This is a genomic window from SAR324 cluster bacterium, assembly GCA_015232315.1.
Taxonomy (GTDB): domain Bacteria; phylum SAR324; class SAR324; order SAR324; family NAC60-12; genus JADFZZ01.
Window position 1 is genome coordinate 1 of the sequence record JADFZZ010000012.1, and the last position, 111,334, is coordinate 111,334.

The following is a 111,334-nucleotide window of genomic DNA, read 5'->3' on the forward strand; positions in this document are numbered from 1 at the left end:
ATTTCCTGATTTGTTTTCCTGGTTGGTGGATCAGATGGGGGATTTGCCTTTATCTCGAAATTCTCAAAAAAGAATTTTTTCTAATCCATTGAATTTATAAAGTGTATCGGCTTACGTTGATAGCCGTGCGTAATTAAAAAGATAATGAAATCAATTATATTACTTAAAGTTGGTGCCGAGAAAGGGAATCGTTGTTTCCGAGTAATTCTTACTGAAAATATTAACTAAATCCGAAAAGCAGAGTATGAAAATTGACTGAATTTTACTAAAAAATAGCATATATTCAAAGTTGAATTAACTTCAAATATATTACAAAAATCATTTGTCACTTTCAATTCAAATAAATTGTTTAGAAAATGAATGTAATGAAATAACAAATCATTACATTCGCTAAAATCTACTGTTAAACCAGTTACTTAAAAAAATATCCGGATTTATCTTGATGTTGAATGTAATATATTATATAGTTTTTTCATAAAACATTACATTGAAATTTAAATTTTGGGGGTCGTATGAAAAAACGGGGTTTAACTGAAAATGAAATAAAAAAATTGGAGATCTATATTAGGGGAACCGGATCTCTAAGAGATTTGGTAATTTTCCGATTATCATTAGATACGATGTTACGGGTCGGTGATGTTTTAACTTTAAAAGTTAAAGATGTGTTTTTTAGTGATGAAGTGAAAGAAACCTTTAAGGTGAAGATGATGAAAACGGAAAATTCCGTCACGTGTTCATTATCAGAAAAAACCCGTGAAATTCTGAAAAAACACATTCTGGAAAATCATTTATCAAATGATGATTTTTTATTTCAAGGACGAAAGAAAACCGGAAAATCTATATCAAAGGTTCAATGGCACAGAATCCTGAAAAGTTTTGTTGATGCGGTTGGAATTGACGAAAATGAAATTGCGACTCACTCTCTGAGAAAATCTCTACCGACAATAATATATAAAAAAACCGGAAATTTAAAAGTTTGTCAAAATCTACTCGGTCATAAGTCTATTTCAAACACGTCATTGTATATTGGAGTTGATGAAAAAGAGTCATTGGACATCAAAAAATCATTAAATATTATCTAAAGTGGTTATCGGCCCGACAAATGACAATAAATTGTCTGACAATTTATTTAAAATAATACATTGAAAAATATCATTATTCAACATTGATTTTTATCAAAATATTATTAATCAAATCAATGATTTGGTTAATAAAAACAATGACTTGATTATTTTTTCAATTTTTGTTATAATACATATAAAGTTAATGAATTTTTTATATGGTGACTATTATGACAAAAATAATCAGGGATAATTTTTTCAATATTACAGAATTGAAAGAAAAAGGTTTTACTGACACGTCAATTAAAAAATTTTTAGGAAGTTGTGACGTTGAAAAACATAACCCCTATAATGTAAAATATAAAATAAAACTTTACGGAAAAGAACGAGTTTTATTAGTCGAAAAAAGTGAAAATTATAAAATATGGAAGGAAGATGCTGAAAAAAGAAAAGAGAAATTAAAACAAACAAAAATCAAAAATTCGTCATTAATCGTTAATGATCAAATGAAAGAACTGAAAGAACTTTATGAGTCCATCAAGGATGAAATTAAATCGATGAATATCGATAAGAAAGAACTGGATGAATTAAAAGCGATCTCAATCAGTGCATATAATGATTATCAAAGTGATAAATTTTATCAAAGTGATAAATATGACCCTAACTTTTGTTCGGAATTTTCCGATGAATCTTTTTTAAAAAGGATAATGGTTAATTTTGTAAGACATCAACAAACTGATTATGACACTTTTATGAATGTAATTAACATTAACCGACGAAATCTGACGGAAAGTCACTCGTCTAAATTAGACGAGTGGAAAAGTGTTATATACAAAAAAATAAACGAAGGAGTTTATACAAAAATATCAGAAGTTTATCCGGAGTTAAATGATGAAATAGAAAATCAAATGACTCAAAAAGAAATAGATAAAAAAACCGAAAATTATTTTCCTGTTTTAATAGAATCTAAAACAAATTTAGAAAATTTTTTTTAGAAACGAAATCATCTCTATAAATAACCGTGTATTGATTTTCAATACACGGTTTCCGGGCCGATAACGGAAAATTAAGTTTAAAGGAGATGAATATGAAAACTTTTAAGGAAATTCTAAAAGAAGAACTGGATGACTACCAACCAATGGATTCTGAAGAAACAACTGATGATGATGAACCGGAAAATTCTGAGCTGGATGATTTCAGATTCCGTGAAATCGAATCGGATGAAGAAGATACGTCTATCTACCTGATCATTAAAACATCTACCAGAGAGTGTTTTATCTACTCACCTGAAAAAAATTTATTAACACCGACGGGAACAGAACTTTTTAAAGATGTTTTTTTGGTGGAAGAAAAAATGAACCTTTTTAAACCGGTATCAGAAAACGGTCTGATTCAGATTTTAATAGAAACTCAATTTTTATCAAAATCTCAAAAGAAAAGGATTTTACTGAACGAACCGAAAAAGGTTAAAAGGAGTTTATACCTGGATAAAATACTCTACGAAAAGTTAGATAAAGTCTCACGTAAAACCGGAAAAATGAAGTCAAGGATGATCCAGGAGTCACTAATAGATTATCTAAAGAAAATATCATAAAAAACACATCACCACGGGGTTTTTATTAACCCCCCCCATCCATCTACCCCCTACAATAAAAATTCATCATTTTCATCAATTTCATCATTTTTTATAATTTTTTATAAATAGTTATGAAACAAAAAATTTTATGAATATTTTAAATAAGGGAAAATATGATTTTAAAGAAAAAAATTCTGTATGAAAATTTGACGGATTCGATGAACGAAGGTGTTAAAAGTGTTTTAGATGAACTCAATGATATATTTTACAATCGACTGAATTTTCTAACCGGTTCATTTAAAGAAACCGACAAATATATTTTAGAATCGAGAAATTATTTGATGAAATCAATTAATTCTCTACAAGAAGAATATTCTGAAATAATTGATGAAAACAATGAATAATAAGGATAGTATGACAAGTTATAAAAGAAAAAAAGATGGTGAAGAAATTTCAAAAATTTCATTTACCGTTCATAAAGATGTTTTTATGAAGTTCAAGGAAGTCACAAATGAAAAAAATATTTCGATTCCGAGATTAATGGAAACGTTTATTTTAAACTACCTGGAAAGTGTTAACTAACAAAAAACAACCCCTTTTTTATTTTGTTTGGAGACAGAGAAAAAAGGGGGTTGAAAGGAAAACAAAATGGAAAAATATGAAATTAAAATTTATACATCACTATTTATATTGTTCATTTCTCAGAAAAAAAAAGAACCACCCCCGAACGTTGAGCCACCCCCAGAAGTCAAAGAGTTGAAATCATTTAAAAATTTTGATTTGATTCGTTCGATTTTCAGTGATTAGTCATACTCAAAAAACACTATCAAAAGTTTCATAATACACTATATTTCTTTTATTTTCTTCCTTGATTCTAATTAAATCAATAACTTATCCCTGTTTTCATCATACATTAAGGGGAAGGGAAGGGAAAGGAAGGGAAGGAAAGATAATGTAATATAAATAGATAATGAAGAAGTAATGAATGAAAAAATTAAATTCTAATCACTTCTATATTTATAATGTGAATGGTTCAACTTATAACATTCAATTTCATCTGGATACAGAACCTTTTGTTGAAAAATATATTGATGACATTCTTAAAAAAACAAAATTGAAAATACCACAACAATATCTGGTTAGAACCTTATTCATCCATATATTAAATTCCCAATTTAAAAACAGAAATATTGATGATTTTATTCCACTAAATTCAAATTTCTTAAATTCTTGGTTTGGTTCATCCAATAGAAAATTACACAGTGATTTTACAAAAAAGTTTTTAGAAAAAGATTCTTATTATCAAAAAGGAACTAAAGCATTTGGTTACAAAATCAAAAAAAGGATAATCCACATATTAAATGAATTAAGAAACAAGGAACCTAAACCCAAACCAACAAAAACCCCGATATTAAAATCGGAATTTGTTTATGGTGAAAGTGAAAATCAATTTAAAGTTCCAAAACTGATTCAAAACGTCATAAACAGTTTTTCCAAATGTTACATCAATTTGGAAAGATTGGAAGAATTTGAAACGAACTTGAATGATGATGTTAAGAACTTGGAATATCTCCAATATTCCATAGGGGAATTCAAACGGCATATTTACCGACAATCATTTAAAAAAGGGTATTACAAACCGGCGTATATTCTTGGTGGAACTGGTTTAAGCGGAAGAATTTTTGAAAAAGGAACGTTGCCAGCACAGCGGATAAAGAAAATTATAAAAAAAGAAATTTTTTATGGGGATGAATATATCAATATTGATATTGTCAGAAGTCAACCAACAATTCTGCTGTATTACTTCATTAAATATGAATTGAAGTCCGAATTCTTCAAACACTATGTAAATAATGATTCAATCATAAATTCTTGGGTTTCTGAAGGGATTCCAAAACAAATCATTAAGAGTTTGATTTTTTACAAGTTGTTTTCCCTATACACGGGAAAAATGACACTGAAGAATCCTGTTGTTACTAAGGCCATATATGATGAAACTCAAGAATTGGATGTTGACATAAATCCACAATCTATCCTGGATGTATTAAACAAAAAGTTTGAACCCCTAAATGAAGACATTAAAAGATGGAAATTTCATTTAAAACAGAATGTTACTTTTAACAACAATGTTTTTATCAATAGTTGTGGTTTTCCTGTAAATTTTGAAAATTATGAACAGAAGAAAAGAACATTGATTTATACAGCCTCATTATTACAGTCCAAAGAAGCAGAAATCATACATAAAATGATTATTGAATTCACGAAACAGGGCGTAAATGTTAACTCTCACGAGTTTGATGGTTGCGTCTTATATGTGCCTGAGGGGATGAATGATGAATCGCTGAAAAAACTAATCAATAAAACATTGGAAAATATTGATTTTGAAGATAAGGATATGTTACTTCCGATGCTAAGAATTGAAAGGAAACCCTTTGTGTGATTGTTTTTCAATTTCTTTCCACACTTCTTTTAACCCGTTCCAATCAATTGAAAACTTCAACTTTGGAATCACAACATCATTAATTTTTTTCACAGCAAATTCGGAGGTGTAAACCGTTCTTGAAATTTTCCCTGATGTCCAACCGCAGTATCTTTCAATAAAAATTTCTTCTACTTCATTTTCATAAAGTTTGGTTGCGACATTTTTTCTAAAGGTATGAAACACTTTTTTTCCATTTTCAGTATTTTTGGAATTTTTGACATCAACTTTTTTTAGGTAATCATTAAACCACTTGGATAATTGTTTTCCGTAGGATTCCGCAAAATAGTTCAATCCCGGAAACAATCTTTTTTCTCCGTTTCCGTTAGGTGAATATCCTAAAATGTCTAAATATTCTTGAAACCCAATTTCAAAAAGTTGTGGATGTATCGGAATATTCCTTTTTGACATTCTGTTTTTTAGTCTCTGTGTGAGTCGTTCATCTGATAGTTTAATATAAAAAATTCCATCTTCTGATTTATTGATGTCGTCAAGAAAGATTTGGCAAATTTCGTTTTGCCTTGCGCCACTAAACAACCCAAAAATTGGAATCCAAAATTTGGCACACCTAATTTCAAAACTTTGAGAATTATTGATTGAGTCCAGATAATTTTGTTTATCAAAAATTTTCTTTAAGTCATCGTTGCTGAAAACAACAGGTAGTGAGTCCTTTGTATTGGTTAACTTGCCAACAGTTACACTTACAACTGGAGATTTTTGGATATAATCATTTCGTTCTAACCAATTAAAAAATGTTTTGATATTTAATATCAAATTATTACAAGTTCTTAGGGTTCTTGGTTTTTCTCCCAATTCCAATATTTCTTGAATTGTTTTTTCTCTAAATTTGGGGTTTTTACTCAGGTTTGGTGGTAATCGTTTTAGAATATTTGTAAAATCGTTCAGTTTATCTTTGGAATACTCTGAAATGTCATTATCGCCAAGAACCCAGATAAAAAGTTTCAGAAGGGATTCATATTCATTGATTGTTTGTTGCTTTGTTCCTTTTTCTCTATGATAGTCCAAGTATTGAGGAATCATAGTTGAAAGTAACTTTGGATTTTGGATGGGATTTGTTGGACTGATTTCAGTTGTTTGAATGATTTTTGGTGAAGGTAATTCTTGAATTTTTTTAAATTGATGAACTACTTCTGACGTGGGAATAATAGAACTTATATTTGATGCTTCATATTCCTGTTTTGCTTGTGAAAAAATATCCCATTCTGACTGTTTTTCTCCACTAACTAAAGCAATTTTCAGGTTCAAGATTTCTTCTTTTATCTTAATCAACCCTTGAAATAAACTATTGTATTCAAAAGTGTTTTGCTTTGGAATTTCAAATGCGGTTAGATTTAGAGTTTCTCTTATCTCCATATCAACTTTTTTTTTTAATGAGGGGAAATCCTCCTTGTTTTTCAAATCACTAAGATGTTGATTTAGATTTGAAATTCTTTTTTCGTTGGCATTTTCTGTCCAATCAGTAATTCCCCAAAAGTAATGCTCGCTATGTCTTTTGCCAGAATGAAGTTTTGTTTTTAAAATCAATTTAATGTCTTCAATCGTTAATTCTTTTCCCATTTCCCCATTCCTAATCGCAAAATAAAGACTTTGCGATTCAATATATAAATATTTGGAAAGATGTTTTGCCTGGCGTTTATCAACTGTGTGAAGGGACAACAAAAATTGTCTCTTTTTCAGAGTTTCTATCAAATCCAAGGGGATTGTGGAAAGGAAAAAATAAGAATGGGAAGATTCTTTGTAGATATAGAAGTTACGCATTTCTTACCTGAAAAATTGACTACTAACATTGAGTAGATTTTGAAATAAATCAATTTTCAGTAAGAATTAAGTCGGTAACCTATTGAAATAAAATGAATTTTAATCAATGGGGAATGCCGAGAAAGGGACTCGAACCCTTACAGGCGTTGCCCACTACCCCCTCAAGATAGCGTGTCTACCAATTTCACCACCTCGGCATATAAAAAAGATCCGGCATGAATATGTAATTCTCCTCTGAGACGCAAGTCTTTTTTCTTCAGTTTTCTCGCTTGATGGTCAGGAACGATACCAACTCTTCCATCAAAGATCGTGCCGGCGTGGCAGGCAGATGTTTCAGGCAGTCATACGCCTGTTCCGCATGCGATTCACAATAGTTTCTGACAGCATCAATCGATCCGGTTTTTATGGCACGCTCAATGGCCCATTCAATTTCTTCAGGAGAATTTTTTTCTCTCGGTTTGAGTAGAATTTCATGCAGGGTCTCCGCTTCAGATGACGAAAGTCGTTCAAACATCTCAATGGTGATCAGGGTCCGTTTTCCTTCTTCAAAATCACCCCCCTGTTCTTTGCCATACCCTCCTGAATGAGCCGAAGGTGCCTGATGCTCACTGTCCGCGATCAGATTCAGGACATCATCCCGTGCCTGAAAACCAATGCCGATGCTTTCTCCGAAGCGGCCGATCCATGAAATGTCCTCGTCAGAGGCTCCGGCAAGAAGGGCGCCGCATTCACAGGGGCCACGTCCGGAATACCAGCCTGTTTTTCGGGTGATCATCTGCTGATATTCCTCCCGTGTCGGGAATTTATCATGACTGACCCAGCCAATATCCATGGCTTGACCTTCAAAAGTATAGCGGATCACCTGATTGAAATGCCGGATCAAATTCATGGTTGTGGCGGTTCCCAGTCGGGATTCATTGTCCATGAGGGTTTCAAACACCAGGCCCAACATGCAGTCTCCCGCATTGAGCGCCAGGGGGATTCCATGCAATCGATGCAGAGTGGGTTTTCCTCTGCGTGTCATGGAATCGTCTTCAATGTCATCATGGATCAGCGCAAAATTTTGAAACAACTCAAACGCGGTGGCCGTCAACAACGCATCTTGGGGTTTTCCTCCAAAAAGTTCACAGGAAAGCAACACCAGCGCTGAACGGAATTTTTTTCCACCCCGCGATGGGTAATCGTGCATCAGGTCATACAAATATTCACGGGGTTCCCGGAGTGGAATCCGGTTGCTGATTTCCTGCTGAATGAAAGATCCTGCCTGTTGCAGATAATCTTTTAAAAACCGGTATTGTGCGGCTGAAAACTGATCAAGGGACATGAAAACCTATGGTGTAGCATCGTTGGGAGGAATTTGTTGAGACTGTGGAATCTGGTATAATTGTAAAATTCTCTGGTCTGCCTGAGGCAAGTCGCTCACTGGTAACACAAGATTCATGCGCTCATCTCCGGGTAAAAACCGGATTTGATGAAATGCTCCTGAGGGCGAATCAAACGCGCTCACAACATCCTGTATGGTTTGAATCGATTTTCCGTTGATTTCAGTGACTACCATGTTGGACAGATCCTGATAGCCAATATTGATGGGGTCCGGCAGGACACGGGTGAGCAGGATGATGTGGCGATTTTTATTTTCTGATAGAAATTCATCCAGTTGAGCAAACAGCCTCAGGCGCAGGGGGGCTTTGGCATTCCAGTTATTTCCCCACAACGTGAGGTAATCCATGGTGAGCGGTTGGAACAGCAACCCGCCTCTCAACACATACGTTGGCGGTTGTTCCGCATTTTCCAGGGGAATGTAATAATCCGCTTCTGAAAGTCTGGTGACTTTTCCCTGGAGGGTCATCGGTTTTCCCTGCCGGATGACATGGAAGGTTGCCTGAGTCTGTTGCGCCAATGAATCTGTCAGCAGGTAATCAAACAACACATCGCCCCATTGAGGATGTGAGATATTGCCCTCATTGGAAATGTTCCATTCATTGATTCCTGTTAAAAAATCTTTAGGTTGAAGAACATCTGTTCCCACCCCTCCGTGCAGGACACGGTTGATCCACACCCCTTCCTGATCTTGCGGAATTTGATGATAGTCACGAATGCTGTCATCCGCGATTTTCTGCCAGGTGAAGCCCCGGTTGGGAAAACCGGAATAGGGATGCTGTTGCGCCTTTTGAAGGAAGGTTTGCAGATAAAACGAAGGCAGGGCTTCAAGGCCGTTATTGGCAGACTGAACAGCCATCCCTGTCAGTGTCTGTCCTTCAAAAACACCATGTCCATCCGCATGATGAAAATTGCTTCCCTCAATAAACATAATCGGCTGATGCAATCGGCTGTAAGGTCGGAAGCCCATGCTGAGCCTGGTGATAGTTCCCGGTATGGTCTTCAAATTTCTGACGGATTTGATTTGTGTCAGCATTACCGGGCCGGTATTGGCTTCCCCCCAGGAAACAGGTTCGAGGTTTTTCCAGAACTCTTCGTCCGCGACATCCAGCAATGCCAGATTGATCGAGGCGTCGATCCGGGTCAAGAGGCCTTCCCATGTTTTAGCTTTGTCAGGGTGTCGTACTTGAATCAAGGTTCGGCTGTTCACCATCTGAGCCGTTGTCAGCAATTGATGTGGCCCCACAACGATGGCGGCACCCTGTCGCGCGCCCACGGATTTTTTATTCCACGGTAACAACCAGTCATATTCCTGAAAATATACTTTGAGGACAACGATATGCTTGTCATAAGAATATACTTCCTGAGTTTCTTCGGCATGAATCGTGGTCTGTCCCAGGGTGATCCCAAGCCATAGCAGACACAGGAATTGAAATGGCTGGATGCCTTTGCGGGCAACGGAACGGGTTGAAAATTGGAATATTGGATACATGGAATTGTTTACTCCTGAATTCGTTCAGCCTGTGGGATGCCATATTGGCGCAGTATTTTTTCATTATTGTCATCTGCCAGTTTTCTGTTCATGATGATCGGCATCGATGTCCATTGGCTTTCAAAAACATAGTATTGCTCGTCTTTCTGGCTTCGTAGAACTTCCTTGAGATGCCGGATCGACTGAATAATCACGCCGTTGACTTTATTCAGAACAAAATGATTCATGGCGGTGTAACCCGAGTTGAAGGAAGCAGGAAGAATCTGCGCCAGCACAACGACTTGCTCACGTCTTGTTTCAGCTTGTTCTGTGCCTCTGAATAACAGTTCATAAACCAGTGTGGCGGAGGCACTGCCTACTGTTTGAAGATAATTGCGATTCAGCGGAGTGAAAACCAGTCCACCCACAATCAGATATTCAGGAAGAACATCGTAACTGTTGCGGATTTCCTGACTGTAGGGCGGGGGTTTTAATTGGAGGGTTATGGTCTGAACAGACTGGTTTCTGAGAACGGTCAGGTTCAGTGAATCACCAATCTGCCTGTTTTCTGCTTCAATAAAAAAAGAAATCCGGTGTCCTTCATAGTGGACCATGCCTGCCATATCAATCATGCTGGTTTCAATTTTCAGCAGGACATCCCCCGGGAAAATCAGATTTTCCGCTGACGACATTGGCAGAACACGTTCAACCAGAACTCCGCCCATTGCTTCATCCAGTCCCAGAAATTTCCGTTGGGATGGATTGAGCAGGTCGCTGGTGATCACTCCGATTTCGGGAACACCGTCATAGACACCATCCTCAATGTCCTTGAGGAATCTGAGAATCAATGGAACTGGAATGAAGTAGCCCACATCATTCAACCGGAGATTGGACTGAAACGCGACGCCCACCACCTGATCCTTCTGAATCACCGGTCCCCCGCTGTTTCCGGGATTGATGGCAGAATCTGTCTGAACCAGCAGATGCGAATCAATGCCCGGATGGACATAGGTCCCGAATTCAATACGTGAAATCACACCTTCAGTTCGTGAAATTTTCTGACCGCCCATGGGATAGCCATAGGTTCTGACATGGCTTTGTATTTCCGGCATTTCACCAAGGGGAATCGGAACAGTATCATTATAAAATCGGGGATCACGGACTTTCAGCAGTGCCAGATCGGAATCATGTGCCACCGCGATCACATCCGCGATGAAGGGTTTGGAGGTGCTTTGTTTGTTCACAATGAGCAACCGGGAATCGCTCACCACATGCGCGTTGGTGACAATCAGTTGTTTTCCGGTTAAAAAACCTGTTCCGCTGCTGGCTTCAGCCGGAGTTGTTTTCCAGGGCGATTGCCAATCCACACTTTGCTGGTAATTGGTGATTCGGAATACAGAATTTTCAATGTCATTGGCCCTGGATTGCGCTTGTACAAAAAATGGGGCCAGCAGGAAACAAACCATTGAAATAACTGTAGCCGGATGTTTGTGTTTCATGGTCAGGTCCAGAGTGCGAGAATCAAACTGCCAAGAATGATGCGGTAAATCACAAAGGTGAGGGTGCCATAACGTTTAAGGAAACGTAGCAGGAATTCTATGGAAAGATAACCCACAAGGAACGAGGTGCCAATGCCAATCAACAAGGAGATCACGCCGGTTTCGCCAAGACCGCTTTCCAGCAATTCTTTCAGTTCAAACAGACCGCTTCCCGCAATGGCTGGCAATCCCAGAAGAAACGAGAACCGTGCCGCGTCAGCTCGATTCAGTCCGGCAATGAGTCCACCCATAATGGTTGAGCCGGAACGAGAACAACCGGGAATCAATGCCAGTGCCTGAAACAGGCCGACCATCACCATTTGAGGGATGCTCAATTGATTCAGGGGAAGATTTTGTCTGGAAAAATGTTCTGAGGCATAAAGTCCAATGGCCAGCACGATCAGCGCACTGCCAATGATGGTCAGGCTCCGGGCGTCAGTTTCAATATAATGCTTGAACCCGAGTCCGAGAAAAACAATGGGGATACTGCCCACCGCAATGCCCCAGGCCATTCGTGATTCATCAGAATAGAGCAGATTTTTACGAACAATGCTTTGCAGAGTCGCTTGAAGCAGTTTCAGAATATCAGTGCGGAAATAGATCAGAACGGATAGCAGCGTCCCAAGCTGAATCACTGCTGAAAACGCGGCACCGGGATCATTCCAGCCAAGCAGATGAGGAACAATTCGCAAATGGGCGGTGCTGCTGATGGGGAGAAATTCGGTAAGCCCCTGGACGATACCCAGTACCAGTGCCTGAAACCATGTGGTCATAAACATCTCAATTTATATTGAACGCGGATCCAACGGTGACAAAATTCGGATGAATTAAAAAAAGTGAACGTTACTGATGAATTATACAAGGTTCAAGACGTTCAAGGTCTGCAAAAAATAAATAGATAATGCGAATTAGGAGTTGAAATAGATAATATGGCTCCATTTGCAGGAGGGATGAAATCCCACAAACTTTAAGGAACGGCAAAAAATAAGTTGTAAAAGTTGGCTCGTGCCCTACGTCCGTGGGGCACGTTATCCCTCAGACGAAGCTCTGCTTCATTATTTTTTTGAACGTTCCTAAACAGGCACAATCCCTGTTTTCAGAGGATATGGCACTCATTTTTCATGGTCGGCATCCAAGGGCGGAATTCCGGTGAAGATTGGGATGGTTCGAGCGTTCTGAACGAATAAATAACTTCCTCTAAAAATAACAGAATAGCTATTGTATCTTTCCACTGTTCATGAAATAGATGTTTATAAATTGATATGATTGACTTTGATAAGGCTTAGGAAATTTATGAAAAAAACGTTGTTGGTTCTTGGCGGATGGTTGTTCATCTCTGGATTCTGTTTCACTGCGTCAGCAAATGACGAACCACCGCTGAATGGCGCAATTGTTCGGCCAATCGCGCAAAGATTTGTGGAAATGCATTATTCGCAGCAACCGTTGGATGATGTGATTTCAGTCAGGATGTTTCAGATTTATATGAACTTGCTGGATCCGGGACATTATTACTTTATGGAAGCAGACATCAATGAATTCCGCCGATATGAAAAATCACTCGATGACCTGATCCAGCAAGGAAATATTGAAATTGCCCTCCAGATTTTTACCCGCTTTAAAACCCGGTTGAATGAACGTTTGCAAATGACCGAAACGTTCATCAAGGAAGATTTTGATTTTAAAAAAGATGCCACATGGGAACTGGATCGCAAGGATGTGCCTTATCCCAAAGACCAGAAAGATGCTCAGTCCATCTGGCGAACAAAGATGAAATTCGATTTGTTGCAACTCACCTTGGGTGGTAGCACCATGGAAGAAGCCAAAGAGCGTCTGCTCAAGAGAATTCGAAGTGCCTGGAAAGATTATTCACATTATAAAGATAATGATGTGGTGTCATTGTATATGAACGCCTTGACATCGGCTTATGATCCGCACTCTTCCTACCTGTCACCGCAAGAACTCAAAAATTTTGATATCACCATCAAATTGTCTTTGGAAGGCATCGGCGCGGTGTTGCGCTGGGAAGATGGCTACACGGTGGTCAATTCCATTGTGCCGGGCGGAGCCGCCTATCGGGATGGCCGACTCAAGGTCAATGACCGGATTATCGGGGTGGCCCAGGGGACAGAACCCTTTGAAAGCGTCATTGACATGCGGTTGAATGATGTGGTTCAGTTGATTCGGGGAGAGCGCGGAACGAAGGTCAGACTTCAAATCATACGAAAAAATGAAACCGGCAACAGCACCGTGCTGATTGAAATTCTTCGTGATCAGATTGTGCTGAAAGATGGTGAAGCACAGGCTGAAGTTTTTACCCCGACGCTGGTGACTGAAACAGGAAAACCCGAAGCAACCTCAGTTCCAAAAAAGATCAAGGTGGGAGTGATCAATCTGCCTTCCTTCTATATTGATTTCAATGGCCGCAGGGAAAATCCCGACAGTTACAAAAGTTCTTCACGAGATGTAGCAACGCATTTGGAAACCTTCAAAAAACAAAATGTCGATGGGGTGATTCTGGATCTCCGGAACAATGGTGGCGGTGGTTTGGATGAAGCCATTTCAATGGCAGGTCTGTTTGTCGGCGCGAATCCAGTGGTGATTGTCAATCAGTCCGGTGGCAGGCAATATATTCATCGGAGTCGTGAAAAAGCGGTTTATGAAGGCCCACTTCTGGTTTTGTTAAGTCGCTTCAGCGCCTCAGCATCCGAAATTCTGGCAGGAGCTCTACAGGACTATCATCGTGCGATTCTGGTTGGTGACAAAACCACCTTCGGAAAAGGAACCGTTCAAAACATCGCTCAGTTGCCTGAAGACTATGGCGCACTGAAAATCACGATTGCCCAGTTCTACCGGGTTTCAGGCTGGTCGACTCAAAACCGTGGCGTGGAGTCGGATATTGTGTTGCCGTCCATCACCAATGAACGGGAAATCGGAGAATCAACCTTGCCAAACGCATTGCCCTGGAAATCCATTGACGCGGTCAATTACGCACCTGTCAGCAAGGTGGATAAATATCTGCCACAACTGCGGAAACACTCGCAGGAACGTACAAAAAACAGCGAATTTTTTCAGAAAATTCAAAAAAATATCCAGGAATACGTCACCCAGATCAAACCAAGAAAATACACCTCCATTCTTGAAATTCAGAAAGATTATGAAAAGCGCGATGAGCCAAAACCGGAAACTGAGACGATAGAAGGCGAGATTCCTGAACACGCGGATTCACAAGAAACGAAATCAATCATTGTCAAAGATCAGTATCTGGAAGAATCCATCCAGATTCTGGAAGATTATATCCAGATGCTCCAGGTTGAGAGTTCCCGGAAAACACAAATTTTCGGTAAACGTTCCTGATGTCGCAAAAGTTGGAATCTCCGTCGCTGGATGTGCTGATCTCGGAATCAGCCATTCAACAGCGTGTTCGCGAATTAGGCCGTCAAGTTTCAGCAGATTACCACAACCGTGAGTTACATCTTGTCGGTGTGCTGACGGGTGCCTTTTTGTTCATGGCAGATCTGTCCCGTGCCCTTGAAATCTCTCCTGTTGTCCATTTTATCCAGGCCTCCAGTTATGGTGATTCGACCTCTTCTTCAGGGAATGTTCATTTGTCTCATGCTCTGAAACTGGCAGGCAAGCATGTGCTGGTTGTGGAAGATATCCTCGACACCGGACTCACGCTGGCAAAAATTCTTCAGGATTTTAGAAGTTACAACCCTGCCTCGCTCGAAATCTGCACGCTGTTGAACAAGAATCGTTCACGGACAGTTTCCATTATGCCCAAATACAATGGATTTATGATTGAAGATGAGTTTGTCGTAGGCTATGGACTGGATCTGGCCGGACGGTATCGGACATTGCCGCATATTGCTGTTATCCAACCCTGACGATTGAAACAGCTATGCCTCTCGTCAGTGTCATTCTGCCAACATGGAACCGTGCGTCATGGTTGTCTGCGTCCATTGATTCTGTGTTGACTCAGACTTTCAGGGATTTTGAACTCATAGTGGTGAACGACGGTTCCACCGATGACACCTCCCGATTGCTTGAACAATATGGTGCTGAAATCAAAGTGATTGATCTTCCTGAAAACAGGGGGGTGAGCTATGCCCGCAACCGGGGACTGGATCAGGCAACAGGCGAATGGCTGGCGTTTCTTGATTCTGATGACCAGTGGTTGCCTCAAAAACTGGAAAAACAACTCCGCAGATACCGGGAACAGCCACAGGTCAAAATTCATTTTACCGATGAAATCTGGATCAGGAACGGGATCAGAGTGAACCCCATGAAAAAACATCAAAAGCATGAAGGCTGGATATTTATTCCCGGTTTGTCGCTGTGCCTGATGGCACCTTCCGCAATTATGATCCATCGGGATATTTTTGAAGCCTGCGGTAATTTTGATGAACAACTCCCGGTTTGTGAGGATTATGATTTATGGTTGAGAATTACAGCCCGATATCCCGTGGCGTTGCTCAATGAAAAACTGATGATTCGTTATGGCGGACATGAAGATCAACTATCCTGTCGCAGTTGGGGCAATGACAGGTACCGTGTGCAATCTTTGAAAAAAATTCTGGAGACGGTGCCTTTAAGCGCTGAATATCGTCAGGCGGCCATTGAAAAACTGATTGAAAAATCCAGGATACTGGCACAAGGATTTGGTCGTCACGGAGACCCTGAATTGTCAAAATATTATGCGGAGCTTGCGACAACTTTCCAGAATTCCGGTTGGCGGTCAGATTCTTTTGAACAATGAGTCCCTGAGGATTCGCGAATTATCAGAATTGTGGTTGCGTGTATTGACCTGTTCCTGAATTTGTATCAGTATTAAATCAAGTTGTAACCTGACGTGTCATTTCGACAGAATCGCGAAATTTTGACGCAAAACGTGCTCAAGAGCCCACGCTTGAGATAGGTAAATGAATATTGAACAAAGTTGTTTTTTCCTTGCTGACACTGGAACCGTAAATCTTTCAAACAGGGGTTTGTGGCAATGTCCCTTTTTAAACTAGGATACCTCATCAAGGACGCGATTCACATTATCCGTCTGAAAAAAACAACGTATGATGATGTGGATTATTCGAATACTACAAGGTTGCAGGGGGTTCCTGTCGCGAGTCTCGGGTCTCTTGAGATGAGAGAGGCCATGATCCAGGGGGTGATACAGGAGCATGGCGATCTGGATTATCATTTTCATACGCTCATTGAAAATGTCGGGGAAATGCTGAAAGCAGTGGGGAAACATATTTCCACTGATATTTATCTGGAGCGAAGTATCCTTCAAGGGGCCAGGGAACGTGACGCTCATCGTTATTTTCTGGTTCAGCGCAGAGAAGTGGACACAACTTTGCTTTTGAGTATGCTGGATCGAGACAAAATTCAGAAATTACAGAAGGAGTGGTCAATGCCTGCGTTCGCGCATCCGTTGATTCGCTCAAAATGGAATGGAACCGGCAGTGTGTTTGACGAGTCCTACACCCCGAAAGTTGTGCGCCAGACAGAACATTATTTTAATTTGTTATTTGAAGAAAGTTCCATTATCCACATTTTGGATAGATTTCATCATATTATCCGTGTTTTATGTTTACCCTATGAACTGCCTGAAACAGTGTACCAACGAAAACCGTTTCCCTGTCAGAAAACATTCAGTCTGACAGAATGGCTACTCAGCTCAGCTCAGGAAAACGCTAAATTTCAGGAATAACTTTTTGCATCGTAAAGGAAAAATGTCGCCATTATCCCGTCTGCTTGTTCCTGTCATACCAATGAGGGAAGAAATTGTTTTTCCTCAAACCACCAAATCCTTTTTTGTCGGCCGGCCCGGGTCTATGGAAGCCCTGGACAAGGCCATTGCTTCTGATAAACTTATTTTTGTGGTCGCACAGAAAAATACAGGTATCGAAAATCCCGCTGCCAGTGATTTGTTTTCAGTAGGCGTTCTGGTCAAAGTGCTTCAAATCATGCGTCTGCCCAATGGGTCAGTAAAAGCTCTGTTTGAAGCAACCCGGCGTGCCAGGCTGATCAGCGCCGAAATGCGACAGGATTTGTTGATTGCGGAAATAGAACTCATCCAGGACTCTGATTTGGAAACCAGGGAGATATTTGAGTTGGCAGAAAAGGCAAAAGCCGCCTTTTATCAACACGCGCAACACAATGATCTCAAAATCAAGGATGATGTCTATAAACAGATCAAATTGGCATCTCCCTTGATTCTGCCGGATATCATTGCGCCTCACATGGCTGTCAGTCGAACACATAAACAAAGCATTCTGGAACCAACACTGCTTGAAGAGCGACTGGAATTGATCATTCAATTCATGAGTGAAGAACAGGAAATCAAAAAACTGGAAGAACAACTCCGCAAGAAAGTTCAGGAAAATATTCATTCAACCCATAAGGAAGGTTATCTTCAGGATCAGTTGCGGTCGATCCAGAAAGAACTGGGGCAGACAGAGGACAGCAGGTCTGATTCTGATGATTTCCTCAAAAAAATAAAAGAAGCGGGAATGCCGAAAGAGGTGGAAGACGTCGCCATCAAAGAGTTTAAGAAAATCAAAATGATGTCGCCAATGTCATCAGAATCCAATGTGGTACGAAATTATCTGGAGTGGCTGATTGCCATGCCCTGGAAAGCGGAAACGGAAGACAATTTTGATCTGGAAAAAGCGCAGACCATTCTGGATGAAGACCATTATGGTCTGGAAAAAGTCAAGGAACGGATTATTGAATATCTGGCGGTCGCCCAGTTGAAAGGAACCCTGAAAGGGCCGATCATCTGTCTGGTTGGACCTCCGGGAGTGGGGAAAACCTCACTTGCAAAATCTATCGCGCGATCCCTCAACCGTAACTTTGTGAGAATGAGCCTTGGTGGTGTGAGGGATGAAGCCGAGATCCGCGGTCATCGCCGCACGTATATTGGCGCAATGCCCGGAAAAATTATTCAATCCATCCGCAAGGCAAAAAGCCGCAATCCGGTGTTGCTGATGGATGAAGTGGATAAACTGTATCAAAGCGTGGTCACAGACCCTTCGGCCGCACTGCTGGAAGTGCTGGATCCGGAACAAAACAATACGTTCATGGATCATTATCTGGAAGTTGAATATGATTTATCGCATGTGCTGTTTCTCTGCACCGCAAATTCCATTCAAAATATCGCGGCACCGTTATTGGATCGGATGGAGGTGATTCATCTGTCAGGCTATACTGAACTTGAAAAATATCACATTGCCAAAAACTTTCTGGTTCAACGACAGTGTAAGGCTCATGGCATGGAGCCAGAGAAAATGGTGTTTCAGAAAGAAAGTCTGTTCAAAATTATCAGAGACTATACCCGGGAGGCCGGGGTTAGAAGTCTTGAGCGTGAAATTGGTAAAGTATGTCGTAAGACGGTCACACAGTTGGTCAGACAGAATGAAGATAAAAAAACCATAGTGACACCAAAACTGGTCGAAAAACTTTTGGGAACAGCGCATTTCAATCGGGATAAAAAAGGAGAAGCCAATGAAATCGGTGTGGCGATGGGCTTGGGGGTGACGACGCTCGGGGGGGAATTGATGATGGTTGAAGCCGGGTTGATGCCGGGTTCAGGTAAAGTGTCTTTGACGGGCAAATTGGGTGAAGTGATGCAGGAATCGGCTCAGGCGGCCTATTCCTATGTCAAGGCAAATGCGCTCTTTCTCGGGATTGATGCGGATATTTTTGAAAAACTGGATCTGCATATCCATTTGCCTGAAGGCGCAACTCCTAAAGATGGTCCTTCAGCCGGGTTGCCGCTCATGATGTCCATCATCAGTGTCTGTACTAAAATTCCCATTCAGCATGATGTTGCGATGACCGGAGAAATTACACTTCGAGGCCATGTGACAGAGATTGGCGGTTTGAAAGAAAAATTACTGGCAGCCAAACGCGGCGGTTTGAGAATGGTGCTGATTCCCAAGGACAATGCCAAAGATCTGGAAGATGTGCCGCATGAAGTTCTGGAGGGCTTAACAATTCAGCAGGTTGACCGAGTGGATCAGGCAGTTCCATATGTTCTGGAACATCTGCCACCAACATCATTTTCTGTTTCAGGATTGGAGCGTTCCCTGAACAGCGAGAGCCTTCAGGCTATTTCCCATAGCCCGATTCACTGTGGGTGAGAATTATAGGATCTGGTAGTTACCACTGACAATTCATACCAGTTGAAAAGCTGGTCCATGACACGGAGTTTTCATGAAAAAAATGGATACGGATTCACATCTTTATAAAATAAGACATTCGCTGGCTCATGTGTTGGCACAGGCCGTTCTCAGCATTCGTCCAACGGCCAAACTGGGTTTTGGTCCACCAACCAGCACGGGATTTTTTTATGATTTTGATCTCACGGAACCGCTGACGCCGGAGGATTTAAAATCTGTTGAAAAAAAAATGCGTCAGATTATCAAATCCCGTCAAACCTTTGTCAGGGAAGATCTTAACGATAAAGACATGATTCTGAAACTTCAGGAGGCTCAACAGGGTTACAAGATTGAGCATGTTCAGGATCTGGTCAGTAAAGGGGAACACGTTTTGAGTCTGTATCAGAATGGCCCGTTCTGGGATATGTGTGAAGGACCACACGTCGAGTCCACAGAGGAAATTCCGCTCAATTGTTTTCAGTTGGATTCTCTGGCTGGTGCGTATTGGAAAGGCTCAGAGCAGAATCCGATGATGCAGCGAGTTTATGGTCTGGCCTTTGAGAACGAAGAAACCCTCAAGGAATTTGTTGCTCTGCGTAAACTGGCGATGGAACGGGATCATCGAAAACTGAATATCCAGAATCACTACTTCCTGATCAGTGAAGAGGTTGGCAAAGGATTACCGTTATGGCTTCCAAATGGGACAATAATCCGGGATGAACTGGAAAAACTCGCCAAGGAAAAAGAATTCCTGGCTGGTTATCAGCGTGTTGCGACACCTCATATCACTCGTGAAAATCTGTATCACACTTCAGGGCATCTTCCTCATTATGCGGACAGTATGTTTCCGCCCATGGACGTGGATGGTGAAAAAATGTATCTGAAACCAATGAACTGCCCGCACCATCACATGATTTTCAAGGCAATTCCACGCAGTTATCGGGATCTCCCTTTGCGTCTGGCAGAATATGGAACATGCTATCGATATGAACAGTCAGGTGAACTCGCGGGCTTGTTGAGGGTTCGAGGCTTGACCATGAATGACGCTCATATCTATTGCCAGCCTGAAAAGACCAGGGAGGAGTTTATCAAGGTCATTCAGATGCATATCGATTATTATAAAATGTTTGATCTGAAAAATTTCTGGATGCGTCTGTCACTCCCTGAGCAGGGCAGTGATAAATATGTGGATAATCCTGAAAAATGGCAGACAGCCGAAGACCTGGTGGTGGAAGCCATGAAGGAAATTGGTATTCATTATGAAGCGGTTCGTGGTGAAGCCGCGTTTTATGGCCCAAAAATTGATTTTCAGGTCAGCAATGTCGTAGGGCGCGAAGAAACGGCCTCCACCAATCAGTTGGATCTGGTGATGGGCGACCGGTTTAATTTGACCTACAAGGGTGCGGACAATCAGGATCATGTCCCTTACATTATCCATCGCGCTCCGTTGGGAACGCATGAACGTTTTTGCGCGTTTCTGATTGAACACTATGGTGGCGCTTTTCCAACATGGTTGGCACCCGGTCAGGTGTTGATCATCCCGATTGCGGCTCCATTTTTTGACTATGCGCATCAGGTGGCACAAATGCTCAGAACCGCGTTTATCCGGGTTTCTGTGGATGACTCGTCAGATTCATTCAGTAAAAAAATCCGTAACGGCGCAACTTCAAAAACACCCAATGTGCTGATTATCGGTGATCAGGAAATGCAGGATGGAACTGTCAGTTGGCAACGTTATCAGAGCAAGGAAAAGCAAACGCTCCATCCCGATCAGTTTAAAACCCTGATTCTGGAAGAAATCCAGGCACGCAGGGACTGGCGAAGAACAGACAACTAACAAGGATTGGTCATGGCAGTGCAAGCCCAAAAGGTAGAATCTTCACAGGAAATTGATGACTCAGTTCCCGAGGGCTTTGCCAATCAGTTAGCCCGGCAACTGATTATTTTACATGAAAAGGATATGGATCCGGTGATCAGTAGCCGGAATGCCGCCACGTTTATTGTGGATCAGACAAACAAACCCGGGCGCTATAAATACTATCTGGATGCTTGTGAATTACTGCTGGAAGATGAACGTTCTGAAAAATTCGCGGCGTTGACCTGGGCCGCCTTGATCATTCACAGTGATGAAAATGAGGAATATAATCGTTTTGTGTCTGCGGTGGTACAGTTTGCGATTGAAGAATATTATGATTTGTCACGCCCCCAGGTTCAATTCAACAAAAAGAAATATTCAGGCCAGGGATTCATTTTCGGGGCCAGTTTTATCAAAATGCTGCACATCAACGGAACCCTGTTTGATGCCGCTCAGGAAATCTACACGGATATCATCCGTAAAGAAATGGCTCTGGAAGCCAAAGATGCTGAGAATAAAGAAGAAAAATCTTCGTTAGCCTTTAGAAAAACCAAGAAAAAACGGGATTTCGGTAAAAAATTATATGACGACATCATCGATTATATTTTTGCCAAGGGTTCCTTTAAATCCACCTCACTGAACCAGGAAAACCCAAACGAATTTATGCTGTTACTGGCTGATCGTCTGCGTGGAACGCGCCGCTATGTCATCCAGGACATCATGAACAAACGTGCCCTGGAACGTAAAAAACGCCTGGAAAAAGAACTCAGCGAACGCCTGGCTTCCGCTGAGGAAATGATCATGGCCAATGATCCGTTTTGCGATGGCTTGAACCTGTTCTGGAAAGAAAAACGTTATAACTACAAATTTCTTGCGGTTGAAAAAATACGCATGGCATTGCAGATTATTGGTGTGATCACCGGCGTTTTATATCTGATGGCCAGTTATCAGGGCATGTGGGGCCTGCACTGGATGGATGGAATTTTTGTCTGCTTCGGTATGTATGTTTTTTCGAAATTCGCGGCTTCCAGAAAACGGTTTAAATCGTTTTATCCGTATGATGTGAGTAAGGAACTGGAAAATTGTTCGACCAACTTTATTAACATCTTGCGGCGAATGTCCAAAGAACAACTGGATCATTTCCTGACGCGTCAGATTAAAAACAAGCGCAACGAAAAAGTGATTCAAATTATTCCCGAATTTGTGAAATATCTTTACGCCATTATGCCGGACCGGAAGAACATGATCCTGACTGTTGATGAATTGTCAGAAGTCATGGAAAACATTGAAATTGATATCGCCAAACAATTACGTGGACGTCTTTAACCTCTATTTTTCTTTCTATGGCAACAGCAATTGAAATTGGACAGTTGAATAAGTGGTATTATACCAACCGGTTACGCAGGGTTCCTATTGTGGAAAATCTTTCGCTGGAGGTGAACACCGGTGAAATTTTCGGTTTTCTCGGGGCAAACGGCGCTGGAAAGACTACCACGATCAAAATGATCATGGGGTTGAGTCGGCCCTCCAGTGGAACCATCACACTTCTGGGACTCCCGGCCCAGGAACCGTTGGCCAGAAAACAGGTTGGATTCCTGCCGGAACATCCGCAATTTCCCAGAAACCTGACGGCCTTTGAATTCATGAAACTGAGCGCATCGCTGTCAACAGGAACCTCAAGCGATCTGGATTCTCTCCTGGAAAAAGTTGGTTTGAAGGATGCCAGGCACAAGAAAATTGAAACTTTTTCCAAGGGAATGCAACAGCGGTTGGGAATTGCTCAGGCACTTATCGGAAACCCTCATCTGCTCATTTTTGATGAACCCATGTCCGGACTGGACCCCATCGGTCGGAATGATGTTTCCAATCTGATCATGGATCTGGCCCGTGAAGGACGCACAGTTTTCTTTTCCACACATATTCTCAGTGATGCGCAATTGCTCTGTGACAGAATCGCGTTTCTGAAAAAAGGAAAACTCCTCAAGGTTTATGGCAAGCATGGATTCGAGCAGGATGAACCCTCAAGAACGTTACATGTGACCGGAATTTCACAAGACTCCATTCAACGACTCAAAGAAAAATTTCCGATTGAATTTCAGCACAGTGCCGCAGACACATGGCGGATTGATGTGCCAAACAATCCGGTGTTTTGGGCCGTAATGGACATGGTCAGACAAGAGAATGGTTACCTTCTTTCAACTTCAATCAACGTCAAGGCTCTCCAGAAATACTGGGGACACTCCATGGAATAACAACTGATCGGCTGATGTCATAGGGGCGTTTCAATTATGATAAAATCAATGGTAGCTATTGCCTCCACCACCTTGCTTTCATGGATACGGGACAAAACTTTTTATGCGATTGTTCTGATCGGCGGGCTTGTTGTCTTGTGTTCGTTGTTTCTGAACGAAATGATTGTTGGTGAAAAAGTTAAAGTCATCAATGATCTGGGATTGTCGGTCACGTTGTTGTTTGGTGTGTTCATGACATTGTTCACGACCATTCCCGCAAATCAGGACAAAACGCTTTATATGGTGCTTTCCCGCCCGATTGCCCGGTATTACTGGATTTTGGGAAATTATCTGGGCAACAGCCTGATTCTGCTGATCAACACTCTCACACTGTCATTGTTGATGCTGACGCTGGTGAAAATCTCCGGATTTGACTGGAATCCTGACATGAATTGGGCACTGCTGTTGATTTATATGGAAACCCTCATCATTTTAGCGGTTTCAACCTGTTTTTCCACATTGATGACCTCTGTTACCCTGAGCCGGTTTTGTACGCTGAGTGTGTTTGTGGTGGGTCATCTGCTGGAGACAGTAAAAATTCTCATGGAAGCCAATAATAATGTTTTTCTGAAAAATCTGTTTCAGGGCATGTATTACCTCTTTCCCAATTTTGCGGCGTTTGATATTAAAACGGAAGCGGTCCATCACTTGCCGGTTGATTCCGGACACCTGTTTTATGCGGTAGCCTATGGTATCGCATATATTATTATTCTGCTGATTGTCAGTGCATGGCGCTTTTCCAGAACCGATGTATGAGTCCAGTTTTTTCCAGAACGATTTGTGTGGGTCTTGTTCTATTTTCTCTGGGAATTTTGAGGGTTAGTGTCCCTAAACTGGAAAATCGGTATTCGCTCCAGCATCGTTTTGAATCCTTTTTATATCTTCCGAAAAGCAATTTTTTCAAACCCATGACCTTGGGAAATGAAGAGCTTGCGGCGGATTTTATGTTCATTCAGGCGGCTGTCTATTTTGGTGAACATTATCGGGAATATGCCAGGGGGAATTATCAATATATCTGGTTGCGCCAGATGATGGATTTGGTGACGGATCTTGATCCTTATTATTATGATGCTTATGTTGCGGCGGGTAACCTGTTGGATGATCCAAAGGAAAGTATCGCCATGTATGAAAAAGGTATCAAATATTTCCCCAAAGACTGGAAACTGTATGAACTGGTAGGTTTCCAGTATTTTTATGAATTGAACGACAAGGAAAAAGCCGCGGAATATTATGAAAAAGCAGGACTGCTTGGGAGTCCGCCTTATGTACCAAGTCTGGCTGGGAAGTTTTATCAGGAAGCGGGGTATTATGATTCAGCGATCAGGATTCTGCTGGACGCGGCTGAAAAAACGGACCGGGATGCGGTGAAACATTCCTTTCTGGAACGGGCACACCTGCTGACTCGCATCCGTGATATTCAAGCGGTGGTGGAGATTTTCCGCAAGCGGCAGGGGCGTCTTCCCTCAAGTCTGTTCGAACTTGAATTACTTGAACCACAATTTATCCTTCCGGAGGTTCCTCGTCCCTGGAGTTTGATGCTTCACATGGACAATGGAAAAGTGATCTATTATGTCGATCAAGAAAAACTGGCACAACTTCAGCGAGAAGTTTATGAAGCTTCAGAGAAGGCACTGGAAGATCAAGAGTCATCATCAACCAAGGAATGAGTGATATGCGATATCGAATCATAGACCTGTTTTCAGAGGAATATCTCAATCAGAATGTGTGCATTCAGGGTTGGACCAGAACCCGGAGAGATTCAAAAGGATTTTCATTTTTCAATATCAATGACGGCAGTAACCAACAGGGAATTCAGGTGGTGGTTGATCATTCGCTGCCAAATTACGCCGATTTGCTGCATGCCACGACGGGGTCCTCGCTCGAAATTCGGGGCAAGCTGGTTCAGTCACAGGGCAAAGGCCAGAACCATGAAATCCAGGCCAGTCATGTGTTGATCGTGGGGCAGGCATCCGCAGAAGAGTATCCTTTGCAGAAAAAAGGACACACTCTTGAATTTTTAAGAGAAATTGCGCATTTGCGGCCAAGAACCAATACCTTCGGGTGTGTGTTCCGGATCAGGAATACCTTATCCTTTGCCATTCATCGTTTTTTTCAGGAACAGGGGTTTCTTCATGTTCATACCCCCATTGTCACAGGTTCCGATTGCGAAGGCGCCGGTGAAATGTTTCGGGTGACAACCTTGGATCTGGACCACCTGCCACGTACAGATCAAGGGGGGGTGGATTATTCCCGTGATTTTTTTGGGAAAGAAGTCAATCTGACGGTTTCTGGCCAGTTGGAAGGAGAAATTTTCGCGACGGCTTTCAGTAAAATCTACACATTTGGTCCAACGTTCCGGGCTGAAAATTCCAATACACCCAGGCATTTGGCGGAGTTCTGGATGGTGGAACCGGAAATGGCCTTTTATGATTTGCAGGACAATATAGGCCTGGCCTCAGAGTTTCTGAAATTTCTGGCAAAAACCTGTTTGGACAAGCACCAGGATGATCTGGCGTTTCTTCAGAAAATGTATGAACCCGACCTGATTTCAACACTGGAGCATGTCGCTAATTCAAAAGTGGAAAGCATTGAATACACCGAAGCGATCTCTATTCTGGAAAAATCAGGTAAAGCCTTCACTTATCCTGTGCAATGGGGTATAGATCTTCAAACAGAACATGAGCGTTATCTCAGCGAAGAACATTTCAAATCCCCGGTAGCCGTGTTCAATTACCCTAAAGCCATCAAAGCCTTTTATATGAGGCAGAATGAAGATGGCAAGACCGTCGGAGCGATGGATATCCTGTTTCCACGTATCGGAGAAATTATCGGAGGTTCCCAGCGTGAAGAACGACTGGACCTGATTCTGCAGAGAATGACGGATGCAGGATTGAAAGAACAGGATTACTGGTGGTATCTTGATCTGAGGAAATTTGGAACTGTGCCTCATTCTGGTTTTGGCCTTGGTTTTGAAAGATTTGTACAATTCGCGACGGGTATGAAAAATATTCGTGATGTGATTCCGTTTCCCAGAGTGCCTGGAAACGCATCGTTTTAATGTGGTTGATTTATCATCGATAAGGAGAATTCATGGGATCCCAACACACTGGTGTCATCCAAACCCTGTATGAATCCCGGGAGAAAAAGGGCATCAAACTTCAGTTTAATCCGGAAACAGCCGCTGAAATTGAAAGTTATATCACCGGCTTGAACGATATGGCTGAGGCTTATAAAAAAGTTCCTGAAATTGTTCAGGGGTTGAATGAACTCAAAAGTAAAGCAAATGCTTTGCTGATTTCCCATGCGTCAGAAGATGAAATCATCAGTGGCATCCGAAAGCTCACCACCGTCCAGGGACCAGACGGACAAAAAATCAATGTGTCCTCGTTTGGTAAGGGAAAAAGCCAGAAGGTGAAAGATGCCGATGAATTCAAGGAAAGAACCCTCAAACGTATTGATCAAACGATACAGAACACGGTGGCATTGATGCAGTGGAAAAGTGACCCGACACTGGGCGCGTTTCTCCAGCAGGCACGAGCCATTGATCGCGGATTATCAGGGCATGAAATGGATAAGCTGGTGAAAGAGTTGATTCGAAGTGATAGCTTTCAGGCCTATCAATCTTCCAAAGAAGCCTATATCAAGGAATGGCTCAAACCATTTCAGGCTGAACTGGGACGTCCTATTGAATCGCTCACGGAAGAAGAATTGCAAGAGGCTATGAAGAGGATGAAAGTCGTCATGAAACAACGCATGACTGAAGGCAATCTGATTGTTCATCCAAATCCTGATCAGTTCAAGGATTTCAACATGAAAAATCATGATATGATCAATGGCTACGACAAAACATTCTGGAATAACGATCTGTTGATTGATGAATTTATAGCGTTCACTCAAGGGGTGCTTTCACGGTTTACATTTTTGCTGGATAAACAATTTCTGGTGTTTCAGTTCAGACAGGAACCTTATCTGTATCTGATTGGTTTTTCTCATGAGGCTTTTGTTAATGCGGAACAACTTGAAGATGGAAATCTGCTTATTGCTCCACACATTAAAGCCATTATTCCCGGGAAGGAAAATACATACCGTGAATTGAATAAAACAGGATTCACTTCAGTTGGACTGTATATGGACATGCTTCGGGAAACGTTGAAACCATTTTTCAGCGCGTTGGCGGAAAAAATTAATTTTCCTCTGTCCAAAGAATTCAAGCAGCATTTCCGGATCTCCTAAAACTCACAAATCCGCTCAAAACGGCTTTCATGAACATCCTGATTGGCAGTAACGTCCATTGGTGGAACGCAGAAGCCGCTTATGCGGCTGTTACCGCAGAACTGCTTCAACAACATGGCCATCGTGTCTGGATTCTCACACGCCCCAATACGGCCAATGCCATTGAACTGAAAAAGAGAAATCTGTCAATTCTGACCCATATTGAATTGAACACCATTAACCCCTTCCGACTTATCCAAAGTTATTATCAGTTGAAATATTTTATTCAGGATCACGACATTGATGTGGTCAATCCCCATCGTTCAGAGGGCTTGTTTTTATATGTTCTACTGCTATGGAGGCTCAGATCATTCCGTCTGATCCGTACCAGAGGAACCACTCGACGCGTGCGTGCCAACTGGCTCAACAACAAGCTTCATCAGGAATGGATTCATGCTCATGTTGTGGCCGGACAGGTGATTGCACAAAGACTCCTGGACTCAGTGCCTGTTTCTCCTGAAAAAGTGCATGTCATTTATTATCCTTCCCGACAACCACGATTGCCTGTTTGTTCAACGCCATCCCAATATAATCATGAATTCGGGATTAGTTCTGAAGCGATTATCTTGGGAATTGTGGGGCGACTCAGTCCACTCAAGGGGCATAGCCTGCTATTTCAAGCTTTGAAATTTCTTCTAAGCCGCTATCCGAAATTGATTCTGGCAGTGATCTATAAGCACCCCGATAATCATCCACGTCTTGTTGCCTTGAAACTGGAAGCCAAAGCTTCCGGTGTCAGCGATGCGATTCGCTGGATAGGTCTCAGAGATGACATTCTTGCGCTTATGGAATGGGTCAATCTTGGTATTGTCAGTTCAATTGATTCGGAAGTCATTTGCCGGGTGGCAGTGGAATTTTTTTCGGTGGGAACTCCGGTGGTGGCATTTCCTACAGGCTGTCTGCCAGAATTGATCCAGCATGGAACAACAGGCTATCTTGCAAAAAATCATACCCCTGAAGCCTTGGCGGATGTGATTGAGGAAGCAATATCGGGTGCTGTCCCTCTGGCAACCCTGGGTCGCAATGCCAGAAATGTTGCAGAAACAAACTTGCATCCCAATATCTTTTTGAAAAAAACTCTGACTGTGTTTGAGTGAAATCAATCACACCCTCCGGGCGTAAAAAACTCCTGAAGAGGAACGCATACATTGCTATCTTTTTTCTGACTTTTGCATTCCCCAAGTTCAGTCCAGTCCAGTGCTTTCAATTCAATACCTTCTACGACTCCATATACTTTAATCGAAAAGGTTTTCTGAAGGGTCTCACCTCTCTTGATTTTACCGATTTCCTGAGTATCCACCTGATTGCATGACTCACTTTCCGTGCTCTCTGTCTGACGTGAATAAGTAATATCTTCAGTGATAAGTTCATCTGGTGCTTTATTAATACATGGTAAAATTTTAGTTTGAACTGTAACATCCAGGATATCGCATCTTTTAATCACTTCCTGTAGCTCAATAGTGTAGGTAAAAGTTTCATAAATTTCTCCCGTTCCTCCCGGATCACTTCCAATGATAGATCCCTGAATTTCAGCATCAGGGGCCACCTCGCTGTCTGAGCAGGATATCAATAGAGAAAGAAAGATAAGCCATACAATTTTTTTCAACATGAACTTCTCCAGTCATATACACTTTTTTAGTTCCAGGGAGATATGTCGATTTGAGGGACTCACCTAAAGGTGTGTTTAAAACTAGCAGACCATGTTCATTATTAAATTTCAATGCGAGACACCAGAAGAATTTAATATAGTCCTCCAGAAAAGTTTTTTCCGGTGGAATGATTCTTGCCGAAAGGAGCCATTTTGTTATAGGAATGATCTAAACCGGAATGATTTTTTTCAAATTCAAGGAGGCCCCCATGATAGACAAACAGAAGTTAGATCAACTCAGAAATCGTCGTCGACATTTAAAGAAACAGTTCAAGAAGTCTCATTCGACCCGTTTATCCCGTGAGATTCAGCGTTTGAACGCACTGATTGCTTATTATAAAGGACTGCCCTCGGAGATGGTGGCGGAATGCTATGACATCAGTGAAAGAAGCCTTCAGAATTGGATTCAAGCCTTTGAGCGCTATGGGCTTGAGGAATTGAAGGATGAGGAACGTTCGGGTCGTCCACCCAAATTGTCTGAGAACCAGCAAGCTGAATTGAAAAAAATGATGGATAGCCAAAACCAACGGATCTGGGTCGCTCGTCATGTCTATGGAGCCATCAACACGATGTGCAGCGTGGTTTATTCAGTCAAGTATCTGCCTGAATTTCTCCGCAAACTGGGCCTGAGCTTTCATAAAGCGGTTCTCAATCTGGTGAAAAAAGATTCGGAAAAAAGACGAGCCTGGATTCAGGAGAAACTGCCGGAGATTTACCAAAAAAAGATAGCGGAGGGCTGGCGCGTTTTTTATCAGGACGAAGTCGGTTTCGCGGCCGAAGGCACGCTGGGATATACGTGGGGGATCAAAGGGAAAAAGACAGAGCCACGCGCTTTCGACGTTTCCTCTGTCATCTGAAGAGAGAAATGCGGACTGACAAAATATTGCTCATTTGCGATAATGCCACCTTCCACAAGGCGCAATGGCTCACCGACTGGGTCAAACAACAACAATCCTGGCTCCAATTAGAGTTCTTGCCGCCCTATTCTCCGGACTTCAATCCGATCGAGCGTCTGTGGCGTTGGATGAAAACAGAGTTTATTCATAACCAATGCTGGAAAACCGCCAAGGATTTAAAACAATCCATGGAAAACCTCATCAGGGAAATGCAAACCGGACTCTGGAACCTCACTTCACTCATGAAGAAAGAAAACGAACGGTTCACGTCCATCGTGGAATACTACCAGGTCGCTGAATTCCAACTGTTTAACTGCGCCGATGACAGCCATTACACTCAAAAACAACTCGCTTGAGCCGCAACCTCAAGCCTTCAGAAATTGGCCGGTGAAATGAATCGCTCCTCGAATCCTTAAGCAACTCACAGGGGAGAATTGCGACTTCATTTCGGTCATAATTCAAAAATCAAAAACATCTTAAAGCATAAATTGTGCCTTTGGAACAAACTTTTCTGGGCAACTATACTAAAAGTAAAAATACGAGCATGTCGTCGAACGGATTTCTCAGAGTTCTGTTTTGTCACGTTGCCCAAAAAAACCGCCAAATTCATGAACAGCACTCATGTTTCTGAATCCTCCTGATTGATGAAATCACGGTTTTTTTTGCAGCGTTTCAGATAAACCTGAAACAATGGATCTTCAGGAAAATGTGCGGCACCCTGTTCAAAAAGTTTCGTCGCGTCCGGCATCTGCTGTTGATAGAAAAAGCTCAATCCCTGTTCGATGATGACAGCCGCCGCGATTTTTTGTTCAATCACCGTTTCAGGTTGTCCGGTCAGCACTTCATAAAGTTTGACAGGATTGTTTTTTCCCTTCACCCGTACTTCATCAATCCAGCGGAACTGGTATTTGTCTGCATGAACCATTGTGGCTAGAGTGTATTCGGAAATCAGGAATGGCGTTTTGTATAATTTGGTCAGACCTTCAACCCGTGAGGCCAGATTCACAGCGTCACTGATCACGGTTCCTTCCATGCGGGATTTTCCGCCGATCGTTCCGAGCATGGTGCGTCCTGTATTGACACCAATTCCAATCTGAATCGGGATATAGCCTGTTTTTTGTCGAAAGTGGTTGTACTCAGCCAATTGTGCCAGCATCTCAATTCCTGCCGCAACAGCGTCATCCGCCTGATGCGTGAATAACGCCATGATCGCGTCACCAATGTATTTGTCAATGAATCCCCGATTTTTTTCAATGACAGGTTCCATCTGAATCAGATACGAATTCAGAAAGCGGAAATTTTCTGACGGCGACATGGTTTCAGACATGCTGGTGAAAGAACGGATATCTGAGAAAAGAATGGAGGCGTTTTGTTCCACGCAATCCCCCAGATTCACATCAATGATGGTTTCACGGCCCAGAATATCCAGAAATTCCCGTGGAACAAACCGTTCATACGCACGATTGGTTTGGGAAAGATTCAGGTGCGCCTTGACCCGCACCATCAGTTCTTCTTTATTGAAGGGTTTAACCAGATAATCATTGGCACCGCTGTTGAGTCCCTGCACCAGATCATCTACCTGATTTTTGGCGGTCAACAAAATGATGGGCAAAATGGATGGAGCATAACGCTGACGGATTTTCTGGCAGACTTCATAGCCGCTCATGCGGGGCATCATCAGATCAAGGATGAGCAAATCCACGGGTTGAGTTTCAAGAATAGCCAGTCCCTGGATGCCATCCTGCGCTGTCAGAACTTCATAATTGTGCAGTCGGAGCTGGTTTTTCAACACCTGAATATTGACCGGCTCATCGTCAACCACCAGAACCACTTTGCCTTTCAGGTCGTTGAGCATGATTTTATGCGCACCCTCTGAAACGGGTGAGGATTCAGTTTTGCCTGTTTCAAGAAATGGCGCGCTCATTGTTGAAACAGTAGGGCTATTTTGTTGATAGCGATTGAATCCTGATTTTTCCTGATTATAGGCGGGATTCACTTCATCCGCAACACGCAGGGTGAACGAGAAAACAGATCCTTTTCCGGGGGTGCTTTGCATGCCAAGAACTCCATCATGGAGTTCGACAAGCTGTTTTGATATGGTGAGTCCGAGGCCTGTTCCTCCATAAAGTCTGGCAGTGGAACCATCGCCCTGTTCAAAAGCCTCAAAAATGGTTTGTTGCTTGTCTTCCGGAATCCCGATGCCGGTATCCGTGATTGAAATCCGGAGGAACTGCTCTTCACGGGCCGCACTGATCCTGACAGAACCTTTTTCGGTAAATTTGATAGCATTGCCCAGTAAATTATACATGATCTGCTGAAACCGGTTTTCATCGGCCAGAACCAGGGGCAATTGCGCTGGAATTTCATTGATCAGATCCAGATCTTTAGAACCGATCATGGGTTTGCAAAAGGCGAGGACCACCTCAGTGGTACTGTGGATGTCAAGAGGTCTGAGTTGCAGAATCAATTCATGATTTTTCAGACGAGAGAAATCCAGAATATCATTCACCAGATTGGATAAGCGCCTGCCGCTTTGCACAATCATGCCCAGATTTTCAGCCTGAGTGGAACTGACATCTCCCGCGGCGCCATCCAATAGCGAATCGGCAATACCAATGATTCCGTTGATCGGCGTTCTCAATTCATGGGAGGTGTTTGCCAGAAATTCATCTTTGAGACGATCAAGCTGGAGCTGTTTTTCATACAGGGCATTGAGGCGTTTCCGCTCTTTTTCACTGCGATACAAAAATATTTTTACAATAATAGTGACCAGCAATGCCGCACCGATGATTTCCAGCAGAATGAACCACCATGTCAGCCAGAAAGGCGGAAGGATCCTGAAAGTCCAGACAATCGGCTCACTGCTTTTACCATCTTCAGCCAGGGCCTGTAGATGAAAGGTCCAGTCTCCAGGCGGGATATTGGTATAAACCGCTTGATAGAGTTCAGAGGGTTCATGCCAGTCCTCATCCATACCTTCCAGGTAATAACGGAATTTCACCTGATTCGGCATATACATGTAGGGTGCGTTGAAATGAAATTCGAGATCATTGCTGGACCATGGAAGCGGTTCTTTCACCTGCTCGGGATGGACATTCCGGTTGCCGATGGTGATTTCATATAAATCGATTTTCGGAGTCACATTTTTGTCTTTGGTGATTCCTTGTTCTATCCGGCTGACCCCATCATAAGTCCCGAAAAATACATGCGGGGGATGAGTCATACGGCTGTGTCCCCACACGGAATTGCTGGCCAGCCCCCGTTCCTTATTCAGAAACAGATCTATTTTTTCCAGATTATTGACACGGAACACCCCTGTTGTGGTTCCAACCCACAGCGTATCGCCCTGTTCCACCAGGGAGTAAATGGTTTTATCCTTGAGGATGGGCAAGGTTTCCATTTTGGTGCCATCCCAGCGGGTGATGCCACGTTGGGTCGCGATGAGTATTCCACCATTTGCGGATTGAACCAGGTCCCAGATGCTGTTGTCTGAAAGCCCGTCTTTTGTGGAAAAATGAGTCCATGTTTCATGAAACAAGTGTGATAAACCGTTTTCTGTACCCACCCAGATTCCGCCCTTCTGATCTTCCAGCAAGGCCCAGATGGCGTTGCTGGCCAGTCCGTTTTTGGTGTTGAGAACATTATCCAACTGATCCCCATTCAGTCGGTAAACCCCTTTTTCAGTGGTTCCCAGCCAGTATTGCTGTTGCCTGTCCCTGATAATGGATACAAACCGTTGGTCCTCTTCCCACAACCCCAGAGATTCTCCCTGGAGTGAAAAGGATTTAAATCCGCTGTAGGTGGAGGCGGAGAGTTTATCTGATTCCAAAATAAAGCCTTCTGTGGTGTCTGAAGGGATACTGAGTCTGGTATGATAATCCCCTGAAATGTGATGCACTCCATCACAGCTCATCCAGAATCCATCCTTGTCCAGCGCTTGCTCAAGGCCATAGACAATACCGGAACAGGGGCCATGAAAGTTGACAATCCGTTCATCCACCAGCATCGCTAACCGGCCTTCCAGCGTCAGCCAGACGTTTCCTTCACGGTCCTCAAAAACACGGTAGATGGGAAAACCACCAAACAGGGATTTGGGATACACCCGGTCTTCTACACCGGGCGCAATGGATTTCCGCCAGATAGAATCTTCGGTGTTGATCCACAGTACTCCGCGACTGCTGACAAACAAATTGGAGATTTCTTCGTCTACAGGAATGTCGGCAATTTTTGAGAATTGATCGTTAAGCTGGAAGACACTGTGTTTGTCGATGAGGAAAAAAGATTGATGGGCCGCATCATATTTGATGCCTTCCACATGAGTGGTTACCAGAGGCGATAGCTCAAATTTCCGGGTTTGCGGAGTCCATTCCTGAAGGCCATTTTCTGTTGCGACCACCACTTTTCCGGAATCATCCACAGCGATGGATTGTGAAAATGAGTTAACAATGCCCTCCATGGGGAATTCCTGGAACTGGTCATGTTGAAACCGTCCCACGGCCTGGTCTGTGACAACCCAGATGGCACCGGCGGCATCCGGTAAAATCTGCCAGATTTCGCCATGAAGTTTATCACTCAGCACATGATTTTCAAATTGGCCATCCTGCAGGCGGGCAATGCCGTCAGGGTAGGCAATCCAGATATCGCCGTGTGAATCCTGAACCACAGAATAAATGATATCTTTGAGGAGATTGGAGTTGTTGCGGGTAAAGTTATGAAAACGTTTGCCGTCAAATCGGCTCAAACCACCATAGGTTCCGATCCAGAGATAGCCTTTTTCATCCTGAAAAATGCCATTCACATCATTCTGTACCAGTCCTTCATCCGCAGTATAAACGCGAAGGGGAAACTGCTGTCCATAGGCCTGGAAGCCCAAGAGCAGAAACAACAGAACCCCGCAAAACAGTTTCGTCAGTCTTTTGAAAAGATACCCGGAATGGTACATGTTTGTATCTCAACGGGAAATCATGCGCACAGCGATATCACCGGCATCTTTTTCAAGAACGGTTGAAACAGGATTCATCCCTTCCTGCACATTCGTTTCAAAAGACTGATTTTTCCCAGCAGACAGAACCCATACAGAAATCTGGGGAGTCCAGCGCACAAAGCCCTGCACATAGGCCCGATATTTCCCACCCCATGGGTCTACAGGATCTCTCAATAGATAAGGGCCAGCCCAACCTTGTTCTCCGGTCATGGGTGGAACGGCATAAAGTGCGGCGCCCGCGTTATTTCGATTGAAGGTGAGGTGGCGGGTGAAATTTTCTATTTTGGCAGCGCCCACATTCCATGAGTTGGTGGAGTCTCCCGGTGCGATTCCACCCTCACTTTGCAAAACTTCAATACCGGTGTTTACGCCGGCATCCGTTCTGGTTGGAAATAGTGGCGAGTTGTCCTCATTAAAGTTACGGATAGCCTGAACAATGGCATTCACATCACTGCGTGCGGCCACAACCTTGGCTTTATCGAGTTGTTCCATAGCGACAGGCGCGAGTGTCGCGCCAATGATACTCATGATGCCAATACCAATGACCATTTCCATGAGGGTCACGCCTGCTGGTTTGCCTCTGCCTCTAAAAACGTTGCTGTATCTCATATTCCCCTTTTGATGTTTAATTTTGTTTGACGCGAATCACTGGGGCAATTCCCGAATTGCCCCTACCATTTTTTATGGTTGATTTTGATTGATGCGAATTCAGGGCAATTCCCGAATTGCCCCTACCATTTTTTATGGTTGATTTTGATTGATGCGAATTCAGGGCAATTCCCGAATTGCCCCTACCATTTTTTATGGTTGATTTTGATTGATGTGAATTCAGGGCAATTCCCGAATTGCTCCTACCATTTATCACTAATTTCAACGAGTTGAGCGTCAATCCAGATTTTCATGCCGCTAACACAGGATGGTTCAAACGCTGCGACGCAAAATAGAGACAAGCTTTCAAATCGTCAGCATCCAAATCAGGCATTTCCTGGAGAATTTGTTCAGTACTTAACCCCGCGGCAAAAAGATCAAGAATATCACTGACTCGAATCCTCATACCCCGAATGCAAGGACGTCCACCACACTGTTCAGAATTTGTAGTAATTCTTTGCATTAACTCCATTTTCTCTCTCTACAAATGAACTTTATGATAAATATCCGCAATCCGGCCAGTGAACTGGATTGCCGGAAGCTGAAATTCGTTGCTGTCCCAGGTCGTCAATAACCAGGAATTGAGTTGGTCCGGTACTTTCTGAAAAACTTCAAGCAACCGTTGGTATTGATCCACCAGAATATAATTTTCCAGCGAATGGACATGTTTATAAAACTGAAATTTATCAGTGCGATCATACAACGCGGTTGATTTTGAAAGAACTTCCACAATCACTTTGGGCTGTTCCATGAAAGTTCTGTTGTTCTGGTCATTGACATGACAGGTTACAGACACATCAGGATAAAGTATTTTTTCAAATGATCGGGTCTTGATGTGTAATTTCATATTGGAATCATGCACCAGACATGGACTCTCATGCAGAAAAACATTCAGCATGGTGCTGATATTCACACAAATTCGCGAATGATTGGCGGTTTCACCCGCCATGGCAAACAGTTCACCATCATGGTATTCGTGCCGAACTGCGGAGCGTTCCTCAAACTTTTGATATTCATCCAGCGTGTAGTGTTTTTTTAGAGGTCCGGCTCGCATGTTTCCGTTACTTGCATCCGCCATCAAGGTTACGATACACAATAACGCCGATGTCATCCGCCTGAACGGCCGTATGTGTGATGTCCGTCGCATAAGTGCCGTCACGACCTGCGGAAAACGCCCAGACAACACGGCTTACCGCCACATTCGGACAAAACGCTTTGGTCAGCACTTTGTAGGTATTGCCCCAGGGATCCACCATGGTGTTTGACATATATGGCCCTCTCCAGTTGCGATAACGGGTGCTTTCATTCTCAATGAGATGAAACTGGATGTTCTGAAAGGTGGTTCCAGTTTTCTGGGTACCGTCAATGGTTCTCAGTTCCATGATCACATTTCCGGTATTCTGATACGACACGGCTCCCGGAATATAGGGATACCAGCCAGTATCCTGATAAAAAGAGGTCAGGGAACTGTTGAGTCCCTGCAATTCACCCTGCGCCCGTGCATTCTGGGCTTCCTCAATATTTTTTCCGGCCAATGGAACCAGTGCCGCGGATAATAACCCCATGATTCCCAGAACAGTGAGTATTTCCACCATGGAAAACCCTGTTCGTTTGTGCTTTTTTTCAAAAATTGTCGGTTTCATAATCTTCCCCTTTTATGACATTTTTTGTATTTTCCAATGTGCCGGGCGACCAGCGGGTCGCCCCTACATCTTCCTTTTATGACATTTTTTGTATTTTCCAATGTGCCGGGCGACCAGCGGGTCGCCCCTACATCTTCCTTTTATGACATTTTTTGTATTTTCCAATGTGCCGGGCGACCAGCGGGTCGCCCCTACGGTTCCGTTGAATGATGGCGGGTTGAACCAACGCCTTAATCGCATTTGGTTCGAAAACTTATAACCCCGATGTCTTCATCACTTCCATCCACAAAATGGAGCGTACTATCCGCCGGAGAGGTATCAATATCCCCATCTTTACCGGCTGATAAAACCCAGGCATAAACAGGGGTTCCGGAGGCAATTGCAAAAGATGCGCATCCCGCGCCATGGATACCAGTCGTATAAATAATATAACTGTGTCCCCATGGATCGGTCCGGTCTTCACTCAGATAGGGGCCACGCCAGTTCTGATAACTGGCTCCCGGATCATTATACAGATAATTTGCCATTGAAACGCCAACAGCCGCTGATGCGGCGACGCCCTTGTATGTGGGACGTCTGTCGATTGTGGAGGAGTGCATATAATTTTTTGTGGTCTCTTTTTCACCGGGATAAAAGGTCACATTGGCATGGAATGATTCAATGGCACGAAATATCGCCCGTGTATCTTCCCTGGCAGTGGCAACCCTGCCTTTTTCAATGTTTTGAACAACCAGCCCCACACCTGTTGCGCTCATCACCCCGACAACGCCCAATGCGATCATGATTTCCACCATGGAAAAACCTTGATGCTCCCCTGTTCTGCGATGTGTCATAAAGACTCCTAAAAAATTCGGGACCCCTGCGTCGCATAAGGCGCATATTCCCCTAAACGCTGTTTAAGAATTTTGGTACTGTCATGCAATCCGCCTTCACGGTTTCTCCCCAGCCACACCTGATGAAACATCCCCAGAATTTCCCGCATATCCTGATAAAGAAAGTTTTTCTGCAGGCTGTCTGATTCGTTCTGTAGCACATACAAGGCCCTCTGGCAACCATGAAGTGCCATCCTCAACGCACAGGTCAATTCCTGCTGAATCAGTGTTTTGTCTTTCCGGTTCATGCGTGTCTGTGTGATTTGATGAAGATACGATTCCAGATACTGAATAGTGGACTGAATGTGTTCCCTGGTGGTTTTTTGAAACACACCATGCTTCGAATCACGGAACAACCACTGGAATATGGCACTGTTGTTGGCCAGAATATGCCCTGTGTGGAGATAGGCATTGCCGAGGTCATGGCAGATTTGTCCCATGCGGCCTTCTTTGTCATAAAAGGCATGCAGATCCAGCGCCTGGCAAATATCAACAGCTTCATTGGACTCGAAATGCCATGAAAGCGCGGCACCCATCAGGTATCCCGCATAACTGACAGGCAAGGGTTGCCAGTGCCCCCGATCGCCCCAGTCCGTGATCAGTACGCCGTTCGCTCCGTGCTTCAAGCCATTTCGCACCGCGTTTTTCAGGTTTTCCATGCAGTTTTGTGTTCTACCGAGAATACTGTTCCAACTGGAGGTTCCAGGGCAAACATAAAAGGGAATACCGCTTTCATTGAATTTCTGGCCATGTTCCGCAAAGGGATGATCGGCTTCATAGCCCCATTCCAGCACAATCACATCTTTGGGAAGTTCTGCGACCAGTTCCGGATACTCCAGAATGATATCGCCCCAAAACATCATGGTTCGCCCCATACTGGTGATTTTCTGATGAATCGCCTGCAGGAATTCCAGATAAACCCGTCCTTTTCCCCGTTGTTCGCAGGCGGTTTTGCTGCGTCCCTGACCGAGATCAAACGTTTCATCACAACCCACATTGAACAGGGAACTGGTAAAATGCGGAAGAAGTTCCCCATACAATTCCGCCAGAAAATCCATGCTGGCGGGATCTTCCGGACATAAACTGAAAGGTGCCGGATTGAATTCCCCCCAGGGCCATTGAAAGCCCTCAGGACATTCGGCAAGGTGTCTGTATTCGGGTAGTTCCAGCCAGCGATGCAAATGCCCGAAGGAATTCTGGCAGGGGACCAGTTCCACAAAATGCTCCCGGCAGAACTGATCCAGTTTCAGGATATCTTCCCCGGTGTATGGACTGGCCTGACACCAGACCCTGCGATGTCCGGAATAGGCAAAAACATGTTCAAAATAAAGTTGAAGCTGGTTGATTTTCCACTCAGCAAGTTGTTCCACCAGTTCAAAAAGTGTGGACAGCGAGGGAACTTTGTCCCGTGTCACATCGAGCATCACTCCACGAACAGGAAAATCTGGAAAATCCTCAATTTCAAGACAGGGAAGCTGATGTTCAAACTGACGAAGAAGTTGACGCAGAGTCATGATGCCATAAAAAATTCCCCGGGCGGTTGGTGCTTCAAGAAAGACTTCATGGCTCCGGATTCTTAAGTGATAAGATTCGGAGGGTCTGAAAATATTGGTCTTGCGAAGACGAAACAGGAACGGGGCATGGTGGGGAATGGCGGCGCATAAAGGCCAATACTGCCCCTGGAAATGTTCCAGATCCTTCTGGAGCAGTTGCGCGCTGTACAACATTTCCGGTGAAGCGTCATGAATCACAATCTGCCCTGAGGACAAACAGGCATGCCCCTCTCGCATCACGAGACGACGCGGATGTGGGGTCAGCAACATATCAACCAACCTCACGGGTCACCAGACCTCGCCTGGATTTTTCGATAAATTCCACAAACCGCCTCAGGACAGGGCCATCCGGGACTTTATTCTGGACTTCTCTCCTGGCAATAACGGGTGCCAGATTGGACTGGAAGAAGATGTTATAAATCTGCTGAGCCTGCTGGATCTCCTCGGAGGTAAAACCATTCCGTTGTAAGCCCACCAGGTTGATGCCATAGAGTGAAGCACGGTGTCCTGTCGCCAGCATATAAGGCGCAAGATCCTGATAGACACCGCTCATGCCTCCGGCCATGGCGTAATCGCCCACACGGGTGTATTGATGAAAACAGGCAAAACCACCTGTGACCACATAAGAGCCAAATTCGACGTGTCCGGCGAGGTTGGTAGAATTGGACAACGCGCAATAATCGCCAATTTTTGTATCGTGAGCCAGATGAGCATACACCATGATCAGATTGTAATTGCCAATGATCGTATGTCCTGAACCATCAACGGTCCCGCTTTGAATGGAGACGTATTCCCGAAGCTGGTTGTGATTTCCGATCTCCACGTAGGTTGGCTTAGTGCTGCCGCGTTTGGCTTGGGGTGGAAAACCGATCGTTGTGTAAGAACCGATCAGGTTGCCTTCACCCATAGTGGTGAAGCCTTTGATCATGACGTTGCTCTCAAGCACTGATCCGTTGCCGATACGGACCTGGCCCTCCATCAAATCAATTTTACCTTCCTGAAAATCAAGGATACGGCACGGATCACCAATCACACTGTAAGCGCCGATTTCCACCTTTTCACCAAGGGTTGTATTTCCATTCAGGGTCACATTGTGATGAATGAAACAACCATCACCAATCTGAACACGAGGTCCAATCATGGCATAGGGACCAATTTCAACATTTTTTCCGATAATCGCATCAGGACTGATCGTCGCTGTTGGATGAATCTGACTCATAGAAACTCCTTGAGGATGATAAAACAGTATCTTTGATAATTAACTCAGTTGATCACGAAGGAAATGACTCTTGCCGAAAAGATGAACTTTTATGGAACCTGGATGTCCTCCCATTCGAGGGGTTCCATCTGAAGTTCCGCAATCTGATGTTTCAGCGTCATACATCGGGAATGTTCCTGTCCAAGATTTTTTTCCAGAATCTGAACGACAATCGAATAATATTCAACAGCCTTTTCATGGGATCCATGCTGAACATGCCAGGCAGCAAGATTTTCAAGATGGGACGCATATTGAGGGTGATCGGGGCCAAGTCGTTTACGATCAATTTCCAACGCCTGCTGATACAACTCCAGCGATTTTCCTGAATTGTCCAGCACTTCATAGAGTGATGCCATATTGTTCAGATGAATGGCATAGTTGGGATGGTCTTCGCCCAAAGATTTTCGATCGAGAGACAAGGCCTGCTCAAACAGCGCCAGAGCCTCCTGAGGTTCGCCCATTGCCGTATGCAGCATGGCCAGATTGTTGAGATAACAGGCAATATCAGGATGTGTGGTTCCCAGAGCATTGCAGGCGATCACAAAGGCTTTCTGTGCCAGAGGCAGCGCTTCCTCGTAATTTTCCATGGATTCATACAGTGTTGCCATATTGCTCAGATGGACCGCGTAGGTTGGATGGGTATCCCCGATGGTCTGTTCATCAATAGCCAGCGTTTGTTCATACAAAACATGAGCTTCCTCATAACAACCAATGGATTCATACAGATTTCCCAGATTGTTCAGGCACACCGCGTAATTTGGATGCGTTTCTCCATATCTGGCCGCAATCTCCAGGGCATGCTCATACATGACCAGGGCTTCCTGATAATTTCCGGTTGCTTCATAGGCATTGGCCAGATTGTTCATATGCGCCGAGTAATGCGGATGATCCGGATCCAGAGTCCAGCGGTCAATTTCCAGAACGCGTTCATAGAGGACAATCGCCCGTTGAAGTTCGCCAAGCTCCCGAAATAAATTGGCCTTGTGCGTGAGTGCTTCCGCATAGGGCTGATTTTGCTGGCCTTCGGCGCTGTCGATTGTTTCAATGATTTTATTATAGAGATCCATGGCCTGATCATAATCTCCCAGAGACTCATGAACCTCCGCGAGGTTTTGCAGATGCATGATGAAATAGGGGCTGTCCGCCTCAAGTGTTTGGCCTTCTGCGGTTCGAATCTGCTGATACAGGGGTTCTGCCTGAGCATGATGGCCATGGCTGTCATGGAGAAATGCCAGATGCGCCAGATGCAGGGTGTATTGTGGATGCAGGTTTCCCAACGCCTGTTCATCAATCATCAAGGCTCGCTCAAAATAGTTTCGGGCTTCCGTATAGTCCCCCATTCCCTGATAGAGCAGTCCCAGTTTATCCAGAATGACCGAGACTTCAGGATGGTGATTGCCCATCTGATGGCTGATTTCCTCCAGAACCTGCTGATAAAGCTGAAGTGCGTCCTGATACAATCCACGAGTTTCGCAGGTTCGTGCCTGATCGAGTCGTTCCTGATTTTTAGGGGTCATGTTCCTCCTGTTATGAGACAATAATTTTAGATAATCTATGCCCAAATCATTCTGTTAACGCAAGAAAATACTGTTTGCGTGCGCCAACTTTCATTCCCGTGAATCCTCAGAAACTCCGTTCAGCAAGATATTGTTGATAAAGGCAACGTGCTGATTCAGGCACAGAATCTATCAGTGTCTGCTCACGGATATCGGTTGCGGAAATATCTGGAACCACCGTATCCAGGAACTGAACCAGACAATGTTGATTGGTCTTGAAGGTCTTGTCCTCTGGATTCCATTCACCCTCAGGCCAATGGCTTCTAAAATAATTCATGGTTTCTGTCTGTTCTATGTCCGTTGGCTTCAAAGCAAACCCGGTTCTGGGAAAAACCAGGAGGGATGCCATATCCATAATTTGTCGTGCCCGATACCATTTATAAAAAGAAAGGAATGCATCCATGCCCAGTATGAGGTACCATGAATCATTTGGTGTATGTTGGCATAATTCCTGAAGGGTATTCCAGGTATAACTGGCACCTGGTTGTTGGATTTCCAGACTGGAAACAGTCACCTGAGTCCACCCGTCAAAGGCCGCTTGAGTCATTTTCAGGCGGAGAGCATCTGGCAGAAGCAAGGATTTGTCTTTGAACGGAGAGCACCCTGCCGGCATCACATACACATACTCAACCCAATTTTCCAAAAGATACCGGACAATTTCCACATGTCCCTGATGGATCGGATTGAAACTTCCGCCAAACAAGGCATACCGGCGGGAGACACTAATTTTTTCAGATTTGACTGGCGGAAAAGTATGCGAAAACGAATTCATGCAAATTTAACACGAGTGAAAGTGATCCTGTCTGGCCTTATCTGGTTCTGCTGTACAGCACAGATTGGCTCCAAACGGGTGGAACCGGGCGTGACACTGGACGCGTTCAAGTTTGACAGTGGTGTACCCATTGCGATTCCTCCCAGTTTTTTTGTATTTCTGATTTTTGTGATCGCGGGAATCATTGCCTTGTTTGTGCTGGTGAATCGTCTGACCAAACAACGCTATGAACAGAAAATTGATAAAATCACTGATGACAAAGCCAACCTGAGACTTGAGGTCACACTCAATACCAGACGGATTGAAGAAAATGCCCAGTCATTTATCAATGAAATTGCCCAGAAGGTTCTTGGCGCAAGTGAATCCAAAGATATTTTGCCGCTGGTCGAGTCCAATGAATTCTTTGAAAAAACTGTGGCCGAATTCAAGGGGTTGGAACCGACTCCGGAGATTCTCAAAAAAATATTTTTATTGCGTCAGGAACTTGGTTTTGAATTTTCCAATAAAGCTGTACCGTTTATCTGCACTCAGATGCTTTCCACCGCGGCCAAACTGGAATGCCATCTTCCGCATCCCTCCAGACAGGTGATTTTCATGACACCAATCCTGGATATCAATGAATCCCGGTTTATGATCAAACCACCCACCGTCAAAGGACAGCCTGCCAATCTTAAAAAGTTCAAACAATTGCATTTCAGAATCCGGAGAGACGGGGATGCTGAATATGAATTAATCGCTCCGGTTATCAATCAGGTTGGCGGCAAGATCAATGCGGTTGTGATGGGGCACACCACCCGCATTAAAAAGATGTTTATCCGTGAATCAGAACGGATTCCTACGAATATTGCGGCGACTTTCTATCTTTTCACTGAAACCCCCGGAGAAACGCAGGATCTGGAACATTTCGAAAATCCGGAGGTGTCGTTTGAAGCGATGATCAGGGATATGAGTCTGGGAGGATTGAAACTGGATGCCAAGACCATTCCTGAAAGCCTGCGGAATGATGATTTGCTGGTGTTTCATTTAAAAGGGGCAAATCTGAGAGAAGGCATCATGGTTCGTGTGATCAGTGTGGGAACCAATGAGCAGGAAGGCTATACCCTGCATCTTCAGTACAATCAGATGCGTGATTTGACCCGGATGAAAGTCAACAAATTTTTATACCGCATGAAAAAACAGAACGCGCTCAGACAACAACGGCGCACTCAGCAGAAACAACCTGTTGCGCCATCCCCGTCACCAAACCTTTCCACACCACCATTGCCACCATCCTCATTTGATTCAATGATGCCTTCCGCGTTTGCTCAAACAAAACCGTCTGAGCAGGCAACAGCGACAGAAACAGCCTCCGACCGTTTTAAGCGTACACTCAAACTACAGACTGACGCTTCAAACAGCGCAAAGGCCTCCGCTCCCCGCAAGGAAGGGGGCCAGGTCCCTAAAAAAGACAAACCGGTCACTCGTGATGAACGAAACGCTCTCCTGGGACCTTGAGTTGAAGTCTGGTTCAGGCGTATTCAACGTTCTGAAATCGGGCACGCAACTGTAGTACCTGATCTTTAACCTGCTTGCCGGTCAACACACCCTTGATCAGTGTTGCCACTTCACCCATTTCATTTTCTTTCAGGCCGAAGCGTGTCAATTCCTGAACACCGATCCTCAGTCCGGATGGATTTCGGGGGTCCTGATCTCCGGGAAGCATGTTATAATTCACAATAATGTTATTGTCCGCCAGTTTTTGCGCAATCTCGATCGCCGCACCATATTTGGTCACATTGAGCGCGATCTGATGACTTTGTGTGAAGCCAAATTCTTTTGCTTCCACATGCACCCCTTCCAGATCCAGTGCCGCACCGAGAGCCTTTGCGTTTTTAACAATCTGTGAGGCATAGGCTTTTCCATGCTGTTTCATTTCACGGATCGTTACCAGCAGGCCCGGAAGCGTATGCAGATGGTGGTTACTGGAAGAACCGGGCATGATGCCTCGATCAATGTTTGTCCACCATTTGAGTTCCTGCTCGGTATACAAATTCCCCAGAATCACCCCACGCTGAGGCCCGGGGAAGGTTTTGTGGGTACTCGCTGTCACAAAATGAGCGCCTTCCTTGAAGGGATTCTGGAATTGTCCACCGATAATCAAACCCAGAACATGAGCCGCATCATAGAGAACAGGAATGTTTTTAGTCCTGCAAACTTCCGCAATCTGAGCCACAGGTTCAGGAAACAGAAACAGACTTTTGCCCAGAATGACCAGATCCGGAGAAGTCTTGTCAATCAACACCATGCTTTTTTCAGCGTCAATGTGATAGCCATCAGGCGTTGTTGGCCAGAAATGCAGATTGACTGAGTTTTCCTTGCCGGTTGCCAGCACCTGTCCACGAACCTGGATTCTGCGCCCGAACACACCGATGGGGTTGTGACTGATGTGCCCGCCGGCATCAATGGAATTGGCAATCACGGTATCACCTCCCCGCAACATGGCCAGTGCGACCGCGGTATTGGCCTGGTTGCCACTGATGGGGCGGACATCCGCCTGTTTGCAACCTGCCAGTTCAATAAATTCACGGGTAGCCATGCTTTCTACCTGATCAATATACAATGTCCCCTCATAATAACGATTTCTGGCATCAACTGTGTTCGGATGCCCTTCGGCATAGCGTCCCATGAAATCGTTGCATTCAATTTGACGGACTGCTGGAGACTGCATGTTTTCGCTTGCGATCATGTTCAGGGTTTCTTTTCCCCTCCATTGATTTTGTTTGTCGACAATCTCCAGAACATCATTAATATCCACAGGCATAGTGACTCCGTTTAAGGTATCAGAATTCAGCGGAGAAGGATCTCTCCGTTTTGAGAAAGTTCAGGTTTTACCCTCTTCAGGTATCACCAGAGAGGGGCAGTTTTTTCACAAGATGAAATAAAACACAAGTAACAGCACTGTTTAAAAATCAGCGACATTGAGGGGGGGATCCTGTTTTCGGCCACAAATTGTAGGGGCAAACCTGTGTGTTCGCTCTGGAAGGCAAAAAAAAATACACAAACGGGTGAGAATCTGTTAGAAAACCATGAATGTCATGGTGTGACAACTATGAACTTCTTATAGTCCGGGATTATCCGGTCTGTTATTTGCCAGAATCTTGTTTTCTTTCAAACGCAGGAGAAAATGATGAAACACTTTAATATGTTGCTGTCAGGTTTATTGCTATGGCTGTGTACCGGATTTACCGTTTTTGGAGCCTCGGCGCCCGGGTTTTTCATCAGTAATCTGGATGGAACCCAGTTTATTTCAAGAAAACAGACAGCGCCCTATGTGATCAGTTTTTTCTTTGTGGGATGTGTGCCCTGCATAAAAGAAATTCCTGTGCTTTATGCAAAACTGAGCCAGGATTTTCCTGATGTTCCGCTGTTATTCATTGATCCTATGAAAGATGATTCACCTGAAAGCATCAGGAGTTTTGCCGATAAACTCGGGGTGCCTCAGGAGTTGTTCTATCATGATTCACAGGGCAATCTGGCCCGCAAGTTTTTTACTGGAGAATTCAGGTTTCCCACGCTCTATGGCATCAAACAAAAACAAGTTTTATTTGAATATCCGGGCCTTGAGGAAAAAACCATGAAAGAAATTGAGGATGCTCTCACGCAGAATATGAAGTAAATGGGGACACTTCTTACAAAATTTGGGTTTAAATTTTTTGTTTACAAAAATGATCATGAACCCAAGCATGTCCATGTTATGATTGGCGATGATGAATTTGCTAAAATTGAGATTCGATCAATCAAAGTGATTTATTCTTACCTCAAAGCAAATGATTTGAAACGTGCTAAAAAAATTATCAAAGAGAACCAGAATTTACTTGAAAGGGCGTGGGATGCATTCTTTAGTCAAAGGGAAGACAGTAAAGATTAATGATGATTACCTTCATGTGGAACTGGAAGATGGGAGAATTATTTCTACTCCGATTGAATGGTACCCGGAATTAGTATCCGCAACGATTGCTCAGCGTCTCAATTATAAATTTATATGCAAACAATCAGGATTAGAGTGGCCTGATCTGGATTTTCATTTAAGTATTGGGCATATGTTGATTGAACACATAAATCAGGATGTTGCTTGATGATCAGTGCTAGATGTTCACTTGTACGAAAGTTGTCAAAACGGTTTTTTTCCTATGAACCGGAGATATCATGACACCAAAACGTCAAAAACTGGTGAGTGATTATTATTCCAACAAAATCCCGGGAGTGGAACTGCTGATGGATAACGTCTGGGATCCTCACAACATTGCGGCCGTCTTCCGAACCGCCGATGGTTTGGGAATCAAAACCGTCAACATGTATTACACTTACAATCGTCCCGGTGTTTCCAGATTTGAAGAATCAAAAAAGCTGGGACGTAAATCCAGCGCCAGTGCCCGCAAATGGATTCATTATCAGGATGTGCTGGATATCAAAGCTTTTGCTGACGAGAAAAAACGGGAAGGCTTTGTCCTGGTAGGCAGTCATTTGACACCGAATGCCACCAAGCTGACAGATTTCAAATTTCCTGAAAAATGTGTGATCGCGTTTGGCTCGGAAAGTCTGGGAATGTCTCCAGAAGTTCAGGCTGTTTGTGACCAGATGGTTTATATCCCCATGGTCGGAATGGTCGAAAGTTATAACATTTCAGTGGCGGCGGGAATCATGATGTATGAACTGTACCTTCAGCGAGGGCAACATCTCATGGATTCCAGCGCCTATACAGACCGGGAACCAAACCGGAATGCCGATCCAAAATTGCTCAATACTCCCCATGCTACCTGATTTTTCACGAAGTCTTTCGCGTATTCTACACGCCCCCTGGTGGATGCTGGCGATTGTTGCCGGAGTTCTGACAGGTCTTGCCGTTCCCGGGTATCATTTGCAGTTATTGGGACTCATTTCACTGCTTCCTCTGCTGGTGTTGCTGGATCAGGATCATGAACACTCCTGGAAAAAAAGGTGGCTTCGCTCAGTAATGGCATGCTGGATCGTGGGCACGCTGGTTTCCTTGGTCGGGTGTCCCTGGATCATTCACAGTTCCAGTGTATTCGGTCATCTCCCGATCCCTCTGGCCCTGCTGGTTGGTGCTGGTTATGGACTCGAAATCACCCTCATTCTCTGGCTGGAACTGGCGCTTCCCGTTCTGTTGATTCGCAAAAAAGGGACCTCAGAATTATTGCTTCGGCTGTTCTGGTTTTTGATGCTGGAACCCGCACACCCCGGCTTGTTCCACTGGAGTTATGGCGGCTTAACCTTTGACGGAATTCCATGGATCAGCCAACTTGCGGATTTGATCGGCGCGCCCGGGCTTGGTTTGTATGTCATGGGAGGGCATTTATGGTTGATCGGATGGTTTCGCCAAGCGCAGTCCCCCACAAAATTGTATCCGTTAAAGCAGGCCTTCGGAATTTTACTGGTGCTATGGTTTGGCGGATTGACCTATGGCGTCCTCAGGGAACAGCAACTTGCGTCGATTTTTCCTGAATCAGGAAAATCAGTGCGGATGATCTCCCTTCAGCCTAATTTCACACTTCAGCAATTGGCATCCAATCCGGCGCTGGCCTATTCAACGCGCAACAGGAATCTCAGTGATTTGTTCAGTGATTCCATCAGGGCCCTCGATTCTCTTGATGAACGGCGATCCGAGGTGCCGGTACTGCTGGTCTGGCCTGAATCGACATATCCGGCGGCGTTTCTTAAAAATGAATCCATGCGTGACAAGGTTGAGCAATTTGCGAGACTGCACCATGTATTCATTCTCTTGACGTCTGTGGATTGGGAACAGGATGAAACGGATCAACTGCGCTTCTGGGGTTCCGCGTTTCTGATCAATCCGGATGGAACATTGAACGGGCGGTACGATAAAATATTTCTGATCCCGTTCGGAGAGTATCTGCCCCTGGCGGACTGGTTTCCATTTTATGCCCGTTGGCTCAGGGAAAATGTGGAAAACATGTCTGAATTTGAGGCGGGGCATGAACCCAAAGTGTTTGAATTGTCAGAATCCATGCGAATTTCCGCACCGATCTGTTTTGATGTGTTTTTCCCCGAGATTCTGAGGGACATGGTACGCAACGGCGCTGACGGTGCCGTTGTTTTGAGCAATCTCGCCTGGTTTGGCAAAACCAACGCATCCCGGTTGATGGAAATGGCAGTCCGCTGGAATGCCATTGAAAACCGGGTTCCCCTGACACTTTCATCCAACAATGGACCAAGTTTTGTGATTGGCGCGGAGGGCAAGTTCCAGACTTCCCGCACAGAGTGGTTCACACAGGATTATCTCATCCATACACTGTCCCTCCAGCGACATGATTCATTTTACAGGGATCATGCTTTGCTGGTGCGAGGTCTGTGGGTGTGTCTGTGGATTGGTGTGTTGCTGTTCAGAAGGTTTGAACCGCACCCTTCGGAGGCCTCATCATTCTGACTTTGACCGGAACACATTCCATGCCTCGGCCACGTCCTGTTCTCCCTGCTGAATATCGCTATCAGTGAGTTGATACAAACTGATGAGATGCGGCGGATGTTTCTGAATAAAAATAAGGTGATAGGCAAAGACTTCTCCGGTCAGCGCCTTGATGCCTGAAAGATACCAGACGGCCTGTAGCAGACAGGACCTTGAGGTAACAGCTTTCCTCACACTTTCAGCGTCCACCCGTGAGGCCAGTTTGAGGTCAACCAGATATTTCTGCTGTGGGTTCATCCAGTCCGGTCGTCCTTTCAACATCAGTGATGTTTCGGGTAACTTCCAGAACAACGACACTTCGGGCATTCCTTCTGCCATGAATTGTCGCACACCGGGATGCACGGCATACGCTTTTTGCAACCGCATGAGGCCATCCCAGCGATTGGATTTGATTAATTGTTTTCCCTGTTCCTGTTCCAGCCTGTTCCAACGGTTTTTTGAGGCATCGCTCCTTCGGTTCAGGCCTTCCGGTGCCCGTTGAAAGGTTTGGTGGAAAACATCAGGTTCCAGCAGTAGCATGTGTGCTTCTATCCCGAAAACGAGCGGACTTTCCGGGCCTGAAGGAAAAAATTGCTGTGGGGATAATCCTTTTTTCAAGGTGGTTTGATTGAGGCCTTCTGATTGCTGATAGGTTTCAAAATCCATATCAGGATAGATTCCCGGTTGTTGGCGATGCATAGAAATAGCAGAAGCGATCAAATAAAAAGAAGAACAACGAAAACAAAAAGAACACATGCTTGAAGTGCCTAAAAAAGCTGGCATTGCTTCCACCAAGAAATGGCTGGTGGAGCCTTGGTGGTTAGGACGACCGGGTGCCTCTCAACCAGATAAAATCACGCCGGATTCGCTTTTGAGACGTTCAGCAATCCATATTTTAATAACATCTTGCCTGCTAACTCCCATTTGACTTGCCTGCAGATCGACCGAGTGAATCATCCATTCAGGAAAAGTAATTTTCACACTTCTCTGTTTATGCGAAGGTCGTTGTGCTGTTGATAGGTCTAAATAGGGAGTGATATCATCGCCCTTGTCAAACAGTTCATCCAATTCTTCAGCTTTCATAATACAGTCTCCTTTCTTCTTCACGTGATCTTCTGACAGAAATGATCCGAATCACATCCGTCCTGATAGTGTAAAATGCAGTCCAAAGTCTTTTCTTATATGAAGCAATCATTGCAACCCTTGGTTCCGTATCACTTCGGGCCTGAAAGAGAATCCTGTTGTTATCTTTCCATAGATTCTTGGCCGTTTCAAAATCAATTCCATGTTTTTCTTGATTCGCAAGGCTCTTTTGAGGATCGTACTCAAAGTTCATAGTATCCTGTTCGGGTATTATTAGATTAATGATTATACCTTACAGCGTATCATCACAAGAACGAAGTTTCATTCATATCTTAAAATTTATTGCGCGTTGTTACCCTGATGATCCCCGGTAGCGTCATATCTCAGTGGTGTTTTAAGGAAATACATTTTTAAGTGTGAATTAAGCTATAGGGACCAGTTACACCTTTCTTGCTGTAGAGTCTGTTAGTGTGTGTTTGCATCAGAGCCAAAATGCCTGAATACAGTTTCGAAAATCCCCTTTATAAAATGTGACCCATCGCATATTCCAAGCCGCATTTTTCAGTAGTTGAGATCAAACTTGCAAATTCAGTTTGATCAGGCACGATACCCCCCTTTCTTCCATAAACTCGTTCCTGAGACCATGATTATTCCGGCTCAAGAGCGTCTTCCCAACACCTCAAGAACAGGTTGCCATATGATATTTGAGGGTCAGGCCATTAAATGTAAGAAAATTGACGGCGATATCATTGAGCTGACTTTTGACTTAAAAGACGAGTCGGTGAACAAGTTCAATAAACTCACCCTTCAGGAATTGTCAGAAGCCGTTGATAAAATCAGCCAGGACAGTTCTGCCAAAGGATTGCTGGTTACCAGCGCAAAAAGTGTATTCATTGTCGGTGCGGATATTACAGAATTTATTGATTTCTTTAAAAAACCCGCCGCTGAGATCGCTGAAGGTATCAAAGCTGGAAGCCGGGTGTTTTCTAAGCTTGAAGATTTGAACATTCCAAGTGTTGTCGCCATCAATGGTTTTGCGCTTGGTGGGGGATTTGAATTCTGTTTGTCCTGCACCTATCGGGTCATGTCAACAGACGCAAAAGTCGGTCTGCCTGAAGTCAAACTGGGAATTCTTCCCGGATGGGGTGGAACCGTGAGACTGCCACGAGTGATTGGTGCAGACAATGCGATTGAATGGATCTGCATGGGGAAAGAAAACAAAGCGGAAGAGGCTTTAAAAACAGGTGCTGTGGACGCTGTGGTTGCTCCTGATAAAACCCGCGAATCGGCCCTGCAATTGCTCAATCATGCAATCAGTGGAAAACTGGACTGGAAAGCCAGGAGACAGGAAAAACTCGAGCCGCTCAAACTGGGCGAAATTGAAAGCACCATGGTGTTTGAAGGCACACGGGGATTTATCGCCGCTCAGGCCGGACCTCACTATCCATCACCACTGACCATTGTTGGTGTCATGCAGGCTGGTTCCAAGCTGGGACGAGATGACGCTCTGGAAATTGAAGCAGAAGGTTTCAGCGAAGTGGCAACCACCAGTGTGGCTCAATCCTTGATCTCCCTGTTCATGGGCGACCAACTACTGAAGAAAAAAGCAAAATCCGCTCAGAAAGCAGCCAATCCTGTTAAATCCGCCGCTGTGCTTGGTGCTGGAATCATGGGTGGCGGGATTGCGTATCAGTCCGCTTTCAAAGGCACACCGATCCATATGAAAGATATCAATGATGCGGCCATTCAACTGGGCTTGAACGAAGCCACCAAACTGCTTGATGGACAAGTCAGCAAAGGTCGTCTGACCACCAAAAAAATGGCCGATACGCTGAATTCGATTTATCCCACCCTGTCTTACGACGGTTTGAAAAACGTGGATATCGTGGTTGAAGCGGTTGTGGAAAATCCCAAAATCAAAAAAATGGTCTTGGCGGAAACAGAAGGTTATGTGAGAGCGGACACAGTTCTCTCATCCAACACTTCAACCATCTCCATTTCCTATCTGGCAGAAGGACTCAAGCGTCCTGAAATGTTCTGCGGAATGCACTTCTTCAATCCTGTACACAAAATGCCATTGGTTGAAGTGATTCGTGGTAAAAAATCCAGTGAGAAAGCCATCGCAACCACCGTTGCGTATGCCACTGCCATGGGCAAAACCGCAATTGTGGTGAATGACTGTCCCGGATTCCTGGTCAACCGGATCCTGTTCCCTTATTTTGCGGGATTTCAGAAACTGGTCAGTGATGGCGTCGATTTCAAACGAGTCGATAAAATCATGGAGAAAAAATTCGGATGGCCAATGGGACCGGCTTATCTGCTGGATGTGGTTGGAATTGATACCGCTCATCATGCTGGTGAAGTGATGGCAGAAGGTTTTCCCGACAGAATGAAACCTGAAGGCAGAAACGCCTTGGATGTGATGTATGAAAACAAGCGCTTCGGCCAGAAGAACAATCAGGGGTTTTATCTGTATTCCCTTGATAAAAAAGGAAAACCCAAAAAGAGTGATGCTCCGGAAGTGGCAGATCTCCTGAAGCCTGTGATCCATGGTGATCTCGCAGGTATTTCTGATGACGAAATCATTGACCGGATGATGATTCCCATGATCATTGAAAGTTCACGATGTCTGGAAGACAATATTGTCAGTTCAGCCGCGGAACTGGATATGGGACTCATTTTCGGAATTGGTTTTCCTCCCTTCAGAGGCGGTGCCCTGAATTACGCTGACACCGTGGGAATTGCCAAAATTTGTGAAAAAGCTGACAAATACGCATCTCTCGGCAAAGTCTATGAACCGACTGAGCAGATGCGGCAATTGGCAAAATCAGGAAAAACCTTCTATCAATCTTAATTTCTATTCTGGAGATCTCATATGAAAGAAGTTGTAATCGTTGATGCTGTTCGCTCGCCAATGGGACGTTCCAAGGGGGGAATGTTTCGCAATGTTCGTGCTGAAGATATGTCCGCCGCATTGGTTGAAGCGCTGTTTGACCGCAATCCCAACGTTGATCCCAAGGAAGTGGAAGATGTGATCTGGGGTTGTGTTCAGCAAACACTGGAGCAGGGATTCAACATTGCCCGAAACATGGCATTGCTGACCCGTCTGCCTAAAACTGCCGGAGCCCAGACTGTAAATCGCCTGTGCGGGTCTTCCATGTCCGCCATCCATATTGCGGCAACCTCCATCATGACCGATCAGGCCAATGTTTATGTTTGTGGTGGCGTGGAGCACATGGGACATGTTCCCATGACACATGGCGTGGATTTCAACCCGCGCATCAGTAAATTTGTGGCAAAAGCTGCTGGTAGCATGGGGCTTACTGCGGAAATGCTGGCCATCATGCATGGCGTCTCCCGTGAAGCTCAGGATAAATTCGCGTTGCGTTCTCACCAGCGAGCATGGGACGCAACCATCAATGGACGATTCAAAAATGAAATTGTTCCAATGAATGGACACGATGAAAATGGTAACCTGCAACTGTGTGAAAATGATGAAGTGATTCGTCAGGATGCCAGTTTTGAATCCATGAATCAGTTGAAACCTGTTTTCAGCGCACAGGGGACTGTCACTGCCGCTAATTCATCAGCGATTTCTGATGGCGCCTCCGCCTGTATCGTGATGTCTGCTGATCGTGCCAAAGAACTGGGACTGAAACCATTGGCAAAAATCCGCTCTATGGCAGTTGCCGGACTAGATCCTTCCATCATGGGATACGGACCTGTTCCAGCCGTGAAAAAAGCTTTGAAACGCGCAGGATTAACCATTGACGATATTGATCTGGTAGAATTGAATGAAGCGTTTGCCGCACAGTCCATTCCTGTTCTGAAAGATCTGAAATTGCTCGATAAGGTTGAGGAAAAAGTCAACCTGAATGGTGGTGCGATCGCACTGGGGCATCCGTTGGGATGTTCTGGAACCCGTATCGTAGGAACATTGCTGCATCTGATGAAAGCCAATGACAAAACACTTGGTGTTGCCACCATGTGTATTGGACTTGGCCAGGGAGTCGCGACCGTTTTTGAACGAGTCTAACTTCTAGCACAACAGGGCCGGATCACTGGTCCTGTTTCCCACCCCCTCTTTTCCTTCCCTGAACAAAACCAATGGCCATAGTCATCGTTTCATCGATTTTCAGGCGATAGTCTATAAATCAAGTATCGGAATCGTTTTTTCTTTAACGACACGGCACCTTAAACCAGTTTTTTCTGAGTTTATTGGTAGGATGCAGGATGCGAAACCGTTGGTTTGTGTCAATTTTTTGTGCGAATAAACCAAACACTTCATCCAGGGTGATCAGGGTGAGTCCCCAGATCCGGTAAGATTGAAAATCATAGCAGGGGAGCGTCCAGGTTTTTCCCATGAATTTCCAGGTCATTTGTTTCCGATTGTTCTGATCAAGAAAAAAAGACAATGGAATCCAGACAACCTGATCTACTTCATGATTGAGTTGCAGTTCAGGGGTGTTTGTAAGGCGGAATACAAACGGAGTGATGATCATGAGTCTGGAGCGTCGGTGAGCCAGGGTGAATACATCAGAAAGTCTTCCCAGCGGTTCAATACATTGTGCGTCCATTCCAATTTCTTCTTTCAGCTCCCGCAAGGCTCCTGAAAAAGAATCAGGATCATTCTCACTCAACCGCCCCCCCGGGAATGCCATGTGCCCTGACCAAGGATCACCTTTTTTCCGGGCACGTTGAATCAGCAATACTTTCCAGCCTTCATCCGGTGATTCATCCAGAATCACTGTTGTGCAGGAGCGTCGCAGTTGTTTTCTTCCGGGAATTTTGCGGGGGGTGTAGCGGAACAATGCTTTGATATCTGTCGCGGATGTCATAGGTTTGCCCCGTATCTGGAAAGTTAATCATTGTTTGTGTTCCATCTCTATAACAAACACAAACGACCATGTCAGTTAAATAATCAGACAATCTTTGTCCATTTATTTTGCATCAACGTATGAACATGGTCGTTTCTTTGATTGTGCGGGGTTTCCAGAAAATTATATCTTGCCATCTGTTTTTTTTGTGGCTATATACTCAGTTTTTCATTTCCCCATGGCCCCGCCGTGTCAAGCCCACTGATGAATTGCCAGAGTGAATCTCATTGAAACAATTCATGGTATCCGGGGAATAACTGCCGAGATGTGCATGACCGGAGTTACTGAAAAATCAGTAGTGTATGCCGGATCAATTTAAAAACAATTATTATTAAAGGTTGCCATGCTGGATGGAATGCTAGCACGAAAAGTCGGGATGACTCAGATTTTTGATGAAACCGGAAACGCAATTCCTGTTACTGTTCTGCGTGTTGGTCCGATCACTGTGATTCAGAAAAAAACTGAAGAAAAAGAAGGTTACAACAGCGTACAGGTTGGATTTGAGCCAATCTCTGAAAAAAAAGTGAATCGTCCTGAAAAAGGTCATTTCAAAGGAATAGCCCCCTTACGCTACCTGAAAGAATTCCGACCTGACAATATCAACGAGATTCAGATAGGTCAAACAATTGACATGAGTATCTTCAAAGAAGGTGAATCTGTCGCAATCACAGGAATTTCCAAAGGTAAAGGCTTCACGGGTGTTATGAAACGCTATAATTTTGGCGGATTTCCTGCTTCTCATGGACACCGTGGTCCTCGGGCCGGCGGTAGTCTCGGGCAGCGAACCACACCTGGAAAAGTGCAGAAAGGCAAGAAAATGAACGGTCGTCATGGAAATAAAACCGTGACCATCACTGGATTGAACATTGTCCGGATCATGCCTGAAGACCATCTGGTTCTGATCAATGGACCTATTCCAGGAAAAAATGGCGGTCTTGTAAGCCTCTACAAAAGCAATCGCTAAATCCTCAGTTTGTTCAATGCCGCTATTTTCTGGCGGCATTGTCTTTTCGATACCTTCCAATCAATTTCTTTTTTCAGTCAATTTGTAGCATTGATGTATTCTGGGCGTCCGGGCAAAATCCTGGGGAATGGTTTGCGCTGTCCAGTCTTCGATTTGGTAATCGGTCAGTCCTTCTCTATCCAGTTTGAAGTTATGCTTGTTGCAGCAGAAAATTAACAGGCCCTCTGGTGATAGCGATTTCATGGTTTGTTGAATCAGCAGGACATGATCACGTTGAATATCGAGGGAGGTTTTCATCCGCGCTGAGTTGGAAAAAGTCGGTGGATCGAGATAGATCAGACCATATTTCTGATGACAGGCTTCCAGCCATTGCAGGCAGTCTGCCTGAATAAACTGATGTTTTTTCCCCGTCTGACCATTGAGAAGCATGTTCTCTTTGGCCCAGTCCAGATAGGTTTGCGACATATCGACCGTTGTGGTTGACGCGGCTCCGCTTGCGGCCGCATATACCGTCGCGGTCCCGGTGTAGGCAAACAAATTCAAAAAATGTTTCCCTTTGGCCAATTCTCCCAGTTTTTGTCGGGTCAACCGTTGATCGAGAAAAAGTCCGGTATCGAGATAATCCACCAGATTGACTTGAAACCGGAAATTGTTTTCTCGCACTTTGAAGGAAGCTCCATGACTGGACATTTTCTGGTATTGTTGATTTCCCTTCTGCCGTTTCCTTTCTTTCAGGAACACATGGTCCGGCGGAACACCAAACAATTCAGGCAGAACTTCTACAATTCCCTGCAATCTCATGGAGGCCTTATGGGCATCCACGGTGAACGGTGGCGCATATTCCTGAACATGAATTTTATCTTCGTAGCAATCTATGCATACAGCATATTCAGGAAGATCGGCATCGTATGCCCTGAAACACTGAATCCCTGCCTGATCACGCCATTTTTTCAGTTTTTTAAGATTCTTTTTGACCCGGTTGGTGAACATATCCAGCCCTGAAGAAGAATATGATTCTTTGGCATCCATAGTCATCGGAATTGTGTATTGAAGCACTTCACAGGCAAGTGGACCATTCTGCACAGGAAGTAAATCGTCATGGCGCAATCCGATGGTTTCCCGGAGCAACGGGTTTCCACTCAAAATCACGCTTTTCCATCCGGGAAAACCGGTTTGCAACATATTGCCCAGGCGGGTATACAGAAAACGGAGTCCTTCTGCGGACTGGATCCGCTCGCCATAGGGGGGGTTGGTGACAATCAGGCCTGTGTTTTTTGTCAATGCCGGAGGAAGTGCTAATTGGGAAAGATCCTGTTTTTCTACGTGGATGTGTCGTTGCAGTTCCGCATTGTGGATGTTGCTCCAGCAGGCTTTGATGGCGTCAGACGAGGTATCATAGCCGATGATCGGCGGAATAAGTTTCAGTCCATCCCTGGCTCGTTGATGAGCTTCTTCCACTAATTTTTTCCAGATTTCAGGCTGATGGTGTTTCCAGTTCAGAAAGCCAAAATAGGGACGACGCAATCCGGGAGCGATGTCTCCGGCCATCATGGCACCTTCAATCAGGAACGTTCCCGATCCGCACATGGGGTCCAGCAATCCTCCCTGTCGTGCGATTGAAGGCCAGTTTGCATACCACAGAATAGCCGCGGCAAGGTGTTCTTTCAGTGGAGCTTCTGTGCCTTCCTTGCGGTAATGACGACGGTGCAGGCTTTCTCCGGAAAGATCCAGACTCACACGGGCCTGTTTTTTAAAAAGATAAAGATTGATCCTGAGATCCGGAGTTTGTGTATCGACACTGGGGCGTATTCCAAATTTATCCCTGAATTGGTCCACTATGGCGTCTTTGGCTTTTTGCGCGGCATACTGGGAATGGGTGATCGGCGATTCATAAATATTGACATTGATTGCCAGCGTTCCCTGTGGCTCCAGATGCTCACTCCAGTCCAACGTTTGAAATCCCGCATAGAGTTCTTCAGGGGTTCGAGCTGTGAACGATGTCAGGCTCAGCAACACCCGACCGGCAAGCCGGGACCATAGGCAGATGCGATACGCGTCTTCAAGGGTTCCTGAAAGTGAAACTCCGGCATTGGCTTGTTTGACGCCGGACAGTCCCATCGAAGTCAATTCTTCAGACAAAAGAGATTCCAGACCTTTGGCGATGGTCACAAACAGAGAATATTTCATGGGAAATGACCTGTAGAGAAAATAAGAAAATTCAGAGGGAGGCCTGATGTTGTTTCAGTTCCTTCAGCGTGAGCACAAAAGTATGCTCCATCTGGATCAGTAGGGGGAGAAATTCAGGAACAGATTCCATACATTGGTTTTGTGCCTGTTTGCAAAGGTCTGTCATTCTGGACGCTCCAATCGCCAGACAACTGCCTTTGAGATTATGCGTCAGTTTCCCGGCCAATTGAATCTGCCCTGATTCCCACGCATTCCGGATCTGTTGGACCATATCCGGGACACTTTCTTCAAACAGTATCAATAAACGGTTGAACAAAGAAGGTTTGATGTGCTGGAGTGTATTGAAGTCCAGTAGTGATTCAGTCAGAGATGATTCAGGGATTTTAGTCATGGAAAATAATTTTTTAACAGGCAAAGCGGATTCCTTTGCGTTTAGCCTGTGCGTTATTGTGGTACAGATTCTGAAATAATTGCTGGATTCCAATGAAAAATAACATTCCCTCATGGGTAAACTGGCTGACATAGACTACGATGGCATCAGCGGCAGTATGAGGAATAAAGGCAAGCAATTCTGTTGAAATATTCATAACCCGAGTTCTGCCAGCAAATCATCCACGGCATTTTGATTGGATTGCTGTTCCGGTCCCTGTATCAAGCTTGCAGAAACAACATTCTCACTCGAGTTTGCAATGTTGGTTGGTTGATACAGCGATTCCAGATATTTTCGGGAGGTGCTGTCAAGGCTGTCTTTGAGACGGATAAACAGGAGTTCCAGATTATGCAGGGACGCAAAAATTTTCTGATTGGTCAAATCACCAATCTGGGTTTCGTTCATTGCGGCATACGCGATATCCTGAATCTGTCCTGCCCGTTTCACATTGTTCCGGATGTCGCCACTGATATCAATGACTTCCTGAAGAAGGTCACTGATGACGACAATCGAATTGTTGGAATGATGCCGGATGTCATGCAGGCTGTTTTCGAGTTTGCCCTTCAAATCCATAATTTCACGGATTGCCTGGAATGTTTTCACAATCACCAGTCGATCCTTGAGATTGTTGAGTGCCCGAAGCATGTGCTTGAAATACAGGGACGCGATATACGCCGCGTCATATTTGGATGTGGGGACTGAAACCACTTCCATCACATGGTTTCCATCATGGAAAAAATCGTATTGATCAATGGTTTGACGGAATTTTTCGTTGTCCATCACCTGCATCACACGATCCATGATCAGATCCATGTCTTGTGGATTCTCAGGTTGAATAGCTTCCTGCCCCATCTGGACAGGCATCATGTCCTTGATCGTCCAGACCCTTAACTCGCCCTGACAGCTTTTCCGGAAGGAGATCACTACCAGATCCACAATTTCATCAGGATCAAACAGTTCCAGAAGCTGAAGGGAACAATGGAGTACATCCGCCAGCAAGGCGCTTTCATTGACCAGTGAAACCACCAGGTCGGACATATTCATACTGTTAGAATCCTTATCCGCGTCACGCGGAGTGTTATCAGCGGGGGTGTCTTGTGTCATAATAGAACCTGTTTGGTGTGAAATTGAAAACTGGTGTATGTTAAACAATTCCTTTCAATTCTGCCAGCGATTCTTCCAGAAACTGTCCGATTTTGTCCAGATCCCTGATGTGGGATCCATTGGCAATCAGTCCAAAATTGAGCGTATCCATATAGCTGGTCAAGGTAATATTGAGCGCGTGTCCGCCAAACAGAAATGAAATGGGATGTATTGTTTCCAGCAGGGCACCATTCAGATATAAAGCCTGTTTGGGACCTGGATAATTGGAAATCAGCAGATTGGCAGAGGGCTTGAATTTATCGGGTACATCCAGAACTTGCAAAATGATTGCCGGAGTTTGCGATAAAATGGTGTATGACTGTGCCGCATCCACCGAAAGTTGTTTCAGATGCGATTTACCCGCATTGGCTGAAGCCTGAATCAGTTTTAAGCGTTCCCTGGGATCAGAAAGGTTTGTGCCGAGATTACAGATCATATTTGATACGAAATTCCCCCCGTCTTTACCATCCTTAGGCCTTATTGACACAGGAATAAAGGCCGTAAGTGGTTTTTCAGGCAAGCACTGTTTGGACTCCAGATATTTTCGCAATGCGCCTGAACAGACACTCAGGACCACATCGTTGACGGTACCATTCAGGGAACGGCTCAGTTCCTTGAATTCCGGCAGGGAAAAAGTTTTGGCCACAAAGGCACGTTTACCATCAATGGCGACATTGAAGGGAGTTTGTGGTGACGTGAAGGGCAATGGCATCAGCGCCTGGGCCGGGTCAAGGGGTTGTTTCTTCAGATCCCAGACCGCTTTGAACGCTTGTTTCATGCTTTGAAAATAATCATCTTTTTTACGCAGAACCTCCACAATCTGTTCTTTAAGCGGCTCTGATTCCTTTTCTCTGGAGGCCTGACGTTTCTCCTGCCAGGGTGCTGTAATGGTACGATCTTCAGGCGTTTTATTCAGTGCGGCCTGCACCACCCGCATACGGCCCATGCCATCCATGCATGCATGATGCACCTTGAAATAGATCGCAAATCTGTTGTCTTCCAGTCCTTCAATCAAATAACATTCCCACAATGGTTTGGATCGTCCCAGCATGTTGCTGTGATATTTTGAAACCAGCTTTAACAATTCTTCATAAGTGCCTGGTTGTGGCAGTTTTATATGCTGAACATGATAATCCAGATTCACTTTTTCCGCTTTTTTCCAATAAGGTTGCCCCCATGAATTCATCACAGCGACCTCATTGAAGGGTTCAATGAATTGTGTTACCGTCCGGAATCCTTTGATCACATCGGCAAAATAATCTCCTTCATAATTTTCAGGCAGTTTGAAAACCAGCAAACTTGCCACATGCATCAACCGTTCAGGGGTTTCAAGTTTAATAAATAAGGAATCAATCAATGATAATTTTTTCATAAATATTGCCTCACGGACAAGGTTATTGAATCAAATGTGCTCCTGAAATGTTTAGTAACAAAAGAAAACCCTAATTTCCAATAAAAAACTTCGAACATTTATACTTCAGTTCCGGAATGATGATTTTGGCATTATTGTTAATCTACTGGCTGGGTGAGTTCAATGAGCTTGCCAGTCAAAGGTTATCTCTTCAGAGTTTGCTTGCCATTCGTCTGTCCTTTTGCCATAGGTCCATTCAGGGAGTGTTTTTTCCATTCATGGATTTCTGGATAGAATGAGCGCAACAACTCGATCTTTAAGCATTATTTAACTTCAGGGAGAACAATGAAATTACCAGGAAATTTTCAGTTGTCGGCCTTCCACGGGTTAGCGTTTATCGCTGTCAGTTTTGGATTACTGACACTCAAATCCGGCGGGAGTGTTCTTTTTATTGATGGTTCGGCACGGCAAGCCGCCGGGGCTTATGTGCCATGGATTGTCTGGTTTAATTTTTTGATGGGGTTTGTTTATATTGTAGCTGGCATTGGCTTCTGGATGCGTAAAACTTGGAGCCATCGGCTGGCTTTGATGATTTTTTTTGCAACTATTGTAGTCTTCGCAGGTCTGGAAATCCATGTTCTGCTGGGTGGCGCTTATGAACAACGCACGGTGGGTGCCATGATTTTCAGGGCGGCAGTGTGGTTTTTTCTGTTCTGGCGTTCAGGTTTGAAATTGCGGGATCAGCAGAATAACTCAACCGCATGAGCATGCATAGAACATCACAATTTACGTAAGCGTTCAGCTTTTAGTATTCAGCTTTCAGTGTTTATGCGCCTCAGAAGCATTATGACTCAATAGCAGAAAATATCGTTTGGCTTCCAGGCCTTGAGACTTTCTGAAAACTGATAGCTGACGGCTGAACGCTTACCAATTTACATGGTATTCAATCCAATCACAAAGAAACAATCATTGCTTGAGGAGGAGACAATTGTGGAACAGGTAACTCTTGGGGATGTGACCAATGTTTGCGAATTTATTCTCAATCATGGCCGACTTCAGCCTGAAAAAATCGCATTAGCGGTTCCAAAAGAATGGGACACAACCAAAGTGCATCGCTATGAAACCGTCACGTTTGGCGAAATGTACCGCAAGGTCGGAAATTACCAGGAAGGCTTCCGCAAATTGGGGCTGAAGGACAAGGATCGGGTCATCATTCTGTTTAGGCCCGGTGTGGATTTTTATGCCATTGTGCTGGCCTTGCTTTCTGGAGGTCAGGTTCCGTTGTTCATTGAAGCGGGAATGGGATTCAAACGGATTTATCAGGCGCTGGAAGATTCGAAAGCGGTGGCTGTGATCAGCATGGAAGAGATTCTTAAATACCGGTTTTTGTTGCCTGTTCTGCTCAAAATGAAATTGTTTTCAATCGACTCAACAGGGTTCCTGGTGCGTTCAGTGAACCATCTTTATGTGGAAAATGCTCCGCCGTTGACCATTGTTCCCAGAAAGCCGGCCGATTATGCCATCATCACTTTCACGTCAGGCAGTACTGGACGACCCAAGGCGGCTGACCGCAATCACGGAAGTCTGCTGGAACAGCACCATGCCATCAAGGCCAATTGGACCAGCGACGCGGATGATGTGGATATGACTTGTTTCCCAGTGTTTGTGTTGCATAACATGAGTTGTGGCATCACTTCGGTTCTGCCCGCGATTGATCTGACCAAACCCGCTGAAGTCTCTCCGCCAGTGGTGATTTCACAGACCCGGGAATGGGGCGTGACCCGTATGAGTGGCGCCCCGGCCTATGTCAGCAAAATCATCAACTATCTTCGGGAAGAGCATATCACCATTCCTTCTCTCAGAGGCATTGCCTGTGGCGGCGCTCCGGTTCCACGTGAACTGTGTAAAACGATTGTGGAAACCCTGCCGCACGCTGAATCAGCGGTCGTCTATGGCTCCACTGAAGCAGAACCGGTGGCGCATGTTCATATGTCTGAAATTGCGGAGTCGGAAGGCGAAGGCTTTCTGGTAGGAAAACCGGTGGCTCTGATTGAACTGGAAATTGTCACCATTCCGGATGAATTGCCCGGGGTCGATGAACGGGGATTGGTTCCTTATCGGGTGAAAACCGGTGAACCTGGAGAAATTGTGGTGAAAGGACGTCATGTTCTGCGGGAATATATTGATAACCCCCGGGCGAACCGGGAAAACAAGATTCAGACTCCAGACGGCAATATCTGGCACAGAACCGGAGATGTCGGATATCAGGATGCTCAGGGGCGAATCTGGTTGCTCGGACGTCGTTCTGATATGGTATTGCACCATGGCAAACAACTGTTCCCGTTCAAGATAGAAATTATGGTCAATGCACTGGAAGGAATCAGGCAATCTGCACTGGTCCAGCATCCTGACCGAAGCCGTGGCATTATGTTTGTGGAATTGAAACCGGGGGCCTCTTCAGTCAGCGTTCAAACAAAGTTGAATGAAAGAGTTCTGCGGGAAAAAATCATTGGGCTTGAAATCCGTGTACTGGATCAATTACCGATGGATGGCCGGCACAACAGCAAGGTAGACCGGCCCAAATTGAGAAAAATGCTGATGAAATAATCAGTAATATTAAACACATCTAACCAATATTATTGTTTGGTCAATGTGCGGGTTATCGTGTCCGCGGCACCACATCCCAACATTGTCAGATCCACCGGGCCATAGCTGAGGCTGGAAACACTGTTAGAAGTAGAAACTTCCCAGGGAATATCGCCTTCAGGATCTTCAGCCTCGTTTTCAAATACATCGTTAGCCAGCGTTGTACCATCCAGTTCCTGTGACGTGCCATTCACTGTGGCGGAAAAAGTACATCCCGTAGGTTCAAACGTATAGGTTTCTTCACCTGTTTCCTGAAAATAGGGTTCCTCGTTTTTCTTCACTTTTCCAGTTCGTGTCAATTTACAGTCAGCATCCTGAATCACTTCTGACACCGCACCATCCGCTAGAGTCAAGGTGTGTGTAACGCCGTCCAAATTACCCATGAATGCCATGTAATACGGCAGTTCATAGACCGATCCAGTCTGACCGCTGGAACAACTGATCGCTGAAGCCGTATAGGTTCCATCAGCCAAGGCCGCCGCTTTTGTTTCATCATCCTCATCTTCTTCTGTACTGCAAGCTGCAAATACCAGTGCTGGTACTGTCAGGCAGGCCAACCATTTAGTTAGTCTCATAGTCTCTCCTTATTTAGTTTATTAAGAAGCCTTTTGGTAAAAAATAGTATATTTACCTTATGGTGGTTTAAGATACTGATAATATTTTGATAATTTTTTAGTATTCTTATTTTGAATGAGAAAATGAAACATGTTGAGCATATTTTGAAAGTAGACTAAATAGGTCCATAATATATTCTTTTTGAAATCAATAGTTTGGCTATTTAATAAAAAGGTATTCTTTTTTACCAAAAGGCTTCTAAATAACCGAAGTCTTGTTTCTAACGAAAATCAGTGCCACATCCTCATTTTATGTACCACTCCTTGTTCCTCTACATAACTCAATCAACAAACGTCAAATATTTTTTTTATTTTTTTACTACAGCATGAAGCAAGCTTTTTCTTGACCCCAATAACGGAGCGTGCTTGAATGCGCCCAACATTTACATGGACTCTGTTTTTGTCACAATCATTTCCGGTATTCAGAGGAATTTATGACGATATGCGCTGTTATCAATCAAAAAGGGGGCGTGGGTAAAACCACTATGACTGTGAATCTGGCCGCGGCACTGGCTCAGAAAGGCTATTCCATTCTGGCGGTGGATCTTGATCCGCAGGGAAACCTCGGGGCTCATCTGGGGTTTTTGCCAGACGAACTGGAATGGACCCTGTACAACGCGTTGCTGAGACGCCCGGTCAGTCAGTTTGATTCCGAACGCCCCCTGGAGCAGGTGATTTATGAAACAGACATTCCCAATCTCCATGCGGTGCCCTCCAATCTGGAACTTTCATCCGCTGAAATTGAAATGGCTGGCATCATGGGGCGAGAAGCCTTGTTGCGTGAAATTCTGACACCGGTTTCCAGTCATTATGATTTTATTCTGATTGATTGTCCGCCCTCATTAGGCTTGTTGTCGACCAATGCGCTGGCGGCGGCGGATGAAGTTCTGATTCCGTTCCAGACTGAATTTTTCGCGCTCAAAGCCATCACTCAATTGCTGGATGTGATCAGTCTGATCAAGAAACGGGGGATCAATCCCAAACTGGAAATTGGTGGATTTGTCGGAACATTGGCTGATATGCGAAAAAACCTGCATCGTGAAGTGATCCATTCGGTGCAGGAACGTTTTGGTAAACAGGTGTTTGAAACCTTCATCCGGCACAATGTGGCACTGGCAGAAAGTCCAAGCCATGGAGAAACCATTTTTCAGCATTCTTCAAAAAGCAAGGGCGCGACCGATTATCAAAGTCTGGCCGATGAGTTTCTGATGCGGAAGGGCATGAAGGTTTGACGGGGTGGAGGAACCCGTTTCCGGGTTCCTGCTAAATCAGCGCAGATACTGAAAAAATTGTTTATCGGCGCTCATGATGAGGGTGGTGTCATTTTGCAGGGTTTCACGATACACATCATGGGATCGTTTGAAGGCGTAAAACTCAGGGTCTTTCTGAAAGGCCGCCGCATAAATCTCCAGGGCTTTCGCATCGGCCGCACCATGGAGTTCTTCAGAGGTTTTCTTGGCCGCCGCAAGAATGGTGATCCGGTCCCGATCAGCGGCAGACCTGATTTCCAATGCGCGTTCTTCGCCTTCGGAACGATAGGTTTTGGCAATCCTGCGTCGTTCTGCTTCCATCCGGCCAAACACAGCCCGACTGTTGGCCTCAGGCAAATCAGCGCGTTTGATGCGAACATCCGTGATTTCAATCCCGAACTTTTGTGCGGCTTCCTGTGACAGTTTGGTGATCTGTGTCATGATATCATTTCGGCTTCCTGACACAATTTCCACAATCGTGTGTCGCCCCAGAACTTCACGGGTCTGTGAATAAATAATGTCATCCAGACGCGCCTGAGCCCCTTCCACAGAGCGAACCGTTTCATAGAATTTCAGCGGGTCGGTCACACGCCACCTGGCGTAATTATCCACCAGCATTTCCTTTTTATCCTGAGTAAAAATACCTCCCGGATCAGCGTCATAGGTCAGCAAACGGTTGTCTACATAAAATATTTTCGTGATAAACGGAATCTTGAATTTAAGACCAGGTTCCAGGTGTACGGTCACGGGATCTCCCAGGCGGATCTCAATTGCATATTGAGTTTTATCCACAACATAGGTAGTCAAATAAAAAAGGGCCACCAATCCAATGATTCCAAAGGTGATTTGTTTGAGCATCATCTGAACTCCTGATTGATTAAGATACTGGGGAAAACAACAGGGATTGCCTCCCGGTTTTGAGATAAATTCGAGTTCAGCGTGTAACGTGTGGCCGATTAAAAAGCAAGTTCTTAAACCCGTTATTCTGAAACCCCTAACTGTCAGGTGTTGTTGATGTTTGGCTCTAAAAAATCGGTTCGTCATCAACAGGCTGTGATCGATCTGGCCCTGAAGCAAATCAGAAAAATGCTGGAGGAAATGCAGGGCGATGGAAAGGACCTGACTCGACTCAAATTGAAAAGATTTCAGAAAACCCACCATATCAGTTGTCGTTGTCCACAATGCCGGGAAGCAAAAAGTAAAGAGGATCCACGCTTACGCGGGATGCTGGAGGACGGGTTCAAAGTGTATATCGAAGGGGAATCCAAAGAGGAATAAACATTCAACAGGGGAGACTTTATGAAAATCATGGGAATCACAGGGTGTCTGGTTTTATCAATGTACTTATCCGCTGGAACCTCTGCCGCATGGGCCGGGCGGATTGACTCAGGCCTCTGGAAACAGACCTCTTCCACCGCCGGAGAATGTCTGGAATGCCAGCTCACTATCACTGAAGAAACACCGCACACTCTAAAGATGGTGGCCAACAATGGTTGGATCGGGTATGTGTATTATGTGCCTGTCAAAGATGAATACCACGGTTTTTTTGAATTGCAGAAAGGCGCCTCCCTACCGGGCGCCTCCAACTGGAAAAACAAGGTATTCACCCTCAAGGCCTACCATGATCTGGTCACTCTGACCATTGAGGCCCAGAGCGAAAAAATCAGGTTTAAGGCAACGTTTCGCAAGGTGCCCCAGGGCGTTTTGTGACAGTAAAATTTGATCAACAACCAAACTGGTCGCTGACAACCGAGAACTTACAACTGTCGAGTTAATCAACTTGTCTTTCATGGACATCCTGTCTATTTTTTTCGACCCTGATCAGCTTTTTATACTTGGAACGGGTGGAATTTGGATGTTTTTAGAAATGAATTTTCTCATAATTCCAGATCTAAACCGTTACGTGTATATCTCAGGAAGAATAAAAATCCTACATCACAGGCATAAGGAAACAGTATGAAGAATATGACGGTTCAAGAAGCGGAAAATATGTACAAAATCCGCAGTTGGGGAAATGATTTTTTCAAGATCAATGAAAAAGGGAATGTTGAAGTGTTGCCTAACTCTGATGGCGTTTGCATTGATATCAAGGAGCTGGTGGATGATATTCAGGAAAAAGGTATAGGATTGCCTGTCTTGATACGGTTTTCGGACATCCTCGAAAAAAGAATTCAAAAGCTTTATACCTGTTTTGACCGTGCTATTCAAAAATATAGTTACAAGGGAAATTACTTTGGTGTTTATCCCATTAAAGTGAATCAGCAACGTCAGGTTGTTGAGGAGTTTGTTAAATTTGGGCATCCTTATAATTTTGGACTTGAGGCAGGTTCCAAACCGGAACTGCATGCTGTTTTAGCCATGACTGACAATCCCAACGCGCTTATTATTTGTAATGGTTACAAGGATAAGGATTTTATTCAGATGGCGTTGATGGGGCAGAAACTGGACAGAAAAATTATTCTGGTTGTTGAAAAAGTTCCTGAACTGGAAAACATCATTAGAGTCTCAAAAAGCCTGGGGATTCGTCCCTGTATTGGCTTAAGAATCAAACTGATCAGTGAAGGCGCTGGTAAATGGGAATCTTCCGGCGGTGAATTTTCCAAATTTGGACTTTCCGCGGCAGAAACCATTTTCGCAATTGAAATGGCCTCAAGAGAAGGGATGTCAGACTGTGTCCAGTTGCTCCATTTCCATCTGGGAAGTCAGATTACGGATATTTTCCAGATCAAGGGTGCCTTGAAAGAAATTGGCCGATTTTACGCGGAACTCTATAAATCCGGTTGTTCAATCAATTACATTGATGTCGGGGGTGGCCTGGGCGTGGATTATGACGGTTCAAAATCCACCACGCAAGCCAGTATCAACTATAGTGTTCAGGAATATGCCAATGATATTGTTCAGCATCTGTTCAGAATCTGCGATGAAGGTGATTTGCCTCATCCCAATATCATTTCAGAATCAGGAAGAGCGTTGACTGCCTATCATTCAGTGATGGTGTTTGACGTGCTGGAGGCCACTTCTCTGCCTGTCTGGGATCCGAACCAGACAATTGATGAAAATGATGACGAGTCCATTTTGCAAATGTATGAAATTTTGCAAACACTGGATAATCAGGCGATGGATGGAGCCTGGCATAACGCACAGGAATTGAAAGTCCAGATTTTCCAGAAATTCAATCTGGGACTGCTTAGCCTGAAAGAACGTGCCAAGGCGGAAAGATTGTTCTGGACCATCGCACGGGGCGTGTACCGCTATTGTCAGGAACAGCAGATTTTTTCCACGGAAACCCTTTCTTTAAAAAAACATCTGGCCGATAAATATTTTTGTAACTTTTCAATTTTTCAATCCGTTCCAGATTCATGGGCGATTGACCAGTTGTTTCCCATCATGCCAATCCATCGCCTGAATGAATTTCCTACCAAGGAAGCAACACTTCAGGATATTACCTGTGATTCCGATGGGAAAATAGAACGCTTTATCGGCGATGGCTTACGTGGTCCCAATTCTGTGTTGCCTGTTCATGAATTCAGTTTGCAGGAACCCTATCTGCTGGGAATTTTTCTGGTAGGCGCCTATCAGGAAATTCTCGGGGATCTGCATAATCTGTTCGGTGATACCAACATGGTGCATGTGGCCTTGACCGAGGACGGGGCATGGCGTTATGAACAGATTATTGAGGGCGAAAACATTGCGGATGTGCTGGATTATGTGCAATTCAAAGCGGATGACCTGCTGCAACGCATGTCCCACCTGATCGGCATCAGTCTTGGTCAGGGAAAAATACTGCCGCATGAAGCTCGTGACCTGATGGATCTCTACAAACAGGGACTTCAGGGCTATACTTATTTAAGTCGGAATCGCTAAGGAACGCTCAAAAAATAACATGGCAGACTTTCTGGTTACGAACGTCCCGTTCGTAACCGTTCCATGACCACCTCCGGAGGGTCACGTCTGTTAAGTTAAGCCCTGTGAAGTCACTGGCACCAATTCCCCCTTGGTTTAAGGGGGGTAGGGGGATGTTATTCTGAGCGTTATATCCCCCGCCCCCTTTGAAAAGGGGGATTTTCTCGCAGGTAATTTCTTAACTTAACTTAACAGCCTTGCTCCGGTGGGTGCGAAGCTCTGCTTCGCCTGGTGGATAACGTGCCCCACGGGACGTAGGGGCACGAGCAAACTTGTACAACTTATTCTTTTGCCCTTCAGAAAGGAACCCTATGGAACCACAAAAAAAAATTAATTTTCTCTATCGGATTTTCATTTATTCTTTCATCTGTTTTTTCAGAATCATGTTCAGCGGAAAATTCGCCAGCATGGTATATGCTCAGGCCATGTTGCTGAAACAGGAAAAAAATACACTTTCTGAGGAAGAAGTTAACGCGGAAGAACCAACTCAGAAAATTGAATCTTCAGTGCCCACTCCACAAAAAGAGACTCTTGTGGACGGCATTCAGTTGTTGTCCCTGTTGCAAAAATCCGGACGGCTGGTTGATTTTTTAAATCAGGATATCACAGCGTTTCCTGATCAGGATGTCGCCGGTGCGGCCAGGGTTGTGCATCAGGGGTGTAAAGCTGTGATTGATGATTATTTTAAAATTGTTCCTCTTTTGAAGGAGACAGAAGGCTCTACCTTCAAGGTCAATGCTGGCTATAATCCGTTTGAAATTCAGATTTCAGGCAATACAGGCCGGACAGCGCCTTTTCAGGGAGAAGTTGTTCATCATGGCTGGAAAGTTGAAGCCTGCAATCTTCCCAAAATAACAGATGCAAGAGCACGAATGATTCTGGCACCTGCTGAAATCGAAATTTGATCAATTATTAGTTCTGGAGAAATTGTGAGTCTGCTGGATAGTTTGAATAAAAAACTGTTTGAAAAACTGGGGCTTTCCCTTGAAATTGAAGGATTCCTCTTTGGTTTGAAAAAGATGCGGTTCGGTATGCTCCGGATCTGCCGGAAGAATAAACTTCCCGTCGAAATTTCAGATGTTCTGTTTTTTCCAAAACTGGAATCGCTCGTTCGAATATCTGGTAAATTCCAATTCACCCGCCTGCAAATGGATCATTTTTTAATCACCAATGGCGAAGGCAGTTTTTATTTGCACAAGGATACCGCAACCGTCAATGTGGAAGGCTATTGGCAGAAACAGCCTGTAACAATGAATATTGCGCTGGACTGGGGGAAATCCGCTTCAAAGGAACAGGATCATGTAGAACTTCATTTCCTGTTTGAAAGTGCGTTGCTCTCACCCCGAAAAGTATTCAAATCAGGCTCTGTGCTTGAATTTGAAGCACCTTTTGCCCTGGATCTCAAATCACAGATTCCCAAAAACTATTTCCAAATTCCCAATTTTAACCAGCTTTCCTGGGAAGGATCCCTGGAAGCCAAATCCCTGGTGCTGGATGTTGTCAGGTTTCCCAGTTTCATTCTCAAAACAGCCAAAAAAGAAAATCACGCAGGGGTACTCAGAACAGAAAGCAATGACCCTCAAGGCCTTAAAACCACGCTGAAACTTGATTATCATTCCGGTTATTCCCTGGATGGTGTGCTCGAATTCAACCAACCGCTCCTGAGTTTGTTATTGAAAAAGACCGTAGAGTTTGAAGGCTTTGGCGAGGCGGTGCACATGAATCTGCAACTCAACGCGGAATCACCCTCCATGTCACAACTGTTCAAGATGATTCACATGGATGGGCATTTCAGAGTGACACCTGAAACGCCAAGATTGTTTGATTATCATATTTTTGATGGAACGTTCATTCTGGATGGTGAACAGCTCAATATCCAGATCCCGGAAATCCGTATGAAAGAAGGCAAACTGCGTTTGAGCTATGTGAACCTGTGGAATGGAGAGCTTAAGTACGGATTTTATCTGAACAAGGTGGAGGTGGCGCCTTTTTCAGAAATGTTTGATCAGTCACGGGAACGTAAAGTCACTGCTTCTGAAACTATGGGAATTATCCAAAATCCAGTGTCACAGATGTTTGAACGTTCACTGGGATTGAAAGGCCTTGCGACAGGAAAGGTTGAAAGTGTCCAGAATCCCGGAAAAAATATCGCGGATGCGGTGATTGATTTACGGATTGATGATGGCGAATTTTTCAAGGCTACAGAATGGTTTCAGCGGGTAGCCCCATGGAAAGAATTCAGGGAATTTCGCAAGCAATTTGTGAGTCTGGGAGGATTTCATCATCTGATTGTCCAAATTCAGAAATCCGGACATGAATACCATATTGGTCAGCTTAAACTGCTGGGACACCTGCAACAGAATCTGAGCTTATCCGGATCTATCAAGGAAGGCGGCAAACTGGACATGGTCTTTGACGCCTCATTTTTTCAGGACATGCCATCCTGGATTGTGACAATCAAAGGTCCGTTCAAAGCACCTTTGATCCTGCCGGCCCCAGGCAAAATGGCTGAAAAACTGTTTCGATCCTCACAAAAAGCATTTAAAGGCGTATTTGATACTTTGAAAGATCTGACCAAATCAGAAGATTGATTTAATCTCACTCACCATTGATTTCTGAACGCCACACTTTGGACGGATAAAACGTTACAACGCGGCGTTCATTAATTTCATAAGATTTTTTGGTTTTTGGATCGCGTCCCGGTCTGGGAGTTTTGTCACGCAATTCAAATTTCCCAAAACCACTGATCAGCACATTCTCCCCGGATTCCAGCGTTTCTTTAACCATTTCCAGAATATCATTGACGATTTTTTCCGCATCTCCAAATGAAATACCTTCCTGACGCTGAATTTCACGGATAATATCTACTTTAACCATACTTGCCTCTGTTTACATGGATCACAGTTGTTTTTTAATGGGGATGACTCATTGGTAACAACTTGAAGACCTTTAAATAATCACCCCGGAAAAACATGAACTTGCTTCCTCAAGTCCTCCAACATTCGAAAATCTTTGGTCTTTTATACTGAGTTGCCTTCGGCATAATCAAGAAGTTTTTCTTGATGCACTCAAAATTTTATGAAATTCCTCAAAAATTGGAGGAAAAGCTATATTTTTTGGCGTTTTCTCATACGTTTGATGAAAAATCCGATTCCAATTAAAGCTACCAAAGTAGGAATCGCCAGCATATTCAGGACCATCAACCAATTTCCAAGGCTTTCAATATCCTGTCTAAGAATCTTACGGACTTCCCGCAGTCGTTTTTTTGTTTTTAATTCTTCTTCCCTGAATTGCTCAATTTCTTTCTGGAGTTCAGGCGTCAGCAATAATTTTCGTTGCTTCCCTGCCTGGTCCTGCAGAGACTGAAGTTTTTGCCGAACCTCATCCAGTTTTTGCTGAAGCATGGCTTCTTCTTCCTGATAGCGGAACATGGCTTGTTGCTGTATTTCAATCAAAGTAGTGAACGGTCTGGTAAATCGTCCTCTGGATCTGATGCTCATCAGGGCTTCATTTCCTGACAGAAACTCCACCGCGTTCATGGCAAAGTTAAGATTGTCATTGGTGGGCTGAATGATGACTTGTCCGAGGAATCCCATTTTTTGAACAGAAAAGGCATCACTGATAAAATCCACATCACTCACGATCAGAATGGTATTGGCTTCTTTGGCTTTATTCAGGTGTGGATGTGTCAACGCTGGAGCCGGGGTTTCGGCATCGCCTTCCTGTGCTTCCCTAGCGGGTTGGCCTGCGGGAAACGCTGTTTCAAAGGTGCCTCGAATCAGACCTGCCACCGCTTTTTGTGTCTGGTCAGGTTTTAGGGTTTTAAGAATCTGTTCCGGTCCGGAGAAGCGCATCATGAAGGCATCGACCAGGCCACTGTCAGTTGTGGTTTGAATCAATGGCGTCCATTCGACATCGGCATCCTTGATTTTTTTGAGTGCGCCGCTTTCCACAAAAAACATATTTTCCAACTGGCTGGTGACAGGATGTGTGTTATCCAATGCTTCAGGATTCATGGTCATCCAGAGCGGAAAACGAATGACTGCGCCATTGCCGGAATTGACCGGGGTCGCGTATGTGAAATCCCCAATGAGTTTACCGGATTCCATTTCAATGCCCCAGGTTTGGAATAATTTGGGGAGTTCACTGTTGTTGGCCGGCATCTGCCCGAATTGTCCATTGGGTGGCGCGTTGCGGGCATCTTCTCGTGAAAAAGGATCAACCATGACAATCACTCGACCGCCTCTCAGCACATACTGGTCAATGGCATATTGCAGTCTTTCACTGAAGGATTTGGGATGAATCACGAGCAGAATTTTAATGTCATCCGCAATTTCTTCAGTGGTGACAGGAATATGTTTCACTTCAAAGTTTTTTTCAAGTTCACTGACAACGACCCACCGGGATGACTCCGACTGACCTCTCATGAATGCCGGGGTATTGCCCATCAGATCCATGGAGGACAGGATTCCGATTTTGGTTAAATGCGGGGTGCTGAGTTTATACAGGGCCTGCGAGATATCATATTCCAGAAATTCTTCACGACGCGGATCAAAGAAGGGGATGTTGACTTCCCTGTCTACCGAAAGGCCAACCATTCCGAAATAAACCGGACTGCCGCTGGGAAGATTGACAGGATTGACGCCATATTTCTGTGCCCATTCCTCTTCTTCACTGTCTGGTTTGGGATCATAGGATTCAATTTCCAGCATGTTTCCGGAAATGTTTTTGTATTCGCCCAAAAGTTCTTCCACCCGTTGTGCATAGGTTTTGAACTGAGGCGGGATTTCCTCATTGCTTTTTGAAAAATAAAATTTGATGGTCACTTTATCTTCCAGCCCTTCAACAATTTTCCGGGTTCCGGGAGCGATCGTAAAAACTTTTTCTTCGGTGACATCCCAACGGAGGGGAATGAAATAAAAAATAACATTGATTGCAATCAGGCTGATCAGTAACAACAGAATCATGACTCCTGAATAGGATAATTGATGCCGATTCATAAAGCTTTTCTCCTAAAGTGATTTATATGAGTCCAGAATCACGACATTCATCATCAGCATGAAACCGATGATGCTTCCAAAATAAACAATATCTCTCAAATCAACCACACCTCTGCGAATCGCGTTGAAATGGGTGGTAAAACTGAACTGGCTGATCAAATCAGAAATCCATACCGGAAAAACCGCATTCAGAACATCCGCCATAACTCCCCAGCCTAACAGAACCAGAACCAGGCAGATGATGACACTGAGGATAAAACTGATGACCTGATTTTTGGTCAGTGCGGAGGTGCAGCTTGAGATGGCGAGATAGGCACCGGCCATCAAGGCACTGCCTAAATACCCCGCAATGATCGGACCATTGTCAGGTTCTCCCAGAAATTGTACGGTCAGAATCATGGGGAACGTCAGAACCAGTGCGATTGTGATGAAAGCCCATGCTGCCAGAAATTTTGAGAACACAACGGTAAACAGATTTACAGGCATGGTTAACAGTAATTCAACCGTACCGGTTCGGCGTTCTTCCGCCCAGAGTCGCATGCCCACAGCAGGAATCAGGAACAGATACAGCCAGGGATGAAACAGGAAAAAGATTTCCAGTGTCGCCTGGTTCATTTTATAGAAATTCCCCAGCAGAAAGGTGCATCCAGCACTGGCCATCAGAAAAATAACAATAAAAACATAGGCCACGGGAGATCGAAAATAGCTGAACAATTCCCGTTTGAAGATAGGTAACCAACCATTCATAATACCTCTTTGAGTCAGACTGTTGTTACTTGACGGAACACTTCATCCAGATGGCCTTTTTCCACAAAAAGTTCCAGGACGTTCATGTTTTTTTCACGGAGAAATTCATCCACCTGTTGATGCAGGGTCTGCCCAGCTTTGGGAAACAGTTGAACAGAAAGATGATTGTTTTCTACCCGGGTGATTTGAACCGAGTCAACCTGGGCTAATTGCTTCAAGGCACCTGAGACCTGATCAGGTGCGGAGGTTTCTATGGTCAGACTGACAGCATTATGAAACCTGGATCTGGCCATCAATTGTTCGGGTGTTCCATCCGCCACAAGCTTGCCTTTGGCAATGATCAACGCTCTGGTACAGATGGTTTCCACTTCTTCGAGAATATGGGTCGATACCAGAACAGCCCGTTGTTCACTCAAATGTTTGATGAGTGTTCTTACTTCGTGTTTCTGATTGGGGTCTAGTCCGTCTGTGGGCTCATCCAGAATCAGGACGGGTGGTTCATGGATCAGGGATTGAGCCAGACAGGTGCGTTGACGATAACCCTTGGAAAGCGTTTCAATCATTTGATACCGAACATCTTTGAGGGCTGCCAATTCAAGAACTTTTTCAACACTGTTCTTGAGCATTTTTCCTGTCAGTCCACGGATTTCTCCCGCAAACAGCAGAAATTCCTCCACCAGCATTTCCTGATAGGACGGAGCGCTTTCAGGCAAATATCCAATATTTTTTCTTACCTCAATGGGATGTTTCTGGATGTTGAAGCCACAGACATCCGCGGTTCCACTGGTTGGCGGCAGAAAACAAGTCAGCATTTTCATAGTGGTAGATTTGCCTGCGCCATTGGGGCCCAGAAAACCAAGCACTTCACCTTTTTTAACTTCAAAGCTGATTTGATCTACCACCCGGGCAGTTCCAAAATCCTTGGTGAGTTTATCGACTCGAATCATAACAATCCCCTCAGAGAAGACAGAGTGTTGTCTGCCCATAGTTTTTGGCATAAAAAACTGTGAAGCATGAGAATGAAAGGGTTTTTATACACGGATCTTTGCTATATGAGTTTCAGAATGAATTTCTACAATCATAGAAAAACATTGATGTGGATGGGTTGAGCAAGTGACTGTTTATATTGGGGAAGCTGATACAATATAAAAAATTGGAATACAAGTTTTTTTATTCATAATCTATAGTGTTCCAGATAATTATTTCCTGGGAGCGTAGGCGTCCCGCCCGCATTTGGAGGGCAGATGCCCTCCCTCCGACCAAATTATTTTTCTGGAATACTATATATTTTGTCTAAAGTGGCCGAAAATATGACCAACCCCAAAATCAGGAATGATGAAGATCCATGTGATAAATGTCTTCAATCTGGTGTTTGCCTGAAATGCAGAGTTCCATATCTTGTAAAATTCCGTCTTCCATTCGATAAATCCAGCCATGCACAGAAAGCGGTTGTTCTCGTTGCCAGGCCTGTTGGACAAAATTGGTATGGCATAAATTGAACACCTGATAGTGAACATTCATTTCACACATAAGGTCGATCCGTTTGTCTTCTTCAGGAATGGAATCAATCTGTTCTCGATTGAGATAATAAATATCTTTAATATTCCGCAACCAGTTGTCCAGAAGACCCATTGATTTTTTTTCCATTGCAGACCGGATCCCGCCACAACCATAATGTCCGCAAATGATGATGTGTGGAATTTTCAGAACTTCCACAGCGTATTGAATCACGCACAAACAATTCATATCCGTATGCACCACCATATTGGCAATATTCCGATGCACAAACATTTCACCGGCGTCAACTCCTGTGATTTCGTTAGCCGGCACACGACTGTCTGAACAACCGATCCACAAATAGGAAGGTCGTTGTTCTTTTGCCAGCCGGACAAAATAATCAGGATCTTCCTTTGATTTATCGGCAGCCCATTGACGATTTAATTTAAATAATGAGGCAAGTTGCTTCACAGGGATCTCCAGTTACAAAATGGCCAATCGGACATCTTCGTGATCCTTGAAAGTTTCCAGAATTTCTTTCCAGATTCTGGATTCAGTATCACGACGAGTTCGGGGGTTACAAAGATATCTCAAAGTCAAAACCAAACCCTTGGGTGGAATGAAACTCACATGAGTGTACACGGTTGGTGTCAAGTGTCGAAATATAATAAAGTAATTTTCATCAGGTCTGGCAGGTGTGGCTGGCTCGCAACATTTATCAAGAATGCCTCTGAGCAGAATTTCTGCTTTCTGCCAGTTGCATGAAAAATCCAGGTAAACAGGAATCTCATGCCAGATATAGGGAAATCCCATCATATAATTGGCAATGGGCTGATTCAGAACCGTGCTATTTGGGATTTTGATCAGTCTGCCGGAACTTTGCTCAGCCTGTATCCAGCCACCAACTTCCATGAGGGTGAAATAAAAAATCCCGATATCCACCACATCGCCTTTGTTGTTGACGATTTCAATTCTGTCACCGATTGAAAACAGATGCCGCCACTGTATAAAAATCCAGCCCATAAAATTGGTCAGTGTTTCTTTCTGAGAAATAACCAATGCGGCCGCGGTGATTCCCAAAAAGGTTGAAATGGGCTGTAATCCTCCCAGCCAAAGCTTTCCCAGCAAAATGATCAGGAAAAAAGTAATCAGATAGAAAAATAATTTCTTCCGGATAAATGCGCCTTTGGAATCCTTGATTGCCAGGGAAAGGATTTTTTCAGCAATTTTATCCACCGACCAGAAGAGAAAAAACAAAACGATCGTGCCAACGATCTTTTCCGGAAGATTTTGTTCGCCAATTTTTGCAAACAGATTCAATTCATTCCAATAATTTTCGAACCACATACTACCGTTAAGGAATGAATAATGTTCTATGAATTAATGAAGAACGGGGAAGGAAAATAGGAGGAACACCGGGAATTTTCAAATTAAAACTTCGGGCAGAGCGCCCGAAGTCAGATGTTGTGTCAAAATACAATGACAGGATGCTTATTTTGATACTTTTTTCAGAAGATCCGCAGCCAATTCTCCAGCTTTTTCATTGATTTGGCGGATGGTGTCATAAACACTGCCAATGGTTTGATCGTGCTTTTCCTTGGCACCTTTGACCTGAGCGGCAATTGGTCCGATTTTTTCCAGCATTTCAAACGGAAGACTGGAAATCTTTTTATGAACTTCTTCTACGGTGGTGGCGCCTTTATTGATTGCATCCTGAACAACTTTCTGTAACTCTTCAACTTTAATCATACTCTTCTCCTCTGTGAATAATTATTAATGAAACATGAACCACAATGGCTTAATTCAGTCAATTTACACAATTTCCTGAGGCTGAACATGTGGTGCTAATTTCTCTCTAGCAACTTTAATAAGATTTCGCCAAGGGTTTTTTTATTTTTTTTTAATATCTCAGAAAATCGTGGGTTAAGGACGAGTGGAATATTCTTCATGAACAGGAATTGTCAGAATGAAAGTAGAGCCTTTCCCTTGAGCAGATTTAATACTTATCGTGCCGCCAACCTCGTCCACCATCGTCTTGACCGCATCCATGCCAACGCCGCGTCCTGAGACCTCCGTGACTTGTTCAGCAGTGCTGAAGCCTGGAATGAACAAGAGTTTCCAGACCGCGTTTTCTTCAATGTATTGATGGACCAGTTGCTGATCCAGTTGCGGATGTTTTTTTGCTTTTTCGATCACTTTTTTCTCAGGAATCCCTCGGCCATCATCCTGAATTTCCAGAACGATATTCTGTTCTTTCTGCCAGGCGCGGAAGGTGATGATGCCCCATTCTTCCTTGCCCAGACTCAGACGTTCTTCCGGCAATTCGATTCCATGGTCCGCACAGTTCCTGAGCAAATGTCCCAACGGGCCTTCGAGTGCCAGCGCCAGTTGCTGGCTGATGGGAAATTGATCTCCTTCGATCCTCAGCCTGATCATTTTATCCAGTTTTTCATTGAGCTTGCCGAGTTCCTGATCCCAATGCTGAACAAGTTTTCTGACAGGAACCTGATCCATCTGACGAAAATAGCGGGTCACTTCAGGCCAGCGCTCATGAAAAACATTGTCTTTCAAATTTTCAAATACATCCCGGTCAATGACGATTCCCAGCAGACGACGACGGACTTCGGATTCCATATTTTCCAGGATGGCCTGGGCATACTGAACCTGTTGATTCAATTCAGCAATACCCTGCTTAATTTTGGTTCTCAGGTAAACCGGGATGGTTTGTTGTGTTTTATCAATCTTCAAATGATCTTCCAGCGTGTGAACCACTGATTTCATGGTATTGAGCAGAAAGATCCCACTTATGCCCTTGAGGGTGTGCAGATGGCGGGTCATTTCTACAAGGTTGAACTGTTGCGGATGATCCATGTGTTGTTCAAACTCATCCAACTCGTTCAAGGTTTCCTCAGCCAGTTGAATCAGATTCAGATAGGAATCCGGATCATCATAAATTTTCTGGATAATATTTTTCTCAAGTTTCAACGCTTCCTGCTCCCTTGCAAGACGCCGTTCTTCCGTGATGTCTTCAAGGCCAATATCGACCGCGACCAGTTTTTTCATGGAACTCCAGCAAGGGTAGTAGCTCAGGCGACACTCCCTGCTTGCGCCATTGTCCAGCACAAAGCGGGTCTCTGTTGGAAGAAGCTGGATCAGCATGTCGAAGTCCATCATTGAATCTTCAAACAGAATGGGAAAGGCCTGGCGCCATCCTTCCTGCTGGACTTCATCCTTTGGGAAAATAAGGGTTTCAACGGGTTTTCCTGTCAATTGACGCACCCCCAGAAGTTCGGTGCACTGGGTTGAATATTCATTGCTCACATTCCCTTGAGGATCCACTTTCATTAATCCCTGTGGTGTATGCTGGAACAGTTCACTGATTCGTTGACTGAGTTGGCTGAAACGGGTGGTGGTGTCGCGGAACACGTTCTGCCAGAGTTTGGGCAGACTGTTCACAATTTCCATGAAGGCATCCCGTTCAATCCGTAGAATTTTACTGGGAAGCAATGTTTTAACAGTGGCCGAGGCATTCATTTCCCCACGTAAACAGGACATCTCGCCAACTGATTCACCAATATTCCGCTGTGCGACGCGCTCATCATTCACCAGAATTTCCAGACAGCCTTCCTCAACAAAATACACACTGTCCGCCGGTTGTCCCTGTGTCAACAGAACCCGGTCCGCTTCGGCCTCGATTTCTTCCAGACAATATACCAGCGACATTAATTCTGAAGATTTGATGCCCTGAAACAAGGAAATCTTTTCCAAAAGAGCTAATCTGGAACGATGTTTGAAAATCAGCACCGCGTCTTCCAGGGTGTTTACATTTAAAAGTGTTGACAGATTGTCAGCATATTGACTGCTCAACTGTGTCAGAAGCTCTGTCTGATGTTTGTCAAGAGAGACCTTGTCATCACCCAGAATATCCAGAATTTTGGAAAAAGTCTGTTGCAGGGGGTCAGGAAGAATCGTCCACAGGTTCGAAAATTTCCGGTATTGCCCCAAGGCCTCTGTGACCCTGAAACGTTTTTGACGTTCCTGGGTCAGCAATTGGTCACGATGTTGAACCTGCTGAAGAAGTTTGTGGGTTTGACTGGAATGTTTCAGAACCATTCTGATTCTGGAGAGTAGCACTTTAGTATGGAACGGCTTGATCAGATAATCATTGGCACCATATTCCAGGCAATCATGCAGCATGGAATAATTTGCGGCGGTTGCGACCATGATAATGGGAAGCTCCTGAAATCTCTCTGTCTGACGGAGTTGACGCAGCAACCGCAGACCACTGATCACAGGCATGTCGGCCTCCAGCAGAACAAGCTCAATTGATTCCTGCTCCAGAACAGAAAAGACCGCATGCGATTGTGTCACGGAAATTGACTCAAAACCAAACTCGGCAAGCAATGTCATCAATGACTTTACGACCGGGACGGTGTGATCAACAATCAGAAATTTACCCATAAATTTTCCGGAATACAATGACTTGAAAATTAAAGACTGAACAACAATGGGCTGTTTTTATACTTTGATTTCGGCACCTTTGATTTTTATGTTGACAAACTGTCAACCAGGATTTGAAAGGTGCCTAAATTTCATAGAAAAATTGTTTCAGTTGACATGCATTTCATAGCATTCAAACAACCGATTTGCCAAGGTTTTTTCAATTCCTGATATATTGGCAGTTTTCAAAAGAGTTGGTAGATCCTGTGAATATTTCATGAAAAGGATATCGACAGTGGTAAGTTCTCAGCTTTCAGTTCTCAGTTTTTTTGAACCGATTGAAATTATTATTATTTTTATATAAGCATAAAATTTTCTTTGAAAGTTTTATATTAATAAAACTTTCAATTTCAATGACTTACTAAAAGCTGAAGGCTGATTACTGAAAACTTACAACTCTTGAGAAAAGAAAAAACAAGCCTTGATTCTATTTGACAGGAATGTAAGGAAACCTAAATAGTTTGTCACAACGTTCACCTCATTCATGAAATGGATACTCCTATGCGACGATTGTTTTTTATCGGGTTGGCTTTTTTACTGTCTTTCCTGACCAGTGTTCAGGCACAGGATGGGGCACTCAAAACCAGCACATCACCCACCAGTCAGGCTGATTATCGCTATGGTGGAAGCCTTATTTTCCGAACTCTCGATGAAGTGGAGAACATGGATCCGCCACGTATTGAATCGGATACCACCTACAAATTGGCGAGCAATGTGTTTGAAGGCCTGGTGCGTTATCAGGGCGAAACCAATTTTATTGAACCAGCACTGGCCCAAACATGGGAAGTGTCCAAGGATCAGTTACGCTGGACCTTCTTTCTGCGGAAAGATGTTGTATTCCATGATGGTTCACCCGTTGATGGTGAGGCTGTACTGTTCAGTTTCCAGCGTCAGCGAGATTCGAAGCATCCTTATTTCAGCAAGGATTTTATTTACGACTACCTCTATGAAGAAGTGGAGTCGATTCAGCAGACAGGCAAGTATTCCATTGAATTCAAGCTCAAACGTCCCTACAGCCCGTTTCTTCACATCCTGACCATGCCCCCGGCCGCGATTGTTTCACCTAAAGCGGTCAAGCTGGATCCTGAGAATTTTGGAAAACATCCGGTTGGCGCAGGCCCCTTCAAAGTGGGGGAATGGTCTGAAAAAGCCTTTGTGCTGGAAGCCTTTGACAAATATTGGGAGGGTCGTCCGTTTGTAGACAGGGTGGTGGTTCAACCCGCAAACTACCTCAAAGCGATGTTGCTCAATTTCCGTCAGGGCAATCTGCATCTGGCACGAGGCGTGACTGTCAATGAGTTGCTGTGGGTCAAGGGGGATTCTGACATTTTGACCAAACAGGTGCCTGCGAATCAGGTCAATTTTTTCATGTTCAATACCAAAAAAGAAATTCTGAAAAACAAACAGGTTCGCCGGGCCTTGCAATATGTCGTCAGGAAAGACGCCATGATCCGCTGGTTGTGGCAGGACAGCGCTTTGCCTTCAGATACCATTGTGCCACCCAACAGTTGGAGTTTCAGAGAACCCAAACATTATCAACAGGATCTGGACAAGGTTAAAACCATGCTGTCACAGGCCGGATATTCCGAGAGAATTGAACTGACCCTGCTGGCGCCTGTTCTGAGGGAAGAAGCATGGACCTTTTTGCAGGAATACTTTATTGCAGCCTGCGAAAAAGCTGGAATTCACATCAAACTCCAGAGGATTCCCTTCAAGGAATATGTTCAGGAACTCAAAAAAGCGGAATATGACATTGTCTGGGTGGGATGGTCTGTGGATCATGGCGATCCTGACAGTTATTTCACTCCGCTCCTGCATTCCAAAAACGCCTATGACGGCAATCTGTCCAACCTGGCCTATTACAACAATGAGGAAGTTGACAAATTGATGGACAAGGCACTGGTATTGACCGAACCGGAACAGCGGAAAAAACTTTATTTCCGCATTCAGGAGATCCTGGAGGATGATCCTCCCTGGATTCCGCTGATGGTTCCCAAACACTCATTTTTATACCATCGAAGTGTCGAAAACGTCATGGTGTCTGTGACAGGAAGACTGATTTTAGAAAAAATGTGGCTGGTCAAATAGTCGCGACAAGCGAATGTTCTCGGCCCGAGACCTTTTCAATATCCGAATTTTTTCAGGAGTTCCCTGTATGAAACTTAGTATTCGTTTTCAGATCATCACCCTGTGTATTGTCCTTGTATTGCTGGCAGTGGTCACTGTGACCTGGGTCAGTATCGCCCGTATGACAGCTCAGGTTGATGACAGCCTGTATCAAACCGGACAGCGAGTCCTGGAAAATATCACCCAGACCCGCATCAAGGAGTTTCTGGAAAAAGCGGAACGCATGTCAGTCCTTCTGTCACGCAACAATGACATGATGGAGATGCTCCGTGAAAACAACGCGACAGGCCTGGAACAATGGCTGGAGATGCAATCCAAAACAGAAATTTACGCCTTGATGGAAATTTTTAACAAAGACCGCGAACGTTTGGCAAAAAACCGTTGGCTCAATAAGAAAGATCAGGATGTGGAGCCTTTCCTCACAGCATCCGATGACACAACGCTCGAAAAAGCCAAAGATTATCAGATCAGTGCCGAACTCAGAGCGGTTGTCGGTGGACTGCTCATGAAAGTCTACATGCCGGTTGTGGACCCGGTGAATATGAATGTTCTGGGGGTTTTGATCATCAGTTTTCCCATGGTGAATGACTGGCTGGATTTCATCCGGGGAGAATCTGAATATCAGTTGACCATCACCAACACCAAAAGTCCTGAAATTGTTACCACCTTTGTCACACCAGAGGGCTTGAGAATGGAATCCTTGCCTGAAGAAGTCACTCAGGCGATTGATCTGCAAAACAATGGTTATCTGGAAAAAGTCTCCCAGTTTGATCAATCCTACATGGTATTTTTCACTCCGATCAATGACCTGCGGTTTGTACCACGCGGACATCTGGTAGTCTGGATGTCTCGAGAACTGATTGAAAAAACAACCCGTGAAATTTTGACCGTTCTGCTGTTTGTGGCCATTGCCGCGATTGTGATTTGTATCATTCTCGGACTTGTAGTGGCCTTGGGCATGACCCGTCCGCTGATGAATCTCACCAATTCAGTGTCAGATATTAATTTTGAAAATCTGCACATGGAAGAAATCGACATCAAATCTCCTGTTAAAAACGAACTCACGATTCTTCAGGATTCGTTCAACATGATGCGGGCCAATCTGTTGCGTGAACGTGACAAAATGACAGTTGCGCTGAATGTGTTTGGAAAATTTGTTCCCCGTGAACTGCTTGATAAAATGACACGGGGAAGCATGGAGCAGGTGGAAGTCGGCAAAATGGAATTTGAAAATTTCACACTGCTGTCTTCTGAAATGTATGATTTTCCACGATTCCAGCGATTGTTGTCCGATAAGGATCTGTTTCAGTTCATGCAGAATTACACCCAGGAAATCGCGGCCTGTATTGAAAGTTACGAAGGTTTTGGCGACAAATTCAGCCAGGGACGGTTCAAGGCGATTTTCGCGCATCGCGACAAACAGCGTGAAGTGTTCCACGCACTGCACGCGGCTATCATGGCACAAACCACTTTCAAGGCGCTTTCAGACAAACTGGCCGAAAGATTTCCTGATCTCAATGATCCCAATTTTGTAGTCGGGATCGGAATTCACACGGGAACCGTTTATTTTGGAACACTGGGCAGTGAATTCCGGATGGACCTGGCTACGATGGGGAATTCAGTGCGCATTTCCGCAAGGTTGTGCCATATTGCCCGCCAGTATCAATGCCGGATTGTCGCCTCGTTTGAAACCATTCAACACCTTGGTGAAAACAGTCCGTTCAAATATCGGGAACTGGATAAAATCTGGATTGAGGAAATGGGTGTTCCCATTCAGATTTATGAAATTTTTGACGGTGATCCGTTAGAGATCAGGGAGTTGAAAGAACAGATGGTCGATATTTTCACCGATGGCATCCGGCATTTCCGCGATCAGGACTGGGAAGCCGCCTTTACCTGTTTTCAGAAATGCGCGGAAATTTACCCGCAGGATCATCCAACCAAGCTTTATCTTGAGCGCCTGGAGCGATTCCAGTCCATGGAACTGCCTACAGATTGGGATGGAACTGTGCAAGGGCGGGTATTCCGGCATTGAGAGCGTTTTTACCAGAAAACCAGTTTTACGGAAACTCACCATGCAATCGGTTTTTTATCTCTGAAAAACCCACCTGAGGGCCCAGACTCAGGAAGTGTTGCAAGCCATACAATGGTTTCAGCGCCTTTGTCCACGGTTCGAGTCGCGTTGGAACCACCCATATCGGTTTTAACCCATCCCGGACAGACGGCGTTGACTTTGATGCCTTTTCCCTGAAGCTCATCATGCATGATCCGGGTCAAGGCATTGAGTGCTGTTTTTGACATCCGATAGCCATACCATCCACCATTCATATCTTCGAGAGAAGCCATTCCGGTAGACACATTCACAATTCGACCATAACCCTGTTCCAGCATCAATGGCACCAGCGCCTGAGACACATGAAACGCGCCCAGGGTGTTGTTTTCAAAACTTTGCCTGATCGTTTGGGGGTCAGCAGAAAGAAACGGAATGCCGGTTGATGAATCCTTTGAATGATCAAAAATCGCTCCGGCATTATTCACCAGAATATCCAGAGTTTTATATTTGTTCTGAATATAGTGCTTCAAGGCCTGTGCACTGGCTGGAATTGTGATATCCAGCGGATGATAATCCACGTTCAGTTTGTCCGCTTCTTTTTGGCCTTTTTGGGAATCCCGACTGGTCAAAATCACCTGAATTCCCTGAAGGGATAGTTGTCGGCATGTTTCCAGGCCGATCCCTCTATTACCACCTGTCACCACTGCCAGTTTTTGTTTCATGTTGTTTCCTGAATTGAAGGTTCATCTTAAAAAATTGAGAAAACCAGAATTAAAATAATTTGAAAAATATGGCAATCCTGAGATACAGATTTACAATTTTGAATAACCACTCGATGAAATCGAATAATGAAAGGAAAAAATATGGAGACTAAAACGGTTGTGATCACAGGCGCGAGTTCCGGAATCGGCAAAGCGTTGGCCTTTGAATATGCCAAACGCGGTTATCATCTGGGATTGACAGCCAGAAGATTGAACCTGCTGGAAGAAATCAAACAACAGGTGGAGCAGCAGTATTCCTCGGTCAAGGTGGAAATCCTGGAATTGGATGTAATGGATGAACGGGCTGTGTTTGCCGTGATGTCGCAATTTGCGGAACGATTCAGAACACTGGATGTCATCATCATCAATGCTGGAGTTTCTCTGCCTTGTAATCCGGGAACAGGCAAATATGAAAAAATTCAAAAAACATTTCAAACCAACCTGACTGGAGCCATTGCGACCATTGAAGCCTCTGTGGAAATTCTCAAACGTCAGAAATCCGGACAGATTGTTGGCATTTCATCTGTCGCCGCCTTCAGGGGATTGCCCGGTAACGCGGCATATTCAGCGTCAAAAGCAGCTTTATCCACCTACATGGAAGGCATCCGCAACCATCTGCGAAAACATCACATTGACGTGACCGTGCTCCATCCCGGATTCATCCACACTCCACTCGTAGAAAAACTGGATACGCCAGTGCCATTCATGATATCCGTTGAAAAAGGCGCCCGGCAGATAGCCGATCTGATCGAAAAACGGGTTTATAATTCGACAATTCCTGTCATGCCCTGGAGTGCGGTTTCAAAATTGATGCGTGCGATTCCAGATAAAGTATGGGCAAGATTTGGCCGATAACTGTACCTGGAATGGGTGAAATCCGGGATATCGAAAAGAATATACCAGAGGGATGAGTCTTGAATTATTGAACGATTTTAAATCTGAAAATCCTGATAATCCTGTTCCAGATCAAAGGGTGGAATTTTTTTCCAGAAGTCCTGTTGGAGATCCTGCTGACATTGTTCGCATCCGCATTTGAGTTTCCACATTTTGAAGAAACCCCAGCTCATGAAATACCCGCAATTTTCACAGGTATAACCTTCTTCTGTTGGAAACGCGGACATTTCCTCACAGTTGCGACATTGAACAGGTGCTGTATTTTCGTCGTTCATTCATCCCCCTTGATCTCGAAAACAATGATTTTTTGCATATTCATTTGAGGAATGTGGGTCAGCGTTTGGAAAATCCATAGGCTTTAAGCATAGTTTGAATCAGTGTTTTTACATCACTGTGCACAGGACTCCAGCCTAACACCTCAAGGGCTTTCTGACTGGTGGCCAAAACAACCGGAGGGTCACCGGGACGTCGGGGTGCCTGCTCTACCGTGAAATCAATGCCGGACATTTCCCTGGCCGCCTTCAGCATTTCAAAAACGGTCAATCCCTGAGACGTTCCCAGATTGACAATCAGACTCGGTTGCCCTTTCAGCAAATATTCCAGAGCGCGAACATGGCCACTGGCAAGATCTGTCACATGGATATAATCCCTGATACAACTGCCGTCCCGTGTTTCATAATCATCCCCGAAGACCATCACTTTTTCACGTTTGCCCACGATGGCTTCCATCACAATCGGCAGCAAATTGGCGGGCGATTGTTCGAGTCCATTGATTTCACCCTCGACATCATAGCCTGCGGCGTTGAAATACCGTAAACAAACATGATTCAGATTTTTGAGGCGACCATACCAGTCAAGAATGCGTTCAATTTCAAGCTTGGTAAAACCATAAAAATTGGCAGGTTGAGTGGGATGTTTTTCATCAATCGGGACATATTGCGGATCGCCATAAACCGCGGCGGTGGATGAAAAAATAAATTTATTGATGCCCGCGGCCACCACTTCATTGAGCAGGTTGATGGTGCCTGAAATGTTATGCACCGCATATTTATCAGGAATGACCATGGACTCACCTGCCGCTTTCAAAGCCGCAAGATGAATGACTGCGTCAATGTTCCGGCAAGCTTCCCTGATTTGCGGCGGTATCAGCAGATCCCCATGAATGAAAGAGGCTCCAGGTTGTAAATTCTGTCGCAATCCGGAACTCAGATTGTCAAAAACTGTCACCTGAAAACCGGCACGCAGAAGAGCCTTGACCACATGACTCCCAATGTAACCTGCGCCACCGACCACCAAAACCCTGCACTGTGTAGCACTCATTGCCATTCCTCAAACTGGATTATTTATCCTGTGGGTCTTCAACGACCTCAAACAATACACCAAACGGATTTTGATCCCGTGATTTGGGATGAATAAAAAACACCGTGGTGCCTCTTGAACCCGGACGAGGTGCCGCATCAATGATGTTGAAACCTTCTTTTTTCAAATGATTGAATGCCGCATGGATATCTTTTACACGAAAGCCGACATGCGCCAGGCCACCTTTTCCGCCACCACGTTCAATCATTTTCTGAACGGGAGATTGATCACTCAGAGGTTCCAGTAATTGAATCAGATTAGGGCTGTTGCCAATGCGAAGCAACGATTCACGAACCTGATCTTTGCCGAGAATTTCTTCCCGATGCATTTCCTGGAATCCCATCAGTTGATATGCTTCAACCTGCGCGTCCAGTTCTCCCTTGAGAACAGCGATAGCGATATGATCCACAAACAAAAAGCCTGGAACACGTTCCATCTCATTGGTGTTAAAATTGGCTGTCATGTGTTTCTCCATGCGGATGAATGATTATTTTATTCTGGTTTTTGACTGGAAGGCGTCCAGCGCAAAACCGGTTTACGTGCGGCAAGACTTTCGTCCAGACGCCGTCTTGGTGTCAGATGCGGTGCTGTTTTCACGAGTTCCGGGTTTTCATCGGCTTCCTGCAGAATCTGTTTGATGGCATCCACGAACCGATCCAGTTCATCTTTGGGTTCCGATTCAGTGGGTTCAATCATCAGGGCACCTTTGACGATCAACGGGAAATATACGGTTGGCGGATGAAATCCATAGTCAATCAATCGTTTGGCCAGATCCAGCATGGCGATGCCGCCATGTTTATCGAGTCCCTTGTCACTGAACACGACTTCATGCAAGGAGGCTTCATGGGATGCGAGTGACAGGATGTCTTTCAACTGATGCTTGAGATAATTGGCATTCAGTACCGCTACTTCTGACATTTGTTTCAACCCATCGCTACCAAGTGCCACTATATAGGTCAACGCTCGTAGAAGGATTCCGAAATTCCCATAAAATGTGGAAACTTTGCCAATGGATTGAGGACAATCCCAATCCAGAAAATAGCCACCATTGGCATGTAAACCAACACGGGGTACGGGCAAATAAGGTGCCAGTGTGCTGGTGCAGAAACAGGGACCTGCTCCGGGACCGCCCCCGCCATGAGGCGTGGCAAAAGTTTTATGCAGATTCAGATGCAGAACGTCCATGCCATAATCACCAGGGCGGGCAATCCCGACCTGAGCGTTCATATTGGCACCATCGCAATAAACAAAACCGCCTTTCTTATGAACAATTTCAGCGACTTTCAGGATGTCTCGTTCAAAAACCCCCAGCGTATTGGGGTTGGTAAGCATCAAACCGGCAACCTCTTCATCCATGGCTTGTTCAAGTGCTTCCAGATCGACCAGACCGTTGGGCAAACTTTTGATCTGTCGGGTTTCATAGCCTGCAAGAGCGGCACTGCTGGGGTTGGTTCCATGAGCGCTGTCAGGAATTAAAATATATTTCCGCGGGTTGCCCTGAGCTTCCAAATGAGCACGGATCAGCATGATACCGACCAGTTCGCCTTGAGCACCAGCCACCGATTGCAGGGTGACAGAGTGAAATCCCGTGATTTCCAGCAGATATTTTTCCAGCAGATACAACATCTCAAGATTGCCTTGCACCAGTTTGTCGGGCATCTCAGGATGAGTCCGGTTGAACCCGGGATAACGGGCAATCACTTCATTGATTCTGGGATTATATTTCATGGTGCATGATCCCAACGGATACATGGCGGCATCAATCGAGAGATTTTTTTTGGAAAGTCGTGTGAAATGCCGCACTGTCTCAAACTCGGACAATTGGGGAATGCCGTCAAGATTGTCTTGACGTAAGGCAACTCCGGGCATAATGGAAGCCAGATTCACATCCGGAACATCAAGTTCTCTCAATTTTACACCATCACCATCAGTCGCCTGATAATCAAAAGACAGCGGAGTTTCATGGAAATATCCAACGGGCGTTTTCATAATTATGAATCCTGAAAAGATTGTTAGGAAAAGTGCGTGCCAGTCTTGCCATAGGTATCTTAAGACGCAAGCCAATCTTTGCTTGTCGAAGGATGGTTCAAATTTTGCTTTTTAAGGCCAAACCAGCAATTTTTTCCACTTTTTTTATTGAAGACCGCCTATGTCCTTAGCCCCTATTCCATCCGGATATCTCAAAGCATTGATTTATGGATTATGTTGCCTGTTTCTGATGGGGTGTCAGGAAAAAGATGATGTGCAATTTGCGGAAACATCCCAGACCAATTATGCAAAAAATATCTCAACACGCGATTTCAAGGTCAGTACGACCCAGATCAAACCAGATGAAATCAAGGCCCGGATCAATCAAACCAAAGGGTTCTATAACAACCCGCCGACCACTACGGAATCCTGCACAGACAATCAGCTTTCCGGCGATGAAATCTTTAAAAAAAGCAATGATGGGTTTTATATTCTGGTGAGTCCCAATGTAGACGTCAGTGGATGCCTGCTTCTCGAAGATCAAGATTCCGCATTGGTTAGCGCGGAATCCAGTGTGTATTATTACTTACGCTACCGGGACAGTCAGGACAAAGCCATCCCGGATCTTGAAGGAAAAACACTGAGCGAACGTACCGGGATTTCAGGGGTGGTCAAAACCGATTTCATCATTAAAACGTTTCTGACCTATCAGACAACCCAGACTGTGCTTGGGAAAAGTGTGGATGTCACTCATCGCATTCTGACCATGGAATCTTCAACACTCGATGCTGACAGCCATTGCAGTCTGGGCAGTGATTTTATCATCACAGGATGTTCAACACGGGAAATGCATGAAATAGAATCCAGCAATCAGAAACTGGTGGAAAACAGTGTCGATGTGATCATTCTGGAAAAGAATAATTTGAAGACCTCCTCAGAAGGATTGTATTATACTCAGGGCACTATCAGTTTTACGATCAATAACTGGACGGGCAGGATGATCTATGCTGAAGAAGATTCAACGGACGCACCCAAATATTATGTGGAAAGCAGTGATGTGGAAAATGGATCCGGCACCTTTGGCGGTCGGATCATCACAGCGTTGGGCGAGACGTCAGAACCATTTTTTTTCATAAACGCAAGGGCCTCGGGTCTCTGAAAATATTCCTACGGAACGGCAAAAGAATAAGTTGTAAAAGTTTGCTCGTGCCCACGGGACGTAGGGCACGTTATCCCTCAGAAGCTCTGCTTCGAACACATCGGAGGTGTTCACGGAATGATACCGGACAACGATTTGAACCGGTTGCCGTCACCAGAAAATTTACCGCAGGAAAAATATTATTCCGAGGTCAGTGAGGCATCTTCGAGGATAACAGTGTAGACATATCCCTGCCCCAGGTCCTTATCCGCAGTCAGTTTTCCTTTACAAATAACAGTATCACCGACCTTGGCCTCTTCTTGTGTGGTGATCGTAAGATCGTTGGTTCCTGCGGATCCGGAACCATCCTGTAGATGTATCCAGTTTTTACCCATGATTCCTGAAAGAAATTTAACGACTGTTCCCCGAACCGCAACAGCTTGTCCATTCAACTCATTCCTTTTTGCATAAAGTTCTTCAACGCTATAGCCCCCCTCCATTTTCTGTACTGAAATTTCAGCGGTAACAGGTTGGGCTGTCATTGACATGGTTTTATCAGGCGTTGTCATGTGTGGGTTGGAGGCGGATTGAGAGGTATATAAATCCGCAATGGTTGAGTTTTGACCGTCTGAGAAGGCGGAGTTCACATTCCCTTTCTTGCCCAGGACTTGAACAGCATCGGTGAAAATGATTTGATCAAAGGTTTTGTCTAATGTTTTGCTGTGAAAATTGATCATGGCTTGTCCCGCACGATACTGGATAGTATCCCCGGGACTCACTTCCAGTTGATTGGATGCAAGCCAGATACTGACTCCATTTTCCTCACCTTCAATATAAGTGTACTGTCCAGCATTTTGGGTTGAAATAACAACCATTTGTTTATTCATGCCCGAAGAAACCTTTTGAGCCATAGTCTCATTGGTGCCAGCGTTTTTTGTCGTACTTTCTTGTTGTTCACACGCAACTGACAGGAATAACAGAACAGCCATTGAGACGAATGTGAATAATTTTATAAAGGGCAACTTTCCAGGGCCTGAAGAAGTAAGATGCATGGGATATCCTGTGGTTTATAGTTTTAAAAATGAATTGGTGGAGCACCCTATGTGCGACACACCACTTATATTTGAGAAACAACATTCCGGACAGCCGCCACTGTTTTTTCCAGATCCTCCGTCGTGTGAGCTGTTGAGACAAACATGGCTTCAAAGGCAGAGGGTGGCAGATAAATTCCTTGAGCCAGCATGAGTTTGAAAAACTTTTTGAAGCGTTCCACATTGCAGCCTAACGCATCCGTATAATTTCTCACAGGCGTTTCTGAAAAAAACAATCCCATCATTCCACCTGCGTTATGCGTCTGAACCGGAATACCGGCCTTGGTGAATACAGAAATAAGCGCCTGAACCAACCAGTTTGTGTTTTCACTCAAATCACGGAACGCGTCTGAGTTCCTGAGTTCTGTCAAGGTCGCAATTCCGGCGGCTACCGCCACGGGATTTCCTGAAAGAGTGCCCGCCTGATAAACGGGGCCTGCTGGTGCGACCTTGAGCATGATGTCCTGTCGTCCACCATAGGCACCGACGGGTAAACCACCACCAATCACCTTACCAAACATGGAAAGGTCAGGTTGAATTCCCAGCAGTGCCTGCGCTCCGCTGTAATCCACACGGAAGCCTGTCATGACTTCATCCGCAATCAGCAAAATACCTTCTCTGTCACAAATCTGTCTCAAGCCTGTCAAAAAATCATGTTCAGGTCGGATCATTCCCATATTTCCGGGAATCAATTCCAGAATCACCGCGGCGATCTCTCCGGCATGTTCATCGACCAACCTCGAAACTGATTCCAGATCATTGAATTCTGCCAGCAGGGTGTGTTCGGTGAACGATGCGGGGACTCCCGCGGAATTAGGGATCCCCAGAGTCGTTGCGCCGGATCCCGCCTTTACCAGCAGATAATCCACGCTTCCGTGAAAACAGCCTTCAAATTTGATCACCTTGTCCCGCCCTGTGTAACCTCGTGCGGCACGGATCGCGCCCAAGGCGGCTTCACTGCCGGAGTTCACCAGACGCAGCATTTCAACACTTGGCACCGCGTCATTCACCATCTCAGTCAGGATGCTCTCGGCTTCAGTCGGCGCGCCGAAAGAGGTCCCACGTTGAACCGCCGCGATAATGGCCTGCTGAACAATTTCATTGGCATGTCCAAGAATCAACGGTCCCCATGAACCCACGTAATCAATATATTCATTGCCATCCACATCATAAATTTTTGAACCCTTGCCATGACTGATAAACAGGGGGTTCATATCAACTGATTTAAAAGCGCGTACCGGACTGTTAACGCCGCCGGGAATACGAAGTTGGGCTCGTCGAAACATTTCAGAGGATCTTGTGTTTTGCATAGCTGTCTCATGAAAAAATCAGAAAAGAAGCCTGAACCTTAGCAGGCAAGGAATCAGGTACGTGAATCAGAATTTAACAGATGGGAATGGTTTGACACCCATGGAATGATCAGGGTTATCAGAAGTCCGGCCTTGACCAGATTTGTGCTTAAAACATGTTGCTCACGGAATAACACTCTGGTTGCAGGATTCTGCCAATCCTTGCCAAAGACCATTTCCGACATTTCAGGAACAACGACCAGTGCCAGCGCCCCCCAGATAATGAGTCCCGCAAGCAGAAGTGTTTCCCTGCATAATAATTTGACACGATGATCCCGGAAATCATTTCGAAAATTCGTTTGTTCAAGCATGGTGCTGATCAGAAAAGCGATCAAACAGGCAGGAACAAACGCACTGAACAGTGACGTCATCAGGATGGTGGAATAGTGATGAATCTGCGAAGAATCCGGAATCAGAAGGGGTAATTTGAAAAATGTGAGTGGGGCAAGAAAGGCGGCAATGAGGAAGCAACCACCAGTGATGATGCTCCAGCATGCCCATGAAATATAACTAAAAATGGAATTCAGATGATGTTTCAAGGGACCCTCGTGTGATACGTGTTGTGAGAGTCCGAAGTTTCATAATTGGAGGGTTATTTGTCAAGACAACTCAACAGTATTTTACTGCGAGAGGCATGACTGAGTTTACTCAGCGCTTTTGCTTCAATCTGCCGGATATGTTCCCGGGTAACATTAATCAATTTCATGTGATTTCTCACATTCCAAAAATTTCGGATTTATCTTGGCACAATCAGCGACTTGTTGGGGGTCTCTCCGTTGAGACTCCTATAATTGGGCAATACTAATTCATGTCACGTGAACAGTTCTTGCAATAGAAGGTATTCCATCCGGTTGCATCCGGTTTAATTCCAGGAATGCGGCTTTGATGGCATTGAGTAGACCTTAGCCGAAAAGTATTTTTCCATGCCGGAAATTTGTCCAAGAGATGTGGGAGGGAAAGCCCACAAGGGCCTCCCTATCCCGATTTCCGGCGATCGCCTTAACAGTCTTGCACCTGAGGTAGGGAACCCTGAAAAGGGTTAAAGATCGGATACTTAAAAAAGTTCGCAAACAGATAAGGTGATGTCGTCATTCAATGGCTGATTTCCAAGAAAATCCTGAAGTTTTTTAACGATTCCGTTTACAAGCCCATCGACTGTTAAAGCCGCCCCTTCACGCATGCAACGTTTGAGGTTTCGATTTCCCCATTCCTCACCTTGAGAATTCTGATTTTCAATGAGGCCATCGGTATAAAACAGAAGTTTATCTCCCCGTTGCAATTGAAAGGTCGTTTCAGAAAATTGGTATAAAACCTGATATCCCAACGGAGAATTGGTTCCGACCAAAGGTTTGATTTCGTTTGAAGAACGAATCAGGACAGGGAAATTGTGTCCAGCGTTGCTCACTGTCAGTAGCAGGTCATCCAGATGAATTCTGGCGGCCAGAAATGTCATGTGATAATCAGGCGAACCACTTTCAAAAACTGTTGAGTTGAGTTGCTCCAGCAAAGCTCCCGGTGTCGGGATAATATTTTGGGATGACCATATTTTTTCCAGGGTGCGGCAGGCGGAACAGACCGTTGCTGTCACCATGGCCGCAGGCGCACCATGCCCTGTGACATCGCCAATCAGGATAAACAGATAATTCTCAAAACTGGTCATGAAGCCATACCAGTCACCACCGGTTTCCGACGCGGACTGAAACCATGTCGCGACGCGTACCCGTGGAATTTCAGGATTACTTTTGGGAAACAATGCCATTTGCAGAGCCGCCGCCATTTTGAGTTCTGCTTCCTTTTCCTTGATCAGCAACAGATCTTTTTCATGCTGTTTTCTTTGGAGAGCACTTGCGAAGATAGATCCAATCACATGAAACTGCCGGATGTCCTCATCTTTCCATGTTGTGAATTTCTGAGGGTTCTCACAACCGAAAAAGCCAGTGACCTCACCTTCATAAATGATGGGGATGGTCAGAATATTACTCTGCGGTGGGATATGTTTTCCGGCAGAAGGCGGGACTTCAAAAAGAGGTTTTTCTGAGGATTCGCGTGACTCCGTTCTAATCAAAAATTCACGGACACCTAATTTTAAAGCACATTGGCAGAAGGGTTCAAAGGCAGTGTCATGCCATTCATAAAGCTGTGCGAGATCCCCATTGGGCAACAGGTTCAGAAAAAAACAACTGGATGCGCCAATATGCCGGGCCAGTGTTTCCAGAGAATGATTGATCGCCGCATCAATTTCCTGGGTTGAAATGGTGATGAACTGAGTTGAAATGGATGAGACGATACTTTCCAGTTGAATTCTGTATTGCAGATCTTCTGTTCGTTCGGCGACACGGCGTTCCAGTTCATTCAAGGTCAGTCTGGCGGCCAGCGCACTGTTCACCCTTGCTTTAAGCACCAGTTCCCGAACAGGTTTGTTCACATAATCCACAGCCCCCCACCGGAAACATTCCGCCAGCAGAAGATCACTGATTTCCGCGGTCAGCATGATGACCGGTATGCTGGAAAAATCAGGATTGCGCTGAAGTTCCCTGAGAAGGGTAATACCGTCCATTTCCGGCATGTTGATATCCATCAGAATCAAATCGAATGGATCTTTTTCCAGTCTGTTGAACACATGTTTAGCGACTGAAACAAAACTCAGTTGATGTCCGGCCTGACTCAAATGAAGCCTGACCTGCTGGAATATCTGAAAATCATCATCAACAACCAGGATTTGAGACATCGTTTCAACCAATCAGTTTTTTAACCACCGGCAGTATTTTTTCACCGATAAAGGGTTTGACCAACCACCCATTCACTTTTAAATCCTTCGCGCGTTTCTTCAGCGCCGGGTGATTTTCAGTCGTAAACATCAGAATCTGAATCTGTTGATTTTCCATCTCCAGACGAATTTTTTCGACCATGGAGATACCATCCAGTTCCGGCATATTAACATCACTGATGACCAGTTTGAGTTCCGGATGAGATTGAATTTTCTGAATCCCCTCATTGCCATCATTCGCGGTAATCACCTTGTAGCCCTGTTTTGACAGGAATCCCTGCACCTCGGTTCTTATACCACGGGAGTCATCAACTATCAGAATATCCGCCATATTCGCCCCCATTTCCCCTCATAAGCTGTTGTTTGATTTCATTCAATGCCTTTTCCAGCAAACTCTCATTAGCAACCAATGCCGCTTTCTCGAGCTTTTTCAGAAAAGGATTCAATTGTTGAATCACCGGCTCACAAAGTTCTGTGATCAGCAGAATCTGATCCATGAGCTTCTCCGTCTCAAAGATGGAAACCTGCGCCAGTTTCTCCATTTCTTTCAATATCCTTACGTTATCAGATTCAGATGCGCAAGGATGGTTTTTGGGGGGCGTATCTGTTTCGATTTTTAAATAATGACCTAACAACAAGCTCAATTGATGAGAATCAACAGGTTTAGTCAGATATTCGTTCATTCCGGCTCGCAGGGCATTCATCTTCTGACTTTTAAAGGCATTGGCCGAGATTCCGATAATTGGCAGATCCTGATATTTTTCCCTGATCTTCAGGGTTGCGGTAATTCCATCCATCACCGGCATATCAATATCCATCAGCACCAGATCCGGCATCAATTCATCTGTTTTCAGTATGCCTTCCTGTCCATTGCCGCAGACATGCAGATCCATGCCCATGTTTTTAAATAACGCCACCATCATTTCCTGATTCAACGGGTTGTCTTCAACCAGTAAAACCCGATTTTCTCCTGAGAATTTCACAAGGTTAGTCTCAAGTTCCATGGCTATAGCCGTACCTTCAGAATGTCGCAAAGGCAGTCTTACGGTAAATAGGGACCCCTGTCCCACAGTGCTCTGAATGGATATCTCTCCCTGCATGAGTTCCACCATTCTTTTGGTGATGGCCAACCCCAGTCCTGTTCCTCCATAATTTCGGGCCGTCGAGGTGTTTGCCTGTTCAAACTCGCCGAACACGGCATCCAGTCTATTTTCAGGAATCCCGATTCCTTCATCGGCAACCTGAATGAGCAGGTGAGAATCATCATCCGCAAGCACTTCAATTCTGACAGACTTCCCCTGTGGTGTAAATTTCAGGGCATTGCTGGTCAGATTCAGCAGAATCTGATTGATTTTGGTTCTGTCAGAATAAATCACTTCCGGCAAACTGGCGTTATAGCTGAAACTGAAGAGGATCTGCTTTTCAAGAGCCTTGAATTTATTGATATGGTAAATACCCTGGATCAGGGCTTTGAGATTAAGATTTTCTTCCGAAATGCTCATTTTTCCTGCTTCGATTTTTGCCAGATCCAGAATATTGTTGACCAGTTCCGCCAGAGTTCGGCTTGCTCCATGGATATTTCGAAGATACTGCTTCATCTCTGCCGGTATCTCAACTTCCTGCATCTGATCCAATATGATTCCGCAGAAACCTGAGATCGCGTTCAGGGGGGTTCTGATTTCGTGGCTCATACTGGAAAGAAAGGATGTTTTCGACGCGCTGATTTTTTCAGCGTTGATTCTTGCCTGTTTCAACTCATTCTCGGTTTTTTCCTGAAGAAGTTTGGCTTCGGTCACATTGGTCCGTATCAATCCCACCCCCAACGTTTCCCCTGAAGGACCAAACAACGGAAAGCGATGGTTCATATAAAACACACGGTTGTCTCCAAACAAATCCATGTCATCATCTTCATCCTGGATCATGGTTTCTGTGGTCAACGGCACATTTTTCTCCAGAACCCATTGATCGTCTTCCTCTGTTTCCAGCAGATGAGCGGCATTACCCTCTTCAATAATCTGTGACAGGGTTTTTCCCAGAATATTTTCATTGGGTTTGAACCCCATTTCGATCAGATACAACCGGTTTGCCAGAATAAATTTTCCTGTGTTGCTACGGGCGCAGATGGCCATCGGCGCGGTATTGATAAAATTTCTGAGAAACAGGTTATTCCCGGAGCTGACAAAGGGCGTCTTGTTCAACTTATCGACCTGATACATTTCCAGAACATGATTTTCTGTTCTGACAAACCTGACCTTCAACAGAACATGGCACTCCTCTTCAAAGGTAACTATTCTGAACTCACAACAGAACTCAGGAAATTTTCCTGAATCTCCGGTGATGGAAATTTCCTGACGAAACAGATTCCAGGCTTCAATAATACGGTCTCTGTCCTCTGGAACAATGTAATGTAGCCATTCTGATATATCATTTCCCTGAAACCAAAATAACTCCCGCCATTGACGATTGGTCTCAATCTGTTGTCCCGGATGATGAACCAGCATCAAACCGCCGCCAAAGAATGGTTCAAAAATTGGCAATATTTGATCGGATTCCATCAATTTCTCAAAACTGTTATGCATGGGAGTTCACTGGCAGAAGAATTTCAAAACTGGTTCCATGTGATTTTTTACTGATGACCTGTATGGTTCCTCCCGAAAATTGAACAGCCTCTTTAACAATCGACATTCCCAGGCCCAATGTCATCAACTTAAGGGGGTAGCGGGATGTTATTCTGAGTGTTAAATCCCCCCATGCCCCCTTTTGAAAAGTGGGATTTACTTGCAGGTAATTTCTTAACTTAACAGCCTTGCACCAGAGGTAGGGAACCAGAAAAAATGGTTAGTGATCACAAAAAAAATAAAATCCCAAAGGATCGTGAGGACCGTTGACGGTAGCCCGGGGTTACGTCCACGGGAATGAGTCGGGACGTAACCCGGCTCTACCAATCGTTCCGGGATGGTATCTTTGACGGGATACCTGAAAATTGGTATGGTATTTATTTTTCCGGACTTTGAACATTTTCTCATAAGCCACTGAGATTATTGATCTCACGGTGTGTCGTTTCGACCGAAGGGAGAAATCTTAACTCTTTGATATTACGAAAGATCTCTCACCTTCGTTCGAGATGACACCTCGAAATGTTCAAAGTCCAGTATTTTGATGTCCCTTAAAGATTTATGGTCGGGTACTTATGATGTTCACCCAACGGGGTTATCCTATCAGTTTCTTAACGATCGGCAGTGTTCCCGGGCCATTGAACGGCTTGACCAGCCAGCCCTTGACACCGGAACGTTTGGCACGTTCTTTCATGGCAGGTTGACTTTCAGTCGTGAGCATCAGGATATTGACCGTGTCGTTGTGCAGTTCACCGCGGATTTTTTCCACCATGGTCAAACCATCCATGTCAGGCATATTGACATCCACAATGAGCAACTTCAGCGAATGGTCGGCCTTGACTTTATTCAGACCATCGCTTCCGTCTTCCGCCGTGTTCACGGTGTAACCATTGTCTTTCAGAAAGGTACTGACCTGATTCCGGATGCCTGAAGAATCATCCACAACAAGTATTTGCGCCATAATTTACTCCTGTTTGAATTGATGAAAGGATGCTTTTAGAACAACTCAATGGCAGATTCACTCAGCAATTGATCCAGTTCTTCAGGCGGTTCTCTGAATTTTTCAGGTATCCAGCCCAGATTGAACACAAGTTTCTGATATAGAATGATTTCCGGAAGTTGACCTTCAGGATCTCTGATCGAATAGGGAAAACAGACCTGAGGTTTGATCGATCCGAAAGAAATGTATTTTCCGATGTGATTGATGACAATCGGAACTTCAGCCTGATGCGAATCCTGTGGCTTTTCTTCGGAAACCGCAAATTTGCTACGGAATCCTCCCCAGATCATATTAGTGACTTCACTGAGCAGACTATTGACATTATATTGGGTCAGATCGTCCGTAGGTTGAATGGTTTTTCCCGCTTCAATCAGATTGAGCAGCGGATGATAGTCTGTCTGCACCATGAGGTAGCCTCTGCACCAGGATGCTTCCAGGGAAATGATGCTGAAAATTTCTCCGTAAATGAGGCGGTCACGTACCAGATAAGCCGGTTTGACACAGGATACTTCCATTCCGGGAAAGCATGATTTCAGCGCATCATCAATCAGTTGCATGAAATGACGGATAAAACTTCCGGGATATTCCCTGTGGAAGATGTACATCTGTATCCATTCACCCAGTTGAGACAGGTTCTGTAGCTTATAAATTCCGGTACACATCTGCCTGATGACTTCGGGAAGCGCCTTCAGTTCCTCATCACTGCTGACTCTCAGAAAAATCGGCAATTCACGGCGAGTATTGAAAATTTCCAGTATCACCGTTTCTATGGGGGTGCCTGACTGGTCATTTTCCATGCACAAAAAAACCGCGCTCAAATCCAGATTAAGACGCAGACTTTGCAGAATGGATGAAGGTTTGAGACCAATCAACTGATGATCATCCAGAAAATTTTTCAGAGTATCATGGGCTTCAGGATCTGTTTCATGGATCAGAACCTTGCTGTGCAGGTTATTTTCATCTACAGCCATACTTGCTCTCCAGATAATGTGGTTTGTTCAGCGTAAAATTATTCCTGCGTCAGGCCAATGGAAGGCATCTCAATGGCAAATGATGAAGGCAGAGACATAACGATCTGGAACGGGTAAAATCCCTGACCATGCGCTGGCGTTGGCGGCAGTAGTTCCACCTCTACAGAACCTTTTTCCTTTTCAAAGAATTTCTTTACCGCATCCATCCCCACGCCTCGTCCGGAAATTTCGGTGACCTGTTCCGCTGTGCTCAAGCCTGAAGAAAAAATCAACTGGGCAATATCATAGTCCGACAGTTGATCGGTGTCATGGATCAACTGATTTTTCATGGCTTTTTTCCTGATTTTCCCCACATTCAGCCCACGTCCATCGTCCGTATAAACAATTCTGAGCTGCCGATTCTCAGTTGTGAGTTTTACCAGAATATTTCCTTGCGCCGGTTTCCCTTTATTCAAACGTTCTTCAGGAAGTTCCAGACCATGATCCAGAGAATTGCGGATAATATGTCCGAAGGCGTTGCGCATCAATCCATACACGGGGTTTTTGATATAGATATTCTGGTCTTCAATCGTGATGACTGGCTCGGGCTTACCCAGTTCAACGGCCATTTTATTGGCGGAATCAAGAACACCTGACAGAATTTCCCTGAGTGATTCTGACCCGATGGATTGCAGAAAACAGCGTGCGACCAGAATGTGATCCTTCAACTGCTGGACATTCAGATTTTCAATTTCGGACAGATAGTTCAATGCGGACCCGACACGACCTTTTTCAACCAGCAGAAATTTGTCATCCCCAATTCGGCCCGGGCCTTTGCGCCCCAGTTTTTTGGAATTGACCGTGTCATATTCCTCAATCAGTGTTCCGACCAGTTTCAAATCTGCCAGCAGAACGTCAGGTTGCCACTCCGCGTCAGGATTATTTCTCAGATGATTATACTTCTCTTCCGCTTCATGCACGGTATTGGTCAGATGCAGAAAACCATAAGTCCGGGCATTGCCCTTGATCGTGTGCATGTTGCGGAACAATTCACTGAGAACATCCACGTTTTTATCATGATAATTGGCTTGAATGATCTTTTCGTTGCCCTCCAGAAATTCATAGGCGGACTTGACGAATTCACTGAATTTTTCAGCGGAAACCGCAAGAATCTGCCCGATGATTTCCAATTCCCGCTTATGCTCCCGTGCGCTTTCCTGCAACTGCCTGAGTTCCGTCACATCACGAATGGAGATCAGCAGTTTTTCGACGGTTTCTTCTTCACTACAGATCGGCGCCCAGGAAAGCTCCAGTGTTTTATTCCGTCCATCAAACGCCTTGAATTCAATCTCATTGGCCAGATAATGATTGTTGGCCTCAAAAAAAATCACATCCTGCCCGAGGATCGACCCCAAGGAAGCGTCCAAACCACTGCGGGCATCCGATCCAATATCATGAAACACCAGATCAATGATGTTTTTACCGCTGATGTCGTTGGTTCCCAGTATATCCTCAAGGTGTTTGGAATATTCGGGGTGGATGGTAAAATCTTCCAGAACGGTGAGCACTCCTTCGGGAATATTTTCCAGAATGCTGAGAATATCGTTGGTTTTCGCGCGCAGTTGAGATGTGCGTTCCCAAACTTTCTGCTCCAGGTGCTCATTCTGCTCCTGGATGATTCTCATCATTTTGAGATTATTTTGAATGAAATAGGTGAGGATTCCGATGAACGCCAGATTGATGAGACCGACCACCATTCCGAAATAGGTCATCTGCTCGGCTGTATGATTGGCCCGGGCGACCGTGTCCGTAAAATGCAGATAACTGTCCTGTCGGAACCGCTTGAGCCGATTCTGAAATTGAAGAAGTTCAGCGGACATTTTTTCTACATTGGCGGCCATCTCGTCAGGTTCCGTTTCGCCACTCAAAATACCTCTGGAAATTTGACTTCCCTGATCAAAATATTGATTCATTCCATGGATAAGATCCGTGATTGTTTCTGTCAGTGACGGATCGATTCCGCTGATTTCGTCAAAGATCTCGATGCTTTTGTCATAAACGGCCTGTGCTTCACCCAGCAGATCTTCTTCTGCCGCTGAAACCGCCTGGATGAACAGTTCCTGAATTTTGTTGAGTCTCACCAGATTGGCATCCACCCGCTCAAGCACAGGAAAATAGGTGCTGACCACGCTTTCCATCCGGTTTCTGTTTTCCACAGCCGTCATGAAACTGTAAATGGTGAACCCCGTAAAACCGATAATGGCGGCGGACACCATGAGAATAATCCTGAGCTGTACAGGAATTTGGGAAAATGAACGCATTGGAACTCCCCTGAAAATGGAAGTCATTGGTCTTTGCGACAGACGGGAAGGGGGAATGTTCCGCACAAAAACCAATGAGCATCCAATGTTTAAATCAAATCATTGACTCCAGCCGGCTGAAAAGGAGGGGGAAGACCGACCGGAGCCAATGAATTTGTAACGCACTGTCATGTCTGTTATGGAATATTTGATTTATAACAAACAGGGATATTTTATTTTTTGTTCAATCAACTGATTGCTCAAAACACGACATCCACGCCCAGTCCATACATATTCACGGCGCCATCAACCGCACCAAGGAAATGACCTCTGTTCGCGAACCCGGTTGCCTCTGCTGTTTCATCCGGAACTTCGACAGATCGATATTCGAGTTTGAGGGAAACCCCCTGATCCAGTTCATGACGAACGCCAAGGATTTTGGTGTTCTGGTGTTTGATCAGGAACGTTTTGTTTTTATCCACAGCATTGATATAAATGTCATAATTCTGTTGGGTGGAATACGTGAGATGTGCCTGCCATTCAGGAGAGATGTAATATCCCGCGGTCGCGTAAACCCCAACCACATTCACATAATAATTTTGGAGGTTTGTTTCATCAACGGTGAACTGGGTGCGTTCCATAATAAACATAAAATTCTGATCATCATAACGTAACCCTTCACTGTTAAAATTTACCGCAGCGTCTTTGAGATAATGCAGATCAGATCCATCAGGGTTGGCATTCACATAGACCTCATCCCATAGAACATGTGATATTCCCAATCTGGCCGTCAGTGAGTCAGAACTCAATTGAAACTGAAAATACTCACTTTGCTTCATATTTCCCCAGTCAATAGAGGTACTTATTCCATTGGATGGATTTTGTTCATGCCAGGATTCGCCAGTGCCTACCCCTGCCTGTATTTGAAACGTATAATCTTTGATCTGCATGGTGTAGAGCAAGTCCAGGGCTTCAATACTGCTGATGGGAACTGTCATATATGCTTCGTCCGGTGGCATCAGCCATGGATAGGTATAACCAACCAGCATGGTATCGGAATACAGGAAGTTAGGCATACGCAATCTTCCCAGTTTGATCTGAAAATTATCTGTCACCTGCCGTCTGACATACAACCAGTCCACGTGAGGTTGATAGCGATCCTGATAATCATGTTCTCCCTGTCCCGTCACCTGAATGGTAAAATCAGTCTGTGGAGACATTTCTACATTCAATTGCAAACCGTATCTGGAATAGCGGTCCATATTTCCCTGATCATTGATTCCGGCATTCATGGGTTCCGCACGGTAATAATCCACCTCTGAATCACTACGCACATAAGCCAATGTGGCAAATCCATTAAAACGGATGTTAGGCGTTTGAGCCAGAACGGATAAACCGCTTAAACAAAATATAATTAGCATTAAAAATCTTTTTAGCATGGGTACTCCTTGAAATGAGAACGTTGGAGATTGAACAGAAAATTGGAAACTAATATTTTTGTGGTCAGATTTATTCATGGTTCCTCCCTATTCCGTAACAGTGAGTACAACCTTGACAGAATCATCGACCAGTTTGCTGTCGATGTAACCAAATCCATCCTTGTTGGATATAATCCACTTCTTGACTTCCTCATCAGATTCAACTTCCAGTGGGGGCTTGCCTTTGCCTGTAAAAATCAGTCTGGCCCAATAAGCTCGAACCTGCTTGAGATTTTTTTCAGTGACCTGCTTGTAAAACAGTTCTTTGAGTGACGCGTTGTCCAGTGCCTCAGCACTGTTGCCGTTGGCGTAGCGCTTCTGTTTTCCCAAAACAATATTTTTGACTTCATCCACAGTCAGACTGTTGACGGCATTTGCCGGATTGACGATCACCACAAAATCCGCATAGGCTATTGAAACCAGACCGACATACAGTAGCGTCATGAGTATTATCCTGATTTTTGTCTTCATGTTCTCCTCCTGATAAAAATTTATGAAATGTGAACAACACTGAACTTGTTTGGGATATGAAGAATCAAACTAAAAAAAGCAAAAACCTTTCTGGTCAAATTGGTTAATTTTTAAAAAAACATTGGTCAATTTGGGCGAAAACCGGAAAAGAATATACCGAGAACGGTAGCCACGGGTTACGTCCCGGGGAAGGCGACAAACCGTGGACTTGCATCGGGACGTAACCCGATGCTACCGTCTCGAAATAATATGTTACGGTAACAATTCTGGTATGTTTATTTTCGGAGATCGCCCTGGTTTTTTTTAGAGGGTTTCTGGAAGTGATCACGAGGAAATGAAGATTCTTTGTATACTCACAACGGTTGAAAGGTGGAACCAGACAGAATGTTATTCCGTGCTTGACACGGAATCCATGGGTACGCGACGCTCTGTGGACTCTGGATACAGGATCAAGTCCGGTATGACACAACTCTTTAAATTCCAGATTTCACACGTCCCAAGTATACAATCAGGAGGCGGATTCACACGGACCGGGTGTTCTGAAAGCCGAATCACGCCTTTAAAAACTGGTCATTGAATTGTTTGAGGATTTTGTCAAGATCGGCCATGTTCCCGTTTTTTGAGGAACAGTTTTCCATCACAAAATAGGCGGTCTGCATGACATCACGCCAGCGTGGATTTTGGGGCAGGGTTTGCGGACTCAGGTATTTATCAAAGGTTCTCACCCGGAAGGTCCCCTGTTTTTCAAGGTAAACTCGCCATATTCCCGATTGTTCTGCCAATTCGATTTTAGTTTTCCCCGTACATTCTTCCCAGAGTTTCAGTGATAAATTCATGATCTGAACTGTCAGTCCCCGTTTCAGTTTGTTTTCTGAATCCTCATCCTGAGTGGGAACACTATCCATGCTGGCGGGAACCAGGCGGGTTTCTCTCTGAAGGGATTCAGGATGATGCGTTAATACACCTTCCATCAAACTTTGCATTGCAGGAGATATTGCTGAAGATTCTTCAGAAAAATACCGGTGTGTGAATCCCAGAGGATCTGTCACCGCATGATCTCGCTCTGGAAAAACACTCACGCTCAAGACATACATAAAATCCGCTGATCCTTTCAGTTTCAGCAGAGTTCCATTCAGAGAAATGGCGATTCCGGTTTTGTGAAGTCCCTGGAGTTCCAACTGTTTGTGCAGCACCAGACTCCCCTGTGAAAAGGACACCGATGCGGTGTTCCACTGTTCCAGGGAATCCGTAGGCAATTCCGGAAACAGAACAAAGATGGATCGATCGAGTAATTTTTCCTGTAAGTATCCGAATAACCGTTCCGCCTGTTGGTTGGCAAAAAGAATCCGGGCGTTGGGATTGAAGGCCAGAATCGCTGATTCAGTGGCATCAAGGATACGCATCATTCTACGTTGGGAGGTTGATAAATATTCTTCCGCCATTTGTCTTTTGCGAATCTCCTGCTGAAGTTTCAGGTTTTCTTCTTTTCGCAATAACGACTGTCGGATATTCAATTGTGAAGCGATTCTTGCCAGCAGTTCATCTTTATACACAGGTTTGCTCAGGTAGTCATTGGCACCATTTCTGAATCCCCGCAGAATATCCTCCGGCTGACTTTTGGCAGTCAGCAAAAGAATCGGCAATTCAAACGCAGTCCAGTGTTCCCTGATTTTCAGGCATAGTTCAAAGCCGTTCATTTCAGGCATCATCACATCCAGCAGGATCATGTCAGGCAGTGGCTCTTTTTCCAGCAGATCCAGAACTTCATGGCCATGCATGGCTGTGGTGACCGAGAAAGATTGATTCGCCAGAAAACTGACCAGCACTTCAAGATTCACCGGATCATCATCAACGACCAGAAGATGCGGAGAACCAGCTTCCCAAAAATCATGAATATCCATCTCGATGGGTCTATCTTCCATCAACATCAAACTGGAATCGATCACTGCGGACCGCGGGGAGGTTTCTGACGAAACAGGCAATGTGAAGAAAAAACGACTGCCATGTCCCAATTGAGATTCAACTCTCATGCGGCCTTTGTGCATTTCCACCAGTTTTCTGGTAATGGACAAACCTAAGCCTGATCCTTCCATATTACTGGAACCCTGGGCAAATTCCTCAAAGATCAGGGGAATCTGGTTTTCCGGAATCCCCGGTCCGGTATCCTGAACACATACTTCCAGAAAATCGCCATGGTTTTCCGCGGTCAGCGTGATTGTGCCCTTGTGCGTATATTTAATCGCATTGCCCAGCAAATTACAAAAAATCTGGAATAACCGATCTTCATCCGCATCAACCAGCGGACAATTTTCAGGAATCCGATTAATCACGGTCAATGATTTTTTTGCTGCCAACGGTGAACATATTTCTATGGACAGACCACTGATCTTTAGAGGAGAAACGGGATGGATGTTCAGTTGGGCGCCGTGATGTCCGAGTTTGGAAAAATCAAGGATTTCATGGATCCAGCGAGACATTTTTCGACCACTCAGTATGATCATTTCGAGATGCTTCCGATTTTTTCCCGGAATTTCCGCGGGGAAGTCCGCAAGGATGGCTTCGGCCAGACCGATCATTCCATGGAGGGGCGTGCGAAGTTCATGGGAGGTTTTCGCAAGAAAGTCTTCTTTCATTTTTCCCATGCGCTGAAGTTCGAGATTCTGTTCACGGATCTGTCGGCCCATCCGTTGAATACCCCTGATGCCCAATACCAGGATCAGGATAAACCCCAGATTCACACTTCCCATGAGAATCCCCATATACACGATTCTTTCCGAGCTGCGTCTCGCTTCCTGAATGGTTTCTGAATAGCGTTGATAACTCCTTTCGTGCAATTGATCCATCATGGCCTGCAACGGTTTGAGATCCTGGGATAAGCTTTCAATCAATTGCAGTGTTTCATGCTCTCCTGTCTGTCCGTTGATAATCATTGTGGCAATTTTCAATCCATTTTGGAAATAGCTCTCCAGTCCGGCTTGAATCTGTCGCAGATCCTCTGTTTTGTCCGGGTCGATGATTTTGAGTTTTTCCAGATGTAGCAGTGCGTCTTCATAATACTTTCCGGCCTCACTCAGCAGCTCTTTTTCCGCGGAAGACGAGGCCTGAATAAACAGTTCACGAATCCGGTTAAATCCATTCAGACTGGCATCAAGTTTTTCCAGCACAGGAAAATGTCGAGTGGTCAGACTTTCCAGACGAACCCTGTTTTCAAGGGCGGTTTTCAGACTGAACGCGGAAAACACCAGCAAACCGATTCCCGCGGCAATAGTGATGGCTACGGTGATGGTTCGGATACGTTCTGCTATCAAGAAGCCTCCAATATTTTAGGAATTGCATTTTAAAGAAGGGGATTGGTCACATTTTCTGCCACTTTGTCGTCTCGAACGAATGTGAGAGATCTTTGAACCCTTGAAAATTCAAGGATTTCTCGTAGTTGATCCCATGGCCCAAGTTATGACCAAACCCCTAAAGAAGAATTAAGGAGATATGAGAAGGGTTGTAGCAAAACATGTTTCAGAATGCAATGGATGCAGGCGTTCTACCTGAAAATGAAGTGAAACAATCAGATCAGGAATTGTTTGATGATAGCGACCAATTCCCTGAAATTGACAGGTTTGTCCAGGCAATGATGAATTCCCCAATTTTCAAGATCTTGCGGAGTAAACACGTCTCCATGGCCTGTTGTCATAATTACAGGCAGTTCCGGCGCGGTTTCTCTCAGTTTTTTAACCAGATGTCTGCCATTCATGTTCGGCATGGAATAATCAGTTACAACAACCGCGTATTTCGCGGGATTTGTTTTCCACATCAGCAATGCCTGTTCACCGTCTTCCGCCAAATCTGAAGAAATGCCCTGTTTTTCAAGGATGGTCTGATACAGATTCCTGAGCATGGGTTCATCCTCAACAACAAGAATATGTTTTGCGTCTTCAGGTGCGGAAGGTTTTTCGCATGGCAGGATTTCAGCGGTTGGCTGAAGCACCGGGGTCGATGGGACGGAAAGCTCAATCGCGGACATCACCTGATTCCGGGAAGAGTCAATGTTTTCAGTGATTGCTTCCGCTCCGGGAAAAAACAGTTCAAAGGTTGTTCCTTTTCCAACTTCGCTCTGAACTCGCATCCGGCCGTGATGCTCCTCTACCTGGCTGTAAACCGTAGTCAGGCCTAATCCGCCGCCGACATCGCCTTTGGTGCTGAAGAACGGATCAAAAATATGGCTCAGGTGCTCCTGATGAATACCACGGCCTGTATCTGCGACACTCAGTTTCACTCAGTTTCTGCTGGCCTCCCGATACAACGGGCACGCTTCACAGGCGTGATCATCGCATTCAGTGACGTATCGCAGACTGATCGTGAGCAGACCGCCTCCGGGCAACATGGCATGAACCGAGTTCACGCACAGATTCAGCATGATTTCAGAGATAGTGCCCGGATCAGCCGTAATCAAAATATTTTCCCGTTGAATCTCCAAACCGTGAGCGACCTTTTGGGGAATGAGACTCTTGAGCAAGTCCAATTCATGAACCAGAAACTCAGAAAGATTCAGCCGTTGTTTCTTATTTGAATTCTTTTTACCGAATTCCATAATTTTTTTTGTCAAATGGCTTCCCCGATGAACTGAATTGTCAATCATATTGATCAGTTTCATCTGTTCTTCGGTAAAGGCAATG

Annotated in this window: 97 protein-coding genes, 1 tRNA gene and 1 pseudogene; 42 read left to right on the forward strand and 57 right to left on the reverse strand. The window is 44.6% G+C overall.

The window, feature by feature from the left end; all coding sequences use genetic code 11:
* Positions 1-512: 512 nt before the first annotated feature.
* The 6 genes from HQM11_10075 (at position 513) to HQM11_10100 (ending at position 5,077) form a co-directional block, all read left to right on the forward strand.
* Positions 513-1,082: a tyrosine-type recombinase/integrase gene (locus HQM11_10075; GenBank protein ID MBF0351368.1), complete on the forward strand. Its 570-nt coding sequence runs from the start codon at positions 513-515 to the stop codon at positions 1,080-1,082.
* A 209-nt stretch (positions 1,083-1,291) separates the two neighbouring features.
* Positions 1,292-2,056, forward strand: a complete 765-nt coding sequence (locus tag HQM11_10080; GenBank protein MBF0351369.1) for a hypothetical protein — start codon at positions 1,292-1,294, stop codon at positions 2,054-2,056.
* 92 nt (positions 2,057-2,148) lie between these two features.
* The gene (locus tag HQM11_10085; GenBank protein ID MBF0351370.1) at positions 2,149-2,655 is read left to right on the forward strand and encodes a ribbon-helix-helix domain-containing protein; all 507 of its coding nucleotides are present in this window, start codon (positions 2,149-2,151) and stop codon (positions 2,653-2,655) included.
* A 155-nt stretch (positions 2,656-2,810) separates the two neighbouring features.
* Positions 2,811-3,041 carry a hypothetical protein gene (locus HQM11_10090; GenBank protein ID MBF0351371.1) on the forward strand — a complete coding sequence of 77 codons (231 nt, stop codon included), beginning with the start codon at positions 2,811-2,813 and terminating at the stop codon, positions 3,039-3,041.
* 10 nt (positions 3,042-3,051) lie between these two features.
* Positions 3,052-3,219: a hypothetical protein gene (locus tag HQM11_10095; protein ID MBF0351372.1), complete on the forward strand. Its 168-nt coding sequence runs from the start codon at positions 3,052-3,054 to the stop codon at positions 3,217-3,219.
* 403 nt (positions 3,220-3,622) lie between these two features.
* Positions 3,623-5,077 (forward strand): hypothetical protein, encoded by a 1,455-nt coding sequence (locus tag HQM11_10100; GenBank protein MBF0351373.1) that lies wholly within the window; start codon positions 3,623-3,625, stop codon positions 5,075-5,077.
* Here the strand turns inward: HQM11_10100 and HQM11_10105 are convergent.
* From HQM11_10105 to uppP, 6 genes are all read right to left on the reverse strand, one after another.
* The gene (locus tag HQM11_10105) at positions 5,048-6,895 is read right to left on the reverse strand and encodes a tyrosine-type recombinase/integrase (GenBank protein MBF0351374.1); all 1,848 of its coding nucleotides are present in this window, start codon (positions 6,893-6,895) and stop codon (positions 5,048-5,050) included. The genes HQM11_10100 and HQM11_10105 overlap by 30 nt on opposite strands.
* A 114-nt stretch (positions 6,896-7,009) precedes the next feature.
* Positions 7,010-7,092, reverse strand: a tRNA-Leu gene (locus HQM11_10110).
* Positions 7,093-7,151: 59 nt separating this feature from the next.
* Complete coding sequence (locus tag HQM11_10115; GenBank protein ID MBF0351375.1) at positions 7,152-8,219, reverse strand: polyprenyl synthetase family protein; 1,068 nt, start codon at positions 8,217-8,219, stop codon at positions 7,152-7,154.
* 6 nt (positions 8,220-8,225) lie between these two features.
* Complete coding sequence (locus HQM11_10120) at positions 8,226-9,767, reverse strand: hypothetical protein (protein MBF0351376.1); 1,542 nt, start codon at positions 9,765-9,767, stop codon at positions 8,226-8,228.
* A gap of 8 nt (positions 9,768-9,775) precedes the next feature.
* Positions 9,776-11,245, reverse strand: a complete 1,470-nt coding sequence (locus tag HQM11_10125; protein ID MBF0351377.1) for a trypsin-like peptidase domain-containing protein — start codon at positions 11,243-11,245, stop codon at positions 9,776-9,778.
* 2 nt (positions 11,246-11,247) lie between these two features.
* Positions 11,248-12,057 carry an undecaprenyl-diphosphatase UppP gene (uppP, locus tag HQM11_10130; GenBank protein MBF0351378.1) on the reverse strand — a complete coding sequence of 270 codons (810 nt, stop codon included), beginning with the start codon at positions 12,055-12,057 and terminating at the stop codon, positions 11,248-11,250.
* A gap of 520 nt (positions 12,058-12,577) precedes the next feature.
* Here uppP and HQM11_10135 point away from each other — a divergent pair.
* From HQM11_10135 to HQM11_10195, 13 genes are all read left to right on the forward strand, one after another.
* A complete protein-coding gene (locus HQM11_10135) occupies positions 12,578-14,638 on the forward strand; it encodes a carboxy terminal-processing peptidase (protein MBF0351379.1) in 2,061 nt (686 codons plus the stop codon).
* Positions 14,638-15,168 (forward strand): hypoxanthine phosphoribosyltransferase, encoded by a 531-nt coding sequence (hpt, locus tag HQM11_10140; protein MBF0351380.1) that lies wholly within the window; start codon positions 14,638-14,640, stop codon positions 15,166-15,168. Before HQM11_10135 ends, hpt begins: the two co-directional genes overlap by 1 nt.
* A 14-nt stretch (positions 15,169-15,182) precedes the next feature.
* Positions 15,183-16,040 (forward strand): glycosyltransferase, encoded by an 858-nt coding sequence (locus HQM11_10145; GenBank protein MBF0351381.1) that lies wholly within the window; start codon positions 15,183-15,185, stop codon positions 16,038-16,040.
* A gap of 237 nt (positions 16,041-16,277) precedes the next feature.
* Positions 16,278-16,988 carry a hypothetical protein gene (locus HQM11_10150; protein MBF0351382.1) on the forward strand — a complete coding sequence of 237 codons (711 nt, stop codon included), beginning with the start codon at positions 16,278-16,280 and terminating at the stop codon, positions 16,986-16,988.
* 22 nt (positions 16,989-17,010) lie between these two features.
* Positions 17,011-19,422: an endopeptidase La gene (gene lon / locus HQM11_10155; protein MBF0351383.1), complete on the forward strand. Its 2,412-nt coding sequence runs from the start codon at positions 17,011-17,013 to the stop codon at positions 19,420-19,422.
* A gap of 73 nt (positions 19,423-19,495) precedes the next feature.
* A complete protein-coding gene (locus HQM11_10160; GenBank protein ID MBF0351384.1) occupies positions 19,496-21,277 on the forward strand; it encodes a threonine--tRNA ligase in 1,782 nt (593 codons plus the stop codon).
* Positions 21,278-21,289: 12 nt separating this feature from the next.
* On the forward strand, positions 21,290-22,621 hold the full coding sequence (locus tag HQM11_10165) for a hypothetical protein (protein ID MBF0351385.1): 1,332 nt from the start codon (positions 21,290-21,292) through the stop codon (positions 22,619-22,621).
* 17 nt (positions 22,622-22,638) lie between these two features.
* Positions 22,639-23,547, forward strand: a complete 909-nt coding sequence (locus tag HQM11_10170) for an ABC transporter ATP-binding protein (protein ID MBF0351386.1) — start codon at positions 22,639-22,641, stop codon at positions 23,545-23,547.
* Between the two features lie 36 nt (positions 23,548-23,583).
* Positions 23,584-24,342: an ABC transporter permease subunit gene (locus tag HQM11_10175; protein MBF0351387.1), complete on the forward strand. Its 759-nt coding sequence runs from the start codon at positions 23,584-23,586 to the stop codon at positions 24,340-24,342.
* Entirely contained in the window at positions 24,339-25,253 is a 915-nt protein-coding gene (locus HQM11_10180; GenBank protein ID MBF0351388.1) for a hypothetical protein, read from the forward strand. Before HQM11_10175 ends, HQM11_10180 begins: the two co-directional genes overlap by 4 nt.
* On the forward strand, positions 25,250-26,644 hold the full coding sequence (gene asnS / locus HQM11_10185) for an asparagine--tRNA ligase (GenBank protein ID MBF0351389.1): 1,395 nt from the start codon (positions 25,250-25,252) through the stop codon (positions 26,642-26,644). Before HQM11_10180 ends, asnS begins: the two co-directional genes overlap by 4 nt.
* Positions 26,645-26,676: 32 nt before the next feature.
* Positions 26,677-27,819 (forward strand): hypothetical protein, encoded by a 1,143-nt coding sequence (locus HQM11_10190; protein MBF0351390.1) that lies wholly within the window; start codon positions 26,677-26,679, stop codon positions 27,817-27,819.
* 29 nt (positions 27,820-27,848) lie between these two features.
* Complete coding sequence (locus tag HQM11_10195) at positions 27,849-28,955, forward strand: glycosyltransferase family 4 protein (protein ID MBF0351391.1); 1,107 nt, start codon at positions 27,849-27,851, stop codon at positions 28,953-28,955.
* 2 nt (positions 28,956-28,957) lie between these two features.
* Here the strand turns inward: HQM11_10195 and HQM11_10200 are convergent, their stop codons facing one another.
* Complete coding sequence (locus HQM11_10200; protein ID MBF0351392.1) at positions 28,958-29,467, reverse strand: hypothetical protein; 510 nt, start codon at positions 29,465-29,467, stop codon at positions 28,958-28,960.
* Positions 29,468-29,715: 248 nt separating this feature from the next.
* On the opposite strand from HQM11_10200, the gene HQM11_10205 reads away from it, so the two are divergent.
* Positions 29,716-30,363 carry an IS630 family transposase gene (locus tag HQM11_10205; GenBank protein ID MBF0351393.1) on the forward strand — a complete coding sequence of 216 codons (648 nt, stop codon included), beginning with the start codon at positions 29,716-29,718 and terminating at the stop codon, positions 30,361-30,363.
* A complete protein-coding gene (locus HQM11_10210; GenBank protein ID MBF0351394.1) occupies positions 30,303-30,758 on the forward strand; it encodes a transposase in 456 nt (151 codons plus the stop codon). The genes HQM11_10205 and HQM11_10210 overlap by 61 nt, the downstream gene beginning before the upstream one ends.
* Before the next feature lie 263 nt (positions 30,759-31,021).
* Here HQM11_10210 and HQM11_10215 read toward each other — a convergent pair whose 3' ends face one another.
* The 10 genes from HQM11_10215 to nadD all read right to left on the reverse strand — a co-directional run bounded on the left by HQM11_10215 (position 31,022) and on the right by nadD (position 43,688).
* Positions 31,022-35,344, reverse strand: coding sequence for a response regulator (locus HQM11_10215; protein ID MBF0351395.1), 4,323 nt, complete (start codon positions 35,342-35,344; stop codon positions 31,022-31,024).
* A gap of 9 nt (positions 35,345-35,353) precedes the next feature.
* Positions 35,354-35,995, reverse strand: a complete 642-nt coding sequence (locus tag HQM11_10220) for a hypothetical protein (GenBank protein MBF0351396.1) — start codon at positions 35,993-35,995, stop codon at positions 35,354-35,356.
* 289 nt (positions 35,996-36,284) lie between these two features.
* Complete coding sequence (locus HQM11_10225) at positions 36,285-36,506, reverse strand: DUF433 domain-containing protein (GenBank protein MBF0351397.1); 222 nt, start codon at positions 36,504-36,506, stop codon at positions 36,285-36,287.
* A gap of 9 nt (positions 36,507-36,515) precedes the next feature.
* Positions 36,516-37,088 (reverse strand): Uma2 family endonuclease, encoded by a 573-nt coding sequence (locus HQM11_10230; GenBank protein ID MBF0351398.1) that lies wholly within the window; start codon positions 37,086-37,088, stop codon positions 36,516-36,518.
* Positions 37,089-37,095: 7 nt separating this feature from the next.
* Positions 37,096-37,677 (reverse strand): type II secretion system protein GspG, encoded by a 582-nt coding sequence (locus HQM11_10235; GenBank protein MBF0351399.1) that lies wholly within the window; start codon positions 37,675-37,677, stop codon positions 37,096-37,098.
* Positions 37,678-37,907: 230 nt separating this feature from the next.
* Positions 37,908-38,510 (reverse strand): type II secretion system protein GspG, encoded by a 603-nt coding sequence (locus tag HQM11_10240; GenBank protein MBF0351400.1) that lies wholly within the window; start codon positions 38,508-38,510, stop codon positions 37,908-37,910.
* Positions 38,511-38,518: 8 nt separating this feature from the next.
* Positions 38,519-40,372, reverse strand: coding sequence for a family 20 glycosylhydrolase (locus HQM11_10245; protein MBF0351401.1), 1,854 nt, complete (start codon positions 40,370-40,372; stop codon positions 38,519-38,521).
* Position 40,373: 1 nt separating this feature from the next.
* Complete coding sequence (gene lpxA, locus HQM11_10250; GenBank protein MBF0351402.1) at positions 40,374-41,321, reverse strand: acyl-ACP--UDP-N-acetylglucosamine O-acyltransferase; 948 nt, start codon at positions 41,319-41,321, stop codon at positions 40,374-40,376.
* A gap of 89 nt (positions 41,322-41,410) precedes the next feature.
* On the reverse strand, positions 41,411-42,877 hold the full coding sequence (locus HQM11_10255) for a tetratricopeptide repeat protein (protein MBF0351403.1): 1,467 nt from the start codon (positions 42,875-42,877) through the stop codon (positions 41,411-41,413).
* A 106-nt stretch (positions 42,878-42,983) separates the two neighbouring features.
* Positions 42,984-43,688 carry a nicotinate (nicotinamide) nucleotide adenylyltransferase gene (nadD, locus tag HQM11_10260; GenBank protein MBF0351404.1) on the reverse strand — a complete coding sequence of 235 codons (705 nt, stop codon included), beginning with the start codon at positions 43,686-43,688 and terminating at the stop codon, positions 42,984-42,986.
* Here nadD and HQM11_10265 point away from each other — a divergent pair.
* Entirely contained in the window at positions 43,671-45,182 is a 1,512-nt protein-coding gene (locus tag HQM11_10265) for a PilZ domain-containing protein (GenBank protein ID MBF0351405.1), read from the forward strand. The genes nadD and HQM11_10265 overlap by 18 nt on opposite strands.
* Before the next feature lie 13 nt (positions 45,183-45,195).
* On the opposite strand, the gene HQM11_10270 is transcribed toward HQM11_10265, so the two are convergent.
* Positions 45,196-46,488, reverse strand: coding sequence for a serine hydroxymethyltransferase (locus HQM11_10270; GenBank protein ID MBF0351406.1), 1,293 nt, complete (start codon positions 46,486-46,488; stop codon positions 45,196-45,198).
* A gap of 366 nt (positions 46,489-46,854) precedes the next feature.
* Between HQM11_10270 and HQM11_10275 the strand changes: the two genes are divergently transcribed.
* The 5 genes from HQM11_10275 (at position 46,855) to lnt (ending at position 50,133) form a co-directional block, all read left to right on the forward strand.
* On the forward strand, positions 46,855-47,343 hold the full coding sequence (locus HQM11_10275; protein ID MBF0351407.1) for a TlpA family protein disulfide reductase: 489 nt from the start codon (positions 46,855-46,857) through the stop codon (positions 47,341-47,343).
* Complete coding sequence (locus tag HQM11_10280) at positions 47,344-47,595, forward strand: DUF4160 domain-containing protein (protein ID MBF0351408.1); 252 nt, start codon at positions 47,344-47,346, stop codon at positions 47,593-47,595. It begins immediately after the preceding gene.
* Positions 47,558-47,803 (forward strand): DUF2442 domain-containing protein, encoded by a 246-nt coding sequence (locus tag HQM11_10285; protein MBF0351409.1) that lies wholly within the window; start codon positions 47,558-47,560, stop codon positions 47,801-47,803. The genes HQM11_10280 and HQM11_10285 overlap by 38 nt, the downstream gene beginning before the upstream one ends.
* Positions 47,804-47,873: 70 nt before the next feature.
* Positions 47,874-48,488, forward strand: coding sequence for an RNA methyltransferase (locus tag HQM11_10290; protein ID MBF0351410.1), 615 nt, complete (start codon positions 47,874-47,876; stop codon positions 48,486-48,488).
* A complete protein-coding gene (lnt, locus tag HQM11_10295) occupies positions 48,448-50,133 on the forward strand; it encodes an apolipoprotein N-acyltransferase (protein ID MBF0351411.1) in 1,686 nt (561 codons plus the stop codon). Before HQM11_10290 ends, lnt begins: the two co-directional genes overlap by 41 nt.
* On the opposite strand, the gene HQM11_10300 is transcribed toward lnt, so the two are convergent.
* The 3 genes from HQM11_10300 to HQM11_10310 all read right to left on the reverse strand — a co-directional run bounded on the left by HQM11_10300 (position 50,125) and on the right by HQM11_10310 (position 51,487).
* The gene (locus HQM11_10300) at positions 50,125-50,850 is read right to left on the reverse strand and encodes a PD-(D/E)XK nuclease-like domain-containing protein (GenBank protein MBF0351412.1); all 726 of its coding nucleotides are present in this window, start codon (positions 50,848-50,850) and stop codon (positions 50,125-50,127) included. The genes lnt and HQM11_10300 overlap by 9 nt on opposite strands.
* A 141-nt stretch (positions 50,851-50,991) precedes the next feature.
* Positions 50,992-51,234, reverse strand: a complete 243-nt coding sequence (locus HQM11_10305) for a CopG family transcriptional regulator (GenBank protein MBF0351413.1) — start codon at positions 51,232-51,234, stop codon at positions 50,992-50,994.
* Complete coding sequence (locus tag HQM11_10310; protein ID MBF0351414.1) at positions 51,224-51,487, reverse strand: BrnT family toxin; 264 nt, start codon at positions 51,485-51,487, stop codon at positions 51,224-51,226. Before HQM11_10310 ends, HQM11_10305 begins: the two co-directional genes overlap by 11 nt.
* A 444-nt stretch (positions 51,488-51,931) precedes the next feature.
* Here HQM11_10310 and fadB point away from each other — a divergent pair, with 444 nt between their 5' ends.
* Together fadB and fadA are read left to right on the forward strand one after the other, a co-directional pair.
* Positions 51,932-54,088, forward strand: coding sequence for a fatty acid oxidation complex subunit alpha FadB (fadB, locus tag HQM11_10315; GenBank protein MBF0351415.1), 2,157 nt, complete (start codon positions 51,932-51,934; stop codon positions 54,086-54,088).
* Between the two features lie 21 nt (positions 54,089-54,109).
* Positions 54,110-55,270 carry an acetyl-CoA C-acyltransferase FadA gene (fadA, locus tag HQM11_10320; GenBank protein ID MBF0351416.1) on the forward strand — a complete coding sequence of 387 codons (1,161 nt, stop codon included), beginning with the start codon at positions 54,110-54,112 and terminating at the stop codon, positions 55,268-55,270.
* A 142-nt stretch (positions 55,271-55,412) separates the two neighbouring features.
* Here fadA and HQM11_10325 read toward each other — a convergent pair whose 3' ends face one another.
* Positions 55,413-56,072 carry a CoA pyrophosphatase gene (locus HQM11_10325; protein MBF0351417.1) on the reverse strand — a complete coding sequence of 220 codons (660 nt, stop codon included), beginning with the start codon at positions 56,070-56,072 and terminating at the stop codon, positions 55,413-55,415.
* A 382-nt stretch (positions 56,073-56,454) separates the two neighbouring features.
* On the opposite strand from HQM11_10325, the gene rplC reads away from it, so the two are divergent.
* A complete protein-coding gene (gene rplC / locus HQM11_10330) occupies positions 56,455-57,075 on the forward strand; it encodes a 50S ribosomal protein L3 (protein MBF0351418.1) in 621 nt (206 codons plus the stop codon).
* A gap of 60 nt (positions 57,076-57,135) precedes the next feature.
* On the opposite strand, the gene rlmKL is transcribed toward rplC, so the two are convergent.
* The 5 genes from rlmKL to HQM11_10355 are packed head-to-tail and all read right to left on the reverse strand — an operon-like array spanning position 57,136 to position 62,207.
* A complete protein-coding gene (rlmKL, locus tag HQM11_10335) occupies positions 57,136-59,262 on the reverse strand; it encodes a bifunctional 23S rRNA (guanine(2069)-N(7))-methyltransferase RlmK/23S rRNA (guanine(2445)-N(2))-methyltransferase RlmL (protein MBF0351419.1) in 2,127 nt (708 codons plus the stop codon).
* A gap of 31 nt (positions 59,263-59,293) precedes the next feature.
* On the reverse strand, positions 59,294-59,677 hold the full coding sequence (locus HQM11_10340) for an Hpt domain-containing protein (protein ID MBF0351420.1): 384 nt from the start codon (positions 59,675-59,677) through the stop codon (positions 59,294-59,296).
* Positions 59,667-59,849 carry a hypothetical protein gene (locus HQM11_10345; protein ID MBF0351421.1) on the reverse strand — a complete coding sequence of 61 codons (183 nt, stop codon included), beginning with the start codon at positions 59,847-59,849 and terminating at the stop codon, positions 59,667-59,669. The genes HQM11_10340 and HQM11_10345 overlap by 11 nt, the downstream gene beginning before the upstream one ends.
* Entirely contained in the window at positions 59,846-60,796 is a 951-nt protein-coding gene (locus HQM11_10350) for a hypothetical protein (protein ID MBF0351422.1), read from the reverse strand. The genes HQM11_10345 and HQM11_10350 overlap by 4 nt, the downstream gene beginning before the upstream one ends.
* Before the next feature lie 40 nt (positions 60,797-60,836).
* Positions 60,837-62,207, reverse strand: coding sequence for a wax ester/triacylglycerol synthase family O-acyltransferase (locus tag HQM11_10355; protein MBF0351423.1), 1,371 nt, complete (start codon positions 62,205-62,207; stop codon positions 60,837-60,839).
* 324 nt (positions 62,208-62,531) lie between these two features.
* Here HQM11_10355 and HQM11_10360 point away from each other — a divergent pair, with 324 nt between their 5' ends.
* The gene (locus tag HQM11_10360) at positions 62,532-62,951 is read left to right on the forward strand and encodes a hypothetical protein (protein ID MBF0351424.1); all 420 of its coding nucleotides are present in this window, start codon (positions 62,532-62,534) and stop codon (positions 62,949-62,951) included.
* A 225-nt stretch (positions 62,952-63,176) separates the two neighbouring features.
* Positions 63,177-64,793, forward strand: a complete 1,617-nt coding sequence (locus tag HQM11_10365; protein ID MBF0351425.1) for an AMP-binding protein — start codon at positions 63,177-63,179, stop codon at positions 64,791-64,793.
* 29 nt (positions 64,794-64,822) lie between these two features.
* On the opposite strand, the gene HQM11_10370 is transcribed toward HQM11_10365, so the two are convergent.
* Positions 64,823-65,407 (reverse strand): hypothetical protein, encoded by a 585-nt coding sequence (locus tag HQM11_10370; GenBank protein MBF0351426.1) that lies wholly within the window; start codon positions 65,405-65,407, stop codon positions 64,823-64,825.
* Between the two features lie 473 nt (positions 65,408-65,880).
* Between HQM11_10370 and HQM11_10375 the strand changes: the two genes are divergently transcribed.
* Complete coding sequence (locus HQM11_10375; protein ID MBF0351427.1) at positions 65,881-66,678, forward strand: ParA family protein; 798 nt, start codon at positions 65,881-65,883, stop codon at positions 66,676-66,678.
* Positions 66,679-66,714: 36 nt separating this feature from the next.
* On the opposite strand, the gene HQM11_10380 is transcribed toward HQM11_10375, so the two are convergent.
* Positions 66,715-67,554, reverse strand: a complete 840-nt coding sequence (locus HQM11_10380; protein ID MBF0351428.1) for a protease modulator HflC — start codon at positions 67,552-67,554, stop codon at positions 66,715-66,717.
* Between the two features lie 156 nt (positions 67,555-67,710).
* Here HQM11_10380 and HQM11_10385 point away from each other — a divergent pair, with 156 nt between their 5' ends.
* The 5 genes from HQM11_10385 to HQM11_10405 all read left to right on the forward strand — a co-directional run bounded on the left by HQM11_10385 (position 67,711) and on the right by HQM11_10405 (position 73,190).
* Positions 67,711-67,974 (forward strand): hypothetical protein, encoded by a 264-nt coding sequence (locus tag HQM11_10385; GenBank protein ID MBF0351429.1) that lies wholly within the window; start codon positions 67,711-67,713, stop codon positions 67,972-67,974.
* Positions 67,975-67,995: 21 nt separating this feature from the next.
* Positions 67,996-68,406: a hypothetical protein gene (locus tag HQM11_10390; protein MBF0351430.1), complete on the forward strand. Its 411-nt coding sequence runs from the start codon at positions 67,996-67,998 to the stop codon at positions 68,404-68,406.
* Positions 68,407-68,652: 246 nt separating this feature from the next.
* The gene (gene speA, locus HQM11_10395) at positions 68,653-70,560 is read left to right on the forward strand and encodes a biosynthetic arginine decarboxylase (protein ID MBF0351431.1); all 1,908 of its coding nucleotides are present in this window, start codon (positions 68,653-68,655) and stop codon (positions 70,558-70,560) included.
* Between the two features lie 350 nt (positions 70,561-70,910).
* A complete protein-coding gene (locus HQM11_10400; protein ID MBF0351432.1) occupies positions 70,911-71,504 on the forward strand; it encodes a DUF2760 domain-containing protein in 594 nt (197 codons plus the stop codon).
* Between the two features lie 24 nt (positions 71,505-71,528).
* On the forward strand, positions 71,529-73,190 hold the full coding sequence (locus HQM11_10405) for a hypothetical protein (GenBank protein ID MBF0351433.1): 1,662 nt from the start codon (positions 71,529-71,531) through the stop codon (positions 73,188-73,190).
* 7 nt (positions 73,191-73,197) lie between these two features.
* On the opposite strand, the gene HQM11_10410 is transcribed toward HQM11_10405, so the two are convergent.
* The 8 genes from HQM11_10410 to HQM11_10445 all read right to left on the reverse strand — a co-directional run bounded on the left by HQM11_10410 (position 73,198) and on the right by HQM11_10445 (position 82,304).
* Positions 73,198-73,476, reverse strand: coding sequence for an integration host factor subunit alpha (locus HQM11_10410; GenBank protein MBF0351434.1), 279 nt, complete (start codon positions 73,474-73,476; stop codon positions 73,198-73,200).
* 230 nt (positions 73,477-73,706) lie between these two features.
* Positions 73,707-75,599, reverse strand: a complete 1,893-nt coding sequence (locus tag HQM11_10415) for a Gldg family protein (GenBank protein MBF0351435.1) — start codon at positions 75,597-75,599, stop codon at positions 73,707-73,709.
* Between the two features lie 12 nt (positions 75,600-75,611).
* Entirely contained in the window at positions 75,612-76,346 is a 735-nt protein-coding gene (locus HQM11_10420) for an ABC transporter permease subunit (GenBank protein ID MBF0351436.1), read from the reverse strand.
* 14 nt (positions 76,347-76,360) lie between these two features.
* Positions 76,361-77,293 carry an ATP-binding cassette domain-containing protein gene (locus HQM11_10425; protein MBF0351437.1) on the reverse strand — a complete coding sequence of 311 codons (933 nt, stop codon included), beginning with the start codon at positions 77,291-77,293 and terminating at the stop codon, positions 76,361-76,363.
* A 379-nt stretch (positions 77,294-77,672) separates the two neighbouring features.
* On the reverse strand, positions 77,673-78,314 hold the full coding sequence (can, locus tag HQM11_10430) for a carbonate dehydratase (protein MBF0351438.1): 642 nt from the start codon (positions 78,312-78,314) through the stop codon (positions 77,673-77,675).
* A gap of 12 nt (positions 78,315-78,326) precedes the next feature.
* Complete coding sequence (locus HQM11_10435; protein MBF0351439.1) at positions 78,327-79,190, reverse strand: mechanosensitive ion channel family protein; 864 nt, start codon at positions 79,188-79,190, stop codon at positions 78,327-78,329.
* Positions 79,191-79,334: 144 nt separating this feature from the next.
* The gene (locus HQM11_10440; GenBank protein ID MBF0351440.1) at positions 79,335-79,592 is read right to left on the reverse strand and encodes a hypothetical protein; all 258 of its coding nucleotides are present in this window, start codon (positions 79,590-79,592) and stop codon (positions 79,335-79,337) included.
* A gap of 174 nt (positions 79,593-79,766) precedes the next feature.
* On the reverse strand, positions 79,767-82,304 hold the full coding sequence (locus HQM11_10445) for a response regulator (GenBank protein MBF0351441.1): 2,538 nt from the start codon (positions 82,302-82,304) through the stop codon (positions 79,767-79,769).
* A 540-nt stretch (positions 82,305-82,844) separates the two neighbouring features.
* Between HQM11_10445 and HQM11_10450 the strand changes: the two genes are divergently transcribed.
* Complete coding sequence (locus tag HQM11_10450; GenBank protein ID MBF0351442.1) at positions 82,845-84,431, forward strand: hypothetical protein; 1,587 nt, start codon at positions 82,845-82,847, stop codon at positions 84,429-84,431.
* A gap of 67 nt (positions 84,432-84,498) precedes the next feature.
* Positions 84,499-86,505 carry an adenylate/guanylate cyclase domain-containing protein gene (locus HQM11_10455; GenBank protein MBF0351443.1) on the forward strand — a complete coding sequence of 669 codons (2,007 nt, stop codon included), beginning with the start codon at positions 84,499-84,501 and terminating at the stop codon, positions 86,503-86,505.
* Positions 86,506-86,540: 35 nt separating this feature from the next.
* Here the strand turns inward: HQM11_10455 and HQM11_10460 are convergent, their stop codons facing one another.
* A complete protein-coding gene (locus HQM11_10460; protein MBF0351444.1) occupies positions 86,541-87,245 on the reverse strand; it encodes an SDR family oxidoreductase in 705 nt (234 codons plus the stop codon).
* Between the two features lie 141 nt (positions 87,246-87,386).
* Between HQM11_10460 and HQM11_10465 the strand changes: the two genes are divergently transcribed.
* Positions 87,387-88,139: an SDR family oxidoreductase gene (locus tag HQM11_10465; protein MBF0351445.1), complete on the forward strand. Its 753-nt coding sequence runs from the start codon at positions 87,387-87,389 to the stop codon at positions 88,137-88,139.
* Between the two features lie 77 nt (positions 88,140-88,216).
* On the opposite strand, the gene HQM11_10470 is transcribed toward HQM11_10465, so the two are convergent.
* From HQM11_10470 to gcvPB, 4 genes are read right to left on the reverse strand one after another with little or no spacing between them, the layout of a single operon-like run.
* Entirely contained in the window at positions 88,217-88,453 is a 237-nt protein-coding gene (locus HQM11_10470; protein MBF0351446.1) for a hypothetical protein, read from the reverse strand.
* Positions 88,454-88,511: 58 nt separating this feature from the next.
* Positions 88,512-89,498 (reverse strand): UDP-glucose 4-epimerase GalE, encoded by a 987-nt coding sequence (gene galE, locus HQM11_10475; GenBank protein ID MBF0351447.1) that lies wholly within the window; start codon positions 89,496-89,498, stop codon positions 88,512-88,514.
* A gap of 19 nt (positions 89,499-89,517) precedes the next feature.
* The gene (locus HQM11_10480) at positions 89,518-90,012 is read right to left on the reverse strand and encodes a VOC family protein (protein ID MBF0351448.1); all 495 of its coding nucleotides are present in this window, start codon (positions 90,010-90,012) and stop codon (positions 89,518-89,520) included.
* 17 nt (positions 90,013-90,029) lie between these two features.
* Positions 90,030-91,526 carry an aminomethyl-transferring glycine dehydrogenase subunit GcvPB gene (gcvPB, locus tag HQM11_10485; GenBank protein MBF0351449.1) on the reverse strand — a complete coding sequence of 499 codons (1,497 nt, stop codon included), beginning with the start codon at positions 91,524-91,526 and terminating at the stop codon, positions 90,030-90,032.
* A 160-nt stretch (positions 91,527-91,686) separates the two neighbouring features.
* Here gcvPB and HQM11_10490 point away from each other — a divergent pair, with 160 nt between their 5' ends.
* Positions 91,687-92,664, forward strand: coding sequence for a hypothetical protein (locus tag HQM11_10490; protein ID MBF0351450.1), 978 nt, complete (start codon positions 91,687-91,689; stop codon positions 92,662-92,664).
* A gap of 179 nt (positions 92,665-92,843) precedes the next feature.
* On the opposite strand, the gene HQM11_10495 is transcribed toward HQM11_10490, so the two are convergent.
* The 15 genes and pseudogenes from HQM11_10495 to HQM11_10565 all read right to left on the reverse strand — a co-directional run bounded on the left by HQM11_10495 (position 92,844) and on the right by HQM11_10565 (position 111,312).
* Positions 92,844-93,554 carry a hypothetical protein gene (locus HQM11_10495; protein MBF0351451.1) on the reverse strand — a complete coding sequence of 237 codons (711 nt, stop codon included), beginning with the start codon at positions 93,552-93,554 and terminating at the stop codon, positions 92,844-92,846.
* 206 nt (positions 93,555-93,760) lie between these two features.
* Positions 93,761-95,044, reverse strand: a complete 1,284-nt coding sequence (gene hemL / locus HQM11_10500; GenBank protein MBF0351452.1) for a glutamate-1-semialdehyde 2,1-aminomutase — start codon at positions 95,042-95,044, stop codon at positions 93,761-93,763.
* A 53-nt stretch (positions 95,045-95,097) separates the two neighbouring features.
* Positions 95,098-95,622: a hypothetical protein gene (locus tag HQM11_10505; protein ID MBF0351453.1), complete on the reverse strand. Its 525-nt coding sequence runs from the start codon at positions 95,620-95,622 to the stop codon at positions 95,098-95,100.
* Between the two features lie 53 nt (positions 95,623-95,675).
* Positions 95,676-95,777, reverse strand: a pseudogene (locus tag HQM11_10510) (hypothetical protein).
* 360 nt (positions 95,778-96,137) lie between these two features.
* Entirely contained in the window at positions 96,138-97,811 is a 1,674-nt protein-coding gene (locus HQM11_10515; GenBank protein ID MBF0351454.1) for a SpoIIE family protein phosphatase, read from the reverse strand.
* A 4-nt stretch (positions 97,812-97,815) separates the two neighbouring features.
* On the reverse strand, positions 97,816-98,181 hold the full coding sequence (locus HQM11_10520; protein MBF0351455.1) for a response regulator: 366 nt from the start codon (positions 98,179-98,181) through the stop codon (positions 97,816-97,818).
* A complete protein-coding gene (locus HQM11_10525) occupies positions 98,159-100,405 on the reverse strand; it encodes a response regulator (GenBank protein MBF0351456.1) in 2,247 nt (748 codons plus the stop codon). The genes HQM11_10520 and HQM11_10525 overlap by 23 nt, the downstream gene beginning before the upstream one ends.
* A 655-nt stretch (positions 100,406-101,060) precedes the next feature.
* Positions 101,061-101,426, reverse strand: coding sequence for a response regulator (locus HQM11_10530; GenBank protein ID MBF0351457.1), 366 nt, complete (start codon positions 101,424-101,426; stop codon positions 101,061-101,063).
* A gap of 35 nt (positions 101,427-101,461) precedes the next feature.
* Complete coding sequence (locus HQM11_10535) at positions 101,462-102,436, reverse strand: chemotaxis protein CheX (protein ID MBF0351458.1); 975 nt, start codon at positions 102,434-102,436, stop codon at positions 101,462-101,464.
* A gap of 38 nt (positions 102,437-102,474) precedes the next feature.
* Entirely contained in the window at positions 102,475-104,736 is a 2,262-nt protein-coding gene (locus HQM11_10540; protein MBF0351459.1) for an Hpt domain-containing protein, read from the reverse strand.
* 239 nt (positions 104,737-104,975) lie between these two features.
* Complete coding sequence (locus tag HQM11_10545) at positions 104,976-106,136, reverse strand: hypothetical protein (protein MBF0351460.1); 1,161 nt, start codon at positions 106,134-106,136, stop codon at positions 104,976-104,978.
* A 105-nt stretch (positions 106,137-106,241) separates the two neighbouring features.
* Positions 106,242-106,664 (reverse strand): phosphate ABC transporter substrate-binding protein, encoded by a 423-nt coding sequence (locus HQM11_10550; protein MBF0351461.1) that lies wholly within the window; start codon positions 106,662-106,664, stop codon positions 106,242-106,244.
* Between the two features lie 551 nt (positions 106,665-107,215).
* A complete protein-coding gene (locus HQM11_10555) occupies positions 107,216-109,972 on the reverse strand; it encodes a response regulator (protein MBF0351462.1) in 2,757 nt (918 codons plus the stop codon).
* Between the two features lie 254 nt (positions 109,973-110,226).
* A complete protein-coding gene (locus HQM11_10560; protein MBF0351463.1) occupies positions 110,227-110,934 on the reverse strand; it encodes a response regulator in 708 nt (235 codons plus the stop codon).
* Complete coding sequence (locus HQM11_10565) at positions 110,935-111,312, reverse strand: hypothetical protein (protein ID MBF0351464.1); 378 nt, start codon at positions 111,310-111,312, stop codon at positions 110,935-110,937. It abuts the gene before it with no gap.
* Positions 111,313-111,334: the final 22 nt, after the last annotated feature.

Bases quoted from the DNA above. Each gene is read 5' to 3' on its own strand.
- HQM11_10280 (MBF0351408.1), top strand. From the start codon at position 47,344: ATGGGGACACTTCTTACAAAATTTGGGTTTAAATTTTTTGTTTACAAA.
- HQM11_10085 (MBF0351370.1), top strand. From the start codon at position 2,149: ATGAAAACTTTTAAGGAAATTCTAAAAGAAGAACTGGATGACTACCAA.
- HQM11_10455 (MBF0351443.1), top strand. From the start codon at position 84,499: ATGAAACTTAGTATTCGTTTTCAGATCATCACCCTGTGTATTGTCCTT.
- HQM11_10235 (MBF0351399.1), bottom strand. From the start codon at position 37,677: ATGAAACCGACAATTTTTGAAAAAAAGCACAAACGAACAGGGTTTTCC.
- HQM11_10205 (MBF0351393.1), top strand. From the start codon at position 29,716: ATGATAGACAAACAGAAGTTAGATCAACTCAGAAATCGTCGTCGACAT.
- HQM11_10565 (MBF0351464.1), bottom strand. From the start codon at position 111,312: ATGAAACTGATCAATATGATTGACAATTCAGTTCATCGGGGAAGCCAT.
- HQM11_10310 (MBF0351414.1), bottom strand. From the start codon at position 51,487: ATGAACTTTGAGTACGATCCTCAAAAGAGCCTTGCGAATCAAGAAAAA.
- nadD (MBF0351404.1), bottom strand. From the start codon at position 43,688: ATGAATTCGTTTTCGCATACTTTTCCGCCAGTCAAATCTGAAAAAATT.
- HQM11_10515 (MBF0351454.1), bottom strand. From the start codon at position 97,811: ATGTCTCAAATCCTGGTTGTTGATGATGATTTTCAGATATTCCAGCAG.
- HQM11_10105 (MBF0351374.1), bottom strand. From the start codon at position 6,895: ATGCGTAACTTCTATATCTACAAAGAATCTTCCCATTCTTATTTTTTC.
- HQM11_10360 (MBF0351424.1), top strand. From the start codon at position 62,532: ATGAAATTACCAGGAAATTTTCAGTTGTCGGCCTTCCACGGGTTAGCG.
- HQM11_10290 (MBF0351410.1), top strand. From the start codon at position 47,874: ATGACACCAAAACGTCAAAAACTGGTGAGTGATTATTATTCCAACAAA.
- HQM11_10275 (MBF0351407.1), top strand. From the start codon at position 46,855: ATGAAACACTTTAATATGTTGCTGTCAGGTTTATTGCTATGGCTGTGT.
- HQM11_10520 (MBF0351455.1), bottom strand. From the start codon at position 98,181: ATGGCGGATATTCTGATAGTTGATGACTCCCGTGGTATAAGAACCGAG.
- HQM11_10285 (MBF0351409.1), top strand. From the start codon at position 47,558: ATGCATTCTTTAGTCAAAGGGAAGACAGTAAAGATTAATGATGATTAC.
- rplC (MBF0351418.1), top strand. From the start codon at position 56,455: ATGCTGGATGGAATGCTAGCACGAAAAGTCGGGATGACTCAGATTTTT.
- HQM11_10410 (MBF0351434.1), bottom strand. From the start codon at position 73,476: ATGGTTAAAGTAGATATTATCCGTGAAATTCAGCGTCAGGAAGGTATT.
- HQM11_10100 (MBF0351373.1), top strand. From the start codon at position 3,623: ATGAAAAAATTAAATTCTAATCACTTCTATATTTATAATGTGAATGGT.
- HQM11_10080 (MBF0351369.1), top strand. From the start codon at position 1,292: ATGACAAAAATAATCAGGGATAATTTTTTCAATATTACAGAATTGAAA.
- HQM11_10545 (MBF0351460.1), bottom strand. From the start codon at position 106,136: ATGCTAATTATATTTTGTTTAAGCGGTTTATCCGTTCTGGCTCAAACG.
- HQM11_10480 (MBF0351448.1), bottom strand. From the start codon at position 90,012: ATGGAGAAACACATGACAGCCAATTTTAACACCAATGAGATGGAACGT.
- HQM11_10440 (MBF0351440.1), bottom strand. From the start codon at position 79,592: ATGATTAAAGTTGAAGAGTTACAGAAAGTTGTTCAGGATGCAATCAAT.
- HQM11_10465 (MBF0351445.1), top strand. From the start codon at position 87,387: ATGGAGACTAAAACGGTTGTGATCACAGGCGCGAGTTCCGGAATCGGC.
- lon (MBF0351383.1), top strand. From the start codon at position 17,011: ATGTCGCCATTATCCCGTCTGCTTGTTCCTGTCATACCAATGAGGGAA.
- uppP (MBF0351378.1), bottom strand. From the start codon at position 12,057: ATGACCACATGGTTTCAGGCACTGGTACTGGGTATCGTCCAGGGGCTT.
- hemL (MBF0351452.1), bottom strand. From the start codon at position 95,044: ATGCAAAACACAAGATCCTCTGAAATGTTTCGACGAGCCCAACTTCGT.
- HQM11_10135 (MBF0351379.1), top strand. From the start codon at position 12,578: ATGAAAAAAACGTTGTTGGTTCTTGGCGGATGGTTGTTCATCTCTGGA.
- HQM11_10435 (MBF0351439.1), bottom strand. From the start codon at position 79,190: ATGTGGTTCGAAAATTATTGGAATGAATTGAATCTGTTTGCAAAAATT.
- lnt (MBF0351411.1), top strand. From the start codon at position 48,448: ATGCCGATCCAAAATTGCTCAATACTCCCCATGCTACCTGATTTTTCA.
- HQM11_10540 (MBF0351459.1), bottom strand. From the start codon at position 104,736: ATGCGTTCATTTTCCCAAATTCCTGTACAGCTCAGGATTATTCTCATG.
- HQM11_10445 (MBF0351441.1), bottom strand. From the start codon at position 82,304: ATGGGTAAATTTCTGATTGTTGATCACACCGTCCCGGTCGTAAAGTCA.
- HQM11_10300 (MBF0351412.1), bottom strand. From the start codon at position 50,850: ATGCATCGCCAACAACCGGGAATCTATCCTGATATGGATTTTGAAACC.
- HQM11_10325 (MBF0351417.1), bottom strand. From the start codon at position 56,072: ATGACATCCGCGACAGATATCAAAGCATTGTTCCGCTACACCCCCCGC.
- HQM11_10125 (MBF0351377.1), bottom strand. From the start codon at position 11,245: ATGAAACACAAACATCCGGCTACAGTTATTTCAATGGTTTGTTTCCTG.
- speA (MBF0351431.1), top strand. From the start codon at position 68,653: ATGAAGAATATGACGGTTCAAGAAGCGGAAAATATGTACAAAATCCGC.
- HQM11_10145 (MBF0351381.1), top strand. From the start codon at position 15,183: ATGCCTCTCGTCAGTGTCATTCTGCCAACATGGAACCGTGCGTCATGG.
- HQM11_10215 (MBF0351395.1), bottom strand. From the start codon at position 35,344: ATGTACCATTCCGGGTATCTTTTCAAAAGACTGACGAAACTGTTTTGC.
- HQM11_10425 (MBF0351437.1), bottom strand. From the start codon at position 77,293: ATGATTCGAGTCGATAAACTCACCAAGGATTTTGGAACTGCCCGGGTG.
- rlmKL (MBF0351419.1), bottom strand. From the start codon at position 59,262: ATGAAATATTCTCTGTTTGTGACCATCGCCAAAGGTCTGGAATCTCTT.
- HQM11_10450 (MBF0351442.1), top strand. From the start codon at position 82,845: ATGCGACGATTGTTTTTTATCGGGTTGGCTTTTTTACTGTCTTTCCTG.
- fadA (MBF0351416.1), top strand. From the start codon at position 54,110: ATGAAAGAAGTTGTAATCGTTGATGCTGTTCGCTCGCCAATGGGACGT.
- HQM11_10200 (MBF0351392.1), bottom strand. From the start codon at position 29,467: ATGTTGAAAAAAATTGTATGGCTTATCTTTCTTTCTCTATTGATATCC.
- HQM11_10375 (MBF0351427.1), top strand. From the start codon at position 65,881: ATGACGATATGCGCTGTTATCAATCAAAAAGGGGGCGTGGGTAAAACC.
- HQM11_10470 (MBF0351446.1), bottom strand. From the start codon at position 88,453: ATGAACGACGAAAATACAGCACCTGTTCAATGTCGCAACTGTGAGGAA.
- HQM11_10160 (MBF0351384.1), top strand. From the start codon at position 19,496: ATGAAAAAAATGGATACGGATTCACATCTTTATAAAATAAGACATTCG.
- HQM11_10170 (MBF0351386.1), top strand. From the start codon at position 22,639: ATGGCAACAGCAATTGAAATTGGACAGTTGAATAAGTGGTATTATACC.
- HQM11_10165 (MBF0351385.1), top strand. From the start codon at position 21,290: ATGGCAGTGCAAGCCCAAAAGGTAGAATCTTCACAGGAAATTGATGAC.
- HQM11_10245 (MBF0351401.1), bottom strand. From the start codon at position 40,372: ATGTTGCTGACCCCACATCCGCGTCGTCTCGTGATGCGAGAGGGGCAT.
- HQM11_10535 (MBF0351458.1), bottom strand. From the start codon at position 102,436: ATGGCTGTAGATGAAAATAACCTGCACAGCAAGGTTCTGATCCATGAA.
- HQM11_10230 (MBF0351398.1), bottom strand. From the start codon at position 37,088: ATGCGAGCCGGACCTCTAAAAAAACACTACACGCTGGATGAATATCAA.
- HQM11_10090 (MBF0351371.1), top strand. From the start codon at position 2,811: ATGATTTTAAAGAAAAAAATTCTGTATGAAAATTTGACGGATTCGATG.
- HQM11_10265 (MBF0351405.1), top strand. From the start codon at position 43,671: ATGCGAAAACGAATTCATGCAAATTTAACACGAGTGAAAGTGATCCTG.
- HQM11_10420 (MBF0351436.1), bottom strand. From the start codon at position 76,346: ATGAATGGTTGGTTACCTATCTTCAAACGGGAATTGTTCAGCTATTTT.
- HQM11_10120 (MBF0351376.1), bottom strand. From the start codon at position 9,767: ATGTATCCAATATTCCAATTTTCAACCCGTTCCGTTGCCCGCAAAGGC.
- HQM11_10495 (MBF0351451.1), bottom strand. From the start codon at position 93,554: ATGGCTCAAAAGGTTTCTTCGGGCATGAATAAACAAATGGTTGTTATT.
- HQM11_10220 (MBF0351396.1), bottom strand. From the start codon at position 35,995: ATGAGATACAGCAACGTTTTTAGAGGCAGAGGCAAACCAGCAGGCGTG.
- HQM11_10180 (MBF0351388.1), top strand. From the start codon at position 24,339: ATGAGTCCAGTTTTTTCCAGAACGATTTGTGTGGGTCTTGTTCTATTT.
- galE (MBF0351447.1), bottom strand. From the start codon at position 89,498: ATGAGTGCTACACAGTGCAGGGTTTTGGTGGTCGGTGGCGCAGGTTAC.
- HQM11_10350 (MBF0351422.1), bottom strand. From the start codon at position 60,796: ATGACACAAGACACCCCCGCTGATAACACTCCGCGTGACGCGGATAAG.
- HQM11_10530 (MBF0351457.1), bottom strand. From the start codon at position 101,426: ATGGCGCAAATACTTGTTGTGGATGATTCTTCAGGCATCCGGAATCAG.
- HQM11_10150 (MBF0351382.1), top strand. From the start codon at position 16,278: ATGTCCCTTTTTAAACTAGGATACCTCATCAAGGACGCGATTCACATT.
- HQM11_10190 (MBF0351390.1), top strand. From the start codon at position 26,677: ATGGGATCCCAACACACTGGTGTCATCCAAACCCTGTATGAATCCCGG.
- HQM11_10095 (MBF0351372.1), top strand. From the start codon at position 3,052: ATGACAAGTTATAAAAGAAAAAAAGATGGTGAAGAAATTTCAAAAATT.
- asnS (MBF0351389.1), top strand. From the start codon at position 25,250: ATGAGTGATATGCGATATCGAATCATAGACCTGTTTTCAGAGGAATAT.
- HQM11_10370 (MBF0351426.1), bottom strand. From the start codon at position 65,407: ATGAGACTAACTAAATGGTTGGCCTGCCTGACAGTACCAGCACTGGTA.
- lpxA (MBF0351402.1), bottom strand. From the start codon at position 41,321: ATGAGTCAGATTCATCCAACAGCGACGATCAGTCCTGATGCGATTATC.
- HQM11_10460 (MBF0351444.1), bottom strand. From the start codon at position 87,245: ATGAAACAAAAACTGGCAGTGGTGACAGGTGGTAATAGAGGGATCGGC.
- HQM11_10355 (MBF0351423.1), bottom strand. From the start codon at position 62,207: ATGAAAAAATTATCATTGATTGATTCCTTATTTATTAAACTTGAAACC.
- HQM11_10400 (MBF0351432.1), top strand. From the start codon at position 70,911: ATGGAACCACAAAAAAAAATTAATTTTCTCTATCGGATTTTCATTTAT.
- hpt (MBF0351380.1), top strand. From the start codon at position 14,638: ATGTCGCAAAAGTTGGAATCTCCGTCGCTGGATGTGCTGATCTCGGAA.
- HQM11_10415 (MBF0351435.1), bottom strand. From the start codon at position 75,599: ATGAATCGGCATCAATTATCCTATTCAGGAGTCATGATTCTGTTGTTA.
- HQM11_10345 (MBF0351421.1), bottom strand. From the start codon at position 59,849: ATGAATATTTCAACAGAATTGCTTGCCTTTATTCCTCATACTGCCGCT.
- HQM11_10225 (MBF0351397.1), bottom strand. From the start codon at position 36,506: ATGGAGTTAATGCAAAGAATTACTACAAATTCTGAACAGTGTGGTGGA.
- fadB (MBF0351415.1), top strand. From the start codon at position 51,932: ATGATATTTGAGGGTCAGGCCATTAAATGTAAGAAAATTGACGGCGAT.
- HQM11_10550 (MBF0351461.1), bottom strand. From the start codon at position 106,664: ATGAAGACAAAAATCAGGATAATACTCATGACGCTACTGTATGTCGGT.
- HQM11_10305 (MBF0351413.1), bottom strand. From the start codon at position 51,234: ATGAAAGCTGAAGAATTGGATGAACTGTTTGACAAGGGCGATGATATC.
- HQM11_10490 (MBF0351450.1), top strand. From the start codon at position 91,687: ATGTCCTTAGCCCCTATTCCATCCGGATATCTCAAAGCATTGATTTAT.
- HQM11_10075 (MBF0351368.1), top strand. From the start codon at position 513: ATGAAAAAACGGGGTTTAACTGAAAATGAAATAAAAAAATTGGAGATC.
- gcvPB (MBF0351449.1), bottom strand. From the start codon at position 91,526: ATGAAAACGCCCGTTGGATATTTCCATGAAACTCCGCTGTCTTTTGAT.
- HQM11_10385 (MBF0351429.1), top strand. From the start codon at position 67,711: ATGTTTGGCTCTAAAAAATCGGTTCGTCATCAACAGGCTGTGATCGAT.
- HQM11_10175 (MBF0351387.1), top strand. From the start codon at position 23,584: ATGATAAAATCAATGGTAGCTATTGCCTCCACCACCTTGCTTTCATGG.
- HQM11_10255 (MBF0351403.1), bottom strand. From the start codon at position 42,877: ATGACCCCTAAAAATCAGGAACGACTCGATCAGGCACGAACCTGCGAA.
- HQM11_10240 (MBF0351400.1), bottom strand. From the start codon at position 38,510: ATGACACATCGCAGAACAGGGGAGCATCAAGGTTTTTCCATGGTGGAA.
- HQM11_10525 (MBF0351456.1), bottom strand. From the start codon at position 100,405: ATGGAATCCGATCAAATATTGCCAATTTTTGAACCATTCTTTGGCGGC.
- HQM11_10115 (MBF0351375.1), bottom strand. From the start codon at position 8,219: ATGTCCCTTGATCAGTTTTCAGCCGCACAATACCGGTTTTTAAAAGAT.
- HQM11_10270 (MBF0351406.1), bottom strand. From the start codon at position 46,488: ATGCCTGTGGATATTAATGATGTTCTGGAGATTGTCGACAAACAAAAT.
- HQM11_10390 (MBF0351430.1), top strand. From the start codon at position 67,996: ATGAAAATCATGGGAATCACAGGGTGTCTGGTTTTATCAATGTACTTA.
- HQM11_10195 (MBF0351391.1), top strand. From the start codon at position 27,849: ATGAACATCCTGATTGGCAGTAACGTCCATTGGTGGAACGCAGAAGCC.
- HQM11_10380 (MBF0351428.1), bottom strand. From the start codon at position 67,554: ATGCTCAAACAAATCACCTTTGGAATCATTGGATTGGTGGCCCTTTTT.